97 protein-coding genes, 5 tRNA genes and 1 other RNA gene are annotated in these 97,428 nt (G+C 55.4%); 37 read left to right on the top strand and 66 right to left on the bottom strand.

Going from position 1 to position 97,428, the window contains the following annotated elements:
- Positions 1-734: 734 nt before the first annotated feature.
- Genes FAP39_RS10380 through FAP39_RS10425 form a run of 10 tightly spaced genes read right to left on the bottom strand, consistent with a single transcriptional unit; the run spans position 735 to position 8,957 of the window.
- Positions 735-1,802, bottom strand: a complete 1,068-nt coding sequence (locus tag FAP39_RS10380; protein WP_138016337.1) for an ornithine cyclodeaminase — start codon at positions 1,800-1,802, stop codon at positions 735-737.
- 8 nt (positions 1,803-1,810) lie between these two features.
- Positions 1,811-2,737 (bottom strand): arginase, encoded by a 927-nt coding sequence (gene rocF / locus FAP39_RS10385; protein ID WP_138016338.1) that lies wholly within the window; start codon positions 2,735-2,737, stop codon positions 1,811-1,813.
- Positions 2,734-3,090 (bottom strand): RidA family protein, encoded by a 357-nt coding sequence (locus FAP39_RS10390; protein WP_138016339.1) that lies wholly within the window; start codon positions 3,088-3,090, stop codon positions 2,734-2,736. Before FAP39_RS10390 ends, rocF begins: the two co-directional genes overlap by 4 nt.
- A gap of 14 nt (positions 3,091-3,104) precedes the next feature.
- Entirely contained in the window at positions 3,105-3,863 is a 759-nt protein-coding gene (locus FAP39_RS10395; protein WP_138016340.1) for an ABC transporter permease, read from the bottom strand.
- Positions 3,863-4,555, bottom strand: a complete 693-nt coding sequence (locus FAP39_RS10400) for an ABC transporter permease (protein WP_138016341.1) — start codon at positions 4,553-4,555, stop codon at positions 3,863-3,865. Before FAP39_RS10400 ends, FAP39_RS10395 begins: the two co-directional genes overlap by 1 nt.
- Positions 4,556-4,614: 59 nt before the next feature.
- Positions 4,615-5,391 (bottom strand): transporter substrate-binding domain-containing protein, encoded by a 777-nt coding sequence (locus FAP39_RS10405; protein WP_138016342.1) that lies wholly within the window; start codon positions 5,389-5,391, stop codon positions 4,615-4,617.
- Between the two features lie 22 nt (positions 5,392-5,413).
- Positions 5,414-6,184 carry an ABC transporter ATP-binding protein gene (locus FAP39_RS10410; protein WP_138016343.1) on the bottom strand — a complete coding sequence of 257 codons (771 nt, stop codon included), beginning with the start codon at positions 6,182-6,184 and terminating at the stop codon, positions 5,414-5,416.
- 2 nt (positions 6,185-6,186) lie between these two features.
- On the bottom strand, positions 6,187-7,560 hold the full coding sequence (locus FAP39_RS10415; protein WP_138016344.1) for an FAD/NAD(P)-dependent oxidoreductase: 1,374 nt from the start codon (positions 7,558-7,560) through the stop codon (positions 6,187-6,189).
- Positions 7,553-7,816, bottom strand: a complete 264-nt coding sequence (locus FAP39_RS10420) for a (2Fe-2S)-binding protein (protein WP_246059074.1) — start codon at positions 7,814-7,816, stop codon at positions 7,553-7,555. Before FAP39_RS10420 ends, FAP39_RS10415 begins: the two co-directional genes overlap by 8 nt.
- A 19-nt stretch (positions 7,817-7,835) precedes the next feature.
- Positions 7,836-8,957 carry an NAD(P)/FAD-dependent oxidoreductase gene (locus FAP39_RS10425; RefSeq protein WP_138016346.1) on the bottom strand — a complete coding sequence of 374 codons (1,122 nt, stop codon included), beginning with the start codon at positions 8,955-8,957 and terminating at the stop codon, positions 7,836-7,838.
- A gap of 93 nt (positions 8,958-9,050) precedes the next feature.
- Here FAP39_RS10425 and FAP39_RS10430 point away from each other — a divergent pair, with 93 nt between their 5' ends.
- Entirely contained in the window at positions 9,051-9,959 is a 909-nt protein-coding gene (locus FAP39_RS10430; protein WP_138016347.1) for a LysR substrate-binding domain-containing protein, read from the top strand.
- Between the two features lie 247 nt (positions 9,960-10,206).
- Here FAP39_RS10430 and FAP39_RS10435 read toward each other — a convergent pair whose 3' ends face one another.
- Complete coding sequence (locus FAP39_RS10435) at positions 10,207-10,407, bottom strand: hypothetical protein (protein ID WP_138016348.1); 201 nt, start codon at positions 10,405-10,407, stop codon at positions 10,207-10,209.
- A gap of 2 nt (positions 10,408-10,409) precedes the next feature.
- On the bottom strand, positions 10,410-10,622 hold the full coding sequence (locus FAP39_RS10440) for a helix-turn-helix domain-containing protein (RefSeq protein ID WP_091429058.1): 213 nt from the start codon (positions 10,620-10,622) through the stop codon (positions 10,410-10,412).
- A 383-nt stretch (positions 10,623-11,005) separates the two neighbouring features.
- Between FAP39_RS10440 and FAP39_RS17975 the strand changes: the two genes are divergently transcribed.
- Positions 11,006-11,422 carry a hypothetical protein gene (locus tag FAP39_RS17975; RefSeq protein WP_342777184.1) on the top strand — a complete coding sequence of 139 codons (417 nt, stop codon included), beginning with the start codon at positions 11,006-11,008 and terminating at the stop codon, positions 11,420-11,422.
- 2 nt (positions 11,423-11,424) lie between these two features.
- Here FAP39_RS17975 and FAP39_RS10450 read toward each other — a convergent pair whose 3' ends face one another.
- Positions 11,425-11,739: an Arc family DNA-binding protein gene (locus FAP39_RS10450; protein ID WP_138016350.1), complete on the bottom strand. Its 315-nt coding sequence runs from the start codon at positions 11,737-11,739 to the stop codon at positions 11,425-11,427.
- A gap of 84 nt (positions 11,740-11,823) precedes the next feature.
- Here FAP39_RS10450 and FAP39_RS10455 point away from each other — a divergent pair, with 84 nt between their 5' ends.
- The 3 genes from FAP39_RS10455 to FAP39_RS10465 are packed head-to-tail and all read left to right on the top strand — an operon-like array spanning position 11,824 to position 13,262.
- Entirely contained in the window at positions 11,824-12,018 is a 195-nt protein-coding gene (locus FAP39_RS10455; protein ID WP_138016351.1) for an Arc family DNA-binding protein, read from the top strand.
- Positions 12,019-12,042: 24 nt separating this feature from the next.
- Positions 12,043-12,234, top strand: coding sequence for a hypothetical protein (locus tag FAP39_RS10460; RefSeq protein WP_025060031.1), 192 nt, complete (start codon positions 12,043-12,045; stop codon positions 12,232-12,234).
- Complete coding sequence (locus FAP39_RS10465) at positions 12,231-13,262, top strand: site-specific integrase (protein ID WP_138016352.1); 1,032 nt, start codon at positions 12,231-12,233, stop codon at positions 13,260-13,262. Before FAP39_RS10460 ends, FAP39_RS10465 begins: the two co-directional genes overlap by 4 nt.
- Before the next feature lie 68 nt (positions 13,263-13,330).
- On the opposite strand, the gene FAP39_RS10470 is transcribed toward FAP39_RS10465, so the two are convergent.
- Positions 13,331-13,404 (bottom strand) — tRNA-Cys (locus tag FAP39_RS10470).
- A gap of 139 nt (positions 13,405-13,543) precedes the next feature.
- On the opposite strand from FAP39_RS10470, the gene FAP39_RS10475 reads away from it, so the two are divergent.
- From FAP39_RS10475 to FAP39_RS10485, 3 genes are all read left to right on the top strand, one after another.
- A complete protein-coding gene (locus FAP39_RS10475; RefSeq protein WP_138016353.1) occupies positions 13,544-14,197 on the top strand; it encodes a protein-L-isoaspartate O-methyltransferase family protein in 654 nt (217 codons plus the stop codon).
- 44 nt (positions 14,198-14,241) lie between these two features.
- A complete protein-coding gene (locus FAP39_RS10480) occupies positions 14,242-15,660 on the top strand; it encodes a TolC family outer membrane protein (RefSeq protein WP_138016354.1) in 1,419 nt (472 codons plus the stop codon).
- 73 nt (positions 15,661-15,733) lie between these two features.
- Positions 15,734-16,699 (top strand): hypothetical protein, encoded by a 966-nt coding sequence (locus tag FAP39_RS10485; protein ID WP_138016355.1) that lies wholly within the window; start codon positions 15,734-15,736, stop codon positions 16,697-16,699.
- Here the strand turns inward: FAP39_RS10485 and FAP39_RS10490 are convergent, their stop codons facing one another.
- The gene (locus tag FAP39_RS10490; RefSeq protein WP_212743419.1) at positions 16,700-17,563 is read right to left on the bottom strand and encodes a DMT family transporter; all 864 of its coding nucleotides are present in this window, start codon (positions 17,561-17,563) and stop codon (positions 16,700-16,702) included. It lies immediately after the preceding gene.
- A gap of 79 nt (positions 17,564-17,642) precedes the next feature.
- Positions 17,643-17,963 (bottom strand): DUF6280 family protein, encoded by a 321-nt coding sequence (locus FAP39_RS10495; protein WP_138016356.1) that lies wholly within the window; start codon positions 17,961-17,963, stop codon positions 17,643-17,645.
- Positions 17,964-18,179: 216 nt separating this feature from the next.
- Between FAP39_RS10495 and efp the strand changes: the two genes are divergently transcribed.
- Positions 18,180-18,743 carry an elongation factor P gene (efp, locus tag FAP39_RS10500; protein WP_138016357.1) on the top strand — a complete coding sequence of 188 codons (564 nt, stop codon included), beginning with the start codon at positions 18,180-18,182 and terminating at the stop codon, positions 18,741-18,743.
- Between the two features lie 176 nt (positions 18,744-18,919).
- Here the strand turns inward: efp and ygfZ are convergent, their stop codons facing one another.
- Positions 18,920-19,660 carry a CAF17-like 4Fe-4S cluster assembly/insertion protein YgfZ gene (ygfZ, locus tag FAP39_RS10505; RefSeq protein ID WP_138016358.1) on the bottom strand — a complete coding sequence of 247 codons (741 nt, stop codon included), beginning with the start codon at positions 19,658-19,660 and terminating at the stop codon, positions 18,920-18,922.
- 69 nt (positions 19,661-19,729) lie between these two features.
- Here ygfZ and FAP39_RS10510 point away from each other — a divergent pair, with 69 nt between their 5' ends.
- Positions 19,730-20,407 carry a TIGR04283 family arsenosugar biosynthesis glycosyltransferase gene (locus tag FAP39_RS10510; protein WP_138016359.1) on the top strand — a complete coding sequence of 226 codons (678 nt, stop codon included), beginning with the start codon at positions 19,730-19,732 and terminating at the stop codon, positions 20,405-20,407.
- A gap of 9 nt (positions 20,408-20,416) precedes the next feature.
- On the opposite strand, the gene FAP39_RS10515 is transcribed toward FAP39_RS10510, so the two are convergent.
- The 3 genes from FAP39_RS10515 to FAP39_RS10520 form a co-directional block, all read right to left on the bottom strand.
- Positions 20,417-22,291 carry an ABC transporter ATP-binding protein gene (locus tag FAP39_RS10515; protein ID WP_246059076.1) on the bottom strand — a complete coding sequence of 625 codons (1,875 nt, stop codon included), beginning with the start codon at positions 22,289-22,291 and terminating at the stop codon, positions 20,417-20,419.
- 208 nt (positions 22,292-22,499) lie between these two features.
- On the bottom strand, positions 22,500-22,673 hold the full coding sequence (locus FAP39_RS17535; RefSeq protein WP_171006831.1) for a hypothetical protein: 174 nt from the start codon (positions 22,671-22,673) through the stop codon (positions 22,500-22,502).
- Between the two features lie 75 nt (positions 22,674-22,748).
- On the bottom strand, positions 22,749-23,852 hold the full coding sequence (locus FAP39_RS10520; RefSeq protein ID WP_138016424.1) for a pyridoxal phosphate-dependent aminotransferase: 1,104 nt from the start codon (positions 23,850-23,852) through the stop codon (positions 22,749-22,751).
- Between the two features lie 123 nt (positions 23,853-23,975).
- On the opposite strand from FAP39_RS10520, the gene FAP39_RS10525 reads away from it, so the two are divergent.
- The gene (locus tag FAP39_RS10525) at positions 23,976-24,776 is read left to right on the top strand and encodes a crotonase/enoyl-CoA hydratase family protein (protein WP_138016360.1); all 801 of its coding nucleotides are present in this window, start codon (positions 23,976-23,978) and stop codon (positions 24,774-24,776) included.
- Between the two features lie 73 nt (positions 24,777-24,849).
- Here the strand turns inward: FAP39_RS10525 and FAP39_RS10530 are convergent, their stop codons facing one another.
- The gene (locus FAP39_RS10530) at positions 24,850-28,029 is read right to left on the bottom strand and encodes a valine--tRNA ligase (RefSeq protein WP_138016361.1); all 3,180 of its coding nucleotides are present in this window, start codon (positions 28,027-28,029) and stop codon (positions 24,850-24,852) included.
- 164 nt (positions 28,030-28,193) lie between these two features.
- Positions 28,194-28,631, bottom strand: a complete 438-nt coding sequence (locus FAP39_RS10535) for an Lrp/AsnC family transcriptional regulator (RefSeq protein ID WP_138016362.1) — start codon at positions 28,629-28,631, stop codon at positions 28,194-28,196.
- Between the two features lie 109 nt (positions 28,632-28,740).
- On the opposite strand from FAP39_RS10535, the gene FAP39_RS10540 reads away from it, so the two are divergent.
- On the top strand, positions 28,741-29,895 hold the full coding sequence (locus FAP39_RS10540; protein ID WP_138016363.1) for a type III PLP-dependent enzyme: 1,155 nt from the start codon (positions 28,741-28,743) through the stop codon (positions 29,893-29,895).
- Positions 29,896-30,170: 275 nt separating this feature from the next.
- Positions 30,171-31,232 carry a DUF2235 domain-containing protein gene (locus tag FAP39_RS10545; protein WP_138016364.1) on the top strand — a complete coding sequence of 354 codons (1,062 nt, stop codon included), beginning with the start codon at positions 30,171-30,173 and terminating at the stop codon, positions 31,230-31,232.
- Here the strand turns inward: FAP39_RS10545 and FAP39_RS10550 are convergent.
- From FAP39_RS10550 to FAP39_RS10565, 4 genes are read right to left on the bottom strand one after another with little or no spacing between them, the layout of a single operon-like run.
- Entirely contained in the window at positions 31,229-33,208 is a 1,980-nt protein-coding gene (locus tag FAP39_RS10550) for an oxidoreductase (RefSeq protein WP_138016365.1), read from the bottom strand. The genes FAP39_RS10545 and FAP39_RS10550 overlap by 4 nt on opposite strands.
- Positions 33,205-33,981, bottom strand: a complete 777-nt coding sequence (locus FAP39_RS10555) for an NAD(P)-binding domain-containing protein (RefSeq protein ID WP_138016366.1) — start codon at positions 33,979-33,981, stop codon at positions 33,205-33,207. Before FAP39_RS10555 ends, FAP39_RS10550 begins: the two co-directional genes overlap by 4 nt.
- A complete protein-coding gene (locus tag FAP39_RS10560; RefSeq protein ID WP_138016367.1) occupies positions 33,981-36,026 on the bottom strand; it encodes an NADH:flavin oxidoreductase in 2,046 nt (681 codons plus the stop codon). The genes FAP39_RS10555 and FAP39_RS10560 overlap by 1 nt, the downstream gene beginning before the upstream one ends.
- A gap of 11 nt (positions 36,027-36,037) precedes the next feature.
- Positions 36,038-37,615 (bottom strand): trimethylamine methyltransferase family protein, encoded by a 1,578-nt coding sequence (locus tag FAP39_RS10565; RefSeq protein ID WP_138016368.1) that lies wholly within the window; start codon positions 37,613-37,615, stop codon positions 36,038-36,040.
- 108 nt (positions 37,616-37,723) lie between these two features.
- Between FAP39_RS10565 and FAP39_RS10570 the strand changes: the two genes are divergently transcribed.
- Entirely contained in the window at positions 37,724-38,395 is a 672-nt protein-coding gene (locus FAP39_RS10570) for a TetR/AcrR family transcriptional regulator (RefSeq protein ID WP_138016369.1), read from the top strand.
- Positions 38,396-38,424: 29 nt separating this feature from the next.
- Here FAP39_RS10570 and FAP39_RS10575 read toward each other — a convergent pair whose 3' ends face one another.
- From FAP39_RS10575 to FAP39_RS10605, 7 genes are all read right to left on the bottom strand, one after another.
- The gene (locus FAP39_RS10575; RefSeq protein WP_138016370.1) at positions 38,425-39,099 is read right to left on the bottom strand and encodes a nitroreductase; all 675 of its coding nucleotides are present in this window, start codon (positions 39,097-39,099) and stop codon (positions 38,425-38,427) included.
- 9 nt (positions 39,100-39,108) lie between these two features.
- Positions 39,109-40,218, bottom strand: a complete 1,110-nt coding sequence (locus FAP39_RS10580; RefSeq protein WP_138016371.1) for a TFIIB-type zinc ribbon-containing protein — start codon at positions 40,216-40,218, stop codon at positions 39,109-39,111.
- 94 nt (positions 40,219-40,312) lie between these two features.
- The gene (locus FAP39_RS10585; protein ID WP_138016372.1) at positions 40,313-41,443 is read right to left on the bottom strand and encodes an SPFH domain-containing protein; all 1,131 of its coding nucleotides are present in this window, start codon (positions 41,441-41,443) and stop codon (positions 40,313-40,315) included.
- 21 nt (positions 41,444-41,464) lie between these two features.
- The gene (locus FAP39_RS10590) at positions 41,465-42,388 is read right to left on the bottom strand and encodes a DUF2927 domain-containing protein (protein WP_138016373.1); all 924 of its coding nucleotides are present in this window, start codon (positions 42,386-42,388) and stop codon (positions 41,465-41,467) included.
- A gap of 9 nt (positions 42,389-42,397) precedes the next feature.
- Entirely contained in the window at positions 42,398-43,597 is a 1,200-nt protein-coding gene (locus tag FAP39_RS10595) for a toxic anion resistance protein (RefSeq protein WP_138016374.1), read from the bottom strand.
- A 17-nt stretch (positions 43,598-43,614) separates the two neighbouring features.
- On the bottom strand, positions 43,615-44,508 hold the full coding sequence (locus FAP39_RS10600) for a 5-bromo-4-chloroindolyl phosphate hydrolysis family protein (RefSeq protein ID WP_138016375.1): 894 nt from the start codon (positions 44,506-44,508) through the stop codon (positions 43,615-43,617).
- Between the two features lie 245 nt (positions 44,509-44,753).
- The gene (locus tag FAP39_RS10605; RefSeq protein WP_138016376.1) at positions 44,754-45,536 is read right to left on the bottom strand and encodes a pseudouridine synthase; all 783 of its coding nucleotides are present in this window, start codon (positions 45,534-45,536) and stop codon (positions 44,754-44,756) included.
- Positions 45,537-45,598: 62 nt separating this feature from the next.
- Between FAP39_RS10605 and FAP39_RS10610 the strand changes: the two genes are divergently transcribed.
- Positions 45,599-46,051 (top strand): nucleoside deaminase, encoded by a 453-nt coding sequence (locus FAP39_RS10610; RefSeq protein WP_138016425.1) that lies wholly within the window; start codon positions 45,599-45,601, stop codon positions 46,049-46,051.
- An 80-nt stretch (positions 46,052-46,131) separates the two neighbouring features.
- Here FAP39_RS10610 and FAP39_RS10615 read toward each other — a convergent pair whose 3' ends face one another.
- Positions 46,132-46,824 (bottom strand): metal-dependent hydrolase, encoded by a 693-nt coding sequence (locus FAP39_RS10615; protein ID WP_138016377.1) that lies wholly within the window; start codon positions 46,822-46,824, stop codon positions 46,132-46,134.
- 237 nt (positions 46,825-47,061) lie between these two features.
- Between FAP39_RS10615 and gatC the strand changes: the two genes are divergently transcribed.
- The 7 genes from gatC (at position 47,062) to FAP39_RS10650 (ending at position 51,769) form a co-directional block, all read left to right on the top strand.
- Positions 47,062-47,349 (top strand): Asp-tRNA(Asn)/Glu-tRNA(Gln) amidotransferase subunit GatC, encoded by a 288-nt coding sequence (gene gatC, locus FAP39_RS10620; RefSeq protein WP_138016378.1) that lies wholly within the window; start codon positions 47,062-47,064, stop codon positions 47,347-47,349.
- Positions 47,349-48,836 carry an Asp-tRNA(Asn)/Glu-tRNA(Gln) amidotransferase subunit GatA gene (gene gatA, locus FAP39_RS10625; RefSeq protein ID WP_138016379.1) on the top strand — a complete coding sequence of 496 codons (1,488 nt, stop codon included), beginning with the start codon at positions 47,349-47,351 and terminating at the stop codon, positions 48,834-48,836. Before gatC ends, gatA begins: the two co-directional genes overlap by 1 nt.
- A 34-nt stretch (positions 48,837-48,870) precedes the next feature.
- The gene (locus tag FAP39_RS10630; protein ID WP_138016380.1) at positions 48,871-49,683 is read left to right on the top strand and encodes a hypothetical protein; all 813 of its coding nucleotides are present in this window, start codon (positions 48,871-48,873) and stop codon (positions 49,681-49,683) included.
- Between the two features lie 14 nt (positions 49,684-49,697).
- Positions 49,698-50,351, top strand: coding sequence for an N-acetylmuramoyl-L-alanine amidase (locus FAP39_RS10635; protein WP_138016426.1), 654 nt, complete (start codon positions 49,698-49,700; stop codon positions 50,349-50,351).
- A 62-nt stretch (positions 50,352-50,413) separates the two neighbouring features.
- An RNA gene (rnpB, locus tag FAP39_RS10640) (RNase P RNA component class A) lies at positions 50,414-50,822 on the top strand.
- A gap of 151 nt (positions 50,823-50,973) precedes the next feature.
- Positions 50,974-51,141, top strand: coding sequence for a 50S ribosomal protein L33 (rpmG, locus tag FAP39_RS10645; protein ID WP_007814563.1), 168 nt, complete (start codon positions 50,974-50,976; stop codon positions 51,139-51,141).
- Between the two features lie 112 nt (positions 51,142-51,253).
- On the top strand, positions 51,254-51,769 hold the full coding sequence (locus FAP39_RS10650; RefSeq protein ID WP_138016381.1) for a GNAT family N-acetyltransferase: 516 nt from the start codon (positions 51,254-51,256) through the stop codon (positions 51,767-51,769).
- An 85-nt stretch (positions 51,770-51,854) separates the two neighbouring features.
- Here the strand turns inward: FAP39_RS10650 and FAP39_RS10655 are convergent, their stop codons facing one another.
- Positions 51,855-52,592: a Bax inhibitor-1/YccA family protein gene (locus FAP39_RS10655; RefSeq protein ID WP_138016382.1), complete on the bottom strand. Its 738-nt coding sequence runs from the start codon at positions 52,590-52,592 to the stop codon at positions 51,855-51,857.
- Positions 52,593-52,703: 111 nt separating this feature from the next.
- The gene (locus FAP39_RS10660; protein WP_138016383.1) at positions 52,704-52,913 is read right to left on the bottom strand and encodes a DUF1127 domain-containing protein; all 210 of its coding nucleotides are present in this window, start codon (positions 52,911-52,913) and stop codon (positions 52,704-52,706) included.
- A gap of 127 nt (positions 52,914-53,040) precedes the next feature.
- Between FAP39_RS10660 and FAP39_RS10665 the strand changes: the two genes are divergently transcribed.
- Positions 53,041-53,946 (top strand): LysR family transcriptional regulator, encoded by a 906-nt coding sequence (locus tag FAP39_RS10665; protein ID WP_138016384.1) that lies wholly within the window; start codon positions 53,041-53,043, stop codon positions 53,944-53,946.
- Between the two features lie 66 nt (positions 53,947-54,012).
- Here the strand turns inward: FAP39_RS10665 and FAP39_RS10670 are convergent, their stop codons facing one another.
- Positions 54,013-54,975 (bottom strand): NADPH:quinone oxidoreductase family protein, encoded by a 963-nt coding sequence (locus FAP39_RS10670; protein WP_138016385.1) that lies wholly within the window; start codon positions 54,973-54,975, stop codon positions 54,013-54,015.
- 293 nt (positions 54,976-55,268) lie between these two features.
- On the opposite strand from FAP39_RS10670, the gene FAP39_RS10675 reads away from it, so the two are divergent.
- The 3 genes from FAP39_RS10675 (at position 55,269) to FAP39_RS10685 (ending at position 57,951) form a co-directional block, all read left to right on the top strand.
- Positions 55,269-55,649 carry a helix-turn-helix domain-containing protein gene (locus FAP39_RS10675; RefSeq protein WP_138016386.1) on the top strand — a complete coding sequence of 127 codons (381 nt, stop codon included), beginning with the start codon at positions 55,269-55,271 and terminating at the stop codon, positions 55,647-55,649.
- A gap of 55 nt (positions 55,650-55,704) precedes the next feature.
- The gene (gene hisN / locus FAP39_RS10680) at positions 55,705-56,499 is read left to right on the top strand and encodes a histidinol-phosphatase (RefSeq protein ID WP_138016387.1); all 795 of its coding nucleotides are present in this window, start codon (positions 55,705-55,707) and stop codon (positions 56,497-56,499) included.
- A gap of 117 nt (positions 56,500-56,616) precedes the next feature.
- Positions 56,617-57,951: an 8-oxoguanine deaminase gene (locus tag FAP39_RS10685; protein WP_138016388.1), complete on the top strand. Its 1,335-nt coding sequence runs from the start codon at positions 56,617-56,619 to the stop codon at positions 57,949-57,951.
- Positions 57,952-58,026: 75 nt separating this feature from the next.
- On the opposite strand, the gene FAP39_RS10690 is transcribed toward FAP39_RS10685, so the two are convergent.
- A tRNA-Gly gene (locus tag FAP39_RS10690) sits at positions 58,027-58,101 on the bottom strand.
- A 152-nt stretch (positions 58,102-58,253) separates the two neighbouring features.
- Positions 58,254-58,328: transfer RNA gene (locus FAP39_RS10695), tRNA-Gly, on the bottom strand.
- A gap of 125 nt (positions 58,329-58,453) precedes the next feature.
- On the opposite strand from FAP39_RS10695, the gene FAP39_RS10700 reads away from it, so the two are divergent.
- From FAP39_RS10700 to FAP39_RS10710, 4 genes are all read left to right on the top strand, one after another.
- Positions 58,454-58,825 carry a hypothetical protein gene (locus FAP39_RS10700; RefSeq protein ID WP_138016389.1) on the top strand — a complete coding sequence of 124 codons (372 nt, stop codon included), beginning with the start codon at positions 58,454-58,456 and terminating at the stop codon, positions 58,823-58,825.
- Between the two features lie 23 nt (positions 58,826-58,848).
- The gene (locus tag FAP39_RS17540) at positions 58,849-59,025 is read left to right on the top strand and encodes a hypothetical protein (protein WP_171006832.1); all 177 of its coding nucleotides are present in this window, start codon (positions 58,849-58,851) and stop codon (positions 59,023-59,025) included.
- 170 nt (positions 59,026-59,195) lie between these two features.
- On the top strand, positions 59,196-60,050 hold the full coding sequence (locus tag FAP39_RS10705) for a glycosyltransferase family A protein (protein ID WP_138016390.1): 855 nt from the start codon (positions 59,196-59,198) through the stop codon (positions 60,048-60,050).
- A gap of 4 nt (positions 60,051-60,054) precedes the next feature.
- Entirely contained in the window at positions 60,055-60,891 is an 837-nt protein-coding gene (locus FAP39_RS10710; protein ID WP_138016391.1) for a glycosyltransferase family 2 protein, read from the top strand.
- A 38-nt stretch (positions 60,892-60,929) separates the two neighbouring features.
- On the opposite strand, the gene FAP39_RS10715 is transcribed toward FAP39_RS10710, so the two are convergent.
- Positions 60,930-64,373, bottom strand: coding sequence for a pyruvate carboxylase (locus FAP39_RS10715; protein ID WP_138016392.1), 3,444 nt, complete (start codon positions 64,371-64,373; stop codon positions 60,930-60,932).
- 175 nt (positions 64,374-64,548) lie between these two features.
- A complete protein-coding gene (locus FAP39_RS10720; protein ID WP_138016427.1) occupies positions 64,549-65,679 on the bottom strand; it encodes an alpha-hydroxy acid oxidase in 1,131 nt (376 codons plus the stop codon).
- A gap of 103 nt (positions 65,680-65,782) precedes the next feature.
- On the opposite strand from FAP39_RS10720, the gene FAP39_RS10725 reads away from it, so the two are divergent.
- Entirely contained in the window at positions 65,783-68,329 is a 2,547-nt protein-coding gene (locus tag FAP39_RS10725; protein ID WP_138016393.1) for an ATP-dependent helicase, read from the top strand.
- Positions 68,330-68,335: 6 nt separating this feature from the next.
- Here the strand turns inward: FAP39_RS10725 and FAP39_RS10730 are convergent, their stop codons facing one another.
- Together FAP39_RS10730 and FAP39_RS10735 are read right to left on the bottom strand one after the other, a co-directional pair.
- A complete protein-coding gene (locus FAP39_RS10730) occupies positions 68,336-69,805 on the bottom strand; it encodes an SH3 domain-containing protein (RefSeq protein ID WP_138016394.1) in 1,470 nt (489 codons plus the stop codon).
- 613 nt (positions 69,806-70,418) lie between these two features.
- On the bottom strand, positions 70,419-70,631 hold the full coding sequence (locus FAP39_RS10735) for a DUF1127 domain-containing protein (protein WP_246059078.1): 213 nt from the start codon (positions 70,629-70,631) through the stop codon (positions 70,419-70,421).
- A 248-nt stretch (positions 70,632-70,879) separates the two neighbouring features.
- Between FAP39_RS10735 and FAP39_RS10740 the strand changes: the two genes are divergently transcribed.
- On the top strand, positions 70,880-71,953 hold the full coding sequence (locus FAP39_RS10740; RefSeq protein WP_138016395.1) for an Mrp/NBP35 family ATP-binding protein: 1,074 nt from the start codon (positions 70,880-70,882) through the stop codon (positions 71,951-71,953).
- 56 nt (positions 71,954-72,009) lie between these two features.
- Here FAP39_RS10740 and FAP39_RS10745 read toward each other — a convergent pair whose 3' ends face one another.
- A complete protein-coding gene (locus FAP39_RS10745; protein WP_138016396.1) occupies positions 72,010-72,318 on the bottom strand; it encodes an EthD family reductase in 309 nt (102 codons plus the stop codon).
- A 66-nt stretch (positions 72,319-72,384) separates the two neighbouring features.
- Here FAP39_RS10745 and FAP39_RS10750 point away from each other — a divergent pair, with 66 nt between their 5' ends.
- A complete protein-coding gene (locus FAP39_RS10750; RefSeq protein ID WP_138016397.1) occupies positions 72,385-73,053 on the top strand; it encodes a Clp protease N-terminal domain-containing protein in 669 nt (222 codons plus the stop codon).
- On the opposite strand, the gene FAP39_RS10755 is transcribed toward FAP39_RS10750, so the two are convergent.
- The 4 genes from FAP39_RS10755 to lipB all read right to left on the bottom strand — a co-directional run bounded on the left by FAP39_RS10755 (position 73,050) and on the right by lipB (position 76,976).
- Positions 73,050-73,538, bottom strand: coding sequence for a DUF2244 domain-containing protein (locus FAP39_RS10755; RefSeq protein ID WP_138016398.1), 489 nt, complete (start codon positions 73,536-73,538; stop codon positions 73,050-73,052). The genes FAP39_RS10750 and FAP39_RS10755 overlap by 4 nt on opposite strands.
- Before the next feature lie 163 nt (positions 73,539-73,701).
- Positions 73,702-75,372, bottom strand: a complete 1,671-nt coding sequence (gene ctaD / locus FAP39_RS10760) for a cytochrome c oxidase subunit I (RefSeq protein ID WP_138016399.1) — start codon at positions 75,370-75,372, stop codon at positions 73,702-73,704.
- Between the two features lie 324 nt (positions 75,373-75,696).
- Entirely contained in the window at positions 75,697-76,149 is a 453-nt protein-coding gene (locus FAP39_RS10765) for a c-type cytochrome (RefSeq protein WP_138016400.1), read from the bottom strand.
- A gap of 173 nt (positions 76,150-76,322) precedes the next feature.
- Positions 76,323-76,976 carry a lipoyl(octanoyl) transferase LipB gene (gene lipB / locus FAP39_RS10770; RefSeq protein ID WP_138016401.1) on the bottom strand — a complete coding sequence of 218 codons (654 nt, stop codon included), beginning with the start codon at positions 76,974-76,976 and terminating at the stop codon, positions 76,323-76,325.
- 154 nt (positions 76,977-77,130) lie between these two features.
- Here lipB and FAP39_RS10775 point away from each other — a divergent pair.
- Positions 77,131-77,217, top strand: a tRNA-Leu gene (locus FAP39_RS10775).
- A 115-nt stretch (positions 77,218-77,332) separates the two neighbouring features.
- Here FAP39_RS10775 and FAP39_RS10780 read toward each other — a convergent pair.
- The 5 genes from FAP39_RS10780 to FAP39_RS10800 are packed head-to-tail and all read right to left on the bottom strand — an operon-like array spanning position 77,333 to position 82,156.
- On the bottom strand, positions 77,333-78,796 hold the full coding sequence (locus tag FAP39_RS10780) for an aldehyde dehydrogenase (RefSeq protein ID WP_138016402.1): 1,464 nt from the start codon (positions 78,794-78,796) through the stop codon (positions 77,333-77,335).
- A 21-nt stretch (positions 78,797-78,817) separates the two neighbouring features.
- Entirely contained in the window at positions 78,818-79,855 is a 1,038-nt protein-coding gene (locus tag FAP39_RS10785; RefSeq protein WP_138016403.1) for an LLM class flavin-dependent oxidoreductase, read from the bottom strand.
- Positions 79,856-79,858: 3 nt separating this feature from the next.
- Positions 79,859-80,776, bottom strand: coding sequence for a flavin reductase family protein (locus tag FAP39_RS10790; protein ID WP_138016404.1), 918 nt, complete (start codon positions 80,774-80,776; stop codon positions 79,859-79,861).
- Entirely contained in the window at positions 80,773-81,582 is an 810-nt protein-coding gene (locus tag FAP39_RS10795; RefSeq protein ID WP_138016405.1) for an alpha/beta fold hydrolase, read from the bottom strand. The genes FAP39_RS10790 and FAP39_RS10795 overlap by 4 nt, the downstream gene beginning before the upstream one ends.
- Positions 81,554-82,156 carry an amino acid synthesis family protein gene (locus FAP39_RS10800; protein WP_138016406.1) on the bottom strand — a complete coding sequence of 201 codons (603 nt, stop codon included), beginning with the start codon at positions 82,154-82,156 and terminating at the stop codon, positions 81,554-81,556. Before FAP39_RS10800 ends, FAP39_RS10795 begins: the two co-directional genes overlap by 29 nt.
- Positions 82,157-82,259: 103 nt before the next feature.
- Here FAP39_RS10800 and FAP39_RS10805 point away from each other — a divergent pair, with 103 nt between their 5' ends.
- Together FAP39_RS10805 and FAP39_RS10810 are read left to right on the top strand one after the other, a co-directional pair.
- Positions 82,260-82,952, top strand: a complete 693-nt coding sequence (locus tag FAP39_RS10805; RefSeq protein WP_138016407.1) for a GntR family transcriptional regulator — start codon at positions 82,260-82,262, stop codon at positions 82,950-82,952.
- A gap of 47 nt (positions 82,953-82,999) precedes the next feature.
- Positions 83,000-83,377, top strand: coding sequence for a carboxymuconolactone decarboxylase family protein (locus tag FAP39_RS10810; RefSeq protein ID WP_138016408.1), 378 nt, complete (start codon positions 83,000-83,002; stop codon positions 83,375-83,377).
- Between the two features lie 30 nt (positions 83,378-83,407).
- Here FAP39_RS10810 and FAP39_RS10815 read toward each other — a convergent pair whose 3' ends face one another.
- The 8 genes from FAP39_RS10815 to FAP39_RS10850 all read right to left on the bottom strand — a co-directional run bounded on the left by FAP39_RS10815 (position 83,408) and on the right by FAP39_RS10850 (position 90,478).
- Entirely contained in the window at positions 83,408-84,058 is a 651-nt protein-coding gene (locus tag FAP39_RS10815; protein ID WP_138016409.1) for a DsbA family oxidoreductase, read from the bottom strand.
- Positions 84,059-84,130: 72 nt separating this feature from the next.
- Positions 84,131-85,060 (bottom strand): AEC family transporter, encoded by a 930-nt coding sequence (locus FAP39_RS10820; RefSeq protein ID WP_138016410.1) that lies wholly within the window; start codon positions 85,058-85,060, stop codon positions 84,131-84,133.
- A 21-nt stretch (positions 85,061-85,081) separates the two neighbouring features.
- The gene (locus FAP39_RS10825; protein ID WP_138016411.1) at positions 85,082-85,882 is read right to left on the bottom strand and encodes an MBL fold metallo-hydrolase; all 801 of its coding nucleotides are present in this window, start codon (positions 85,880-85,882) and stop codon (positions 85,082-85,084) included.
- Positions 85,879-86,685, bottom strand: a complete 807-nt coding sequence (locus tag FAP39_RS10830) for a TatD family hydrolase (RefSeq protein ID WP_138016412.1) — start codon at positions 86,683-86,685, stop codon at positions 85,879-85,881. The genes FAP39_RS10825 and FAP39_RS10830 overlap by 4 nt, the downstream gene beginning before the upstream one ends.
- A gap of 4 nt (positions 86,686-86,689) precedes the next feature.
- Positions 86,690-87,811 (bottom strand): DNA polymerase III subunit delta', encoded by a 1,122-nt coding sequence (locus FAP39_RS10835; RefSeq protein ID WP_138016413.1) that lies wholly within the window; start codon positions 87,809-87,811, stop codon positions 86,690-86,692.
- Positions 87,808-88,434: a dTMP kinase gene (tmk, locus tag FAP39_RS10840; protein ID WP_138016414.1), complete on the bottom strand. Its 627-nt coding sequence runs from the start codon at positions 88,432-88,434 to the stop codon at positions 87,808-87,810. Before tmk ends, FAP39_RS10835 begins: the two co-directional genes overlap by 4 nt.
- Entirely contained in the window at positions 88,431-89,600 is a 1,170-nt protein-coding gene (locus FAP39_RS10845; RefSeq protein ID WP_425471420.1) for a D-alanyl-D-alanine carboxypeptidase family protein, read from the bottom strand. Before FAP39_RS10845 ends, tmk begins: the two co-directional genes overlap by 4 nt.
- Positions 89,601-89,620: 20 nt before the next feature.
- A complete protein-coding gene (locus FAP39_RS10850) occupies positions 89,621-90,478 on the bottom strand; it encodes an SPOR domain-containing protein (protein WP_138016416.1) in 858 nt (285 codons plus the stop codon).
- 195 nt (positions 90,479-90,673) lie between these two features.
- Here FAP39_RS10850 and FAP39_RS10855 point away from each other — a divergent pair.
- Positions 90,674-90,763 (top strand) — tRNA-Ser (locus FAP39_RS10855).
- A 35-nt stretch (positions 90,764-90,798) separates the two neighbouring features.
- On the opposite strand, the gene FAP39_RS10860 is transcribed toward FAP39_RS10855, so the two are convergent.
- The 5 genes from FAP39_RS10860 to FAP39_RS10880 all read right to left on the bottom strand — a co-directional run bounded on the left by FAP39_RS10860 (position 90,799) and on the right by FAP39_RS10880 (position 97,263).
- The gene (locus FAP39_RS10860; protein WP_138016417.1) at positions 90,799-91,743 is read right to left on the bottom strand and encodes a hypothetical protein; all 945 of its coding nucleotides are present in this window, start codon (positions 91,741-91,743) and stop codon (positions 90,799-90,801) included.
- Positions 91,743-93,572, bottom strand: a complete 1,830-nt coding sequence (locus FAP39_RS10865; protein WP_138016418.1) for a glycosyltransferase family 2 protein — start codon at positions 93,570-93,572, stop codon at positions 91,743-91,745. The genes FAP39_RS10860 and FAP39_RS10865 overlap by 1 nt, the downstream gene beginning before the upstream one ends.
- Positions 93,569-95,137 (bottom strand): cellulose biosynthesis cyclic di-GMP-binding regulatory protein BcsB, encoded by a 1,569-nt coding sequence (locus tag FAP39_RS10870; RefSeq protein WP_138016419.1) that lies wholly within the window; start codon positions 95,135-95,137, stop codon positions 93,569-93,571. Before FAP39_RS10870 ends, FAP39_RS10865 begins: the two co-directional genes overlap by 4 nt.
- 69 nt (positions 95,138-95,206) lie before the next feature.
- Complete coding sequence (locus FAP39_RS10875; RefSeq protein ID WP_138016420.1) at positions 95,207-96,427, bottom strand: NAD-dependent epimerase/dehydratase family protein; 1,221 nt, start codon at positions 96,425-96,427, stop codon at positions 95,207-95,209.
- 230 nt (positions 96,428-96,657) lie between these two features.
- The gene (locus FAP39_RS10880) at positions 96,658-97,263 is read right to left on the bottom strand and encodes a response regulator transcription factor (RefSeq protein WP_138016421.1); all 606 of its coding nucleotides are present in this window, start codon (positions 97,261-97,263) and stop codon (positions 96,658-96,660) included.
- Positions 97,264-97,428 lie beyond the last annotated feature (165 nt).

Genomic DNA, 97,428 nt, shown 5'->3' on the forward strand with positions numbered 1-97,428 from the left:
TACACATGGGTCATTTCTCAGTGACAATTCTGACCTCTACCGGGTCAGTTCTCAGTGACATTCAACACTGACAACATTGGGGGCGTCTTGCATCAAGTTCATAGGATCGAGCCTTGCAGAATTGTGCATTAGCCCGGCAGTCCCTCATGGACTACCGAACCGATACAATATTATAACTTTGCAATCAATAGGTGCAATTTGAGTTGTTGCGCCTTTCATGCGTTGAAACAAATTTACTGCAACGGAGTGGTTGAGCCAAGATAATATGGCGCTTTTGAAACAAACATGGGCAGCACTGGCTATTTTGAGTTGGGGTTCTGCCGCGATCGCGGGCAGTTGCCTGCCGCCTGTGCCGCCATGGATGCCCACCGATCCCGATGATGTCAGGGCATATGCTGACCTGTTGAGGCGTGACGCAGAGGCATACTTTGACGATGCCGAACAGTACTTCCGGTGCCAGGACCAAGAGCGACGTGAGGTTTTTGAGCAAGTGCGGGCAGTCAGCGAAGACTATGCGCGCGTTTTGGAAGTTTTGAGGAGTGGTAGTTAGGAGTGGCTGCGTCGTCGCGAAAGCAGCCACTCACAATCATGGTGGCGAAGGTCGCCAATGGGGGATTTTTGCCGTTCGTTTCTTGGGTTTTGAGGTCTGCTTTGCGCACTTTGCGGCCGATGCCAACGGCACTAAGGACACTCAGACTGTTAATTTGTGCTCCAGATCACAAAGCGTCAACATTCTATTTTGCGCGCTGAAGCATGCCAAAGAGATCCCGCGGGTCGTCGGGGTCAGCGATGATGTCGAGCTTTTCAAAATAGGGAATGTCGCGGAGCTGGTCGCGGACGTAGCGCAGTGCACTGAAGTCCTCGATGGCAAAGCCTACACCGTCAAAGAGCGTGATCTGGCGGTCATTTGTCCGTCCGGGCGTGGTGCCTGTAATGACCTGCCACATCTCGGTGACAGGAAAGTCATCAGGCATTTGCTGAATTTCGCCTTCGATCCGGGTCTGGGGCGGATACTCCACAAAGACGTCAGAACGGGCCAAGATGTCCTTGTGCAACTCCGTTTTGCCGGGGCAATCACCGCCAATGGCGTTAATGTGGACACCGGCCCCGACCATGTTGTCCGACAGAATTGTGGCATACTGTTTATCGGCTGTGCATGTAGTAATGATCTGAGCACCTTCGATGGCTTCTTCCGGTGTCGCGCAAGCGACCAGCTTGAACCCTTGGCTTGACAGGTTGCGAACGGCTTTGTCGGTCGCTGCGCTGTCAATATCGTAAAGCCGAAGCGTGCTCACACCATTGACCGCCCACATCGCCATGGCCTGAAACTCGGATTGCGCGCCATTGCCGATCATCGCCATTGTCGTGGCTCCCTTTGGTGCCAGATGGCTTGCCACCATCGCGCTTGTCGCAGCCGTCCGCAGAGCTGTAAGCAAGGTCATCTCAGTCAGAAGTTCGGGATAGCCCGTATCAACACGCGCAAGCAGGCCGAAGGCCGTTACAGTTTGCAGGCCCTCCCTCATGTTCTTGGGGTGGCCATTCACGTATTTGAAGCCGTAATCCTCACCGTCGGATGTCGGCATCAGTTCGATGACGCCCTCCTCGGAATGGCTGGCGACGCGCGGGGTCTTGTCGAATTGCTCCCATCGTTTGAAGTCATCTTCAATATAGCGCGACAGGTCTTTCAGCATGGTCTCTACGCCAATGCTGTGGACCAGTTTCATCATGTTCTCCACGCTGACAAAGCGAATGAAGGCGAGATCGGATGGGGCGGGAGCCGTTGTTGTGGAAGGTGCGGACATTCAGGGCCTCAAGTATAGCTATGGGTGGGGCGGTCGAATACGCGCCTGCCAAACAGGGATGCGGTTAGATCGACCATCAGGCTTGCGGTCTTGCCGCGATCATCGAGAAAAGGATTAAGCTCGACGAGATCGAGTGATGTCACCAGATCACTGTCGTGGAGGATTTCCATCACAAGATGAGCCTCGCGGAAGGTCGCGCCGCCGGGAACAGTCGTGCCAACGGCTGGTGCTATAGACGGTTCCAAGAAATCTACGTCGAGCGAAACATGCAGTAGTCCGTTCGCGGCAGCGACCTTTTCGAGAAATTCGCGCAAGGGTGCTGCGATTCCCCGCTCATCGATGTAGCGCATGTCGATGGCTGTCATGCCAGATTGCTGAATGAACTCACGTTCTGGCTTGTCGACCGAACGTAGACCGATAAAACAGACGTTTTCGGTCGGAACAGGTGCGGGAACAGGCGGAAAGCCTTCAAAACCATCCTGCCCGGTTAGATAGGCAATCGGTGTGCCATGCAGGTTGCCAGACGTCGTAGTCTGGGGCGTGTTGATGTCGGGATGAGCATCAAGCCACAGCACAAAAAGAGGTCTGCCTCGTTCAGCCGCATGCGCCGCAACACCTGCGACAGTCCCGAGTGACAACGCGTGATCGCCCCCCATGAACACGGGAAACCCTTGTTTCATGGCCGTCTTTGACGCCTTAGCCAGTTTTTCTGTCCATGAGATGCATTCGGTCAAAGCGTGAACCTCACCTTTCGGTGCGTCTTCAACCCAAACCGGTCCATCAACATTGCCCCGATCTTCGACCTGCCACCCAAGCGAAGACAATTCCTCAGCAATCCCAGCGGTGCGATAGGCATCGGGTCCCATGACGCAGCCCCGACGGCGTTTTCCGCAATCCATGCCAGCACCAATCAGGATGCACTTTCCTACACTCATCGCGATGCTCCTTCATCTACGGCTGCGGTCACGATCACCTCGACCAATAGATCTGATCCTGCCAAACGCGCTTCACCGCAGGCGCGCGCGGGTGCGTAGTTTTCTGGCACCCAAGCGTCCCAGACCTCGTTCATCGCATCGAAGTCATTCATATGCGCAAGCCAGACGATGGCTTGCAAGATGTGTTTCTTGGAAGACCCCGCCTCTTTCAACAAGGCGTCGACACGTGACAGGCAATCGCGGGTTTGTTCGGCAACATCCGCCCCGCTGCCCACCTGACCACACAAATAGACGGTGCCGTTGTGGGTGACGATCTTGCTCATGCGAGCGTTCGTGTGCTTTCGTTCGATCATTGCGTTCTCATCTTTCAGCGTGTCGGTTCGAGTGTGGCATCTGCAGGGGCATCTGTGCGCCGGTCAGCAAGGTGGCGCAGATAGCGGCGTTCCAGCCAACGGAAGACCCATGTGATCACTAGGACGATCAGGAAATACAGCAGAGCCGCCGTGATGAAGCCTTCATAGGCAAGGTAGTAGCGTCCATTCAGCCAACGACCGACACCGAGGATGTCTTGCAACGTGATGGTGCTGGCCACAACCGAGCCGTGCAGCATGAAGATCACCTCGTTCGAATAGGCTGGGATCGCCCGGCGGAATGCGGACGGCAGGATGATCCGCCGCATGCGAGACCCATAAGAATGCCCGGTTGCGATGGCCGCCTCGACTTCGCCCTTGGGCGTGTCGATGATCGCACCGCGCAGCAGTTCTGTCGTGTAGGCGGCCGTGTTAAGGGTGAAGGCGATAAAGGCACACCACCAGGCAGACGACAGGATTGGATCCCAGAGCCAGCTTTCGCGTACGGCCTCAAACTGACCCAGCCCGTAGTAAATCAGGAAGGTCTGCACCAAAAGTGGCGTGCCGCGGAACACATAGGTGTATGTCCAGACCATCGGGTTGAATATCGGATGCCGTGATGCCCGGGCAATCGCCATCGGGATCGCGAGCACGCCGCCGCAAAGGAGCGCAAGAAATGTCAGGTTCAGAGTGACCCAAACGCCCCACAGAAAGCGGTCAAAGTTCTGAGCGACCAAACTGATGTCGAGTGGGATGAAGTCGAGAATGGCTTCCATCACATCGCCCTCACGACACCGCGGCTGTATCTACGCTCCAGCGCGCGCAGCGCGAGGTCAGATACCGCTGTTAGAACCAGATAAATCACAAAGGCGGCGGCCATGAAGGTAAACAATTTTCCCGTGGATCGTCCCGCGGTGAAAGCATTGTAGACAAGGTCTTGCAGACCGATGACAGAGACCAGCGCAGTGGTCTTCAGTTGTACCAGCCAGTTGTTCGTGAAGCCCGGCAGCGCGTAGCGCACCATTTGTGGCCAAATGACATGGCGAAAAATTAGCGATTTTGGCATGCCGCAGCTGATCCCGGCCTCGATCTGCCCACGCGGGATTGCCATGATGGCTCCGCGGAATGTTTCGGTAAAATAGGCGCCGAAAATAACGCCGATGGTCATAAAGCCGGAAACGAATTGGTTGACGTCCACATAGCCCCAAAGACCCGTGGAATATCCGATCGCATTTACCGTTACTTGCCCGCCAAAGAAGACCAAAAGGATCAAGACGAGGTCCGGCACTCCCCGCACTACAGAGGTGTAGACGCCTGCCAATCGTTGCGCCAAGCGCGACGATGACAGTTTGGCCCAAGCCCCGAGAAGACCAAGAGCCAGAGAGACAACCAAGGACGCCAATGCCAGTTGGATCGTCACAATGGTGCCGTCAACCAGCTGAGATCGATATTCGAAAATGAGGTCCATGGTGATCTCCGTTTGAATTCGCGGGGCCAAGCCGATTGGCCCCGCGAGTGATCGCAGCCTTACTCAGGACGACCGCCGTAAATGTCGAAAGGGAAATACTTATCGTTGATCTGCGCGTAGGTACCGTTCTCGCGCAGTGCAAGGATCGCTGCGCTGATCGCATCGCGCAACTCTTCTTCGCCCTGACGAACCGCAACCCCAACACCTTCGCCATAGCACTCCAGATCGGTTTGATCGCCACCAGCAAAGCCGAATTTCGCACCCTCATCAGTGGACAGGAAGCTCTTTTCCGCCAGCAGGCTGTCTGCCAGCTGTGCGTCGATACGGCCAATGGCCAGATCGCGGAAGACTTCTTCCTGAGTTGCATACAGAACGATTTCCGCATCCGGGAAGAATTTCTCGGCGTAGCACTGGTGGGTTGTACCACGCTGAAGCCCCAAGCGCTTACCCGCGAGACTCTCGGCAGTCCCTTCGATGGCGGAATCATTGCCAGCAACAACGCGCGCGGGCGTCTGGTAGTACTTCTGGGAGAAGTCGATCTGGGTCTTGCGCTCTTCGGTGATCGACATCGATGCGACAATAGCGTCGAATTTGCGTGCTTTAAGCGCAGGGATCATGCCGTCCCAGTCCTGCTCGACCAGAACACATTCACGCTGAAGCTCTGCACAAAGCGCGTTGGCCATTTCGATGTCAAAGCCGACAAGCGTGCCGTCCGCTTCCTTTGACGAAAACGGAGGGTATGCCCCCTCAACGCCTACACGCAGCGGGTCTGCTGCCAATGCGGGTCCGGCGACTGCAAATGCCGCAACTGCGGCGAGGATAGTATTTCTGATCATGATGGTTCCTCCTTGGATTGGATCAGTTCATTCGGGACAAAAAGGCCCGGAATTGCTCGGTTTCTGGATTGGTAAAGAGTTCAGACGGCGCGCCTTCTTCGCAGACCTCGCCCTGGTGCAGGAACACGGTCTTGGATGAAACATCGCGCGCAAAACCCATTTCGTGGGTAACGACAAGCATTGTGCGGCCCTCGTCTGCCAGATCCCGCATGACGCTGAGAACTTCGCCCACAAGCTCAGGATCAAGCGCCGAAGTTGGCTCATCAAACAGCATCACATCCGGGTCCATCGCCAAAGCGCGGGCAATGGCGACGCGCTGCTGTTGGCCGCCGGACAAATGCGCAGGGTAATAGTCGGCGCGGTCCGAAAGCCCGACCTTGGCAAGCAATGCTTGCGCCTTTTCGCGCGCCTCTGCTTTTGGGGTTTTCTGAACGAAAACCGGGCCCTCCAACACGTTCTCCAGCACCGTCATGTGGGACCACAAATTAAACCCTTGGAACACCATCGCGAGGCGGGATCGCATGCGCTCAACCTGTCTGATGTCCTCGGGAACCGTTTCGCCATGCCGGTTCTGTTTCATGCGCATCTTCTCACCGGCGAGGTAAACATCGCCGGAATTGGGTGTCTCAAGCAGGTTGATGCAACGCAAAAACGTGCTTTTGCCGGAGCCAGAAGCCCCGAGGATTGCAATCACATCGCCCTTTTGCGCTTCCATCGAGACGCCCTTGATGACGTGATGTGCGCCAAAACTCTTGTGCAAGTCATCAACTTTGAGTGCTGGGTGATCAGCCATGATCATGCCTCCTGAGACGGTGCGAGCGCGGCCAATTCGCCGAGCTTCACAGGTTTGATGGGTGTGCGTGCGCGTGGTACTGTTGCCTCTGCGCCGCAGGATATGAGGATGCCGCGAACGGTCAGGTCGCACATGCGCCCTTGGCAGGGTCCCATGCCGGCGCGTGTCGCGGTCTTGACTTGTCGTGGACCCTGGGCGCCGCTGCGGTGGGCAGTGCGGATGGCCTCGGCGGAAATTTCCTCGCAACGGCAGACAATCGTGTCACCCACTGGGTCGGAAAGTTCTGGGATCGGTGCGTATGCAGCATCGAGAAAAGGGCGGATCGCCATAGCCTGCCGCAAGTCAGCAAGCGGTCCCGCCGCGCGTTGGTTGCGCTTGTCTTCGCTTAGCCGATCAAGCCGGTGCAGAATGTTTAAAGCCGCAAGCTCACCCGCAGCTTTCGCTGCATCTGCACCGCCGATCCCAGCACCGTCACCCGCGATGTGCAACCCAGGAACGTCGGTGCCGCCCCATTGATCAGTGACCGGCTGATACGCCTTTTGCACATCGTTCCACACATGTTTAACACCGCTTGCGCGGCTCATGTGGGTGGAAGGAACTACGCCTTGATGCATGAGTACTAGCGGCGTGACCAGAGTACGTGTTCGGGCAGCGGAATTGAATGAGAGGGATAAATCGCCTGTCGCAGTTTGCGTCGCGACAAATCCCGACGCGCCTGTAAATCGCGGTACGCCAGCGCGTTTGATCTTGCGGATCATTCCGAGGCCTTTGATCAGCGTGGGTGCTGCCAACAGCGCACGCGGCAAATGGCGGGAAGCGCCTATCAAGCTGCGCATGGATTGTGTTTCAACCAGCGCTTTCGGCGGCGCACCCGCGTCAATCATTTGCGCGGCGATCAGATATAGCAGTGGCCCCGACCCTGCCAAAACAGCGTCGCGCGGGAGCAGGCCTGCGTTTTTCATCAGCACCTGAGCGGCACCCGCTGACATGACACCAGGCAATGTCCATCCGGGGAATGGGGTCGGGCGCTCCTGCGCGCCGCCCGCCAGAAGAACATGCGGGGCCGTTGAGACCCGACTGACCCCGTCTTGAGACCAGACAACGCGCGATCCCGGCTCCAGCCGCCAGACCGAGGCGCCAAATTCCTGCCGGACATTTGCCACGTCGAGCCCATCAACAAGGGCGCGTCCTGCCAAGTATTCTTTGCCCAAGTAGGCTTTGCGACCCGCGTTCAATGCAAAATCGCGATAGATTTGCCCGCCTGCGCGCGGCTGTTCATCCAGAAGCAACACGCGCAAACCACCGCGCGCTGCGGACGACGCTGCAGCCATGCCCGCCGGTCCTGCGCCGATTATGATGAGATCCGCGTCACTCATCTGTATCACCGTTCAGCCTGCGCAATCCGTTTTGGCGGCGGACCACCATACCATCCTCTGCAACTGTCATGCAGCCCTGCACGTTCGCTTTGCCATCGATCTCCAACAGGCATTCGAAACACACACCCATCATGCAATAGGCCGCACGTGGCGTTTCATGGGCCGTGGTCCGAAACGCTTTGCCCGAATGGGCAAGCACCGCAGCGGCAACAGTATCTCCGGGCAGCGCCTCGATGGGCGCGCCATCCAGCGTCATGGTGATGCACTCCTCTGCCTCAGGCCGCGGGAGAAAGCGTGAATCGATCTTCATCGAAAGCCCCCAGATTTGGTGCATCAGTGGTGTCGTCGATCCATTGGGCCAGGGCGCCGCCGTGGAACGGGGCGAGCGTCACGCCGCTGTGGCAGGTCACTAGATACGCGCCGGGAAGCGTGGACGAGCGGGCATAGACCGGATGGCCGTCTGGCGACATCACACGCAGCGCGCCCCAGGCCCTGACAACACGCAGGTCGTGTAGCGTAGGCAGGACGGTCACCGCGTGTTGCGCAAGGCCCGCCATGACATCCAGAGTTTCGCTATCATCATAGCCCGCATCGGCTTTGGTTCCGCCGATTTGAAGGCCGCCTTCATCCGTTTGGCGGATCGTGCTCGACAGGAATGGCAAACGCTCGGACAGTTTTTCTGTGATCAGCAATTCGCCCCGCTGGGGCCTGACCCGTGTCTGAAACCCAAGTCTCTCTGCGAGGGTCGCCGCCCCCAGCCCTGCTGCCAGCACCACGCGATCGGCTCCGTGATGTGCGCCTGAACGCAGCGAGAAGTCGAAACCCGAACTCCCACCGGAAACATCCGTCACGTGCGCATCGTTCACGATCTCGCCGCCCAAAGCGGCAACTGCTTGTTTCAACGCTTTCAGCAGCCTCAGGGGATTCACATGGCCATCGAGCGCAGAGAATGTAGCACCCACCACACCGGCCCCAATCTGAGGGTGCGACCGACGCAGATCATCGCCCTGAATGGTTTCAAAACTGAAGTGATTGCCAAGAAACTGCTGCTGCTGTTTCAGGTCGGCGGCAAAGTCTCGGAACTCTGCCTCTTCGGTAAAGAACTCATACCCACCAGATTGATCCAATGAGAGATTAACGCCGGAGAGGTCTTCGATGAGGGATGCAAACTCAGGCCAGCCAGAAACGGCTTCGCTGGTCAGATGTGCATAGGGTGCGTAGCTCGCGCCTTTGCCTTGCAGCCAAACGAGGCCGAAATTGCCTTGTGACGCGCGAGGATCACCGTCCGCCCCGTCAAGGACAGTAACGCGATTCCCCGCCCGCAATAGCCCGATAGCCACAGACAGACCGACAACGCCGCCACCGATAACTGTGATGTCAGATGTCTTCGTTGACATGCGAATCCCCCTTGATGAGTTGATCGCATTTCTATTTTCATACGAAAAATTCTCATTTTTGCATTAATCATACATTTATGATATGTATCCACCATGTTGACCAACCTCACACATCGCCAGCTAGAAGCGTTCCGCGCCGTCATTGAAACGGGCAAGGTGACCGCAGCAGCGACCGTCATGAACACCACACAGCCGTCTGTCAGCAGAATGATTTCAGATCTGGAACACGTTGTGGGGTTTGCGCTGTTCGAACGACGCGGCCGCCAGTTGGTACCGACATCCGAGGCCTTGGCTCTTTACGAAGAGGTGGAGAGATCATTCGTCGGTCTGGCCGAGATTGCGCGCGTTGCGGAAGATATCCGGGACTTCCGAACCGGCAGCTTGTTGATCGCGGGTATGCCTGCTTTGGCATTGAAATTCCTACCCGACGTCATTGCTTCCTTTATCAGAGACGAGCCTGGCGTCTCAGTGTCGCTTCGAACAAGAAGTTCTCAAGCGGTTCTCCGACACGTCAGTTCTCAACAATTCGACCTTGGGTTCGCAGCAATTGAAGCGGAACATCCGGCAGTGACACGCAGGCCCATATTCACTGCGTCGATGAGAGCTGTTTTGCCAATTGGGCACCCTCTTGCTGAGAAGGCCTATTTGGAGCCGAGCGACTTTCATGAACAGCCATTTGTCGCTCTGGGATCTGAGATTTCGACAAGATCCGAAACTGACGTGTTTATGGCGGCTGGCAATGCGAGACCTCGTGTCGTCGCAGAGGCTCAGCTATCTGCATCCATCTGTGAGCTTGTGGCGGGTGGTGCAGGACTTTCAATCGTCGAGCCCGTCACAGCCGCTAATTTCGCCGTTGCGAAAAAAGTTGTCGCAAAGCCGCTTCATCCCGAACAGCCTTTTCAATACGATCTGTTGCTGCCAGCGCTTCGAGAACCCACACGCCTCGCAACACGATTTCTGGAACTGGTCGATGCACAATTCGCGCGACTGCTAGATGGTTAACCTTTTGCTGCATAGGCTCAATCCGATCGCTTCGAGATCAAGAAAGCACGCTTATCTGCAGTATGTGTCAAGATTCGCAGGCTTGCACACTCAAAAAATGGCCGCAACGTAAGGTGGCGCTGCAATGTTTGTGCGTCGCGTGAACGTCTCGTTTCGATCAATTCGGTTGCTGTTAAAGTCAGCTTGTCGCGCTTCGCTGTTGTTCGGGCACGATGCAGCATTTGTCAATATGGGCTCATTCCGGCCCTTAGCCGCGATTTGCACCAAGGTCCGGTTCTGCATTTTGCTCTGGGCAGATTGTCGATCGAAGCAGGCCGTCTTCGTGCAGCGCTGCCTGCGTGTCGCCGTTATCCCACAGATAAAGTAGGCCGATTTCGTCGCCTGTTTTGATGCACGTTATACGGCCGATGGCTTCGGCGGTTGTGCGACCACTCTCAAATTCGGGCAAAACTAGCCCCTCTCGTTAAACAATTCCTTGGGAGTGACCTCGAGAGCATACGCGATCCGCTCTAGAACATCGATCGATGCTGAGAATTTCGCGAGCTCGATCTCGCTGATATAGCTGCGATCCAGGTCAGCAGCTAAAGCTAATTGTTCTTGGCTCAATCCTCTGGAATTTCTTAGATTCCGGATATTTAACCCTACTTGTTCCCTCAATTTCATGACCTGTATTCGGCCAGATCACAAGAATTGCTCTACGGAATATATTCCACAAAGCGCGCGCGAGTGGATCTATTCGCTTGCTCGCATATGGTGTGCGGGGCGAAGTTGGGCAACAACCATCAATATTATAGTAGTGAAATCGAAAGGCGCTTATTGATATGTGGCTCAAATCCATCCGATATTTGCTTGGCGGGGTCGCCATAAGTGTCGTTTCCAGTTTGGCTCCGCAGGCAGCAAAAGCCTACCAAGTTGATTGCGCCATTCTGCTTTGCCTGGCTGGCGGGTGGCCAGCTTCAGCAGAATGTGCCCATGCTCGTGCGGTTTTCATTAGGCGGATTACGCCTTGGCCGATCGAGCCGCCGTTGCAGATCTGGCGGTGTCCGATGGGGGTTGCAGAGCGAGGTCCGTTGCAAAGCACGGCACCACGAGTTTGGGACGCAAGCACTCTAACGGGAGAGAACCTTGGTCAATTCATTTTAGCGCAGGTGGTCGAAGGCGGTGCCGATATCGACATCAGTGGCTTGGAATTCGACTTCGTACGCTCGATCCGCGTTTGGGATGTGCGGCACTACAGCCATCGAGAACGCGGTCGCGACGACGATTGCTCTGAGAGTTACAACATGCGCCTCGGGACCTACGGCACGCAGGGCGAATTCGGCTGGCAACGCACCACGCCAGCGGCTGCCCCGCAATGGGTTCTGCCGTCGCGGCGCTGTTCGTCATCAAATTGGCGGCGCGGGGTCGGCGTTGAATGGGAGGACCACGAAGGCAATCACGGGTATGAGTGGGTGGCCTACTAATGCTATGCCCCGATATCCTTCATGCGTTCTGAAATATCGCCCGCAATACGCTCGTATAGGGCGGCTTGCTTATCTCTGGGTGAGCCCGGTTTCGGGCTTCTCCGTCGGATTCGTTTGGCGAGCCAGAATAGCATTCGGGCTGCGGGGTCGCTGATGTTTTCCGGGACTGGTGTGGGGTAGTTTTCTTCAAGGAGGGCAACGACCTCAGCGTTCATGCTACGGTGGTTGTTCTCGGCTGCCAGCCGTATCCGGTCACGAAGGCCATCCGGCAATCGCACGATGAACTTGTCCTGATTTTGAGCACTTTGTTCTGACATAGTGGCACTGTGCCATAAAATTCGATTGACGCAATAGTGGCTAAGTGCCACTAATGGGGTGTGTTTTCAACCTGGAGGCGTTTCATGAATAGTCGTAAACCAATGCAGCTTCGACTTCCGCAAGAGCTCAAGGAGTGGATCAAGGCGGAGTCCGATCGCAATGGAAACTCCCAAAACTCAGAAGTGATCCGCGCCATTCGCGCAGCGAAGGACAGACGTTCTGCACCTAGTGCATTTGGGAAAATCATTATGGATCAGGGTGATAATGCGCGTTGTTAACAAGGTGAGAGAGGTGCCAATACGATGACCAAAGCAAGTGTACAGACAAAGGCGAAACAGGCAGCCTCGGCCTTCATCCGCGAGGCGCGGGAGGCAGGTTGGCAACGCGCGAAATTCGAGATCAAGCCCGATGGCAGCGTCATCGTCGATGCCAACATGGTCGCGCCAGAGGCAGCCGACGACTTTCTCAATAGTGACTTGAGAATGGGCGAATGACCCGAAAGAGCCTGCCAAAATACGTCTATAATGACAGGGGTTACCTCCGATTCATCCGGCGTTCACGCGGTATCTCGGTCATGATGCACGAGGAAGCGGGCACGCCGGAATTTTGGGATCACTACAATCGCCTGCTGAAGGGAAAACCAGCGCCTGCGCCGGTGAAGCGCAATTTTGAGGCGTTGATTCTTAGCTACTACGAGAGCGACGCCTACAAGAAGCTGAAGCCCCGGACGAGATCCGATTATCGGCGGTACATCAGCCACATTCGCGAGATCTGGGCCGAGAAGGACCCGGCCAGGATCGAAACCCATCACATATATGAGCTTCACCGCGCCAATGCGGATCATTGGCGGCAAGCCAACTATCTCGTGCAAGTCATGGTCGTCTTGATGAATCACGCGCGATTGATTGGCTTTATCAAGAAAGAGCACGGCAATCCGGCAAAGGGCATCCCGCTCTTCAAGCAGCAGAGCGACGGTTGGGAACCTTGGCCAGATGATGTTCGTGACGAGTTCGAAGCACTGGCTTCAAATCGAGCGCGGCTGGTCTACGAGCTTTGCGTTGGAACAGGCCAGCGCATCGGCGATGTCGTGAAGATGAAGTGGGGGCACTTTTCCGATGAAGGTTTCGATTTCACGCAGGGCAAAACCGACAAGCCGTTGTGGATCCCGCTTACCGACCGCCTGAAAGCCCACCTCGACGGGCTCGCACGAATGGACGGCACCGTTGTGACCGACGCCAAGGGTCGGCCAGTGAGCTACCGGATTGTTGCGGAGGAAATGCGCACCATCAAAAAGAAGATGAAGCACGAGAAGGCGAGCTACTACAAAACGCATGGGCTCAGGAAAAATGCGACGATCGAGCTTTATTTGGCCGGATGTGATGACGAGATGGTCAAAGCCGTCACCGGTCACTCAGGCGTTGAAATGCTGAAAAAGTACGGCGGCCCAATCCGGCAAAGAGAGCTCGCGAAGCGCGCGCAAGAGGCAAGAAATCAAATGGAACGAAGCAAGACCGAAACGTGAAAGTTTCAACGGTTGTTTCAAAAATGGCAGTGAAGGAGAGGAAGAATGACGCAAGTCATTGATTTTATTGGAGGCGAGTACCGGAATCGAACCGGTGTACACGGATTTGCAATCCGCTGCATAACCACTCTACCAACTCGCCGCCGTGTGGTCCGGGGGAGATAGCTGATCTGTTGCGGGGCTGCAAGGGCTCTGTGACATGAAATTATGTGTATCACATTGCCGACGCTTGGTATCTGTGGCAATAGAAGCTAACCCGAGTCTGAACGAACGAGTTTAGTATGACCGATTACACTGCCCTGCGCACTACGATGGTTGACACACAGGTCCGCCCTTCTGATGTCACCAAATACCCTGTTATTGATGCGATGCTGTCTGTGCCGCGCGAAGCCTTTGTACCACGTGATAAACGTGAAGCTGCATATATTGGCGAAAACGTGGATCTGGGGGGGCAGCGTGTTATCCTCGAGCCGCGCACCTTGGCCAAGATGCTAGATGCAGTTGATATTCAGCAAGATGAGCTGGTTTTGGATATCGGGTCTGGCCTTGGATATTCTTCTGCAGTCATTGCGCGTATGGCAGAGGCAGTGGTTGCGCTGGAAGATGACGAAGAGCGCGTGGCTGAGGCGCAGACCATTCTGGCGGAGCAGGGTGCAGACAATGTGATTTTGCATCAGGGCCTCCTAAGCGAAGGGGCAGCAGATCATGGTCCTTACGATGTTATGACGCTTCAAGGCGCGGTCGAGCGCGTCCCAGAAACGCTCTTGGCGCAACTCAAGGATGGCGGACGTATCGTTGGGGTCTTCATGGAGGGCGCTCTCGGGGTTGTTCGGGTTGGCTATATGATTGATGGGACCGTGAATTGGCGGTTTTCGTTCAATGCCAGCGCACCTGTATTGCCTGGCTTTGAAAAGCACCACGCATTTACATTGTAAACGTGTAGGGCCTGCCCAACAAAATACTGATTTGAGAGACATACATGGCCAAGCGCATATTTCGAACTCTAAGAGCAGGATTTTTCGCGGCGGCCTGCGCTGCGCTGATGCCTGTGTCGGCTTCGGCTGAAACACTTGCGGACGCGATGGCCTCTGCGTACGAGCACAACGGTTTGCTTGACCAAAACCAAGCATTGCTGCGTGCCGCCGACGAAGATGCGGCTGCAACATATGCCTTGCTGCGTCCGATTATCAATTGGTACGGCAATGTCACGTATACTAACTCGAGCGCGATCACAGCGTCGTCGGCAGGTCTTCGTGCACATAGCGCAACCAATGTGGCCGAAATGGGCCTGTCTTTAGAGCTACTGCTGTATGATAATGGTGCGACAAAGCTTGCGGTTGAAGCCTCGCGCGAAACTGTTCTGGCAACACGTCAGGCATTGATCTCTGTTGAGCAACAAGTCCTGTTTGATGCCGTGCAGTCGTTTTTGCATGTGGTGCGCGATGCACGCATCGTAGAATTACGTCAAAATAACCTGCGTTTGGTGGCGCGCGAACTGCAAGCGGCTCAAGATCGGTTTGAAGTTGGCGAAGTAACCCGCACGGATGTTGCCCTCGCCGAGGCAAGTTTGGCCGGCGGACGTGCCGACTTGGCAGTGTCTCAGGGCCAGTTGATGCAATCGCAAGAGTATTTTGCATCGGTGACAGGACATCAGCCTGGGGCGTTGGTCGCCCCGACATCTGCACCTAAAATGCCAAAGTCAGGTGACGAGGTGAAAGCCGTCGCCGTACGTGCGCATCCCGATATGATTCGTGCAAAGCATGAAATCACAGTGGCTGAATTGAATGTTGCGCGTACACGGGCCTCTCTTGGCCCCACGGTAAAGCTCAAGGGGGCTTACGGGGTTCAGGAAACCTTTAGTGAAACCTATGAGAGCCAAGTTGGGTCACTAGGATTTAACGTGACCGCCCCGATTTACCAAGGTGGGCGCTTGTCGGCCTTGCTCCGTAAATCTATGGCGCAGCGCGATGCCACCCGTGCCGCATTGCATGTAACGCGCCATAACGTTCGCCGTTCCGCAGGGAACGCTTGGGCACAACTGTCCGCTGCCGGTGCTCAATTGGCTGCCAGTGGTCGTCAGGTCGAAGCATCTCGCGTGGCCTTTGAAGGTGTGCGCGAAGAGGCAAAGCTTGGGTCGCGGACAACTTTGGACGTGTTGACTGCCGAGCAAGATCTGCTGGATGCCGAATCAAACCGCATTACGGCCCGTGCCGCACAGTACATTGCCGCGTATGGCGTGCTGGCATCCATGGGGCAGCTGACAGCCGAGCAACTCAATCTGCGTGTCGAACTTTACGATCCAGAAGCCTATTATAATATGGTGAAAGATGCGCCGACACTCACGTCCAAGCGCGGTAAGAAGCTGGATCAAGTTCTTCGAGCTATCGGTAAAGAGTAACAATTCTCTCTATCTGTTGTGATAATTTTTGGCAGGGGGTACACTTCTGCTGAGGCAAGAGTGGTGCATAGAGATGACTGACGCTGTGACAAATGTGGAAATAGAGGACGTTCTGTCCTCGATTCGTCGATTGGTTTCGGAGAATGGTCGTCATCCCGCAGCAAGCTCAAAGCCAGTGTTGTCCGAGGTTGAAACCGCTCAGGTTCCCTCTGACCCAACGCCTGAGATAGAGTGCGAGGATCGTCTGGTTTTGACACCTGCGCTGCGTGTCGAAGGCGAAGAATCCCCTGATGTGTCTGCCGATCCCGAGAGTGCATCTCAGGCAGATTCGATTATGCAACATTGGGCTTCTGACACAGATACACCGGAGCATGCGCCTGTTTCGCTTGGCGATGAGGATCTGGGGCTCGAGACTGTTGCTCAGTTGGGTGATTCTGATTTGGCGCGGGATAATTTGGACGAGATCGCAGCACAGGCTGCTTGGAGCGATGACGCAGAGGAAACGGCTGCTGAGGCCCCACGGCCCTCATTGTCAGAAGTGTCGAGCGAGAGTGGCGCACCCCTAGCCGCCGATCTTGAGGACGTACCTCACGAGATCGATTCGCGTATTCTGCGCTGGAGCGCCGTGGCACATGACGAGGACACTGTCCTTGAACCGGATTCTCCTGGTGACAGCGATTACGCAGGTACGGATGTTGAGCCTCTGGCATGGCAAGATACATCCGGGGCGACATCCTTTGGTGGCAGATCATCTGACGAGACCGCACCCGAGGCGGATTTGGCGTCGCTCGCAGGTCGAATTGAAGTTGAAGCACAAGAATTTGTTGCCGAAACGATTGAGTCGTCAATTGTCCCGGACACAGAGACGATTGCGGATGACGATGAGACCTATATTGACGAGGCTATGCTGCGTGAGTTGGTGAGTGACATCGTGCGTCAAGAACTTCAGGGCGCTTTGGGCGAACGGATCACACGGAACGTGCGCAAACTGGTACGTCGCGAAATTCACCGCGCCTTGGCCGCGCACGAATTGGATTGATCACGCTGCCTTAGGTCTGGCTGTCATTAGGGTATACAGCCCACTGGCGACGACTATCAAAGCTCCTGCAAGCGTTAGTATATCTGGGGTCTCACCAAAGATCAGCGTTGCCAACACCAGCGCAAATACAAGGCGGGTGTATCGGAAGGGTGTCACGACAGACACGTCCCCGAGACGCATGGCAGAGGTCAGCGCATAATAGGCGCCTATACCAAAAAAAATTGCTCCGCCAAGCCATCCCCATTGATCCAGAGAAGGCCAGCGCGCGTGCCCTTCCCATAGCAGCAGCATCAAGCCAGTAGGGATCATTACAAAGAACCCGTAGATCCCGAGCTGCATATGCGACAGCGTCGCAGGCGCGCCGCGTGTCGCCAAGTCGCGCCCAGCAAAGCCCAACATTCCGATCACGGCCAAAAGGCTGGCGGGTTCAAACAGACTTGGGGCAGGGCGCAGGATGAGCAATACCCCAAGCAGACCGATGAAAATCGCCACCCACCGGCGCGCACCGACGCGTTCGCGAAAAAAGAGTGCCGCACCTAGGGTCACAACGAGGGGTGTGGCCTGAAGGATTGCCGAGGTGCTTGAGAGCGCTGTGAAGGCAAGGGACAGTGTAAAGAACAGTCGACCAATGACCTCGGAGAGAGCGCGCAAACCTACGACTGGAGTGATGATCTCGGGGACGATGGCCCGTTCGCCCCGTTGCCAGGTTAAGCACAGAAAACCCAGCATCCCGCCAGCACCGAAAATCATCAGGATTTCGCCCACAGGCAGGTCTCGTGCGGCGAGTTTGATCATGGTGTCTTCGATGGCGAAACCAGCCATCGCGGCCATCATCCAAAGGCTGCCGCGCAGATTTTCCTGCATGATGAAACCCGATTGTCTTACGCCCAAAAGAAAAGGCGCGCCTCAGAGGGCGCGCCGTATTTCCTGAAGTCGACCCTGATCAGGCCGCTTCGGCCTGTTGCGCTGCGTTGCGACGTTCGCTTTCTTCACGGGACAGGGCCACGGATGTTCGGACACCCTTGCCCACAAAGTCCATAAGACCGGCAACAACACGTTCGTTTGGGTCAATGCCCGCACAGCTTAGTACTTCGCGGCCGTCGCGCGAGCGCGCCCAGCGTGCGATTTGTTCAGGGCCATTACCATACTTTTTGTCATCAGCAATGGCATCGTCCAGAGCAGCCAACACAACAGCAGCAAAAAGCTTGCGTGCGCGGTTTCCCTGTTCGTTATTGAAGGCCGTACCATCAACGAAATCTCTCATCTCGTCGTCCTTGTATTATTGCTCTTGTGTTTTCGGCGTGCCGCTTCTTATGACCGAGTTCTATCGATTCGGGTAGCCTGTATTCGCATGCCTTGTATGCAAATTGCGCATACCTCCGCTGATGCCTGTACGAGATGGGCTACCTTGCCACCTGTCAACGGGCCAGATATAGGTACGGTGAACACGTTATCAACCTTTACGTCACGGTTTTGTCATATGTCTAAGATCAATGGAAACGAAATTCGCCCCGGCAATGTGCTGGAGCATAACGGTGGTCTTTGGGCCGCTGTTAAAGTGGATCACGTCAAACCCGGTAAGGGCGGTGCCTTTGCTCAGGTCGAGATGCGCAACCTGCGCAACGGGTCCAAATTGAATGAACGCTTTCGCAGCGCCGACAAGGTCGAACGCGTGCGCCTTGAGCAAAAAGATCAACAGTTTCTCTATGAAGATGACGGCATGCTGGTCTTTATGGATACCGAAACTTATGAGCAAATTCAGTTGCCTGCGGAACTTTTGGGCGATCGCCGCCCGTTCTTGCAGGATGGCATGACAATCGTGGTCGAGTTCCACGAGAGTGAGGCCCTGAACGCCACTGTGCCGCAAAAGGTGACCTGCCAGATCGTAGAGACCGAGCCGGTCGTCAAAGGTCAAACAGCCGCAAATTCGTTCAAACCAGCGGTTCTTGATAATGGCGTCAAGATCATGGTGCCCCCTTTTGTGGGTGTTGATGAAATGATCGTCGTGAACACAGATGCGATGGAATACTCAGAACGGGCATAAGCGTTTTATTGAGATGCTATTTGGGGCTGCCTGTCGGGCGGCCCCTTTTTTGTGAGGAATGTAACCTCACGTCAATTTATCAAATTGGACGTTGGGGACATCATTTTTATGCGATTTTTACGACCAAAAACGCGGTGAATCTGAAATTGTGCACCCGTCCGCTTTGATTTCTGGTGCTAGGCTTCCCAAGAAACTGCCGCATCGCCTGCCACCATACCGGTTCCGGCACGATCAAACCGCAGATAGGCGATCGCTTGGCCATTGGCTTGGGTAAACAAAACGCCACAGTCTTTGCCATCACGGGATATTTTGGTTCCTATGGGGGCTTGCCCGTCAAGCGTGACTTTTGCCAAGCCTTTGCGCAATTCTGTTTTGTGTTTCATGCGCGCGGTGACCTCTTGGCCCACATAACAGCCCTTGCGGAAATCTACACCGTTCAGGCGCTCAAATCCGGCCTCGAGAATATAGGTATCAGGCCCCAGTTCAATTCCGGTTTCCGGGATGCAATGCGCGACCCGAATGGCGTCCCAATCTGTCATGTCGGAGGCCTGCGGTGTCTCGAGGTAGGCGCGCCAGCCCAACTGTGAGTGACGCGGGTCGTCAAAGGCACCTTCCGGTGCTGCCCCAATCCCGCGATGCACATGAAGATCGGTGCGATCAATGGTGACGTCTGCCCGCAACTTGTACATCGACAGCCGCGTCAACAGTCCATCAGCCAGCTCTGAGGCGACATCAAGAAAAATCGTCCCATTGCGTTGCATCAAAAAGAAATCAACAAGGTATTTACCCTGTGGGGTCAAGATGGCCGCATAGACAAGCCCCTTGGACAGGCCCGCAAGATCATTGGTCACCAACCCTTGAAGGAAATGTTCGGTGTCCGGTCCGGTTAAGGCAAATACATCGCGCGCGTAGGTCATGGGGTGTCCTGTTCTATGTCCTTTCGTTCATATAGACAGAAATTGCCTATGCAACAGGGGGGGGCAGATATGCGCGCACCAGTTTCGGTTATAATACCAACCTTGAACGCAGAAAAACACCTGCCGGGTTGCTTGCTGTCCTTGTTCGAAGGGATGGAGGCTGGCGTCATTCGTGATGTCATCGTTGTTGATGGCGGGTCGGTGGATCAAACATGTCGTATCGCCCAAGAGGCTGGCGCGACTGTCGTTGACACCGCGCCCTCTCGGGGGGGACAGATCGCAACAGGGCAGGCACATGCACACGGAGATTGGGTGATGGTTTTGCATGCCGATACGCAGCTTTCGGAGGGTTGGAGCGCGGTTGCGGCAGAGCATCTATCAACGCCCAAGGCCGGGTATTTTCGTCTATCTTTTGAGCAGGGCGGCATGATGGGGCGATGGGTCGCCGGATGGGCCAACTGGCGCGCACGCGCATTTGATCTGCCCTATGGGGATCAAGGAATGCTGCTGCCACGATCGCTTCTGGAGAATGTGGGGGGCTATCCAGACATGCCCTTGATGGAAGATGTCGCCTTGGCACAATTGCTAAAAGGGAAACTCATCGCGCTTGATGCGGTTGCCGTAACAAGCCCTGAAAAATACCAAAGCCAAGGCTGGCTCCGGCGTAGTGGAAAAAACCTTTGGACGCTTGCCAGATATTTTTTTGGCGTATCGCCGCAATCTCTGGCGCAATCATACCGCCGTTAGGCGCCGGCCTTAAATCTGTGGCAAGCGCGCAATCAGGCGACCCCAAAATGACTTTTTTGGTTTTTGAATGCCGGTGTCGGTGTTTACCACCGCTTGTTGCAACGCCTTTTCTTCTGCGGTCAGACCGTCAGTGTTGAACTGAAGGCGATACAGATCGGCATACAGCCCGCCACGATCCAAGAGTTCTTGATGGCGCCCGTGATCCACAACCTGTCCTTTGTCCATCACAACAATTTTGTCTGCTTCACGGACCGTGGACAGGCGATGCGCAATCACAAGCGTTGTGCGCCCCTTAGAGAGCTGGTCGAGCGCTTTCTGGACCACCGTCTCGGACTGAGCATCTAGGGCGCTGGTGGCTTCATCCAGCAGCAGAATGGGTGTGTTCCGTAACAGAGCGCGCGCAATCACGACGCGCTGACGTTGACCGCCTGACAAATTTGATCCGCGTGGCCCCACGGGCGTGTCTAACCCTTCGGGTAGTTTCTTGAGGAAATCCGTTACATGTGCCGCATCCAGCGCTTTTTGAAGGTCTTTTTCGGATACGTTTTCTTTGCCGAGTGTGATGTTTTCGCGCAGGGTTTCATCAAAGAGCAACGCATCCTGCGACACGACAGAAAACATGTCGCGGAGCGCTTCCAAGGACATGTCTGAGTTTTTGACGCCCCCGATTTCGATTTTCCCTGACTGAGGATCAACCAAACGGGTGAGCACATTAAAGATTGTAGATTTCCCAGCACCGGATGCGCCGACAATGGCGGTGGTTTTGCCGGATTCGGCCAGCATATTGGTTTTTTGTAGAACTTTGGCGTCGCCATACGACAGGGTTACATCCGTCAAGCGAACGTCGGGCACGCCTTTGGGCGCAGGCTTGGGCGATGCCGGAGATTTAAGTGTAGGTTCTGTTTCGATGATTTCTTTGATGCGCTCGATTCCAGAGGCCGCAACCTGCCAAAGGCCGCTCATGTTGCCCAAGCGGCGCAGAGGCTCGAATGAAATGGCAATTGCCGAAAAGAAGCTCATGAATTGGCCAACGGATTTTTCGCCATCAATGATTTCCCCACCGCCGTAAATCATGACTGCCAGAAATCCAAGGCCAGCCATCACATCAACCATGGCGGTGATGGCTGCCGAGCCAAGCACAACACGCGTTTCAGTGCCCACCAACTTGTTGGTGATATTGCGAAAACGCGAGGACTGATAGTCTTCCAACCGGTTCAGTTTCACAGGGATGATGCCATGGAACACTTCGTCAAGACGCGTGGACAGAGATGCACCATAATCGCGGGCTTCGCGCGCGCGCCGGCGTACAAAGCGCTGGGCGACCAAGGACGGTAAGATCAGAACAGGTGTGCCGATCAATGCAACAAGCGTCCAGCGCCAGTCGACGTTGATTGCAACGGCTAGCAACGCGACAAGTGAAACAGCGTCGCGTCCTGCGCCGGTGATAATGGCCGACCAGACGGCGTTGATGGACTGTACGTCGGTTTGCACGCGCTGGATCAGATATCCGGGGGGATGTGTCTGGTGAAAGGCGTTATCCTGGACCATCAGCCGGTCCAGCATCGTTGTGCGCACGTCAGCCGCTGTGTTCTGGGCGATGTGGGTCATGGTGACCTTTTGAACCAAACCGGATATCCCGCGCAGCGTAAAAATGCCCAACATCGTAAATCCAACGGTCCAAAGCGCTGCTTGCGAGCCAGCGGAAAAGACATCATCAAACATGGGCTGCATCATATAGCTGACAGCCCCAAGCATTGATCCTTCGATGGTCATGAAAAACATCGCGATGATCAATAGGCCCGAATACTTCTTAAGAAAGTTGGACCAAAGCCATTTGAGAAGGCCGCGTTGCTGATCTTTGCTGAGGTTGTTGCTCTCGCTCACGTCAAAGGCACCTTGTTTTCAAACCTGTTTTCAGGCTGTTGAGGTATTTGTGTGCGGGATGCAATAGGCTGCGCCGCGTTAGGTTCCCAGTCTGTGACACTATGCGGGTAGGCGCAAGTGTGTCCAGCGGGCGACATAACTTTGTCTGAGAACAGAAAAATACGACCAAAAGAGATGACGGCATATCAATAGATGCATTCAGACTACGCTAATTGTGGCGAGCCAAACGCGTGATCAGCGCGTTGAGCCCAACGGCACAGACCAACACCGCAAACCAGCCCCAGACGGCCCAGAGCACGCCAAAGATCCAAATTAAGTTTACCAATGCCATCACAAGGCAGGTGTTGGTGTAATTTTCTACGCTTTGCATCGGGCGGGCCATCACGGCTCCTTTCATGCCTCACATTAATGCGAAACATGTCGTGCGTCATCTTACAGTGTCGTGAGCCGACAGTCCCTAGTCGAGCGCCGCCAACACTTGTGGCAATGCATCAGCGAATTTGGTCATCTCTTCTGCGGGACCACAGCTTACCCGGATGCACCTGTTTTGCGGGGCTACAAATGGCATCCTGACAAAAATGCCGCGCGCCACAAGGCCGTCGAGAATGCTCTTGGCATAGGGCCCGTCACGGCCGCGATCAATGGCGACAAAATTGGTGGCGCTGGGCAACGCGGTCAGGCCATTGTCTTGGGCTATTTTTGCAATAGCGTCGCGTGACAGGGCGACCTTGTGACAGGTGTCAGCGAGCCAGGCCTGATCGCTCAAAGCAGCCAATGCCGCGCCTTGGGCGCTTCGGTTCATGCCAAAGTGGTTGCGAATTTTGTCAAAGCTGGTGATCAAATCGCGTGCGCCCATCGCGTATCCAACCCGTGCACCGGCCATGCCATACGCCTTGGAAAATGTACGCATCCGGATCACACGCGGATCTTCGATGTCATATTCCGCCTGCGTGCCTTCGGGGGCCAGTTCAACGTATGCTTCGTCCAGCACCAAAAGGCACCCGTCGGGAATCGCATCCAACGCGGCAACAATGTCCGCGCCGCGATGGTGACTGCCCATCGGATTGTCAGGGTTGGCAAGATACACCAATTTTGCATCCACCTCGGCCGCTTTGGCGAGCAGGGCGCCGATGTCTTCATGGTCTTGAGCATAGGGAACCTTGTGAAGCACACCACCAAAACCCGCGACGTGATAATTGAACGTCGGATACGCCCCGTCAGAGGTCACAACGGCATCGCCGTCTTCGACGATCAAGCGCGCCAGATACCCCAGTAATCCATCGATACCTTCGCCGACGACAATGTTCGCAGGGTCTACGTCGTGAAACGCGGCAAGCGCGTGCCGCAAGTCATGGCTTTCGGGGTCGCCGTACATCCATATATCGGGATCAGCCGAGGTTAAGGCCGCAATCGCCTTGGGCGAGGGGCCAAAGATGTTTTCATTTGCGCCAAGGCGGGCCTTGAACGGATGCCCCATGGCACGTTCCTGCGTTTCCGGACCAACAAATGGTACAGTCGAGGGCAAACTCTGGGCGAGGCGGGTATAGCGAGGACCTGTCATACGCGCGAAATTGGCCCAACCGCGCGGCAACGGCAAGGGGATTGTGCCCTAACGTTATGCTGGTGTTTGAAACACCTTCGGGTGAAAGTATCGGCAACAGAACAAATTGACAGGATGAATGAGATGGCACGTGTCTCCGTAAAAATAGAAAATCACATTGCGCAAGTGACCTTAACGCGTGCTGACAAAATGAATGCGCTCGATAGCGACATGATCGACGCTATCATCGAGGCTGGCGAATCTCTGATCGACAATGCGGATGTACGTGCAGTGGTGCTGTCGGGGGAGGGTGGCGCATTCTGTGCAGGCTTGGATGTGATGTCGTTCGCGGCGATGGCTGCACAGGACCCAGAAGAGATTGCGATGCCGCGCACGCATGGTAACGCTAATCGGTTTCAGCAGGTTGCCATGGTATGGCGCAAAATTCCTGTGCCAGTGATTGCGGCGTTGCACGGGGTGGTGTTTGGCGGCGGCTTCCAGATTTCGCTGGGTGCAGATATTCGTATTGCCGCGCCGGGCACAAAGATGTCGATTATGGAAATGAAGTGGGGATTGATCCCCGACATGGGCGGCATGGTTCTGTTACCCCATTTGACCAGAAGCGATGTCATCCGAAAATTGACATATACCGCAACCCCGATTTTGGCAGAGCAGGCCGAGACATGGGGTCTGGTCACCGAATTGGCCGACGATCCTCTGGCGGCTGCGATGGATTTGGCAGAACAGATTTCACACAAAAGCCCCTCGGCCATAAGAACAGCCAAACAGCTTATTTCTTATGCCGAAGAGAATATTGCCGATCCTGATGCCGTTCTGCTTGAAGAAAGCCGCGTGCAAGTGGCGTTGATCGGTAAGCCGCACCAAATGGAAGTGATTGCCGCCAATCTTCAAAAACGTCTGCCCGTGTTCAAGACAGCGACCTGATATTCGGGGCTTGCACTGAGATCAAAAAAGGGCGCTGCGAGGCGCCCTTTTTCGTGGTTTTGTTTTGATCGGATCAATCAATTTCCTCAAGGCGCGCCAGCGCAGTCTTAAGCTTGGCCTCTTCTTCTTCGCGTTGGGCAAGGTTTTCGCGGGTTTCTTCCACAACCTCGTCAGGGGCCGAAGCCACAAATTTGGGGTTGTTCAAGCGACCACGCAAACCACCAAGTTCTTTGGCAAGCTTTCCAAGAGATTTCTCAAGGCGGGCTTTTTCTTCATCAATGTCAATGATTTCTGCCAGTGGCAGACCAAAGCTGCCGCCTTCGACGGCGACGGTGATTGACCCTTTGGGGAAGGCATCAACCTTGGTCAGGCTATCGATACGCGCCATGCGCATGATCAATGCCTGATTTCTGTCCCACGCGGCGGTGCCTGCAGCGTCAATTTCACTGACCAACATCGGGATTTTCAAGCCCGCAGGAACGTGCATTTGCGCACGCGCGGACCGGACGTTGTCGATCACCGAAATCACCCAGTTCATTTCGCGATCAGCCTCGGGGTCGACAAAGTCAGACGCCTGATAGGTTGGCCAATCTGCATGCACGAGCATCTTTTGACGTTCGCCCAAAGTGCCCCAGAGCTCTTCGGTGATGAATGGCATGATCGGATGCAGCAAGATCAGGCATTGGTCGATCACCCAGTTCATGGTCGCCTTGGTTTCTGCGATCACGGCGTCGTCTTGCGAGTTGAACAGAGGCTTGGAAAACTCGACGTACCAGTCACAGACCTTGCCCCAAACAAACGCATAAAGCGCCTGTGCGGCGTCATTAAAGCGATACGCATCCAGCGCGGCGTCAACGTCTTCGCGCACTTTTGCGGTTTCACCGATGATCCATTGGTTGGCTGTCTGCGTGGCCTTGGATGTGTTTGAGGGCTGAATGGCGGTAACGTCGGCCTCGAAAACGCCGTTCATTTCGGCAAATCGGCAGGCATTCCAGAGCTTTGTGCCAAAGTTGCGATATCCGGCAATACGCTGCATGTCGAGTTTCAGAACACCGCCCAAAGACGCCATAGAGGCATTGGTAAAGCGCAACGCGTCCGCGCCGTATTCATCAATGATGTCCAGCGGATCAACGACGTTGCCTGTCGATTTGGACATCTTCTTGCCCTTGGCGTCGCGCACAAGACCATGCAGATACACCGTGTCGAACGGAATTTGATCCACGACAGCCAGCTGCATCATCATCATGCGGGCCACCCAGAAGAACAGAATGTCCTGGCCAGTCACCAATGTAGAGGTCGGGAAGTATTTCCCCAAGGCTTCGGTGTCTTCGGGCCAACCCAATGTCCCAATTGGCCAAAGACCGGATGAGAACCATGTGTCCAGCACGTCAGGGTCGCGCCACACAGGATAGACCAAGACGGTTGGGTCTTGGGTGACCTCATACTGGGCAAGCCCTGCGGCAAAGGTCTGGATGGCTTCTGCGCGGTTTTCGACTTCGACCACGGTGGCGTGGTTCAAAGGTGTCGGCAATCCGGCCTCGACGTCTGCAAATTGTGCTTTCACATCGTCAAAGGTGGCTGCGCAATGATGGGTTTCTTCGCCCAGCAACAACTGTTGATCGGCCAACAAACGGCCCATTTCCACAAGATCAAGCGCGCCATCACCTTCGTCGTCGTACACGCCGTCTGCCTTTAGGTTCAGGCCATACCAAACCGGAATTTGATGCCCCCACCAGAGCTGACGAGAAATGCACCAAGGTTCGATGTTTTCCAGCCAGTGGTAATAGGTCTTTTCACCGGACTCAGGCAGGATCTTTACGTCGCCATCGCGGACAGCATCCAGTGCTGGGCCAACAATGCGATCCGCGTCGACAAACCACTGGTCGGTCAGCAGCGGTTCAATGACCACTTTGGAGCGATCGCCAAAGGGCTGCATGATAGGTTTGTTTTCGACGTATGGGATGGTTTGGGCAATAGAACGTTCATCTTTGATGTTGCCGTCTTCGTCGCGCTCTGGATCCGCAGAGAAATGCGGGTTTGCAACCATGACCGCAAGGCCCTCGGCCGAAATGTCGGCGACCACACGTTTGCGCGCCTCAAAGCGGTCAAGGCCGCGGTACTCTTCGGGGACAAGGTTCATCGCGGCAATGGACGCCTCGGTGAACGTGGCCTCGCCATTGGCAATGCGCTGGGCTTCGGCGGCTTCTTCGGCATATGGTTTGCCGTCGGCGCGCATATTGGCCTTGGTGTCCATCAGATTGTACATCGGAATGCCGCCACGCTTGGCGACCTGATAGTCGTTGAAATCATGCGCACCGGTGATTTTCACCGCGCCAGAGCCAAAGTCTTTGTCGGGGTATTCATCTGTGATGATCGGGATCAGGCGGCGATGTTCTTTGGGACCAACCGGAATTTCACAGAGCTTGCCCACAATCGGGGCATAGCGTTCGTCCGACGGGTGAACGGCCACGGCGCCATCGCCCAACATGGTTTCAGGGCGTGTGGTTGCGATCGAGATGTAATCGCGGGTTTCACGCAGGGTTTCATTGCCGTCTTCGTCCTTCTCGACGTATTCATAGGTGGCACCGCCCGCGAGAGGGTATTTGAAGTGCCACATGTGGCCCGCAACCTCGATGTTCTCGACCTCGAGATCGGAAATCGCGGTTTCAAAATGAGGGTCCCAGTTCACAAGGCGCTTGCCGCGATAGATCATGCCTTTGTCGTACATTTCGACAAATACCTTGATCACGGCATCATGAAAGTTGGCCGAGTTTTCGTGGCCTACGCGCGTGTCACCATGGGCGCCCGCCATCGTAAAGGCGGTGCGATCCCAATCGCAGGACGCGCCGAGACGCTTGAGCTGGTTGACGATGGTGCCGCCGGAGTGTTCTTTCCAGTCCCACACTTTTTCCAGAAACTTTTCACGACCAAGTTCGGCGCGTGACGGTTGTTGGGTTTCGGCCAATTGACGCTCTACAACCATCTGTGTGGCGATTCCGGCATGGTCTGTGCCCGGCTGCCACAGGGTGTCGAACCCTTGCATACGTTTCCACCGGATCAAGATGTCCTGAAGCGTATTGTTGAACGCGTGCCCCATATGCAAAACGCCCGTGACATTGGGGGGCGGGATCATGATGCAATAGGTTTCGCTGCGTGACGCGTTCGCGCCGGCTGTGAAGCAACCTGCTTTTTCCCATGCCTCGTAGAGGCGGCTTTCGGCTTGGGTCGCGTCGAATGTTTTTTCCATCGCCATCGGTGTTGGTCCTGCATGCATTGGGGTTTCAGGATCAATTACCGAAAGCAGGGGCAAAGGGAAAGGGGCGTGACCAAATAGAGCGCCTGTGGCGCGCTGTTTTCATATGACCCCAAGGGCCTTATGCCCATTGCGCCGCAGCCGTCATGATGTTTTGGGGCCTGTCAGGTGCGCATGCGATCGAGCTTTGTGCTGAGGTGTATCAAGCTTTCAGAGCTTCTCACGCCTTTTGTTTCGCCAATCCGATCCAATGTTTCATCCAACTCGGTGGTGCTGTTGGCTGCGATTTGTACAATCAAATCGACACGCCCTGATGACGTGTGAACCGTTTCAACGGCCGGCAGCGTCTTGAGGCGCTGCAACACCGAAGGTCCCGTGCGTAATTCAATGGATACCAATGCGGTGGCGCGAATTCGAGGGCGGGCCACATCGCCAAGGCGCAAGGTATATCCGGAAATGGCCCCGCTGGTTTCCAGCCGGTCGATGCGGGCCTGAACCGTTGTCCGCGCAAGGCCGAGCTTGCGCGCTAGCAATGCCACGGGTGCGCGGGCGTTTTCGGCCAAAAGACCCAAGAGGGCGTGATCTGTTTCGTCTAATTGCACCAGGTGTCCGTCATATCGCCGAAAATTTGCATCAATATATCCGATATGACGCATGAAATCGACAGAAAAGTGGCACATCCTAAAGGGGAACAGGATTTGAGGTTTCCATATGCAGTATCAACCAGCTCTTTGGCCGTCCCCCCAATGGTATCTGAAAAAGTTTCAGCCAGATGCGCCCGTTTTGTATTTCGCACCCGATGTGTTGCAGGCGACCGCCAAGCGATTTCTCAAGGGATTTGACGGGTTTGTCACCTATGCGGTGAAAGCCAATGATGATGCGGCTGTTCTGGACAATCTGATTTCTGCGGGCATCCAAGGGTTCGATGTGGCGTCGCCTGCCGAAATTCTTAAGGTACGTGCGGCAAAGCAAGATGCGGTTTTGCATTATCATAACCCCGTGCGTTCGGTGGATGAAATTGCCATGGCCGTAGGGCATGGTATTTCGAGCTGGTCGGTGGATTGCAGTAGAGAATTGGAGAAATTGGCAGATGTCCCGCGTCGGGACACGGAAATTTCGGTCAGGTTGCGGTTGCCGGTATCCGGCGCAGCCTATGATTTTGGGGCCAAATTTGGCGCGGACCCAGATCAGGCTGTGTTGCTGTTGCGTCAAGCGCGTGACATGGGCTTTGCAACGTCGATGACCTTTCATCCAGGCACCCAATGTGCAGATCCGCAGGCATGGGCTGTGTATATTGTCGAAGCCGCGGATGTGGCGCGGCGGGCTGGCGTCACATTGGAGCGGTTGAATGTCGGTGGCGGGTTCGCTGCGCATCGTTCTGGGCAAGCGCCTGACCTAGAAGCGATTTTTGATCGAATTTCCGCCGAAACCGCGCGTGCATTCGGGGATGCGGCACCAAAACTGGTATGTGAGCCAGGGCGCGCGATGGTGGCCGAGGCGTTTACTTTGGGCCTTAGGGTCAAGGCAGTGCGTGGTGATGGATCAATCTTTCTGAACGATGGGGCCTATGGTGCGCTGACTGAATTGCGCGATATTGGTTTGCCCGATCGTGTGAGCGTGGTGCGCGTCGATGGCAGAGCCGCATCAGGTGCCATGACATCGCGTGTGGTGTTTGGGCCAACCTGTGACAGCCTTGATCGGTTGCCAGACCCGATGCCCTTGCCGACCGATATCGCCGAAGGTGACTATTTGTTGATCCGCGCGATGGGGGCGTACACGGCGTCGATTTCCACGCAATTCAATGGCTATGGCGCGCAAGACGTCGTCACAGTTGCCGCCCCATGGGAGCAGGTCACAGGCATATGATGCTCATGACCTAGTGAGCATACGCAGCTTGATCTGCCCCTGATATATCGGCCGCCAAGCGGCGCCCAAGTGATGAAAGCCCCCATGCCCGCTTGCGCATGGGGGCTTTACCAACCGTTCACGGCAAAGTTTGTAGACTTGGGGGTGATTGAGGCGAAGTGTCATCCTATGTGATCATCATGTCGCCTTTCGGCTCATAATAGATATCTGTCATGGTGTATCGTGTGCGGGTGGAACGGGCCATTTATGGAATGACATCAAGTTCGGGATTGTGAATGGGACTCTCAAAGGTTGGCAAAACGATTTGGGGCTGGCTTGGCAAGCCTTTCCAATCCAGTCACACACAGACGCGTGGCCGCGGCCCCCAAACACATGTGATCATTCTTGATGGAACATTATCGACGCTAGAGCCGGGGTATGAAACCAACGCGGGGCGCACGTATCGGCTGTTGCAGGAAATGAACGGGCAATTGACGTTGTATTACGAGGCAGGTGTCCAATGGCCTGATTGGCGTTCAACGATTGATGTGCTGATGGGGCGAGGGCTGAACCAGCAAATTCGGCGGGCATACGGGTTTTTGGCGTCACGGTATCGGCCGGGGGATAAAATTTTCCTCATGGGATACTCGCGGGGGGCATTTGCTGTGCGGTCACTTGCGGGAATAATCGACCAAGTTGGGCTGTTAGAGGCGGCTCATGCTACGGAACGTAACGTGCGCCAAGCATATCGTCTGTATGAATGCAGCCCGAACGGGGATGCCGCGGATGCCTTTTCCGAGGCGTATTGCCACCGCCGCGTCGAAATTGAAATGGTGGGGGTTTGGGACACGGTTAAGGCGCTGGGCTTGCGGTTGCCCTTTTTCTGGCGGCTTACCGAAGATCGGCATGCGTTTCACAATCACCACCTTGGTGAAACGATCAAACACGGTTTTCATGCGTTGGCCCTTGATGAGACACGTGAAGTGTTTGAACCCGTGCTCTGGACATGCCCAAACGGCTGGGATGGAAAGGCCGAGCAGGTTTGGTTTCGTGGATCTCATGGGGACATAGGTGGTCAGCTTGGCACCTTTGAAGACGCACGCCCGTTGGCCAACATTCCTTTGGTCTGGATGCTGGAAAACGCCGAAGATTGCGGCGTCCCGCTTCCGGATGGCTGGCGCGCCCGCTTTCCCACGAATCCCGATGCGCCATCCGTTGGCACATGGCAAAGCTGGGGCAAGATGTTCTGGTTTCGCAAGCCAAGACATGTTGGCGCCGATCGGTCTGAAAGCATCCACCACAGCGCGCAGCCCTACGTTCAGAATGGACAAATCAAAGCAATGCGTATCGCCGACTAAAGACTAAGACCCGTTTTACGCCCTTCATAGATCGCCGCAGCGGCATTGCGTGGGGCCAATGCGTCTCCGATGATCTGCACGCTAAAGCGCTCTTGGTGCAGGTCATTCGCCATCGCGTCAACAGACCTGCGGCCTGTCGCCAGCACCAGAGACTCTGCATCAAGAAAGGTGGTTTCGGCAGTGAGCAACGATTGAATGCTGGCGGTCGACCCCGACCAGTTTGTAATGGCCGTCTCGGTGATAAATCTGACGCCTAGCTGCGCCAGACGGGTCCGCACCGGAACATCCGACGCTGACCTGTGTAACCCCTGCGCCACAAAAGGGGCAGGGGTTACAAGTGTCACCTGATGCCCGTCTTCGGCCAGTTTCCACGCCGTTCCGATGCCCCGCCAATGTCCAGCTTCGTCCAGCACGATGACGTTTGACCCCAATCGCGCGGCACGGCCCATTACGTCCTCGACCGACCATACATGTCCGGCGTTTATGCCGGGTAAATGCGAAATATGCGGCAAAGCTTTTTGGAATCCGGTTTCATCGGGCAAAGCGCCTGTGGCTAGGATCACCTGATCCACGGTGATATCTGCGAGGTCCTGCGCATCAAGATACGTGTTGCGCTTGACCTTCACCCCCAGTTTCTCAAGCTGATTCTCATACCACCCAATCAAATCCAAAATCTGGGCGCGCCTTGGTTGCGCACCTGCCAGCCTGAATTGCCCGCCCAAGTCCGGCCCGGCTTCTGCCAGTGTGACGCGATGACCGCGCTCTGCCGCAACGCGCGCGGCTTCGAGGCCTGCCGGGCCACCTCCGATCACCAAAACAGATTGCGGGTTCGATGCCTGTGAAAAACGGTCACCGCCCCAAATATCTTCGTGCCCCACCGATGGGTTGATCAGGCATGAAATCCAGTAATCACGCCCGCGCCGTCCCCAACATTGTTCGTTACACGAGAGGCATCCGCGAATGTCGTCGACGCGATTTTGCTGCGCCTTGGCCACAAGGTGGGGATCGGCGATTTGCCCGCGTACGATCGACACGAGATCAGCATCGGCCGCCCCCAAAACGGTATTAGCGTTCTCGGGGGTGCGGATGTGGCTTTCTGCGGTGACCACAGCATGGGTGACCACAGATTTCAGACGGGACGCCAGATCGACCCCCAACTTTTCGGGGTATTGAAACGACGGCATGAGTTTGTGAAAATCAAAGTAACTGCCAGTTCCGCAGGTCACATAGTCCATCAATTTCTGGGCGTCGTGATATGCCACAATTTCCGTTGTGGCTTCGCGGGACAATGCGGCTTGGACGTCGGGCTCGTCGTTCACCGACAACCCGATGATAAAATCATCTCCGCAAGCCAAGCGAATGCGCCCCAAAATTTCGCGTGACAAACGAGTTCTGTTTTCAAGGCTGCCGCCCCAGTCATCGGTGCGTTGATTTGAAAACGGGGTCCAGAATTGGTCAAGTAGACAGTGATAGGCCGCCCATATTTCCACACCGTCGAACCCGGCTTGCTGGCACCGTTTGGCGGCTTGCACAAAGCTGTCGATGGTGGTCTCTATTTCTTCGGGTGTCATGGCGTGGCTGCCATCACAATCATGATAGCTCGGGCCGCCAGAGGGTGACCAGTTGGCGTGCCAGCTATTGTCCCAATCGCCGTGTGCTCCCACGTGATACAGTTGTTGGATCATAACGGCGCCTTCGTCCTGACAGGCACGCACGACAGGTCGAAAGTGCTCGATCACCGCATCGGAAGAATGGCGAAAGTTGCCACGTGTCAGCACCGCAGAGGGATGCACGGGCATCGGTTCGACGACAATCATCGCCGCCCCGCCAAGTGCCCGTTCGCGGTAGTACGCCAAGTGCTTTTCGGTGGGGAAACCGTCCTTGGCCATATTCGTGGTATGCGCACCAAACACAATACGGTTGCGTAGGGTTTTATGCCTGAGCGTCAGAGGTTGAAAAATGTGGCGATAGCTCATTCTGGTGTCTCCTGGGATCGGGAGGAAAGTAGATCAAGCCCTTGAGCGAGGGCATCATATGTTCCGTGTTGTGCCATGTGGTCTCGCAACCGGGCATTAAATCCGCCTGGTGTATCCAGATCAGCAATCAAAGATGCCACAACATCCGGCGTGTCCAAAGGGTCGGCAAGCAAACTGCCCCCGATCAATAGCCGCAGGAATTTTTCTGCTTTCTGGTGATCGTTGGTCTGGTCTCCGGTTTGGGTGCCAAGCCACGCGGCGCCTTGCGCCAGCATCTTAAGGACGGGCGACAACAGGGCTTGGGCGGACAGATAGCTGTTCATCTCTGCCATCGTAGACATTGCCAAAACGCTGTTGGTGGCCCCAAAGAGCTGCTGCACCACATCCGAGGCGGGATAGCACAAAATCGGTGACTGTCCCTGTGCAATGAATGGAAAGGGGATCATCAACGCCTCGGCGGTTGCAGGCGCGACCAAAGCGGCAATTTCTGGCAATGTGGGGCCAGCCATAAGAGAGATCACAACGTGATCCTGCCGAAATTCCAGATCCGGCAGGACCCGCCGGGCAACCACATCCGTTGTGCCCAAGAACACCACGTCGACCGCATCAAGCACGTCTTGATTTGCGGCGACCGTGACCGAGGCATAGGCCGCGGCAAGTGCCTGTGCATTCTCGGCATTCCTGTCAGACACAACGATCTGGTGGTCATCGTTTGCGATGCCGCGGATCACTGCCGATGCAATGGTGCCTGTGCCGATCACACCGATCCGCATCAGATATCCTTGACCAATCTAAGCGCGTCATAAATGGCGGCATGCGTATTGCGTGCGCTGACCGCATCCCCGATCCGAAAGAGTTGGAACGTGCCATCTGGATTGCGCGACAGGGTTTGTGGGCGGCCCTCTATCAAGGCATCATGATCCACCGCGCCGCCATTTGTGCTTTGATCCTTAAGATCAAAATACACGTCGTCCAGCGGCAGCGTCCCATAGTTCACAACCACTTGGTCATATGTTTTTTCGGATGTGAAATCGCTATAGTCCGTGCCAATCGTCGCACAGAGTTGGTTGCCATCTTTGGCGACGCCCAGCAAGCGGCGCGTCACGGTAAACGTCACATCTTTTTCCTGTAGTGATCGCATATACGGCACAAGGTTCATGGCCATAATGTCGGGCGCAAACATCCTGTCGGGAGTCATAATCTCGACTTTGGCGCCCGCATTTGCGGCGACTTCTGCAGCCTGTAATCCGGGGTGGTCGCCGCTTTCGTCATAGATCAACACATTGCTGCCCGGCTTGACGTCGCCAGAAATAAGATCCCAGCTGGTGACGACAAGGTCTTGCTCGACGCCGCTTTCGAACAACTCTGTATTGGGGAGACCGCCGGTCGCGATGATGACGACATCCGGTTTCAAGGCCGTGATGTCTTGTGCTTCTGCCCATGTGTTAAATCGAAACTCGACGTCTCTGGCGGCGCATTGCGACATCCGCCAGTCGATAATGCTGATCATTTCGCGGCGTCGGTCTGATTGTGCGGTAAGCCGGACTTGGCCACCGGGGTCTGCCGCCGCTTCAAAGACGATGACATCGTGGCCACGTTCCGCAGCGACACGCGCAGCCTCAAGCCCTGCTGGGCCTGCTCCGACAATGACGACCTTTTTCTTGGCGCCAGCCACAGGAATGGTGTGTGGCATCGTCAATTCACGCCCGGTTGCGGCGTTGTGCATACACAGGGCATCGCCGGCTTGATAAATCCGGTCCAGACAATAGGTGGCGCCAACACATGGGCGGATATCGTCCTCGCGACCTTCGATAATCTTTTGGACAATATGCGGGTCGGCCATGTGCGCGCGTGTCATGCCGACCATATCCAGCAACCCCGAGGCCACTGCATGGCGTGCTGTCGCGACATCCGGGATTTTCGCGGCGTGGAACGTTGGCAAACCGGTGGCCTTTTTCACCTCGCCGGCGAAATCCAGATGCGGTGCATTTTTCATACCCTGAACAGGGATCACATCGGTCATGGCGGGGTCTGTGTGGATACGCCCACGGATCACGTTTAGGAAATCCACCTGTCCAGTGTCGGCAAGCCGTCTGGATATCTCAAGGCCCTCTTGGGCGGAAATGCCGCCCGATTGTGCCTCGTCTGCGGTGTACCGCAGTCCGACAATAAAGTCCTGACCGACCCGATTGCGGACCGCGTCCAGCACGTCCATCGGGAATTTCATCCGGCTTTCCAACGTTTGACCGCCATACGGCCCGTCAAGGTCATTGGTCAGAGGGGACCAGAACTGATCCAGCAAGTGCCCATAGACCTGAAGCTCGATGCCGTCCATGCCGCCAGCTTTCATACGTTCAGCCGCATCCGCAAAATCGGTGATGATGCGCTCGATGTCCCAGTCCTCCGCCAGCTTGGGAAATGCGCGGTGGGCGGGTTCGCGATGCTTGGACGATGACACCGACGGCAGCCAGTTTCCTTTGTTCCACGTGGTGCGCCGCCCCAAATGGGTCAATTGGATCATCACCGCAGACCCATGTTCGTGACAGGCGTCGGTCAGCGTCTTGATCCACGGAACCACCTCGTCCTTATAGGCCAGCACATTGTTGAACACCGGAGGGGAATCTTTACTGACCGCGGCAGATCCTGCTGTCATCGTCAGCGCGACGCCCGCTTTGGCACGTTCTGCATGATAGGCGACATAGCGTTCTTTTGGCATGCCGTCTTCGGGATAGGCCGGTTCGTGGCTGGTGGTCATGATCCGGTTGCGCAGGGTCAGATGCTTGAGGTGATACGGCTGTAATAGGGGGTCTGTGCTCATGTTCTGTTCTCTCAATACCATGCGTCTTGCATTGATGCTTTTTTGCGGTCGATAAAGTCGCGCAGAGCGTCATCTGTGCCTGCGTCCATGGCGGGGGCCTCGTATTGCGCCAGTGTATCTTTCCAGCGTGTGTTGGCACGGGTTGCCATGTCAACGCCGCCTTGCTCGTCCCATGTTTCAAACGGCTGATCGTCGTTCAACGCGCTATCGTAATATGCAGTTTTGTAATGGCGCAAGGTATGCGCCGTGCCGAACAGATGTTCGCCTGGTCCTTTTTCGGCAAGGGCATCGATGCCCAGCGTTTCATCAGACACCTCTAGCCCTTTCAAATAGGCATGCAGCGCCCCACATAAATCACTGTCGAGCATGAATTTTTCATATGACATCGACAGGAGACCGTCCAAAAATCCGGCGGAGTGGAGAACAAAGTTGGCGCCGCATTGCACAGCCGACATCATCGACATCATGGCCTGCTGCATGGCCTGCGCATCCGGCAATTTGGATGTGCTAAAGTTTCCCGCACACCGCAAAGGAAGCTGCAATCGGCGCGCAAGCTGCCCCATCACCAGAGACCCAAGCGCTGGTTCTGACGTGCCAAATGTGGGCGAGCCAGAGCGCAGCGACATGGAGCTTAGGAAACTGCCCAATACGGTGGGCGCACCGGGGCGTACCAGTTGTGTCAGGGCACAAGATACCATGGATTCGGCCAGACATTGGGCGACAGCCCCCGCCATGGTAAGCGGCGCGACGGCACCTCCCAACAGAAATGGCAAGTGAATAGAGGCCTGACCTGCCGCCGCATAGGCACGAATGCCCTGCGTGGTGACGCCGTCCATGACCAACGGGGATGTGGTGTTAAAGTTCCCCATGATGACACAGTTGTCATTCACGAAATCCGAACCGAAAAGAATGCGGCACATCTCAATGGAATCTTCGGCGCGTTCTGGGGCAGTGATGGATCCCAAAAACGCACGATCTGAATACCGCATGTGGGCATACACCATATCAAGATGGCGCTTGTTCACGGCAATGTCGGTGGGCTCGCAGATTGTGCCACCCGAGTGGTGCAGCCAGGGCGAGCTTTGCCCGAGTTTCACAAAGTTTTCAAAGTCTTGGATCGTGCCATATCGGCGGCCTTTGTCCAGATCCATGACAAACGGCGATCCATACGCAGGCGCAAACACCATCGCATCGCCGCCAATATCCACGCTGTTGGCGGGGTTGCGGGCGTGCTGGGTAAATCGGGCCGGTGCAGTTTGAAGCAAGCTGCGGATAAGTCCGGGTTCGAACTTGAGGTTCCACGCCTCTGCCGAAATCTCTGTCACGGTAGCTCCCGCGGCCTTGAACAGCCGCACGGCCTCGGGGTCTTCGCGAAACTCGATCCCGATCTCGGCAAGAATGCGGTCCGCAGCGTCTTCGATTTTTTGCAGGCTCTCATCACTGAGCAGGTCATACGTCGGAACCCCGCGTGTGATGAACGGGACTTCCAAATGCGGGTTTTGACCGGGAGCACCGCTTCGCGGTTCAGCGCCTTTTGCGCGACGGGACCGGCGGGATGTGCGGGCTGGGGCTGTAATTTGGTCTGTCATATCAGGCTCCGAGCAGAAGATTTGCCAAGTTTGACACTCATGTTGTATTAATCGACATATGTGTCAAGATACTTGTGATACCCACCCCGGTGCAGTAAAGACCCCATCATGGATGTAGAGAATTCTCCCAAACACACCGTTGCAGAAGCCGCGTGGCTGGATGCGGCATATAAGTTGTTGACGACACAGGGTGTTGAGGCCGTCAAAGTGATGCCTTTGGCGCGGATGTTGGGGGTTTCACGCACCAGCTTTTACTGGCATTTCAAAAGCCGAGAAGCACTGCTTGAGGAAATGATCCGCCGCTGGGAAGAGCAGAATACCGGAAATCTGGTGGCTCGGACCGAGGCTTATGCCGAATCAATTTGCGAAGCGATGTTCAACCTTTTTGACTGTTGGTTGGACAGTGGCCTGTTTGATGCGCGCCTTGATCTCGCCGTGCGCAATTGGGCACGCAATGACGACGCGTTGCAGCTTCGGCTTGACGAGGCAGACAAATGTCGCAGTGGTGCCATCGCTGACATGTTCAAACGGTTTGGCTACTCGGATGTCCAGGCTGAGGTGCGCAGCATGAGCATCATCTATACGCAAATCGGTTATATTTCGATGCAAGTCACAGAAGATTGGCACGAGCGCATTGGACGTATGCCCGACTATATCAAAGTCTTTACCGGGAAATATCCGTCAGACTCTGAAATCCGACGGTTTTGGGCACGCCACGATGCGGATGCGCCCAATGTGGGTCCAGCCGAGACCGCTGAATCTGCTGGTCCAATCGCCTAGTCACACCGCACCATCGTCGTGAAAATCAATCAGGCGTCGTGCCAATCGACAATTTCGGAAAGTGGGGCGCGTTCCGTGCGGAACTGATTGGCCGGATGTACGTCGTCGCGATACCCGAATGAAATTGCGGCCAAGACCAGCCGATCCTCGGGAATCTGAAAATGCGCTTTGACGGTATCGGCATAGAACGCGATGGCGGCCTGTGGGATGGTTGCCACACCTTGCGCCTGCGCACTTAGGCAAAAGGCGGTGATATAACCGCCACAATCCAAGGCACCATATGGCCCGAGCTCGGCTGCGGTGGTGATGAGTGCGACGTGCGGCGCACCGAAAAATGCATAATTTTCACGCATTTGCGTCACGCGACCCTGTTTGTCGCCACGTCCGATACCGACGGCTTGGTACAGTTGTAATCCACAGGTTTGACGCCGCTGTTTGCGCGGCCCCGAATACCCATCAGGAAAGGCAAAGTCCGGATTTGGAGCGCTGGTATCAAACGCATTCAGCATCGCGCTGCGGAACGCATCAGTGCCTGCGCCGGATGTAACCGTGACCTGCCAAGGTTGGGCGTTGCACCACGACGGCACGCGTCCTGCATCCGTTAAAATGGTTTCGATGGTGGTGCGGTCCACTGCGTCGGGCAGGAACCCGCGGCAAGAATGACGATCGGTCAGCAAATCTTGAAGAGCACTATGGGGGGTCATGAATTATTCTTATTGTGATTGGGAAATGAAGTATCCGATGATGCCAGCGGCCACCGCGCCGAACAAGACCGCAAAGGTGATTTTCCAGATAGACCAAGGTCTTTCGCCTTGTACGCGCCCGGTTTGGCCGTTCACTACAAAACGATAGGTCTTGCCGCGATATTTGTACGCCGCAAGCCAGACAGGCAGCAGGATGTGCTTGAATGTGATCTCGTTAACTTGAGTGGCTATTTTGTGAATTTGCTGGCGATCCCCGCCAATATCAAACCGGACGTCACGCTCGATAATGCGGTCCATATGGGCGCGGGCCTCGTCATAGCCATCTTCCAACGGAATGGTATAGGCTTCGGCGCGAAATCCGGCCAGATACTCGGGGCTATAGGGTTGGAGGTCGCCAAGATTCCATGGCTGAAGCGCATCGGTATATGATTTTGGCAGCGCCCGAGAGGCCAGAATCAACACGTCATCGAAAAATCGTGCGACCCGTCCAGCGGCCGGTGACCAGCGAATTTTTTGAACTTGGCGCTGTTGCGGTTTCCCATCCACCATCACCGTTTGGCTGACGTAATACACGGTGCCGCGTTGACCACTGTATTGGGATTTGGTTTGGGCATCATACGTCCAAAACGGTACGTAAATCCCATGCATCTTGCGCCCCTTGCGCGCATAATCCCGAAGGCCATTCGGCGCGAACCAAAGCCGCCCAAGCCAGTCGTTCATTGCATCGTGTGCTTGGCGTTCAACAAGGGCAAACGGCAAAACCGCCCGTGGTTTGATGTGGCGGTGTGTGCCAGTGTCAGCCACTACAGGTGTCGCGCAAAACGGGCATTCAGCGGCATGTGTTGCAGGGTCAAATTCGACTTGTGCCGCACAGTTTGGGCAGGTTGAGACGCGTGTTTCTTCGATCTCGCCTGAGGGAAGTTGATTTTCAAGCGCGCTTTGAAAATCAAGCTCTTTGATCACGGGTTGGTGGGTTTCTTGCATTGCGGATGTGTGGCCACAATGATCACACACCAAAGTTCCTGCCGTGGGATCAAATCGATAGTCTGCACCACACTGGGCGCACGGAAACCGATGAAGCTCCTTTGGGGCAGGTGGCGGCGTGGGGCTCTGTGACATCGACATGGGCCTTGCGATAGAGGGTCTTGTAAAAGCCTCCGGAGGTCGGCCTATCCTGATCGCAGATAAACCGGAAACCCCAAAGGCTTAAGAGTTAGGCTCCGGGTGGCGGTGGAGGAAGAATGGTGAACAGTTGTGCAAGTTCTTGCACGTCTTCGGCTCGTTTCCATCCGTCCTGACCTGCGGTCCAAACATACGTGTCGCGCGTGATCTCGCCGCCTGTCGCCATGCGGCCAAGCGCAGCTTTGGAAAACGGGCCGCTGGTGACCCCATCTTGGGCGGTATGCCACACATGTTCCACGGGCGGGGGAGGTGGCGGGGCAGGGTGCGTGGCCGCAGGTGCCACAGATTGAGCAGGGCGCGCGCCCCACGGACCTTGGGCCATCTGCTGGGCCATGGCCATCCCCATTCCCATGCCAAGCCCTGCGCCCATACCCCCGCCACCATTTGGGTTTTGGGCTGCGGCAGTCATGGCCTCGGCGGCTGAATATTGGGTGAAACGCCCCAAATCGCCTGCGATGCCCATGGACGTGCGCTTGTCCATGGCCTCTTCGACGGCGGGTGGCAGCGAGATGTTTTCGATATATAGCTCTGGCATCGTCAGGCCGTATTCGGCCAAAGTCCCTGAGATTTCTGCCGCAACCAACTTGCCCAAGTCGCCAGTGTTGGCGGCCATATCAAGCACCGGGATGCCCGAAGACGCCACAACGCGCGAAAATTCTTGCACAATGATGTTGCGGATCTGGAACGAAATTTCGTCCATGGTGAACTCACCATCTGTGCCGACGATTTCGGTGAGGAACCGCGCAGGGTCTGTGACACGGATCGAATAGGTGCCAAACGCCCGCAGTCGCACGGGACCAAATTCCGGATCACGACAGATGATTGGGTTTTTCGTACCCCATTTAAGATCGTTAAACCGCGTCGTGTTGACGAAGTATATTTCGGATTTGAAGGGGGATTTGAACCCGTGATCCCAATGGTTCAGCGTTGTCAGAACCGGCATGTTGTTGGTCTCGAGCATATAAAGCCCGGGGGTAAACACATCTGCCAATTGACCTTCGTGGATAAAGACCGCGGATTGACCTTCGCGTACCGTCAGTTTGGCGCCGTATTTGATTTCGTGGCCTTCACGCTCGAAACGCCAGACCATAGTGTCCCTTGTGTCATCAACCCAATGGATAACATCAATGAATTCACCAGTCAGAAAATCGAAGATACCCATGAAACAGGTCTCCTTTCGGGGTCAGTATAAACGTCCAGCCTTTTCACGGGCCATTATTTGAAAAATTGGCCGCGCCTGTTCCAGCGGCATACCAATCGACAGGCGAGGATCATACAGCATCGCCAACAGCGCCTCGTCGTGTGTGGTCAAAAGCGCAAATTCGTCGTCATCGTTAAATATGGATGGGCGCGCATCGGGGCTATCGTTGGCAAGGCCTAACCCCTGCGCAATTTCTTCGTGATAGCAGGATTTACGCAGTAAATCAGGATGTTCGGCACGTATCAGGGCGATGGCGCTTGTGACTTTGTTTTCGTTTTTATCATCCGAGAAGGCCACAACAAGGCAATGAATGCTGCGTGGCACATTGCGGAAAAGATTGAGCGTTGATGTGCTGGCACCTGGAATGATCTGTTTGACCTGTGCAGACAGCGCCGCCTGATCATCCAACCCCATGACCAATACATGGAAATTGGCACGCGATTGGCTGGCTGTGATTGGATGGCCGGTGACAGACGCCAAGCGCCCGAGATATCCGTTGACCAAAGCACGGTCTGCAGTTTGCACCGTGTCGGGGACCGAGGGGCCAAAACGCATGCTCACACGAATAGGCGCCGTCCAGCGGCGTAACTGGCCCGCGCGCCCACTTGAGCGCCGCAAGCCGCCACCGCGCGCATATTCGTCGTAAAAGGCAATACGTTCAAAGTTTTTGGCAAGCATGTCCGCCGTATACGGCGTGTCAGGCCCGCCACCATCCGTGCGCAGCAACCCGCGCGCCAACAAATCGGCTTGGACGTGCGCATAATGGCGTCTCAGGTTTTCACTATCTTGTGACGGTGCGGTTGGCGCCGGACGCACGGTCGCCTGCGGAGTCTTGCCCGGAGACAAGCCATCGCAGGCAGCCAAAGCCGCCAGCGCGCAAGTCAGGGCAAGAGTTCTGAACGGCATCAAGAAAGATCAGGCTCCGGGTACAGAGGTCGAGGTTGTGTCCCCAAGACCTGTTGTCTTGGCTTTGGCAGACGCCAGCGTGTCGCGCAACTCGTTTTCCATCACTTTGAGGTCTTCTTCGGCGGCTGCGCGCTTGGCCTTGCCTTCGTCTGCGATCTGAAGGCTTTCCTGAATTGTGCCTATCAAATCTGCATTGGCTTGTTTCACGGCTTCGATGTCGAAGACACCGCGCTCCATTTCTTCGCGGATCAGCTTGTTGGACTGACGCAGGTTGCTTGCATTGGACGTCAGAAGTTCATTGGTCAAATCATTGGCTTCGCGCACTGCGGCGGCGGCTTCTGCGGACCGTTGAATGGTGACGGCTTGGGCCAGTTGTGTTTCCCAAAGCGGCACTGTGTTGACCAGTGTCGAGTTGATTTTGGTCACCAGAGATTTGTCATTTTCCTGTACCAAACGAATGGACGGCAACGATTGCATCGTGACCTGTCGTGTCAGCTTAAGATCATGTACGCGGCGCTCAAGGTCATCGCGGGCAGCGCGTAGATCGCGCAGTTCTTGTGCCACCATGACTTGATCGGTCTCGTTGGCAGCTTGAACGGCGGCTTCTTTTTCGGGGATATCCGTGCTGTCCAGCTCGGCAATTTTGGCTTCACCCGCCGCAATATAAAGAGCCAGCTCGTCGTAAAAGTTGAGCGTGCGATCATACAGCATATCCAGCGACTTGATATCTTTGAGCAGCGTATGTTCGTGCGTCAACAGATTGTCTGTAATCTTGTCAATCTGTCCTTGAACCTCTTCAAAGCGGGCGGTGAATTTAGCAAATGGGGCCGCCCGTCCGATCAGTTTTTCCCAGAACGAACGTTCGCGTCGCACATCGAGTTCGTTCACAGAAAAACCGCGGATCGTGGTCACAATGCTGCGCAAGCTATCTCCTGCAGGGCCCACGTCTTTGTTCCGGACATCGGCCAGCATCGCCTGACTGATTTCCTGAAGCTCGGCTTGGGCGCCTGATCCAAAGGCCACGATTGACGTGGTGTTGGTCATGTCCAGTTCAGCCATGCGTTTTGTGATTTCTTCACTTAACGGCGCATCGGCGTCTTGCAATGACACAACGGCCCCTGCGTCGGTTGGCTCGGGCAGCACAACCGCCGTGATCTCATCGACCTGAGCAAGGGTGGCTTGGGCTTTTTGACGTACAGTGTCAGACATTGAATTTACCTCTTGGGCTAGTGTGCGTCACTGCGGACGCCCTCGCGCTGCAGTCGTTCACGCAGCACTTCGATTTCGATTGTCAGGTCGCTCTTGTCATCCAGCAACAGTTTTTGCGTTCGCGCGGCAAAGTTCTGTTCCAGATCATTGAGCAGCGCTTCATAGTCTGTTCTGGCTTGGGCGTCGCGATTACGTGCATAAATGTCCGAAAACTTGATCGTCGCATCACGTGCGCCCATCAAATAGACACTCAAATACTTTCTAGCGGCGGTCAAATCTCTGGGATCGTCTTCAATGGTTCGAAACAGCTGGCGTACGGTGGTTTGAAAATGCGCCACCCGCGTTTCGAGCGCGCGATCACCTGACCGCATGATGGCATCGCTCATGGCGGCCAAATGGGTTTCGGCCTCGTCGACGGCGCGTGCAACGCGATCATTCTGGAACTGGTCGACGCCTTCGAGGCCCTTGTCCGAAAGCGGATCAAGCCCAAACGCGAAGCCGTGCAGAGCCGACCCGATCACACCGTAAATTGCTGCCTCTGGAACTCCCGCACCAGACGCCCATCCCGCAAGCGCCAAGCCGATGCCCGTTAAGAACGATCCGGCAATTTTGCGCGGAAAAACAGGGCGACGTGCCACTTTGCGTGCGTCATAGGCTTCTTGTGCCAAAAGGCCTTCTCTGGTGAGCCATGCGGCACATATCAGTATCGCCAGAGCGCCAAGATTTAGGCCAAGCGCCACTGGACCGTTGCCAAATGCCTGCCAAATAAGGGGCAGAGGCGCGATAAACAGCATATTGATGCGCCCGCCCACGCGGCTGCGCTTGGCGTTTTGAAACGTGCCTGATGGTTGAAGCGGCTCCGAACTTGCGTGGCTGTCGGGGCTGAATTTTCCGCCAAATTTCTGCGCCATTACACGCCCCCTGCAATGGAGACATAAAAGATCAATATCACAAGCAATACAAATGCCAGTTTTTGTAACCCAGTGCCGGACATCGTGTCCAATTCCCCCGCTAAGCCTGCCCAAAACTTAGGTAGTTTCGCGCGCGGATACTAGGGGGAACATATTGTGCGATAACTCATGCCTGAGGGCGCGATATTTTGCGCATCGCAAGTTAGGCCCACCTTGCGGGTCACGTCATGGTGGGCCGCATGGTTTTAGCGTGTGCGGGTACGCTTTGGTTTTGGGCGGGCTTCTGGTGCTTTGCCGCCATCAAGACCAAGCTGGTCGCGCATGACGCGTCGGCGAATTTCTTCGACTTCGCCAGATTTGAGTTGACCAAGTTGAAAAGGTCCGTAAGAGACGCGGATCAAGCGGTTCACAGCCAAACCGACGGTTTCCATAGCCCGGCGAATTTCACGATTTTTACCTTCGCGAAGTCCAATAGTGATCCACGCGTTGGCGCCTTGCTGACGGTCAAGAGAGACCTCCATGGGCTGAAAGCGCTCGCCTTCAATTGTGATCCCCTTGCGCAAGGGGGCCAATGTATCCTCGGTCGGGCGACCGTTCACGCGCACGCGGTATTTGCGCAGCCATCCCGTTGAGGGCAGTTCGAGCTTGCGTTTGATGTCTCCGTCGTTGGTAAGCAACAACAGGCCTTCGGAATTCAGGTCAAGGCGTCCGACAGACATGACTCGCGGCATGTCCTCGGGCAGAGCGTCAAAAATCGTCTCGCGGCCTTTTTCGTCTTTGTGGGACGTCACAAGACCTGTTGGCTTGTTGTACAGCCACAAGCGTTCCGGCTCGGCTTCCTTGATGGGCTTGCCATCGACGGTGATCCGATCTTTGTCCGTCACATTCAGTGCAGGGCTGGCAAGTGTCTTGCCATTGACGCTGACGCGCCCTGCTTGGATCATGCGTTCGGCTTCGCGACGGCTGGCAACGCCGGCTCGTGCAAGAACTTTGGCGATGCGGTCGCCTTCTGGTGTTTGCTGAGTCATGCAGGGTTCCTAGCGCTTAATCAGGGATTGCGAAAGGGGCTTTGACGGTGCATCCCTTAGGGATGGTATTTACGAGCTATATGGATTTGGCGCTGCAAGAAGCCCGCGCAGCACAGGCGCGGGGCGAAGTGCCTGTTGGCGCTGTGCTCGTGTCCCCAGACGGACAGGTGGTGGCGCAGGCCGGAAACCGGACGCGAGAGCTTTGTGATCCGACGGCGCACGCAGAGATACTGGCGCTGCGTGCAGGGGGATTGATCCTTGGGTCCGAGCGATTGACCGGATTTGACCTGTACGTGACGCTGGAACCATGCCCGATGTGCGCCAGCGCCATATCACAGGCGCGGATCGCGCGGGTGTATTATGGTGCCGATGACCCAAAGTCCGGCGGCGTGGCGCATGGGCCGCGGGTTTTTGACCACCCTCAAAGCCATCACACTCCCGAAGTTTATGACGGGATCGGGGCTTTGGAAGCCGAAAACCTGTTACGTGCCTTTTTTGCAGGCAAGCGGCGTTAGGGCGACGTACCTTGCCCGCCACCCACCTGCGCCCTAGCGCCGGCAAAAAGGGGGCTTGGGCGAGGGGGGCGGGCTTTGACTTACAATTCGATTGGTTGCAGGATTTCCGGCTCGATTACGTCCACATCCGGTAGCCCCTCGGCAAGATCTTTGGCCGATTGTTCGAGGATCGGGAAGCTGCGGTAGTGATAGGGGATCACGGTTTTGAAATTGAAATAACGCTTGGCGGCATATGCGGCGGCTTTCATGTCCATGGTGAAATGGCCACCAGCGCTCAGAATACCGACGTCCGGACGATAGTAATCACCGATCCAGTCCATGTCCGCCATTATGTCCGTATCCCCGGAAATATAGATCGTGCGGCCCTCGGCGCGCAGAATATATCCGCATTCGCTGCCAGCCGCTAACGGGCCTGTTTCACTGGCCATCGTCGAGGAATGGACCGCGTTGACCATGGTCAACTGCACGCCGCCCAAATCGACGGTGCCGCCCTTGTTGAAACCGACGGTGTCAACGTGTTCATGCGCGCCCCAATGGGACATTAGATCATACTGACCCACGATCGGGATCGACAGCTTGCGCGCCAGCGGCAGCATATCGGCGACGTGGTCGATATGGGCATGCGTCAGGATCAGGTGTGTCGCGCCGCGCACAGCTTCGTCCTGTTTGTCCAGCGGCAAAACAGGACTGTCCGTCAGCCATGGGTCAACCAGCAGAACCTGCCCTGACGTTTCAATGCGCAATGATCCGTGCCCAAGCCAGATGATTTTCATGTCATTCTCCCTGTTGGTTTTGCGGCACGTTAACACGGCTTCGTCATTTGGAAAGGCCCGTCTTGCGATCGTGCCTGCTGGGGCAAAGCCCGGGACTGGCCAACGCCGTGGGGCTGATTTGCGATCCTCAAAATGGGGCAGGGGGGTCCAGTTTGGGGCCTTCGGTCGGGCTGAGTGCTTGCACCGCCCTTTGCGGGGCGCTAAAGGCTTGGGCCAAGTTGCAACCGGAGTATTGGCATGTCGATTGACAAGGACACCGCCGCGCGCGTGGCAAAGCTCGCGCGGATCAAGGTCGAAGAGGACGCGCTGCCCGCGCTGGCGCAGGAATTCAACACCATCCTCGGCTTTATCGAACAGTTGAACGAAGTCGATGTCGAAGGGATTGAACCGATGACGTCGGTCACACCGCAGCGCCTGAAGCGGCGCGTCGATGAAGTGACGGACGGCAATCAGCAAGACAAGGTGCTCAAGAACGCGCCTGATGCGCGCGAAGGCTTTTTTGCGGTTCCGAAGGTAGTAGAATAATGACTGATCTCAATACACTAGGTCTTGCTGAGGCCCGTGATAAACTACGCGCAAAAGAAATCACCTCTGTGGATTTGACACAGGCTTGTCTGGACGCCGCAGAGGCATCCGGGGCCTTGAATGCGTTTGTCCACCACACACCAGACATTGCTTTGGCGCAAGCGAAAGCAGCGGATGCGCGTTTGGCGACAGGCGACGCGCATGACATGTGCGGGTTGCCATTGGGCATCAAAGATCTTTTCTGTACAAAAGGTGTTGCGAGCCAAGCAGGCTCAGCGATCCTTGAAGGGTTTAAGCCCGAATACGAATCTACCATTACGCAAAACTTGTTCGACGCTGGCGCAGTGATGCTCGGCAAGTTGAACATGGATGAATTTGCGATGGGGTCTTCGAACGAAACCTCAGTTTACGGAAATGCGGTCAGCCCGTGGCGCCGTGGCAACGACGATACTGCTTTGACACCCGGCGGGTCGTCTGGCGGGTCTGCGGCAGCCGTGGCAGCCGATCTATGTCTGGCGGCGACCGGAACGGATACCGGGGGTTCGATCCGACAGCCCGCAGCCTTTACCGGAACTGTGGGAATTAAGCCGACGTATGGTCGGTGCTCGCGTTGGGGCGTCGTTGCGTTTGCGTCTTCTTTGGACCAAGCGGGTCCGATGACAAAGTCCGTGCGGGACGCGGCGATCATGCTCGAGGCGATGGCAGGTCATGATGCCAAAGACAGCACAAGTGCCGAATTGGCTGTGCCAAATTTCGAAGCTATGCTCACCGGAGACATTCGCGGGAAAAAGATCGGTATTCCAAAAGAATATCACATGGACGGCATGCCCGAAGACATCGAAGCCCTGTGGGCGCAAGGCCGCGAGATGCTCAAGGCTGCAGGTGCTGAGATCGTCGATATCAGCTTGCCACATACAAAATACGCGTTGCCCGCGTATTATGTGATTGCGCCGGCCGAAGCGTCTTCGAACCTCGCGCGTTATGACGGTGTGCGCTATGGTCATCGCGCCAATCTGGCGGCAGGGGACGGCATCACCGAGATGTACGAAAAGACCCGCGCCGAAGGCTTTGGTCACGAGGTCCAGCGCCGCGTGATGGTGGGCACATATGTATTGTCTGCTGGTTTCTATGACGCGTATTATAACCGCGCTCGGCGTGTGCGCGCGCTGATCAAGCGTGACTTTGAACAGGTTTTTGCCGCGGGCATTGATGCCATCCTGACACCGGCGACGCCATCGGCGGCCTTTGGTCTGGGCGAGATGGACAACGAAGATCCGGTGAAAATGTATCTGAACGACGTATTCACCGTCACCGTAAACCTTGCTGGATTGCCTGGTATTTCGGTTCCAACAGGTGTGGACCACCAAGGTTTGCCGTTGGGGCTTCAGTTGATTGGCCGTCCATGGGAAGAGGGCGATTTGCTCAATACTGCCTATGCGCTTGAGACAGCTGCCGGTTTTGTAGCCAAGCCCGGAAAATGGTGGTAAACCTGTTCAAAACAACATTGAGCAGGCACACGACATGCGAGCTATATTGACAGGCTGCGCCATTTTGGCGCTGGCCGCATGCCAACCCAAAATTCCCGATAGCGCCGCAGGCGTTGGGTTTGACAATGCGGTGTTGTCACCGCCCCCCCCCGCACCGGTGCAGACCGTTGCGGCGGTTCCACCGCCGACGGCTGTGTCTGAAGAGGCGATGCTTAAACCGGTTCCAACCATTGCGGCGTCAAAACCCAAACCACAAAGCGTGCGAGTCACCTCGGCACCCGTGCAGACACCTCAAGCCAAACCACCCGCGACAGCCAGCGCTGTTACGGCTGCGCGTGCGAGCGCGGCTGAACCAGCGTCACCGAGCCGCGCAACACCAAGTAGCCCGCAAAAGACACCTGACGGCGTTGTGCATGCAAGCCCGTCCAATCCTGCACCAGGAACAAGCAGCAATGCGGGCATTTCGGATGAAAATGATTTTGCCGCTGTCGGGTCTCGGCGCTCGATAGAAGACGATGCTGCGCGCAAGGCACAGAATTCGGCCAACTATCAACTTATTCAACCGACAGCCGTGCCTGCCAGAACGAACTCTGGTCCGAATATCGTTGCGTTTGCACTGTCGACAACGCATGCGGTGGGCACGCAAGCGTATGGTCGCATTGGCCTCACCAGTAAATCCCGCCATGCCAAGGCATGTGCGAAATATCCATCAAGCAACGAAGCCCAAAGCGCATTCTTGGCCAAAGGTGGCCCAAAGAATGATCGGTTGGGCTTGGACCCTGACGGCGATGGCTATGCGTGTGGTTGGAATCCTGCCCCATTTCGCAAGGCTGCGCGGGGCGGTTGAGCGCTGTGAGCGAGATGCTGTATGCCCCGTGCCAGAGTTATGGGCCCAGACGTGCAGTGGGAGCGCCAGAAATCATCGTGCTGCACTATACGGCGATGCACAGCGCCCAAGCCGCGCTGGATCGGTTGTGTGACCCTGACATCGAGGTGTCCGCGCATTACCTGATCGCAGAAGACGGATGCGTCTGGAGCATGGTGCCCGAAGACATGCGGGCGTGGCATGCGGGTGCTGGCCAGTGGCGCAACATTCAGGATGTGAATTCACATTCCATCGGCATCGAGCTGGCCAACTGTGGAGATCACCCGTTCAGCGAACCACAGATGTATGCGCTGGAAACGTTGATGCAGGATGTCATGGCGCGATGGGGAATCGCCCCCATAGATGTCATTGGACATTCAGATATGGCACCGGATCGAAAGATTGATCCGGGCCCGCGTTTCGACTGGCGCAGATTGGCCCGCCAAGGGCTGTCCATTTGGCCAGATGGGGTGCTGGGTCCAGAGATCGATGTCGCGCAATTTTGTGCCGCCTTACATCGCTTTGGATACCCCGAGTGCCCTTTTGAGACCCTGCTTAACGCGATGCGCCTCAGGTTTCGGCCTTGGGGGCGCGGCCCGCTAGCATCGGAAGATATGGCGATCGCCACGGCATTGGCGCGGCTGAGGTAAGATGCCGGGCACTGTATCTCACGAGTTGACCATTCCTGTGTGACCTCCTATTTGGTCAGGGCGCAGAGGGCTGGATGGCCGCGGGGCCTTAGGGTCGCGAGGAAAGTCCGGACTCCACAAGGCAATGGTGCCGGGTAACGCCCGGCTGGGGCAACCCAAGGGAAAGCGCCACAGAGAACAGACCGCTTTGGTGTGTCGCTTGCGGCAGACCAGAGTAAGGGTGAAACGGTGGAGTAAGAGACCACCGCGGGACTGGTAACAGGACCGGCAAGGCAAGCCCCACCAGGAGCAATGCCGAATAGGAACCTCGCGCGGGATTGATCGGTTCGCCGATATCGCCGCAGGGACGCTTTGGCCCAGAGGTTCGGGTTGGCAGCTAGAGAGAATCTGGTAACAGATTCTCAAGATGAATGGTCATCCAGAGGAGGGTTCCTCCTTGGACAAAATCCGGCTTATAGGCCCTCTGCGCAAAAAATCAGGGTCGAAAATGCACGGATCGACATAAACCTGTGATGAATGCTGGGTTTCTTGCCAACAAGCTGTTGACTCGGGCGCAGGCATCCGTAAAAGGCACCTTCATGAGATTTTCACGAGGCGTTGTGCCTCGCGCAGGAGAAGAAAAATGGCGAAGCCTACCACAATCAAGATCCGCCTGAACTCGACCGCGGGCACGGGCCATTTCTATGTGACCAAAAAGAACGCGCGAACCATGACCGAAAAGATGGTCGTACGTAAGTACGATCCGGTGGTGCGCAAGCATGTCGAGTACAAAGAAGGCAAGATCAAGTAAGATCACTTTCTTAGACACATGCAAAAGCCGTACCAACTCTGGTGCGGCTTTTTGCTTTTGACGCTTTCGGCTGCACCTGAATTTCCAAATTCGAAATTCCAGGAAGCCGATTATGCCCCCCCTATCTTTCTCTATTCGCGCCGCTGGTGCGTCCGACAGAGTGCCCGTAACGCGGTTACTGCGCCGCTCTTACCCTCAGCTCTTGTGTCACGATTATGCACCTACAACGCTGCGCGCTGCCTTGCCGCTTATTACGTCGGCGCAGCCATCGTTGTTGGGGTGTGGGACATATTTTCTGGCCGAGGATGACGAGACAGGCGTGGTGATCGGCGCAGGGGGCTGGACAGACTTTAGCCCCGCAAGAGGCATCTCAGCCGTCGGAGATGGCCATATGCGCCATTTGGCGACGGATCCTGACCATTTGCGCCGCGGTGTGGCACGCGCCCTGACACAGCATGCCTTGGCTTCGGCCTACAGGTTTGGAATGCAGCGCATGCATTGCATGAGTACCCTGAGCGCGCAGGCATTTTATGCTTCGATGGGATTTGAAGCCTATGGAGAGATAGAGCTGACGCTGGCGCCGGGAGTGTATTTCCCGGCGGTGCAGATGATCCGGGATGTCTGTTGAAGGCGCTTTTGACTGTGCTAAAACAAAACGGGCCGGTCACATATGACCGGCCCGATGTTCGTATCTGATTATCCGAACTGGTTGCTTATTCGCGGTTGCCCAGCAGTTGAAGCAAGAACATGAACATGTTGATAAAGTCCAAGTACAGGTTCAGCGCGCCCATGATGGCGGCCTTGCCCAGCCACTCTTGATCGCCGGAATGCGCCATTTGCAGATAAGTTGTTTTGATTTTCTGCGTGTCATAGGCGGTCAGGCCAGCAAAGATCAAAACGCCGAGCACAGAGATTGCGAAGTGGATTGCAGGCGAGCCAAGGAAAATGTTGATGATCGAGGCCACCAAAATGCCGATCACGCCCATGATCAGGAATGATCCCCAACCCGATATGTCTTTCTTGGTGGTGTAACCATAGAGGGACAGACCAGCAAACGCGATCGAGGTGACGAGGAAGACTTGAGCGATCGAAAATCCGGTGAAGGCCACGAAAATCCAAGAAAGTGACAGGCCCATGACGGCGGCGAACACATAGAAGAACAATTGTGCGCCCGCAGCGGACAGTTTGTTAATCGCGGCCCCAAAGGCAAAAACCATGCCCAAAGGCGCAAACATGATGATCCAGCCCAAGATATTCGGCTTGAGCGTCATAGGATCACGGAACATACCAAGAAGTTCGGGTGTAGAGCCAACGGCCCATGCCACCGCAAAGGTCAGCAACATGCCAACGGACATGGTGCTGTACACTTTGTTCATGTGGGCGCGAAGTCCCGCGTCAATCTGGGCAGCGCGCGAACCTGCGGTACCCTGGATTGTGTCAAATTCAGCCATCAAAGCCTCCGATATTGAACGATTGAGCGGTCAAGCCGCCTTTGTGTCTAATATCGGTGAGCCTGCGCGTCATTTCAAGGAATTACAGCCAAATTTGACAGATTTTCCGACTCAGCAGCGCCAAGTGGAAGGAACATCCCATGCAGGGCGCTTGGCTTCGAGAGCAGCATCTTGGCGGCTGAGGCCCATATCACGTAATGCAGCGTCATCCAGACGGGCCAGCGCTTTGCGTTGGCGGCGCAGGGCGATCAGGTCACCAATGCGGAATGACTTGGCGGAAAAGAGACCGGCGCGGCGACCGAGGGCAGTTACAGAAGTCATAGTCTTGTCCTTTCTCGATTTGAGATGGTTTTGTGTGTTTGTATCAATTTGTTTGATGTATATGGCACTGTGTGATAAATTTTAAAAACGAATGTTTATGAAGTGATGTATCAGGATATGTGATGATATGCGAAATCTTGACGTAACAACCCTGCGAAGCTTTGTGGCCGTGGCCGACCTTGGAGGGGTGACCAAGGCTGCTGGGTTCCTGCATTTGACACAGTCAGCGGTGTCGATGCAGTTGAAGCGACTTGAGGAACTGATCGGTGTCGACCTTTTGGACCGATCTGGGCGTGGCATTGCTTTGTCGCCAGCTGGGGAACAGTTGCTTGGCTATGCGCGCCGGATGGTGTCCCTGAATGACGAGGTGATTCGTCGTTTGACGCATGACGAGTTTGAAGGCGAGATCACTCTGGGTGTGCCGCACGACATTGTGTACCCCGTAATTCCACGTGCGATGCAGCAGTTTGCGGCGGCTTACCCGCGGATTAAGGTGCATTTGATCGCGTCCTATACCCGAGGGCTGAAGCCGCAGTTTGAAAAGGGCGAGGCGGACCTTATTCTGACCACCGAACCTGAAACTGGGGCCGGAGCCGAAGAATTGTGCACTTTGCCATTGGCATGGATCGGTGCGCCCGGCGGGGCGACATGGCGCAGGCGGCCTTTTCGCATGGCTTCGGGCAAGAATTGTTTGTTTAGGGTCGGGGCCATTCGGGCGTTGGATCAGGCGGGCATCGAATGGGAAATGGCCGTCGAGACAGAATCTGAACGCACTGTTGAAGCCACCGTCAGCGCAGATTTAGGGGTGATGGCCATGATCGAAGGCACAGAGCCACCGCATCTGGAGGTGATCGACCATGGTGGGGCCTTGCCAGACCTTGGTGTGCAGCACATCAACATGTACGGCGCCCAAGAAGCCAAGGGTGAGGTGATCACGTATTTGGCTGATTTGTTGAGAAAAGGGTTCCAACCCCTCCATGGGCGCCAAGAGACAACTTCGGCAACGCGTCGGTTGGTTGCCGTCGGTAAATAGAAAGCGGTCAGATTGAGAATTCAACGAGGCACGTGATCTTGCCTCGTTGATGTTTCGCAGAGCGGCCTAGGGCATGGTGACAACGACTTTGCCAGTCGACTTGCGACTGCGCAGCAATTCCATCGCATCTGTGGTGTCTTCCAAGGGCACCACGTGGCTAATATGCGGAGTAATGCGCCCCGCAGCGTGCCATTCAAAGAGTGTGGTCAGGCTGTCTTTGATCACTTGTGGCTTGAAACCAAGATACCCCCCCCAATAGAGGCCCATCACGGTCAGGTTCTTAACCAGCAAATGGTTGGCGGGAACTTGGGGGATATCTCCGCTGGCAAAGCCGATCGGCAAGAGACGCGCTTCGGGATTACAGGCGCGAAAAGCGGCTTTGAATTGGTCTCCGCCAACAGGATCATACACCACATCAGCCCCACCAAGCGCTTTGACTTCGGCGCGAATGTCTTGGTGTGTGGCGTCAATCAGGTGGTCAGCGCCAGCCTTTTTGGCCACGGCAAGTTTGTCAGCGCCGCGCGCACACGCGATCACGGTTGCACCCATCAGCTTGCCGATTTCAACGGCGGTCAGTCCGACGCCGCCTGCTGCGCCAAGTACAAGCAAAGTTTCGCCCGGTTGTAGGCGCGCACGATAATCCAAGGCGACATGGCTGGTGCCATAGGCGATCAAGAAGGCAGCGGCGTCTTCAAACGACATTGACTCTGGGATGGGGACGGTACGTACAGCATCAAAACAGCCGAACTCGGCCAAACCGCCTTTGCCGCCAAACACGGCCACGCGTGTCCCAACTTCTGGGCCTGTCACGCCTTCTCCAAGCGCATCGACCACGCCTGCTACCTCCATGCCGCACACAAACGGAAGGGCAGGGGTGTCTTGATAGGTGCCCTTTTGCATAAGGAGGTCCGCAAAATTCAATCCGCAGGCATGAATGCGCAGGCGAATCTCGCCGGGGCCGGGGGTGGGAACGGGAATGTCTGTAACTTTCCCGGGTGTTTCGTGTGATGTGATTTCAAATGCGCGCATAGGACCTCCAGAGTTCAGTGTCGGATACATACTGTGTTCTTTGATGTCAAAAACAACGCCAATGACCCATCCAGTCGAGTTCCGCAACGTCACTAGGACAAGCTGAGATTGAGCGCGCTAAGGGGAGGTAGCGGTAGGCTTGTGTCAAAAACCTTGATCACGTGTCCAAAACTGCTAGTGTAAGGCTGTCGCTGTAGGGATGCGCGGCGACTTGGGAAAACTCTATGAGCTGTTTTGTGGATGGCTCATGGGATATTGTTCGAACCAAAGTTAAATTTTTGAGGAGTCGTGTGATGACGCACCCTGTCGATGTCCATGTGGGAAAACGTATCCGCCAGCGCCGCTGGTTGACGGGTATGACCCAACAACAGTTGGCACAGCAAGTTGGCATCAAATTTCAACAGATTCAGAAATATGAAACCGGTGCAAACCGCGTGAGCGCGTCTCGTCTTTGGGATATCGCTGATGCGCTTGAAGTACCGGTCAGCTTTTTCTTCGAAGGAATCGAAGTTGACGAGGCCGAGGGTCAGTCTGCGGATACACCAAGTAAAGTGCCTGCAGATTTGATGGGCGATAAAGAGGCGCTGGATCTTGTGCGCTCTTATTACTCTATCCCAGAAAATCAGCGTCGCCGTTTGTTCGAGCTTGCTCGGGTTTTAAGTGACGTAGCTTGAGTTTTTCTTCCCCCTAGGCTAGCGCAATGATTGTAAAGGCAAAGGGATCGGGTGGATGGACGCAAGTGAAAGAAACGCGCTGATCGAAGCGGCATTTGCGATGGCGGATGCCGCTCGTTTTGTGATCACTCCATATTTTCGCAAACCTGGACTGTCTGCAGACAACAAGCTGCAAGACGGCTTTGATCCTGTGACCGAAGCGGATCGAGCTGCAGAACTTGCGATGCGCGATGTGCTTGCGAAAATGCGACCTGACGACGGCATTTGGGGCGAAGAGTTCGGACAAAGCGCAGGTAAAAACGGGTTGACCTGGGTGCTTGATCCAATCGATGGCACAAGAGGATTTATCAGCGGCACACCGACGTGGGGGGTTCTGATTGCTGTCTCTGATGACACAGGCCCCATCTTTGGCATTGTCGATCAGCCCTATATTCAAGAGCGGTTTGTGGGGGGATTTGGGCATGCATATGTTCAAGGCCCATTTGGCCGCCAAGAGCTTGCCACACGTCAGACGACATCATTGTCCGATGCCATCTTGTTTACGACATTTCCTGAAGTGGGAAGCCCGGAAGAAGGCGCCGGATTTCGGGCGGTGTCTGACAAGGTCAAGCTGACCCGCTATGGGATGGATTGTTATGCCTATGCTTTGATCGCTGCGGGGCAGGTTGATCTCGTGATCGAAGCGGGGTTGAATGCCTATGACATTCAAGGACCCATTGCAGTGATCGAGGCCGCAGGCGGTGTTGTCACCAACTGGCAGGGCGGTCCAGCCCATCAGGGCGGGCGGGTTCTTGCCGCCGCAAACGCACAAATTCATGCGATGGCGCTTGAGATTCTAAAAACTTATTGAGTGGCCCGACGTGTCGCTGTAGCCTTTCCGCGCGTCGAGTCCTTTGCCCGTCTTCTGTCGGCGTCGTCACACTTCAGTTTCCGAAGCGGGCCATATGAAGTGTGAAAGGACTCCGATATGTCTGAAATTCTGATTCGAAATGCATCCACTGTTTTGACAATGGATGACACGCGGCGCGAACTCTCCCAAGTTGATATCCGTCTTCGAGACGGCGTGATTGCCGAAATCGGCAGTGATTTGGTCAGCGACGCAGAGGTCATCCAAGCCGCAGGGTGTGTGGTGACACCCGGTTTGGTGAATACGCACCATCATCTGTATCAAAGCATGACACGCGCGGTTCCTGGCGGGCAGGATGCGTTGTTGTTTGGCTGGTTGCAGACGCTCTATCCGATCTGGAGCCGATTTGGCCCTGAAGAAATGTTTGTATCAGCACAGGTTGGTTTGGCCGAGCTTGCGCTTTCGGGATGCACTTTGACCTCTGATCATTTGTATCTGTATCCCAATGGGGCACGATTGGATGATACGATCCACGCAGCAGCAGAGGTCGGGATGCGGTTTCATCCGACGCATGGCTCGATGAGTATTGGTGAGAGCGATGGGGGCTTGCCCCCAGATAGCCTTGTCGAAAATGAAGCTGATATCCTGAACGAGTCGATCCGCCTCATTGATCGGTTTCATGATGCGTCAGAGGGATCGATGGTCCGTGTCGGTGTTGCGCCATGTTCACCGTTTTCCGTCAGCCGCGACCTGATGCGCGATGCTGCGATTCTGGCGCGGGACAAAGGCGTGATGATGCATACTCATCTGGCTGAAAACGAAGAGGATATCTCTTATTCCCTTGAGAAATTCGGCTGTCGGCCCGGTCAGTATGCCCAAGATCTCGGGTGGGTTGGTGACGATGTCTGGCATGCGCATTGCGTCAAGCTGGATGGTCGGGAAATTGATCTTTTTGCCAAAAGCCGAACGGGTGTCGCGCATTGTCCTTGTTCAAACTGCCGATTGGGCAGCGGAATCGCACCTGTGCGCGCCATGCGTGATGCAGGCGTCAAGGTTGGGCTTGGTGTTGACGGGTCTGCCAGCAATGATACAGGCAACTTGGTACTTGAGGCACGCCAATCCATGCTGCTGCAACGGGTTTCTCAGGGTGCGGACGCCATGAGTGCCCGCGAGGCACTGGAAATTGCGACTCGGGGTGGCGCAGAGGTTCTGGGGCGTGATGATTGCGGTCAAATCGCGGTTGGAAAACGGGCTGATATTGCGATCTGGGATGTGACGGGCATTGAAAGCGCCGGAAGCTGGGACCCTGCGGCGCTGTTGCTGGCTGGGCCAACAAAGGTGCGTGATCTTTTCGTTGAAGGAAAACAGATTGTGCGCGATGGCCACGTGACGACGCTAGACGTGCCGAAAGTGATCGAGCGCCAAAACGCTCTGGCCCTCACACTGGCTGGGTAATCAAGTGCCGCAAAATGCGAAAAGGCGCAGCCTAAGCTGCGCCTTGTTCACCGTTCTCTCATTTCAGAGAGAAATTGGAGCGGGCGAGGCGATTCGAACGCCCGACCCTAACCTTGGCAAGGTTATGCTCTACCCCTGAGCTACGCCCGCTTCCTTGGGTGAGCCGTGGAATACTCAAGGTCTTGGGTCACCGCAAGAGAAAAATTGCAATTTCTTTCAATGTCATCCGAAAGGCCTGAAAATGCGAAAAGGCGCAGCCTAAGCTGCGCCTTGTTCACTGTTCTCTCATTTCAGAGATAAATTGGAGCGGGCGAGGCGATTCGAACGCCCGACCCTAACCTTGGCAAGGTTATGCTCTACCCCTGAGCTACGCCCGCTTCCTTGGGTGAGCCGTGATCTAATTAGACTCGGGCGAAGCCGCAAGAGGAAAATGGACCAACAGCGAAAAAAATGTCATTTGAGCGACGGAACCCCTGATCTGCGGCGTATAGGATATATGAACATGAATTTTTCTCCCAAGTTGACGCGTCGCACCCTGATTATGGGGCTCTCGGCATTCCCCGTTGTAGCCTTTGCGCATGCTGGCCATGGCGCGGCGCGTGTATCCGCCGATGCCAAAGTTCTGTCGGCAAAACAGAGTTGGATGCGGCTTAAGATTACAATCTTGAACCTTGGGAGTACCCCAATTGTGTTGCACGGCCTGTCCGCGAGTGGCGCTTCGGCGACGCCGTTGCCCGCCCCTTTTGAGATCGGGGGGTTTGACGGGGCGGATGTGGTGTTCGAGCTGACGTTCCAATCTCTGGTGCCGTCTGCATTTACCGCGCAACTTGATTTTGCAGAGCACGGCAGCGCACCGGTGCTGGTGGCGCATTAGGATATAGAAAGACTGAGGATTAAATGATCACATTAGAGAATATGCGTTTGGGGGCGCTGGCCGCCGTAATATTGATTGGTTTTGCTGTCGAGGGGCGCTCGGATTCGGATCGTACGTCTACTGTTGATTACGGTGACGTGGTCGCGTCGAGCCTGCAAACTCCCTGTAGTCGGGCAGAACACCGCACGGGTGGCGCATAAAACAGTTAGGCATTGAATGCGTGCAACGCGGTGATGTGCCTCGTCGCATCTGCATGAACGGGCGGAATTCGCCCGTATTGTTATGAACCCTATTCCAAAAGACATTTTGCATCTGTGGATCAGGTGGTTAGAAAGACCTAATTCAATTTACAAGCATCGAGGGCCATCGCGTGTCACAGTGCATCGTGTCGCTTTCTTCTATTCCGCCGCGCTTCGACAGGATCGGCCCAACTCTGGACAGTTTACTGGCCCAAACCGTCACGCCGGATCGGATCATTCTGTATATCGCGCGCACATATCGCCGGTTTCCCGAATATGACGGTCAGCTTCCCAAGGTTCCTGATGGCGTTGAAATTCGAGTGCTGGATCAAGACTATGGTCCCGCGACCAAAGTGTTGCCGGCGGCCAAGGAGTTCGCCGGGACGGACACCGAGATATTCTTTGGGGATGATGATCAGATTTACCCGCCACATTTGATCGAACGGTTGCTGGCCAGTCGGGCCAAACACCCTCAGGCGTGCCTTGCGGTGTGTGGGGCGCAATTTCCGCCCGTGCCCGGAACCGTGCGCACATACGAGGAACATCCAAGATGGTTGCGCAAATGGCGTGTGCTGGATGTGCCGTTTCAACTCCGGATGTTCGGAGTTTGGCTTGGGGCGCGTCTTACGGGGCGGCATTTCATTGAACCGCCACGGCGCTCGACATTGCGCCCGGGGTACGCCGACGGGTTTCAGGGGTATCTGGGCGTGCTTGTGCGCCCCGAGTTTTTCCCTCAGGAAAGCTATGATATCCCGGAGTTTGCATTTCCAGTCGATGATGTCTGGCTTTCGGGGCAACTCACACGTGCAGGACATCCGACGTGGGTCGTTGGTGGGTGGGGCGAGCCAAATCTTGAATCACGGGTGACCGACTATGGATTTGACCAAAACGCCTTGTTCCTGAACCAGTTTGACGGCAAGGGGCGTGGTGAACTGGATGCGGCCGTGGTGCGGTATTTCCGCGAGACTTATGGCATTTGGGGCTGACACAATGCGCTACGTGATTACACTTTCGACCATTCCTTCGCGGTTTTCTTCGCTTGGTCCGACTTTGCGGCGATTGCTGCGCCAATCGGTGAAGCCGGAAAAGGTTATTCTGTATATCCCGTACGCGTATCGGCGGTTTCCTGACTGGGACGGAGTTTTGCCGGATGTGCCCGAAGGCGTCGAGATTCACCGGACGGATGAAGACTATGGTCCGGCGACCAAAATTTTGCCCGCGATCAAAGAGTTTCGCGGACAGGATATAGACATTTTGTTTTGTGATGATGACATGGTGTATCGGCGCACATGGGCGGCCGGTTTCCTGCGCGAACGTCGCCACAAGCCGCATGCGTGTCTTGCGGTGTGCGGACACGATGTACTGGGGTCGCCATGGGACGACCGCGTGGACAAATCTTTGCGTCGACCAGTGCGGACGTGGCGCGTGACCGACCTTGAGAACTATGCGCGCATGGGGGTGTATTGGGTCAAAACGCGGGTCCTGAAACAGCCGACGACCCATATCGGTCGGCGTGTGCATATTTTTGGTGGATACCGGGACATCTTTGAGGGCCACGCAGGTGTCATGGTACGCGCGTCGTTCTTTTCAGAGGATGCGTTCGAAATCCCCGACATTATGTGGAGTGTTGATGATTGCTGGTTGTCAGGGCAAGCCATGAAAAACGGACACCCTGTTTGGGTGGTTCCGCGTCAAATAGAACCTTCGTCCTTCGCGCTGTATAAAACGGATGCGCTGCACGAGGCGGTTTTGGATGGTGCCGACAGGGATCAGGCCGACCGCCATACCGAGGCCTATTTTCAGGAAACCTACGGTCTCTGGAAGTAAGCAGCGGCGCAGATTTGTTGTCTGCGCCGCCGTATGTCTTATTCGAACTCGATCAACAGATCTTTTGCATCAATTTGACCGCCAGCCTGCGCATGCACTGCCTTGATCGTGGCGTCGCGTTCTGCGTGGATGCCTGTCTCCATTTTCATGGCTTCAATTGTCAGCAACATATCGCCTTCTTTGACCTGCTGGCCCTGTGTGACGGCGACCGTTGCGACAACACCAGGCATCGGGGCCCCGATATGATCAGAGTTGCCCGCTTCTGCTTTGGGCCGCTGGATGGTCGTGGACTTTACCAACCGGTTTGGAACGCGGATGACACGGGGTTGACCATTGAGTTCAAAGAACACTTTGACTTCGCCGTTTTCGTCGGTCTCGCCAAGTGCCTGAAGACGGATTTCCAAAGTTTTTCCGGGGTCGATTTCTGCCGTGATTTCTTCGCCAGGTTCCATCCCATAGAAAAATGTGCGCGTTGGAAGCGCCCGCACTGGCCCGTAAAGGCGATGCCGACCCATGTAATCCAAAAAGACCTTGGGATACATCAGGTAACCGTTCAGGTCCTCGTCATCGACCTCATACCCCTCGAGCTCTTTGGAAAGCTCGGCGCGCGTGGCGTCAAGATCAACAGGGGCCAAGTGCTTGCCGGGGCGTTCTGTGTTGGGCGCTTCGCCCTTAAGAACCTTGTGGGTGATCCCCTCTGGAAAACCACCATGAGGTTGCCCAAGGTTGCCGCGCATCATGTCGACCACCGAGTCCGGGAAAGACACATCGGTGTCGGGGTCTTCAACTTGGTCGCGGGTCAAACCTTGGCTGACCATCATCAAGGCCATGTCTCCAACGACCTTGGAGGACGGTGTGACTTTGACGATATCCCCAAACATTTGGTTCACATCGGCGTACGTTTGGGCCACCTCTGACCATTTCTCCTCGAGCCCAAGACTACGGGCTTGGGCCTTGAGATTGGTAAACTGGCCACCGGGCATTTCATGCAGGTAGACTTCGGAAGCCGGAGACGCGAGGCCGGATTCGAACGCAGCGTATTGGGCGCGAACGCCTTCCCAATACTCGCTGATTTCACGGATTGCACCCACATCCAAACCAGTGTCGCGATCTGTATGGCGCAGGGCTTCTACGATTGACCCCAAACATGGCTGGGACGTCCCCCCCGAGAACGCATCCATGGCGGCGTCGACGGCATCTACACCTGCCTCGGCGGCGGCAAGGATTGTCGCCCCTGCGATACCGGATGTATCATGCGTGTGGAAGTGGATCGGCAGCCCAACCTCTTCTTTAAGAGCCTTGATCAACACCCGCGCAGACGCAGGCTTGAGCAGACCCGCCATATCCTTGAGACCAAGCACATGTGCTCCTGCGGCCTCTAGGTTCTTGGCCATATCGACATAATACTGCAGATCGTATTTCGTGCGGCTGCTATCAAGCAAATCTGCTGTATAGCAAATCGTGCCTTCGCAGATTTTGCCAGAGTCCACGACGGCGTCCATCGCAACGCGCATGTTTTCAACCCAGTTCAGGCTGTCAAACACCCGAAAGACGTCAACGCCTGTATCCGCAGCCTGACGCACGAATTCCTGAACGACATTGTCCGGATAGTTGGTGTAACCCACCCCGTTCGACGCCCGAAGCAACATCTGTGTGAGCAGGTTTGGCATGGCGGCGCGCAAATCGCGCAAGCGTTTCCATGGGCATTCCTGCAAGAAACGATATGCCACGTCAAAGGTGGCACCGCCCCAGCATTCTACGCTGAACAGCTGTGGCAGGTTCGCAGCGTAGGCTGGCGCTGCCTGAATCATATCAATCGACCGCATGCGCGTTGCCAATAGGCTTTGATGTCCGTCGCGCATTGTTGTGTCGGTCAACAACAGCTGGGGTTGCGCCTTCATCCAGTCGGCAACAGCCTGCGCACCTTTTTCCTCCAGCAAGTTGCGCGTGCCGTAAGCCGGTTGATCGCTCTTTGGTTTGGGCGCGCGCGGCGCTTTGAGATCCTGCGCTGGCTCTGGACGGTCTGTGGTTTCCGGATGTCCGTTTACGCTGATGTCGGCAATATAGGTCAACACTTTGGTGCCGCGGTCACGACGTTTTGCAAACTGGAACAGCGCAGGCGTTTCGTCGATGAATTTGGTGGTATATTGGTTCGTGAGAAACGTGGGATGTTTCAGCAGGTTTTCGACAAAGGCAATGTTGGTGCTGACGCCACGAATACGGAATTCGCGCAGGGCGCGGTCCATCCGTGCGATGGCTTTTTCAGGTGTTTGTGCGTGCGCCGTGATTTTGGTCAACAAGCTGTCGTAATACCGGGTAATCACCCCACCTGCATAGGCCGTGCCGCCATCCAGACGGATACCCATACCCGTTGCCGACCGATAGGCGGTGATACGGCCATAGTCGGGGATAAAGTTGTTTTGCGGGTCTTCGGTGGTGATGCGGGTTTGCAGGGCATGCCCATTCAGGCGGATGTCATATTGGCTGGCTTTGCCGGTGGCTTCGGCAATGGATTTGCCCTCGGCGATCAAAATTTGGGCCTGCACGATGTCGATCCCCGTGACTTCTTCGGTGACCGTGTGCTCGACTTGAACGCGTGGATTGACCTCGATGAAATAGAACTTGCCAGTCTCCATATCCATCAAGAATTCGACAGTTCCGGCGCACTCATAGTTGACGTGTGCGCAGATTTTGCGCCCCAGCTCGCAAATTTCTTCGCGCTGGGCTTCTGACAAATATGGCGCAGGGGCGCGCTCGACGACTTTTTGGTTCCGGCGTTGGACCGAACAGTCGCGTTCGTAGAGGTGATAGATATTACCGTGGCTGTCGCCAAGAATTTGAACTTCGACGTGGCGCGCACGGGTGATCATCTTTTCCAGATACCCTTCGCCGTTGCCAAAAGCGGCTTCGGCCTCGCGGCGACCTTCCAGTACCTTTTCCTCGACCTCGGCTTCAGAAAAGATCGGGCGCATGCCGCGTCCGCCACCGCCCCAACTGGCCTTGAGCATAAGCGGATACCCAACTTCGGCTGCTTCCGCTTTGATGGCGTCCATATCGGTGCCCAGAACCTCGGTTGCGGGGATGACGGGAACACCCGCTTGGACCGCGACCTTGCGGGCGCTGGCCTTATCGCCCAGAGCGCGCATCGTGGCCGCTTTGGGACCGATGAAGGTGATGCCGTTTGCGGCGCAGGCGTCCACAAAATCCGGATTTTCCGACAGGAGACCGTAGCCGGGATGGATGGCATCGGCCCCGCATTCCTTTGCGACTCTGATGATCTCGTCGATCGACAGATATGCCGCAACCGGCCCCATGTTTTCGCCAATACGATACGCTTCGTCTGCTTTGAAACGGTGCAAAGACAGTTTGTCTTCTTCGGCGAATACAGCAACCGTGCGCTTGCCCATTTCATTGGCGGCGCGCATCACACGGATGGCAATTTCGCCACGGTTTGCGATCAGGATCTTGTTAAAGGTGGTCATCGGCAGGCTCCCCTTCATTGGTGTCTGTCGTTAAAGTTGCCAAGGCGTAAGATACGCGAGCAGGCTCGCGCAATACCAAGGACTGCGTAATTTTGGACAAGTTGTGCAGGGAATCGCACCAATCCTTGTCTGTTAGAACGGCACCTGTGTTTTCTCTTGCGACATGTTTGCGCAATCAGATTCGTTTCTGACTTACTTCGTCTAGATGGGTTGCCCCAAGTTGGCCCATGTTGGCGCGCAAATCTTTGTCAAGAATGTCGACCAAATGCGCAGGGCCTTTGGCGCCCAATGCGGCCAGCGCATAATGAAACCCCCGCCCGAGCATGACGAAATTTGCGCCCAGTGCCAGCGCCCTCAAGATATCAAGTCCGGTTTCGATGCCGCTGTCCAAAATAATGGGCAGGTCTGTGGCCGCGCGAATCGCAGGAAGCGCATCAATCGTCGCTTGAGCCCCATCAAATTGCCGACCCGCATGATTAGAGACCCAGATCGCATCGACGCCTGCTGCCTGAAGGTGCGGCACATCCTGTGCGCGCATCACCCCTTTGACAATCAACGGACCTTTCCAATGCTCGCGCAGCCACGCCAAATACGTCCAATCTGGCGATGTCCTAAGCAAATACCCCGCATGGTTGGTCGAGCTTAGTCCGGTGAGGTTTTCGGCATATTCATCTATCAGACGCATGCGGGGCATGCCCATGCGTGCGGTTCCCATGGCCCACGCTGGACGGGTTGCGACTTGGGCCAATAGCCGAGGTGTCAAACGTGGCGGGGTGGTCAAACCGGATCTGACCTGACGCTCGCGGCGGCTGGCGACGGGCACATCCACAGTTAGGATCAAGGTGCTGAACCCTGACGCGCGTGCCCGTTCAAGCATATCTTTGCGAATGGTCTCGTCGCGCGGAGGATACATCTGAAACCAGCCATGATCGCCCAAACACGGGGATATGGTTTCGGGCGTTTGGCTGGCCACGGTCGACAGGGAATAGGGGATATTGGCAGCCTTGGCGGCCTTGGCCAGCAACCGTTCTGCATCGGGCCAAATCAACCCGGACATACCAACGGGCGCGATCCCGATTGGCAGTGGGTAGGTCTGGCCTAACAAGTTTGTGCTGAGATCGGGTGTGATTTCACCATGAAGAATCGATGGCTCGAACAACACGCGGTCCAATGCGGCCCTGTTGCGGGCTTTGGTGTGCTCATTACCGGTGGCGCTGTCCAGAAATTCCCAGACAAATTTCGGTACCCTGCGGCGGGCGCGGGCGCGTAGATCGGAGAGAGCGGGGTATTGGCTGTGCAAATCCATGCCATAGCTTTGGGGGTTGGGCGCCGATTGTCCACAGAAAACGGCGGGAACATAAGTGGAACGTGCCTTTCCCTTGGGTGCAAGAACGGCTAGATTGGCGCGCATGAGCAGTTTTGATGAACATGATGCCTTCGAAGGCGCCTCGTTGTCCGCGCGTGCAATGGCCGCGCGGCCCATGCCGTATCTGGATGAATTGAATCCGGCACAGCGCGAGGCCGTTGAAACGCTGGATGGCCCGGTCCTGATGCTGGCCGGTGCGGGCACTGGGAAAACCAAAGCGCTGATGGCGCGGGTGGCGCACCTGATCATGACTCGCAGAGCGCAGCCCAATGAAATTCTGGCCGTGACATTTACAAACAAGGCCGCGCGCGAGATGAAAGAACGGTTGGGAAAAACACCCTTTAATCTACCCGCACCAATAAAATGGATGGGCACTTTTCACTCGTTATCTGTCAAAATTTTGCGGCGACACGCGGAGCTTGTGGGAAGTTCTTCTGTTGGAAACGCTGTCACTGTTCGTGAAGTGGGGGCATTTGACCAAGGCCCTGTTCCCAACCCAAATATTGGGAATGAATTTGCGGACCGCCCTGAACTACACCTCAAGTCAAACTTCAGCATCCTTGACTCGGATGATCAACAGCGCGTTCTAAAGCAGCTAATTAGAGCCAATCACATTGATGACAAACGATGGACTGCACGTCATTTGGCTGGCCTGATTGACGGATGGAAAAATCGTGCGTTGACGCCAGACAAGCTATCTTTGGATGACGCAGAACAATTTAACAATATGGCGGGAACATTATACGCCCAATACCAAACGCGTCTGCTTGAATTGAATGCCTGTGATTTCGGGGATCTCATTCTGCATGTCGTGACGATCTTTCAAAAGCACACCGATCTGCTTGAACAGTATCGTCGCTGGTTCCGCTATGTTCTGGTGGATGAATACCAAGACACCAATGTCGCCCAATACCTGTGGCTGCGCCTGCTGGCGGGGGGCCACAAGAACATCTGTTGTGTGGGCGATGATGATCAATCCATTTACGGATGGCGTGGGGCCGAGGTGGGCAATATCCTGCGGTTTGAAAAGGATTTTCCGGGCGCGCATGTGGTCAGGTTGGAACAGAATTACCGCTCGACCGAGCACATTCTGGCTGCCGCTTCCAATATCATCCAAGGCAACGAGGACCGGCTGGGCAAGACCCTTTGGACCGACCGGAAAGATGGCGAAAAAGTCCGCCTGATCGGCCATTGGGATGGTGAAGAAGAAGCCCGCTGGATTGGCGAAGAAATCGAATCGATGCAGCGCGGCACGCGCGGAATGGGGGCGCGATCTTTGGATGATATGGCGATTTTGGTACGTGCGTCTCACCAGATGCGCGCGTTCGAAGACCGCTTTCTGACCATTGGTTTGCCCTATCGCGTGATTGGCGGCCCAAGGTTCTATGAACGTTTGGAAATTCGCGATGCGATGGCCTACTTCCGGCTGGTGGTCTCGCCTGATGACGATTTAGCGTTCGAGCGTATCGTGAACACACCCAAACGTGGTCTGGGCAATGTCGCCCAGCAGAAAATACAAGCCTGCGCACGGGCCAACGGTGTGTCGTTGATTGAGGGCGCGCGTATTCTGCTTGAGGAAAAGGGGCTTGGTGGAAAGGGCGGCAAAGAGCTGCAGCTCTTGGTGGATAATCTGGCGCGGTGGCGCGGCGACATGTTGGGGCCGCGAATTCAAGTTCAACTGGATGATGACGCGGTCTTGGATGATGGGCCGATACAGGGTGCCCCAACACCGGAATATGGCACGCCGGATGTGACCCACATCGAGTTGGCCGAGGTTATCCTGGACGAATCCGGTTATACGACGATGTGGCAGAACGACAAAACGCCAGAGGCCCCCGGTCGGTTGGAAAACCTTAAGGAATTGGTCAAAGCGCTTGAAAATTTTGAGAACCTGCAAGGGTTTTTGGAGCACGTCAGCCTGATCATGGACAATGAAAGCGACGAAGCTGAACCCAAAGTGACCATCATGACGTTGCACGGTGCCAAGGGGTTGGAATTTCCGGCGGTGTTCCTTCCTGGTTGGGAGGACGGGTTATTCCCGTCGCAACGCAGCATGGATGAAAGTGGCCTTAAAGGCCTCGAAGAGGAACGTCGTCTGGCCTATGTGGGCATCACGCGGGCCGAAGAATTGTGCACCATTTCTTTTACAGGAAACCGATTGGTGTATGGGCAGTGGCAATCCCAAATGCCATCGCGATTCATTGATGAGCTACCCGAAGCTCACGTTGAAGTCCTAACTCCGCCGGGCCTTTATGGTGGCGGATTTGGCGCGGCGTCCCGCTCGGGGGCGGCATCTGGTATCGAAGCGCGGGCCGAGTCAGCGAATGTGTACAACTCTCCGGGGTGGAAGCGCATGCAAACGCGGGCCGGGCAATCGGGTGGCGCGAAACCCAAGACCAAGGGCAATCCCATCATCGATCTTGAAGCTGTGGCCAGCTTTTCTGTCGGGGATCGCGTGTTCCACCAAAAGTTTGGCTATGGGTTCATTATGGAAATCGAAGCCGACAAACTGGGTGTGGATTTCGAAAAAGCAGGTCTCAAGAAGGTTGTGGCGCGGTTTGTGACCGCGCCAGATGATATTCCGTTTTAGATCTGCCTAATGCGTGACCGGGTACATTAATCCGCTGTCTTCAAGAATAAAGCGCGCACTAACCCAACCTGATTGACTGCCGCTACGAATGCGAAAGAACACGCCTTGGCGGTCGTTGGTGATGGCGCAGTCTTCTATTTTGGCAGTCGCTCCTGCCGCAAGCGTGCCGGTCGGGGTGTCGCCTAGGCCGGGCGTTGGGCGAATATTAACCTCGCGCTTTGCAACGCCGGTGCGGGTCGACGGCATCTCGGCCCAATCGGGTGTCCAGTTCTGGAGGTCCGTTGGCGTTTTCTTGAGAAAAACCCCGCCACTGCATCCAAGAGAATCAGCCAACAGCGGCACATTCAGAGGATAGGTCGGGGTCGGGGAACTGGCGCACCAGCCTTGCATACGTCGAGACCCTTTACACGTGGGGGGCGGGACCTCGACGCCCAACAGGTTGGGATCAAATATTGCGACAGACACCAGCCCGTTTTTGTTGCGAGAAACCGAGCAGGTAATCACGTCAAACTGAGCGTCCGGCAGCTTACGTGTAATCAGATCGGTGCCTAGGGTATCAAAGATGTCTTTCATCCGCGTCGCGGCCTGTGGCAAACGAGGTTCATAGTCGCCAAAGTGTTCGATGCCGCGTTGGGTTGATGCAGACAATTTGTCATATGAGGCGTAGGACCATGCGCTACAAATCCGAAAAATCGCCCCTTGGTCCAACCCCACAAGATTGATTGTCGGAGCATTCTTTGGTTTCGCGACAGGTTGAAAGCCCATTTGCCAACTGCGCATACCTGCGTGCAGAAAATAAAAGCTTTTGGCCGTGCGGTGCTTGAGCGACTCGCGCAGCAACAGCGGAGAAAGAAGACCGTCTTCGATCAGTTGGGTGTATTCGTACACAATATCATAGGTCAAATTCATGATGTCGCGTACATTTGCAGTGCTCTGGGCCTGCCTTTCTGGAAGTATTCCCATGTGAAACCCGACCTCGGCTCCGCTTTCGATGCGCGGGCCTTCAATGCTACCGCCCATCGCAAGAATCAGCGCACAGGCGGACAAACACCGATCGCCGTCTAGAACGGCGAACTCCCACGCGTAGGGATCTCCTGCCATGGGGTCCTGTTGTTCCTTGAGGTAAGCGCCGATTTTCAGCGCCTCAAGAAAGTTCCCGCCGGGGCTGTTTAGGACGATTTTCTGGCTGTAGTATCGTCGGTCGGTATGGAATTTGATGAATCTTTCCGCGTCTCCCTTTTCAATCAGGCCAGACAAATAAAAGACCGCGTCATATCCGTTGTCGCCGGCAAAATTTGATCCAGAAAATGCAGGCGGCCGTACGTCAGAGTAGTCGCGTGGCGACGTAGGGGGATAGATATATTCTAGCTGGTTGAGACGCGGAACAAGGTCATCTCGAACTTGAAACTCCATCGATGACGCAAAAGACGGTGCCACAAGGCACGCCAACCAAATCCATACCTTTAATATCCGCATGTGTGCCTCTTCAGAATGTTCATTCCGGAAGGGTAACTGCGAATCGATACTTAGAAAAGAAAAACGGCGGCGCCAGGGAGGAGGAGGGCGCCGCCGTTCTTTTTCTCAAGACACCTCAGGGAGGAGGAGGAGGTGCCTTGATCTCTGTTGGGCGCTTGGCCCGAATTTCNGGTGCCTTGATCTCTGTTGGGCGCTTGGCCCGAATTTCTTGCGGCGACACCAGGGAGGAGGAGAGGTGCCGCCGCTGAGTTACAAGACACCTCAGGGAGGAGGAGGAAGTGTCTTGATCTCTGTTGGGCACTTGGCCCGAATTTCTTGGGGCGACACCAGGGAGGAGGAGAGGTGCCGCCGCTGAGTTACAAGACACCTCAGGGAGGAGGAGGAAGTGTCTTGATCTCTGTTGGGCACTTGGCCCGAATTTCTTGGGGCGACACCAGGGAGGAGGAGAGGTGCCGCCGCTGAGTTACAAGACACCTCAGGGAGGAGGAGGAAGTGCCTTGATCTCTGTTGGGCGCTTGGCCCGAATTTTCGCGGCGATAACAGGGAGGAGAGCGTTATCGCCGCCATGAACAGAAAACCGAGGGAGGAGATTGGTTTTCTGAATAGTTGATCTCTATTTGTACACCGCCTGATATGCGACGCGGTTCAGGCTCGAGCGGTTCAAGCCAAGATCGGCGAGCTCGCGGTTTCCCAAAGCGTCAAGTTCACGAAGTGTGCGGCGCACGGCGCGGTTCTTTTTGTAACGGTCCACCATAGTGGTCAAAGCCGCTGCCAGGCGGTCAATTTCACTTTTTGCTGTGGCAGTATTCACACTGGTCATAGCCATCGGGGTTACCTCATTTACTCAGAAACGCTGTTCGCTGCGTCGTTATGAATATGGATATAGGAGCATGCTGCAGGTGCACAATGCACAGCTATGCAATGCTGCTATGCAGCATGCGAATACTACCCTTACGTCAACGTCATCTGGTGAATTGATAGGCAAGCGCTTGAAAAATATGGCATTGAGAAAATTGTGACTTGCTTGCCGCGCCGATTAAGGCTCTGTCTTTCGCAACATAACAGGAGTGGAACATGGCGGTTTCTCAAACCCAGATACAAAACGTTCTTCAAAAACTAGAGTTGCCAGATGGCGGAAATCTGGTGTCGCGCGATATGGTGCGTGCTTTGATGATCGACGACGGAGCGGTGCGATTTGTGATCGAGGCACCGTCGCCTGACATGGCGCGCCAAATGGAGCCCTTACGCCAAGCTGCTGAACGCGCAGTCCAGTCTCTGGACGGGGTGACATCTGCTTCGGTGGCTCTCACTGCTCACGGGCCCGCGGCGGCCCCCAAGGCACCGCCAAGCCTTAAGATTGGAGGGCACCCCAAACCGCAACAGGGGCCAATGAAAGTCGCTGGTGTGGATCGCATTCTAGCAGTGGGGTCCGGAAAAGGCGGCGTTGGCAAGTCAACGGTATCAAGCAATCTGGCGGTCGCATTGGCCAAGCAGGGACGCAAGGTCGGCTTGCTGGACGCGGATATTTATGGCCCTAGCCAACCGCGAATGATGGGTGTCAACAAGCGGCCTGCCTCGCCGGATGGCAAAACGATCATACCGCTTCAGGCGCATGGGGTGACGATCATGTCGATCGGGTTCATGCTTGAAGAAGACAAGGCGGTGGTCTGGCGGGGGCCAATGTTAATGGGGGCCCTGCAACAGATGCTTGGTCAGGTTCAGTGGGGGGATCTTGATGTGTTGATCGTCGATTTGCCACCGGGAACCGGTGATGTGCAGCTGACTCTCTGTCAAAAAACGGAAATCGCTGGCGCTATTGTCGTCTCGACTCCGCAGGATGTGGCGTTGCTGGACGCGCGAAAAGCGCTTGATATGTTTAACTCGCTGAACACGCCAGTCTTGGGGTTGATTGAAAATATGTCGACCTATGTGTGCCCCAACTGTGGTCACGAGGCGCATCTGTTTGGGCATGGTGGTGTCGCCGCCGAGGCCGAAAAGTTGGGCGTGCCTTTGCTGGGAACGCTGCCAATCGATTTGGATACTCGATTGGCCGGGGATGGCGGCACGCCGATCGCCACGGGCGACAGCGCTATGGCGCAGGCCTATGCAAAAATTGCACAAGATCTGGTCGAACGCGATTTGGCGTAAGCGCCCCCACCCCCAGTCACAAATCGATAGGTCACCGCAATTGTGCGGTGGCCGACCTAGGCGATAACGTCGCCAACCAAGGTGTGCGGGCGAGAATTTGTGAAATTTGGAATGTCGGCCATGACAGGGCCTGCTTTGCCCATGGCTTCTCCCATTGCGGCCTGATCGGCAAAGACCATAGTGGCGACAACATAAAATGCAGGTGGGGTATCTGGTCCCCCCGCAAGGCCTTTGGTCACAAGGGTGCTTTGGATGTGATCCCCCATGTGTTGCCCAACAAGAGCCATATGCGTTGTCGTGTAATAGTCATAGTCAAAGTGCGTGTCGTCAGAAATTGGGTAAATCACTTGTAGAGATACGGCCATTCGATCGATCCTCGTGTATGATGTGAACCATCGACCTTAACGCAAATTGAAGAAAAAGGAATACGCTTGGAAATTGCACCCTTTACCAAGGCGCGTTGCCCCGATCTGGCGCGGTTCCTAGATGACTGTTGCGAAACGCCACTGTCCTTTGAGAGCGAATTTCCGATCATGCAGTCGGCTGCGAACCATATTCACTTATGGGCGCTTGAATATTGGGCCGATCATCATGACTGGATTGATCAGGCGTATCGTACCAAATTTGCAGAGAGCATTTTGGCGCGATGGAGATCAAGACTAAAGGGGTATCAGCCCTATCAAACGCATGGGTTCCGATTGTATTTGTACGAAGACATGGCTCCGACCGTGTCGGTGGTGGCTGAAACGGAACGCGGGTGCCCATACGGTGGGGCGCTGACATTTGTTCCACGGGTTGCGGATGTGATGGCGCGCTACGATCATCAGAGTTGGGCACAGAATTTTTCACAAACCGGTTCGATCAATCCTGAACATGTGTTGGCCGCCATCCGCCGTCACAACGGGTCAATCGGCAAGCCGACCGCGCAAACGTTGGGCCTGCAAGTCGGAGCCTTGCGCAAGGTTATCGAGTGGTATGACCTTACCGAAGAGGTCAACAGGCTGCGCAAACATTTTGGTCGGCGTCCGGCACAGTTTCGGTCAGAGGAAATGCCACCTGCGTTTCATATCTGGGAAGAGAAACTGCCCGCTGGGTACTAGGCACGGTAATTTTTTAGGAAGCTTTGGAGTTCGGTGAAGAGAGCTTTACGTTCATCCTCGGAGAGAAAACTGCCGATCTCGACGGTTCGACCGTTTCCCGACAAAGTGACATAATGCGGAACCGGGCCACCTTTGATGTGCAGTTCGGCACGTGCCCAATAGATATTACAGCTCCAGACTTTGTCAGGTCCACGTACAGGAGTGTGGGTCAAGACAAGGTCGTCATCGACCAATGTGAGCGACTCGTAAACGTTGGCGTCTCGATAGGACCGTTCAAGCCCCCACCACAGGGCGCCCACCACCAGCAAGATAAATGGCAAAATACCCCAAAGAACCACGGTGCCAAGCAAGCCATAAAGTGGCACCGTGCCGAGCGTAAATGCCATCATGACGATTACGGCAAACCCTTTGCGGGGCAAAGACCGGTGCGGCCAGAGTTCAAGGATTAGGGGGGATTGAGTGGGGGTGGGCCATCTGTATGGCATGGTCCGATACTCGTCGTTGGTGTCAATTTGTTAGCAGTGTGCGGTGATTTAACTGAACTAAGGTCGGGTCAGAGGGTGTTGATACGTCACCGTGATCCGCTCAAATGAACAGGGCCGCAGATTTTGTCTGCGGCCCTGCATGATTGGTTCGTATGCCAGCACCTTAGTGTGCGTGGCCTTTGTCCCAGTCTTCCTGCTTAGGCAGGATTTCAAATGTATGCTCTGGGGGTGGGCACGGAAGTGTCCATTCCAGCGTATCCGCATATTCGTTCCAATAGTTGTTCTCTGTGATGCGTGCACCGCGCAAAAGCGCATAGATGACGATGCCAAAGAACAGGATAAAGGATGCAAATGATAGGAACGCGCCGTAAGAGCTGATTTTGTTCCAGTATGCAAAGGCTTCTGGGTAGTCGATATAGCGACGTGGCATACCCTGACGGCCCAAGAAGTGCTGTGGGAAGAACGTCAGGTTTGCACCGATGAAGAACGCCCAGAAGTGGATCTTGCCCCAGAACTCTGAGTAATGGCGTCCGGTCATTTTACCGAAGTAAAAATAGACACCGGCAAAGATCGCAAACACAGCACCCAGCGACATCACATAGTGGAAGTGTGCCACAACATAATAGCTGTCGTGATATGCGCGGTCGACGCTGGCCTGAGACAGAACCACACCTGTTACGCCACCGATGGTGAACAGAAACAGGAAGCCAAAGGCGAACAGCATTGGCGTTTTGAATTCAATCGAGCCGCCCCACATGGTGGCGATCCAAGAGAAGATTTTGACCCCAGTCGGGACCGCGATCACCATTGTCGCCATCATAAAGTAGGACTGTTGGGTCAGTGACATACCGACTGTGTACATGTGGTGCGCCCACACAACAAAGCCCAAACCACCGATCGCGATGATCGCCCAAACCATTGGCAGGTAGCCAAATACGGGTTTGCGCGAGAACGTTGCGATCACGTGGCTGATGATGCCGAAACCGGGAAGAATAACGATGTAAACTTCTGGGTGACCAAAGAACCAAAGAATGTGCTGGTACAGGATTGGGTCGCCGCCGCCAGCAGGATCAAAGAAGGTCGTGCCAAAGTTGCGGTCTGTCAGCAACATCGTGATGGCGCCTGCCAGAACTGGCAAGGACAGCAAGATCAACCATGCGGTGACGAAGATCGACCAAGAAAACAACGGAACCTTGAACAACGTCATGCCTGGGGCACGCATGTTTAGGAAGGTTGTGATCATGTTGATCGCACCAAGGATCGACGACGCGCCTGATACGTGAACCGCGAAGATCGCCAAGTCCATCGAGTAGCCGCCTTCATTGGTCGACAGTGGCGGGTACAGAACCCAACCAACACCCGAGCCAAGCTGGTCATTGCCACCAGGCGATAGCATCGACGCCACACCCAGAGCCACACCTGCCACATACATCCAGAAGGACAGGTTGTTCATGCGTGGGAATGCCATATCCGGTGCACCGATTTGCAGCGGCATGAAATAGTTGCCAAAGCCGCCGAACAACGCCGGGATCACCACAAAGAACATCATCAGAACACCGTGATAGGTGATCATAACGTTCCAAAGGTGGCCGTTTGGCGTACATTCCGCACCGGTCGCGATAAAGCGCGCACCTTCGAGGCACATGTATTGAACACCGGGTTCCATGAGCTCGAGGCGCATGTACACGGTGAGTAGAACCGCAATCAAACCGACGAGGGCTGATACGATCAGGTATAGAATACCGATGTCTTTATGGTTGGTCGACATGAACCAGCGGGTAAAGAATCCGCGCTCGTCTTCATGGTCGTGGCCGTGAATGGCTGCGTCCGCCATGTCTTGCCTCCTGTTGATGTATTAAAAGGCGCACGAGTCCCCCCTTGCGCCATGGTTCATCCTTCTTTTTAGATATGTCGGCCTTGGGCGGCAATGTTAGTCTTTGACGCAGATCAAAAAAAAGTGTCGCACCCTGTTTGATTTGGATCAAAATCGGGCCCAGATACGCCCATTTCCCGAATTTCTTTCCTGAACGGGCCATTTACTGCGACACGATTTCGTCAAATAGAGAAAATTCAGAATCAGCAAATCACCCTGACGGGCATGAAAAAGCCCGCGCAACTGATGTTGCGCGGGCTCAATAGTCGATCGTCGCGTGCAGAATTACTCTGCTGCGGGCGTTTCTGCTTCTTCGGTTGCAGCAGGTGCCGGTGCGACAGATGCAAGATACGCGGCAACGTCTTCGCCGCCCTTCTTAAGCTTGAATGTCATTTTGCTTTTGGCTTTGCTGTTGCCTGTGACTTCTTTCAGGTACCCCTTTGGGTCCTTGGCATAGCTTGTCAGGCTTTCAGCATCCCAAACCAGACCACCTTCACCAGCAGCGACCAAGTCTTTGCCGTATTTGAAGTCTGTGGAGCCAGCAACGCGGCCGATCACACCATAAAGGTTCGGGCCTGTCTTGCCGCCTTTGACAATTGTTTCGCCTTCTGGCGATACAATCATGTGGCAGGATTTACATTTTTTGAATGTCTTCTCGCCTTTGGCTGCGTCGCCTTCGGCCAATACGGGGCCAGTCAAAGCGAGTGTAGCTGCGGCTACTGCAAAAAGAGTTTTCATGAGTGTGCCTCTTGAGGTTTAGGTACGCGTCCGAACCGCACATTCGTTCATGACGTAGCGATGTGCAACAGGCAAATTGGCGCGCCAGTCTGAACAGCCAATTGCTGCTGATGTGCACGCTGAGCCATGAATTGACATCTGGATGCGCGTGCCCTTTGCCGACTTGTCCTTGGTCAACTCTCGGAAAACACTGACTGGAAAGTCCTTTTTAGAGCAACGTCCACATCGTCGAGCGTGACTGGAAGCCCCAAGTCTACAAGGGATGTGACCCCGTGTTCGGTAATGCCACAGGGGACAATGCCATCAAAGTGATCAAGTTCAGGCTCCACGTTGATAGATATGCCGTGAAAACTCACCCATTTGCGAATCCGAATACCGATCGCTGCGATCTTGTCCTCTGGTTTCTCGCCGGTCGCGGTGAACGGTTTGTCGTCTCTGACAATCCAGACGCCGACGCGCCCGTCGCGAATTTCGCCACGCAAATTGAATTCGGCCAATGTCGCGATGACCCACTCTTCGAGTTGATGCACAAATTTTCGGACGTCATGCCCGCGTTTGCCGACATCCAGCATCACATAGGCCACGCGTTGACCTGGACCGTGATAGGTATACTGGCCGCCACGTTTGGACGTGTACACAGGGAACCGGTCGGGGTCTGTCAGGTCTTCGCGCTTTGCGGATGTGCCTGCCGTATACAGCGGGGGATGCTCCACCAGCCAGATGCACTCGTCGGCATCACCTTTGTGGATCGCATTGGCGCGGGCTTCCATAAACGTGACCGCGTCGTCGTAATCCAGCAGGCCGTCTTGAACGATCCATTCGACCATCAGAAACACTCCAATTCAGGTTCCCTGTACATAATGCGTGAATGTCAAAATGGGAACCGGGTGCAGCAAGTTGGAATTACCTTGGTAGGGGTGCGTTTTCCTGCTTCACATCCGTGTGGCGACTCGCTATAGACCCGTCACCAAGTCAAGGCGTGCGGCCGTGGCGGAATTGGTAGACGCGCAGCGTTGAGGTCGCTGTGGGGTAACACCCGTGGAAGTTCGAGTCTTCTCGGCCGCACCATTTACTCCCCTTCATATTTTACGATTCGCAGGTTTATTTCAGACATGCGTCGGTTGGCGACAGCTCTGTCGCCGCGAGCATACCGTCCTGACATGGTGGTTTGTTTGACAGTTCTTTAGCGCATCACAAAGGGATCTGGGATGGGGTCGTCGCTGGTGCGCAGCCAAACGGATTTGATTTTTGTATAGTCCAGGGCCGCCTCAATGCCACCCTCGCGTCCGTGACCAGACAGGCCATGCCCGCCAAACGGTGCAATCGGGCTGACGACGCGGTATGTATTAACCCACACGATACCTGCACGGATGGCGCGGATCATGCGATGGGCGCGGGTCAGGTTTTGCGTGAACAGACCCGAAGCCAACCCAAATTGTGTGGTGTTTGCAATCGCAATGGCCTCGGCTTCGGTTTTGAAGCTGACCACGGACAGGACCGGGCCGAAGAACTCATTGCTTAGGCTATCGGCGTCTGGCGCACCGTCGCAATCCAAAATGGTGGGTGGAAAGTAATATCCGTCGCCATCAATTGCGTGGCCGCCTGTAAGCAGTATTGCCCCTTGTTCGACAGAGCGGTTGATCAGCCGTACCGCCGTGTCGCGCTGACGTTTTGTACACAGCGGGCCAACCTCGGTTTTCATGTCGTTTGGCGCGCCGATCACGATAGCCTCGGCCTTTTCCTTGAGGCGGGCGATGAACTCGTCTTTGATGCTCGCCTGCACAACAAGACGTGATCCCGACACACAGCTTTGACCCGTGGCAGCAAATACGCCCGAGACCTGCGCGTTCACGGCGCTTTCCAGATCGGCGTCGTCAAACACGATAAACGGCGATTTCCCCCCCAACTCGAGCGAGGTTGACGCCAGATTTTCCGCAGAATTGCGCACGATATGGCGCGCAGTTTCTGGCCCGCCAGTAAAGGCGACATGCGCCACGGACGGATGACTGGTCAGGGTCGCGCCCACATCAGGCCCGCCTGTGATGATATTCAACACGCCTTTGGGGAACCCCGCCTGATCAAAGATCCGCGCGAATTCCAGCATCGGCGCGGGACCTTCTTCAGAGGCTTTCAAAACCACGGTGCACCCTGCTGCCAACGCAGGGCCGATTTTGACGGCAGACAGAAACAGTTGCGAATTCCACGGGACAATCGCGGCGACCACACCGATGGGTTCGCGGCGCAGCCACACCTCCATATCCGGCTTGTCGATGGGCAGATGTGCGCCTTCGATTTTGTCAGCCAGCCCTGCGTAATACCGAAAGTATTCTGCGACATAGGCAATCTGCGCACTGGTTTCGCGAATGATCTTGCCTGTGTCACGAGTTTCCAATTCGGCCAGACGCGGCGCGGCCTCGGCAATAAATTCGGCCAGACGCATCAGCAGTTTTCCGCGTGCCGTGGCTGTCATGGATGCCCATTCAGAAGAGAAAAATGCAGACTCAGCAGCCTCTACGGCACGGTTCACATCTTTGACCGAGGCGTCAGGCATTTTTGCCCAAACGGCACCAGTGGCGGGATCAATGCTGTCGAAGTGGTCTGTGGCGTCTTCGAAGGACCCGTTGATGTACTGCTGAAAGCTATGCATTTTCTTTTCCTGATCTGGATCTTAGGCGAAGGCTGGCATCACGTCGTTGATGAACCGTTCGAGCGAGGCCTTTTTGCGTTCAAACGGCATCGAACTGTCGATCCAGAACGAATATTCATCATAACCCAATGCCTCGTAAGCCTTAAGGCGTTTGATCACTGTTTCAGGCGTGCCAATCACCAGATCGCGTTCCATGGCCTCGGGGGAATAGAACGGATGCGCCGCGATTTCGTCATCTGTCAGCGGGTCAATCAAACCCTGTGAAACATCGCGTTTGTTCATGAACCATGCACCAAAATAACAATAGAAACGGTTCAACTCGACTGCGCCCTGTTTGACGTCTTCTTCGCTGTCTCCCACATAAGTGTGCAGCAACAGCATGATCTTGGGGCGCGGTTTGTCCGGGAATTTTTTGCAAGCATCGTTGAACTTGCCCATCAGGTCATTGATTTCCTTGTCACCATTCCACAGTGGCGTGACCTGTACGTTACAGCCCTGCTGCACCGCAAATTCGTGGCTGTTTGGATCGCGTGCCGCAATCCAGACGGGGGGACCATCTTGTTGCATTGGCTGAGGTGATGATGTGGTTTTTGGGAATTTGTGGAATTCCCCGTCATGCTCATAATCGCCTTTCCACAAGGCTTTGACGGCTGGCACCAGTTCGCGCATGCGCTGGCCTGCTTCCCATGCATCCATGCCGGGCATCAAGCGTTCGTATTCGAATGAATAGGCCCCGCGCGCGATACCCAGTTCCAGGCGACCATCGGTGATGATGTCTGTCATCGCGGCCTCACCCGCCAGACGGATCGGGTGCCAGAATGGTGCAATGACGGTGCCTGTGCCAAGACGTACGTTTTTGGTGTGACGCGCCAGATCGACAAGGTTCAGCATGGGGTTGGGCGCGATGGTGAAATTCATCCCATGATGTTCACCCGTCCAGACCGCATGCATGCCACCGCGATCGGCGATTTTGCACAGTTCAACGAATTCGTCATACAGTTTTTTTTGATCCTCATCCGAGGAAATGCGCTCCATGTGCGCAAAAAGCGAGAACTTCATGCCTCAACTCCCTGATGTCATCGGGCGAACTTTGCCGCTGACCTGGTTGCCATAATATACCCCGAAATTCCCCATCCGGTTTTCGCCTGCAAACCGTTCGAGCATCGTGCAGACCACAGGGTCTGCGATGTCCATCAAGGTCGAGGGCGACAGGTCAGTGAAAGCGCCTTGCGTTGCGGTGTCTCCGCTGGCTTGGCACAGGAACGAGATATGTTGCGTTTCGCGCGCTTCGTCTTCGTACACAGAATAGATAAATCCGGGCTCGGCGTCGGTGCCACTGGCGTCGATCAACCGTCTAAGAGCGGCCGTCGCCCCATCTTTGCCCACTTTGATCTCGGGCAAGATCAGGCGACCATTGCCATCATCGGCAAGCAATACTTTGCCCTGATGTTCGATCAGTGCGGATACCTTGAGGTTCGCACTATTGCTCAGTGCTTCGGCTTCGGCGGCGGGGGTGACATAGGCTCCGCGTGCATACCCCAAACCAGGGTAGGGGCTGTTTTCAAAGGCTTCGACTTTGCCGATCAGAATCAAGTGGTCGCCCGCATCAACTGTTTTAAACATAGAGCAGTCGAACCATGCCGACACGCCGTCAAACACGGGGGATCCATGCGGTCCTCGTTGCCAGTCAACTGAGGCAAACCGATCCTCGACTGGGCGGGCAAAGGTGTTGGATACGTCTTTTTGTGTTTCCGCCAGAATGTTGACCGCAAAGCCATCGGCATTGGACAGCGAGTCATAGTTGCGAGAGCTGTTGGCGAGGCAAACCAAAACCAAAGGCGGATCAAGCGACACCGAACTGAATGAATTGGCGGTAAAGCCCAGCGGGGCACCGTCTACGTCGTGGGACGTCACGACGGTCACGCCCGTCATGAAGGCGCCAAAGGCATCGCGCAATTCGCGTGGATCAATCTCGGTCATGTTGTTCCTCCTTCAGATGGTGTGGCCAGCCAGCGTATTAGGGCGTTATTCACGGCATCAGGAGCCGTCAGGTTAACCATATGCCGATGTCCCGCGATGACCAAAGCCTGTCCTTGAGGCGCGGCATCTGCCATGGCCTGTGACATGCTGGGTGTAGAGTTTTGATCGCCATCGCCGGTGATCGCCAGGAGCGGGCATTTTATGTCACCAAGACGATCTGCATAGGTAGTGTCACCGCGCGCGAAGGCGCCATACGCGGTGGCATATCCGTCCAGATCAACATCGCTCAGCCATTTGGCGACCTCTGCGCGGGCGGCCTGCTGAATGGTGCTATCGCCGAACCATCGGGTCAGGGGCGTTTCCAGATCAAAGCCAGCGGTGCGAATCTGATCGGCTCGGGTCACAACCGCGGTGCGGGCGTCATCGGTCCGTCGATAGACACAGTTTAACAGGGCGACACGTTGAGGGTTGGCGGGATACGTGGTGGCATAGCCAGCGGCGATCAACGCGCCCATCGAATGTCCAGCGATGCTGGCGTGTTTAACATCTAATGCGGATAACGCAGCATGAAGCCAGTCGACAAAGGCGGGTAGTTGCGCGTCTTGGGGGAGGGGGGAGGACCCCCCGTGGCCCGGCATATCAAGCGCAATCACGCGGTGTGTTTTGGACAGGGCCGCGATTTGCGGAGCCCATGCGGCCGACTGCATGCCGACCCCATGAATCAACACAACCGGCGCACCGGACCCGGCCTCGCGATAGGTCAGGGTGTCAAACGGATCAGACAGCTGCAGGGTTGTCAACGTCATGGCCCAGTTCCTTAAGGTCTTGATAGCGATCCCCAATTCGGTGATGTGGACGGCCGCCGATAGATGCGCCCAACGCAATGACGATTTCATCCGGACCGGGGGCGTCTGCGACTTGCAACTGGATGGTCAGATAATGGCTGCGCTTGCCACCGTCGTTTTTGTCCATCAACGGAATTTGCAACGGGGCATTGGCCGGACCACGCGTGTTGGTGAACGCCAGATAAGACTTGGCGCCCACCGCTTCGCGGTAATGGTTGCCAAAGCGCAGTGTGTGGATCAGCGCCGAGCCGTGCTCGACCTCGCCGTTCACACCGACAATTGCCGACTTGCCGTATCCTTCGACTTTGTCGCCGCCACCTGCGGCCTCAAGCACCATTTCGGTGAGCAGCTTACCCAAGCCGGGCGCACAATCGTGGATTTCCGGGCGCAAGTCGTCGACAAAACCCCGCCCCGCCCAAGGGTTCTGAATAACCGCGACAGCTGCGATCATTTTGAGAGGGGTGGCAGCGGATTTCCCGCCTTCGATGAAGGTGTCTTCGACGTGGAGGAGCGTCTTGCGGATGGCTGCGGGCATTTGTGAGGACCTACTGTGATTCGATGTCGCTATAGTATGGTATACCATAATCTAGTATGTCAAATATCTTGCGCCCAACGGGGCCAATTGATACGATGTGCGGATGACGACAGCATCACTTTTGAAAATCGAACATCCTCCTGCAACGCTTCGTGACATGGTTCAGGAGCGGATGCGTGACGCCATTATCGAAGGGCATTTCAAACCCGGAGAGCGTCTGGTCGAGCGCCCGTTATGTGATCAGCTGGGGGTCAGCCGGACCGTCGTACGTGAAACAATTCGCTATCTCGAAGCCGAAGGTCTGGTGCAAATCTTGCCCGGGCGCGGCCCCATTGTGGCTCTGATGAATTGGGATGACGCCCGACAAATTTACGATATTCGCAAGATGCTTGAGACAGCTGCCGCACGGGCGTGTGCTCAGAACATGACCAAACAGCGTGCGCAAAGCCTTCAGGCGGCCTTGCGAAGCCTAAAAAATGCGTTTGGCAGCGCGGAAACCGGATCTCTGTTTCGCGCAACATCCCAGTTTTATGCAGAAATCTTTGAAGGCGCAGGGCACCATGTGGCGTGGGAAGTTGTGCAACGCCTGAATGGTCGGATCAGCCGCTTGCGCCGAATGACGTTGTCATGCGTAGAGCGAGAGCGCAGCGGACAAGATCACATGCAGGCAATTTGCGATGCGGTGATCTCGGGAGATGCAGACGCTGCCGCCCAAGCTGTGACATGTCACCTGAAAGATACCAGCAGGATTGCAGAGCATCTTTTGGCAGCAGAAACCGACGGCAAAGCGCTTTGACGCCGCCCAAACCACAATATTTGAGACCCAGTTTAGGAATAACCACCATGGATGATCTGTTCGACGCAGGCCTGAAGAAACGCAAAGATACACTCGGTGCCGCGTATGTGGAAAACAATTTGGCGGCCGCTGATGATTTTACCCGCCCGTTTCAAGAGGCGATGACAGCCTGGTGTTGGGGATTTGGTTGGGGAGACGAGGCGCTTGACGTTAAAACCCGATCCCTGATGAACTTGTCGATGATTGGTGCGCTGGGCAAGATGCACGAATGGGAACTGCACCTGAAAGGGGCAATCAATAACGGTGTGACCAAAGAAGAAATTCGCGCGGCGATCCACGTGATTTCGATTTATTGTGGTGTTCCGCAAGGCGTCGAATGTTTCCGCATCGCAAGGCCCGTCCTTGAAGAGCACGGCATGCTATAAGCGATTGAACAGGCCAGCCCGAAACGTCGGTTAAGCGGCACCATTCGCGTTCACCATATGTCGCAGGACACGCGCGAAGGTTTCGACGCCTTGGGCGCCAGATGTTGCCTGCTGACCTTCAAACACCATCGTCGGCACGCCAGATACACCGCGGGAGGTCCAAAAAGATTGCTTCTCGCGGACGACATCGGCAAATCGTCCGTCGTCGACCACAGTCATGGCCTCGACCGGATCAAGCCCGATAGAGCCCGCAGTACTGGCCAATACACTATGCTGCGAAACGTCTTGGCCGTCGGTAAAGTATGCGTGAAACAGCGCTTGTTTTAATTCATGTGCTTTGCCAAAGGTTTGGGCCCAATGCAAAAGTTGATGCGCGGCAAACGTATTGTAGATGCGCCCATCATCTTTGAATTGAAAATCGATATCCAGCGAGCGCCCGATGTCCTGTAGGTTTTGGCGGGCTTGCTGGGACTGTTCGGCGGTGCTGCCATATTTGCGCATGATATGATCGCGCAGGTTTTCGCCCTCGGGCACCATATCCGGGTTCAGTTCAAATGGGTGCCAATATGGCTCGATCGTGATGCCAGTCTCTTGGGCGGCTTGCTCTAATTGGCGGTACCCCACAATGCACCATGGGCACATTACGTCAGAGACAATATCAACTCGAATTGGCGCGGTCATTTCAGGCACTCCGTTTGTGTCATGATCACATGGTGTCGGCATGACGCCAGATCAAGGCACTGTTTTACGAGGTCAGGGCAAGACGCCAAGCCACAGCCAGACAGTGAATATCGAGGCCGCCGTGCCAATCAAGACGGTCGACGCGGCCACGCGCTGAGCGCGGCCATACAGATTTGCAAACAAATAGGCGTTGATACCCGGTGCCATGGATGACGTGAGCACGGCGGATCTAAAGGCGTCCCGATCAAGCCCGTTCCAGCTTCCAAAGGTCCAGACAAGAGCGGGATGCAAAATCAAAGAGACCGCACAGCAATACAGAATTGTGCGCAGATCGCCTTCGGGGCGATACCGATACAACACGCCCCCCATGCCAAACAACGCAGCAGGCAAAGCCGCGCGTGCCATGAGGTCGACAGAGACGTTCACGGTTTCCGGCAAGGGCACATGGCCCAAATTGACGATGAAACCCAGCGAAATGCCCACAATCAGAGCGTTTGAAAACATGGCCTTTAGAACCGTGGGTACAACGCGGATCAAGGATTGTCCGCGCGCACGGACGATTTCCATGACGGTGATGCCCAGACCATAGCAAAATGGCGAGTGGATCGCGATGATGGCATAGTTGCTGGTTAAGGCATCCGGGCCAAAGGCGCGTTCCGTGATTGCGAGGCCCAACAACAGGGAATTGGAAAACAGGCATACAAAGCCAATGGCGACGCTGTCTTCCCAATCACGTTTGAACAAAAATCGGCCACCCAGCATACCGGCGCAGAACGACAAAAATGCGCCCGCATAAAAGCTCCCAAGCAGGGCACCATCAAAATCAGCCGACAGATCAAGGCGGGAAATGGCGCGAAACAATAGAACAGGCACGGCAAAGTTGGTCGCAAACCGCATCAACCCGTCAATATGTGCATGTGTCAGCAGCTTGCGCCACGCCGCAGCATAGCCAAACCCGATCACAAGAAAGACCGGAAGGATAACGTCGATCAGCGCCTGCATGTGCGCAATATGGCGTAAGGGTCAGAGGTCATAGGAAATCTGCATACCATCAAACGCGGCGGTAATATGGTCTGCGGTTTCAGCGCAAACCTCGGCATAGTCCAGATCAATGTGCATGTTGGTCAGGACCGCGCGTTTTGGGGCGACGCGCTCAATCCATTCCAGAGATTTCTCAAAGTGGGCATGTGTCGGATGAGGAGTGCGGCGCAACGTATCCAGGATCCAGCAATCAAGTCCCTGCAGCTGCAGCCATGCATCGTCATAAATTTCCGCAACATCCGGCATATACACAAGGTCGCCAATGCGAAACCCGAGGGCGTCGATGCTTCCGTGGTTGACCTTGATGGGGGTAAGCGTGATCTGCCCACCGTCGCCGTCAATCACGACATCGCCATCAATCGTGTGCATGTCCAAAATTGGTGGGTACGGCGAATCTGCGGGTTGTACAAAAGCATACCCGAACCGTGAAAACAGGGCGTCCTGTGTTGGCCCGTCGGCCCAAACAGGCAGCCGCTTGCGCATGTTAAAGACAATCATCCGTAGATCATCAATACCATGAACGTGATCCGCATGGTTGTGGGTATAAACCACCGCATTCAGTTCCCCGACATTGGCATCCAAGAGTTGGTTGCGCATATCCGGTGACGTATCAATCAGAACCGTCGTCGAGCCATTTTCGGTGGTGCGTTCAATCAACATCGAACAGCGGCGTCGAAGGTTTTTTGGGTTCGTCGGATCACAATCACCCCAATGCCCGCCAAGACGGGGCACGCCGCCCGAACTGCCACAACCAAGTATTGTGAATGTCAGGCGCGCGCTCATGACGTCACAACCAGTTGTGATGCTTTGGTGAAGAGCCGATCAAAGTTGACTTGGGTCTGCGCCGCAAAATCTGGGTATGACATCCCAAAGACATCGGCACCAATCTGCGCAGTCAGGGCTGTATAAGCAGGTTCGTTGCGACGGCCTCGGTGGGGCGGTGGCGCAAGATAGGGCGCGTCGGTTTCCACCAAAATGCGCTCGACGGGGGCTGCGGCAAAGATATCGCGGACATCTTGGCTGCGCGGGAATGTCGCGATGCCTGACATCGACAGATAGAACCCAAGATCAACTGCCGTCTTGGCCAATTCAGCGCCCGAACTGTAACAATGCATGACACAGGAATAGGCACCGTTGGCGTATTCGTCAGACAAAATTCGGGCCATGTCGTCATCAGCATCGCGCGAATGAATAATCAGAGGCAATCCGGTTTCACGTGCGGCGGCAATATGGACACGCAACGATGTCTGCTGAATGTCTTTGCTGTCTGCGGTGTAGTGATAATCGAGACCTGTTTCCCCGATGCCCACAAATTTGGGATGGCGGGCAAGCAAGACCAGTTCATCAAAGGTGGCCATGGGTTCATCGGCCACGCTCATTGGGTGGGTGCCGGCTGCATAATACACAGGGGCGTGTGCTTCGGCGATTGCCCGTACGGCAGGTTCATTTTTCAGGCGCGTGCAAATGGTGACCATGCGGGTGACGCCAGCTTGTTGCGCGCGCGCGATGATGTCGTCAAGTTGACCTTCAAAATCCGGGAAATCAAGATGGCAATGGCTGTCGGTAATTTCAGATATCTGGGTCATCGGGTCACCGGCCTGCAGTTTGGGAAATCTTGAAAACCGTATCTAGAACAAGCGCGGCAGGGTCAAGGTTGACCGCCTTGCCGTGGCGCGTGCGCGCTGAAATTTCTTGGGCAATTTGGGCCCATGCGCGCGCGGCGTGCGGTGATGGCGAAAGGCGCAGCAATACTTGTGCTTCGTCTCGCGCGGCTTCTGGTGTGGGGGCTGCTCCGGTGGCACCAGTGCGTGCCAAGCGCGCCAAGAATGTCTCGAACAAGGTGAGCAACAGCTCGAACCGATCTGACCCATCTCGCGCGGCGGCTTTTTCGGCCAGCTTCATGGCGCGGGGGCGATCTGGCAATGGGGTATGCGCAAAGATGCCGACAATCTCTTGGTACATTTCAAGACCGTTCAAGCGCGTCAGGCGCAAGGCTTCTCCAACGGAACCGGCTGACAAGGCCGACAGGGCAGGGCCTTCATCAGCTCCGGCCCCGGCTTGCACCAGCGCGGCATGCATATCTTGCGGGGACAGTGGGGCCAGTCGCAATTCGCGGCATCGTGAGCGAATTGTGGGCAGCAAGCGTGAGGGTTGGTGTGAAATCAAAAGTATTGTGGTCAGGGCGGGCGGTTCTTCCAGCATTTTCAGCAGGGCGTTGGCCGCGTTGACATTCATTTCGTCGGCAGCGTCGACAATGACGACCCGACGGCCGCCATCGGTTGCCGACATTGTTAAGAAATGGGTGAGCTTGCGAATATCGTCAACGACGATTTGATCCCGCAATTTTTTGGTTTTTTCGTTCTCCGAGCGCGTGATGGAAAACATACCCGGTTCGGACCCTGCCAACATGCGATGTGCAACGGGGTGTTCGGGCGAGATATCCAATGTGTCATGCAGCGGAGGGGCATCTCCAAACAGGCCGCCATCTTGTTCCGGAGGCGTGGCCAGCAAAAACCGCGCAATCCGCCAAGCCAGCGTGGCTTTACCCACCCCAAGTGGGCCTGTCAAAAGCCACGCATGATGCAAGCGATGTGTATTAAAGGCCTCGAGAAAGTCACGCTCGGCGCCCCCTTGACCAATCAGGGTCTGGGTTTCTTTCGGATGTGGGGCACCTTCGACGCGATCGGCCTGCAGGGGCGTATCTGAACTCATGCGAGATGGGCCTGCGCGGTTTGGGCGACGTCATGCGCCACATCTTGAAGAGGTTGATCGCCGTTGATCACCCTAAATCTGGGTGCATATTCTTTGGCCAAGGCCAAGAAACCCTGACGCATCTGTTCCTGAAGTGTTTGCCCGAAATCCTCGAAGCGCTCTTCGCTGGTCTGTCGGGATTTTGCGCGGGCCAATCCTGTCGCAGGATCCATATCAAGCAGGATCGTCAAATCAGGCTCGCGACCAATCATCAAGCGGTGCAACTGATCCACAATACCGCGCAGATCGCCCCTCGACAAACCTTGGTACATGCGGGTGCTATCGGCGAACCGATCACATAACACGACTTTGCCTGCGGCCAGTGCTGGCAATATGGTGCGCTCTAAGTGATCGCGCCTTGCGGCCGTAAATAACAGTATTTCCGTTTCTGCTGACCAGCGGTCAGGATCACCTTCCAAGACCAAAGACCGAATTTCCTCGGCACCCTCCGAACCTCCGGGTTCGCGGGTTAGCACGACATCATATCCGTCACCGCGCAAGGTGTCGGCAAGCATACGGATCTGGGTGGATTTCCCAGATCCGTCGATGCCCTCAAACGTGATGAACCGCCCGCCTGCGCTCATGAAGTTTCACCAGATGGCATACCGGATGATTGCATCAAGACCGAGATTGCCGTGCGCATGCGCACCATAAAGCCGCCCTCGGGAACGTCTTGTTCTGCGACCAGTGGAATGCGGATTTCCGGAAGGCCCTCGGGGACCATCACCAGTTCAGCAAGGACTTGGTCTTTGGTGATCGGGGCTTGGATGGGTCCGTTATAGACCACTTCTGCTTTGAGGTCGGCGTCTGTCAATAATGGCAAAAGCACAGTGACGTCATCAGCAGGAACCAATCCAACGCGTGGGGCGCTGCCCATCCAGACATCGGCTGTGGCGACGCGCTCGCCCTTGCGCGCAAGCGTGCTCTCACCAAATTGGCGGAAGGCCCAATTGACGATTTGTTCGGACACTTCGGCCCGTGCTTGGGTGCTGTTCAGGCCTGAAATTACAAATATGACGCGGCGGTTGCCCTGACGCGCCGATCCCACAAGGCCATAGCCAGCCTCGGTGGTGTGTCCGGTTTTTAGGCCATCTGCGCCGATGTTCAGCTTTAGCAACGGATTCCGGTTCTTGGTGTTTCCCGGCGCGCGTCCATCAAAAGCAAATTCTTTCTCCGAAAACATCGGGTAGAACTCGGGGAAATCCGCGATCAAATGGTTGGCCAAAAGAGCAAGATCGCGCATCGACATGCGATGCCCAGGGGCGGGCCAGCCGTTAGAATTGGCAAAGGTTGAATTTGTCATCCCAAGCTTGCGCGCGCGGCGGGTCATCAGCCGTGCAAACCCGGCCTCGGTGCCGTCAGGTGACAGAGCCTCGGCAATCACGGCGCAGGCGTCATTGCCCGACAATACAATAATGCCGCGGATCAGGTCGGATACTTTCACCTTGTCGGTGGTATCCAAAAACATCGTAGAGCCTTTGTAATTCATGGCGTGCTGAGACACAGGCAGCCGTTCTTCCATCGACAGGCGACCTTCGCGGACTGCTTCGAAGGCCATATATAGGGTCATCAGCTTGGACATAGATGCGGGGGGCAGCGGCTCGTCCGCATTTTTCGCCAACAAAATGGTGCCGGTCCCCTGATCCATCACAAAGGCGGCTTTGGCACGGGTTTCAAACGCGCTTGCTTGGCTCACAAGCAGCAACATTACAAAGGTGGCTGACAAGAAGCGTTGAAGTATCCGGATCATAGAGATCTCCGTCATAGGTCTTAGTTTGAAACGGCGTATGCGTCCGTAAAGCCGGCACCGTGAATCTGTTTCAACAGGGCGCTGCGCTCGGATTTGTTGCTGGCGGGGCCGACCAGAACGCGCCAGAAGGTTTTGTTCTTGGATGACATTTTTTTGTTCAAAGGCACCATGCCATTTGAACGCATTTGTGCGGCGGCGTTTTTGGCGTTTGCCTCGACGCTGAAAATCCCGATTTGAAGATACGGCTTGTCCAGAGATGAGGATTGCGGGGCAGGCGCTGTTTCAGACGTCACAGCCTGAGTTGGTGGCTTGGTTTCTGCTTCTGCGGCGGCAATCGCCGCCGTTGCCGCCGCAAGCGGTTCGAGCGCTTCTGAGTCGACCTCGGGAGCTTCGGCAAGTTCTGCCTCGCCTTCCGGGGCAACTTCTTCGCGGCGCAAGGCCGTCACGTTAAGTTCCACGGGTTGTCCGGCCAACATGCCTAGTGCCTCTGCTGCATCAGCCGAGATTTGGATGCGCGGGCCGGGAATTTCACGCTCTCTGCGGAAAAGGGCGCCGATCACAAATTTTCCGTTGCTTTCGTTGCGGATAATGACGCGCTCTGGATCTGCAACATCAGGGTGCGCTGCCCACACTCCGCCAAGAGAGGGCCGTCCATCCCAAAGGCCAGCTTCTGAGACCGAGAACACATCAGGTGCTTCAACGTCGCGCTCAACCAGTTTGGTTGTCTGAGAGGCTGCTTCGGGGGATTGATCAGCAGGCTTGAAGAGAGAAAAACCTTCCATGTCTTCGCACCCCATCAGCGCCGTTGAGGCGACCAGCGCCAAAAGCAAACTGCGTTTGCGCGCAAACCCCGCGTATCGGGTGTTGGTGATTGTCATGCTTTGCCCTTTGCCTGTCTGCGGTCGTTGCCGCTTGGCCAGTGTTTGGCCGCCCGTAACAGCCCCCTGAGAGGCTGCGTTTGGACGCAGTGTAGCGATATGCACCCAGCAATAAAAGTCTGTGTTCCAAGATCGGCAAAAAATCCCCTGTTAAGGGTTTTAGAATCAATTCTGTCATATTAGGGAGGGGACGTCGGAGGAGTGGCAGAGTGGTCGAATGCACCGGTCTTGAAAACCGACGAGGGTTAACGCCCTCCCAGGGTTCGAATCCCTGTTCCTCCGCCACAGACCCCCGGTCTTTGGTTCATTTACAAGCAAACCTATTTCAACCGAATGGTTAACCCAATCCCGAAGGTCAGGCCCTGATAGTCGCGTAAAGAGATGCTCGATTGATTGGCATCCCATCCGATACGCGCAAAGCCCGTGATGCGGTCCGAGTAAACCTTGGCCACCTCGACGGCAGCTTTGATACGCGTTTCCTTCCGAAAAATCGGGATCGCAGTTGAAAATGGTCCATGATAGTTGCGCCGATAGAGGCTCACGCCGCCGTGCACGGCAAGGTCGCGATGTATCGGATATTTTGCTCGGAACCGAAGGCCGTATTCATCATAACTAAATTTTCTGGCATCTGCGCGGCGATTTTCGGCATAGATTGTCGTCGATATGCGCGCACCGGGCTTGGCCAACCGTCTGTCGTGGCCAATTTCGATAAGGGCTTCGCGTTGATCAAAGCCGCGAAAGCGGAGGTCGTTCTGATCCCGATATCCCAATCGCGCGCGAAAGCGCAGCGTATTTACCTTATTTGCACGAAAGCGAAAGGTCGCTCCTGCGCGCAGACGCTGATAGATGGTCTGCTCGAGTGCCTTTGCCATGCTGTACTTTGTTTTCAATTGGACAGACCAACGGCTCCGAGCCCCAAGTTTGAACCGGTAGGCGGCTTGCGTGTGTGATGTCAGGCGATTTAGGTTATCGTATTTCGGATATGCGAGCGCTTCAAAGGTTTGAGAAAAGGCCAATGTGTTGCCGTTATCAAGTCGTTTTCGCCATGATAGCGTGGTCGTCGCGTTCATGCGGTTTTCAAGGGACGTGGCCGCAAAGGCCAATGCGTCCTCGTTGGCGACATCCGCCCCCCGTTCAAATGCAAAAGACTGGGTTGCTCGAAACTTGAAAACCTCTGCACGCAGCGCGCTGGACAGCAAGAGCATGCCGATGATGAGCGCCATACGGCAGAAAATGTTGATAGAACGCGTGTAGGGGCTGAACATTACGCGATCTTTCTTGGTTTATTGGACACGATATCTCGCTTTACGGCGACCTCTATGTTCTCCCCATCATTCTTGATCAAAATCGAAAGCATCGATTCAAGTGTGAAATACGCCCGTAGCACTCTGAAAATTAGATATTCCGGTAACGCAAGAATACCGCGCGGAAGGCCATTTAGCAGAGCAGAGACCACGGCGACGATGGCGGGGGCACCAACCATCACGGCGACAATTGATTGCCAAATAATCGGTGACCCCACGTTAAAGCCCGAAAAATACTCCATGCATCCAAACAGGATAAGAGGCACAAGCATTGCGCGTCGACCGGAGTTCACCAGCATATAGGGCAAGATGATTTTACCACGCAAAGAGAGACGGTCTGCGTAGATGAGGTCGCGACAACGCGAGCTGATGTGATAAATTGATCGAAACCAGCGCATGCGCTGTTCGCGCATATGGGTGTAAGACGCAGGTACTTCGGAAATATATCTGATCTTGGGATCGACAACCGAGTGGAACCCCAGTTCGCCGACACGCAGCGAGATGTCGGTATCTTCACCGTTCATACCTTCGACAAACCCGCCAAGATAGCGGGGGTGCTCGGTGCGATAGACAACAAACATCCCGGGGATGCCTACCACGCCCTGAACGGCGCCCATGGCAACCGAATAGAACCCGTGTTTCACAAGAACTTCTAGCAATCTGGCACGGTCGAACAAGGCCCCGCCGGGGGGGATCGGCACCCCGCCGACAACCCCAACCGTTGGATCCGTGAAATACGGCATTGCTCGGGACAGATTGTCTTGGCCCAATAGGGTGTCGGCATCTACTCGCACGAAGTATTCTGTTTGAACCGCATCCAGTCCTGCGTTGAGCGCATGCGATTTACCAGGTGTGGGCACATTTAGAACTTCGCCGGTGGCCTTGGTGCAGTTTGCAAGCGCCATGCTTGCGAGATGTTCGGTGTCATCTGTGGAGTTGTTGTTGAGAATAAGGATGTGCACCTTGCCCCCATAATGCGCAGCCGCTTGATCCATCGCCTCGATGGTGTTGACGATGATATAGCTTTCGTTATGGGCTGGCACGATGATCGAAACTGCGGGGGTGAACCTCTGGGCTTTGGCGCGCCAAACATCGATGATGGCCAATACATAGAGTTGTCCGAACAACACCGGTAGAAACAGAAAAACACCGGGACCGATCCCGCCAAGTAGCGTGTGGCGGCGCATCCAGTCCACAACCGTCAACTCAAGCCCACTCGCATAGGCTGATACAAGGGCCGCGAGTGTTAAGCAGATTGCAAGTCGCAGAATCGCGCGGGACTGTTTGATTGGACGCCGTTCGATACGAATGCGTGCAGGCATCCGTCCACGTTCCAACAGTTTGAACGAATACACTGCAAACCCCAGCAGGCCGCTTATGATCGCGCTGAAATGTAACGAATAGCTGTATCCAAGGTAGAAATTTAGTAACGAGTTCGCCAAATCCAAAGCGGCTGCGAGGGCCGCGTATGTGAGCACAAGGTCAAGTCCAAACAGGAGACGGCCCATCGGTGCACCAGAGCACCCCACCGCAAAAGCGATATAAAACGACAGCATAAAGATGCGGACGGAGACGGCATGCCGTCCATCGTAGGGCGACAATACAAAGTCGCGATTTGGAAACATGGTGCTAAACGGTTCGATGTTGATGAGCCACAAAAGTGTCAACGCGATGCCGCAAAAGACCAATATTGTGAGGGGGGCACGCCAAGGAGATACAAATCCGGCAAACCTCTTGGGGGCACTGTCTGTAGAGACAAAGTTGATTTTTTCGCGATCGTCGATACTCATTGGTGCGCGCCCGCAATAGCGATCAAAAGAGCAACGGGTGCGTGGATGTTCGGGGCCGCATGGGGTGTGACCGGGTGAGATTTGGGAACCTGTGTGACCTCATCAAGGTATACCAGCCATGTTCGATCCGGGTTCGGTGGCAATGCAGTCAGGATGTCCAGTGATTTTTTGCGGCTCAAAACAGTGACGAATACGTCAGGGTCTTTTTGGGCGTGTTGCAACTGTGCCGGAAGGCTATTTGCCAGCAATCGTGCGACCGCCTGTGCGTCAGATGCAGAGATATCTTGCCGTGTCTTAAGCGAAAAACTGACGTGATTTGCCAGCCGTGAGCGTAGCTTTTGAAGCTCGTTTCCGAATTGAGCCCCGCCAGCCCATAGATGGCTTTCTGCGCGGATTTCTGCGATCAACTCGGGTCCGTGATTGCATAGGCCATCCGGATCATAAGACGACGTTACAGTGATCTCTATCACGTTCAACCTGTCTTGATAGGCTGCGGGCAGACCCAAGTCTAAAGCATGGTCCTGAACAGCCTCATCAATAATTTGAATGTCGATTAGTCGCGCATTGAATGTGGTGGTCAATGTCCAGTGTGCCCCTGCAGGCGGTGGCCCAAGAGATAACCTGAGACTTAGGCCGTCGGGCATGCTGTAATCTTGATATCGATCCAGATCATACCGGACGCGCCAACTTGTGCTGCGCTGAAAACGCCGGACGCCCGCGTTTGGCCCCTTCTTGGCGAAATATGTCGGCCAAACGAGACGCTTTGCACGTGTTGTGAAGGCAAAGTCTTGAGCATCGATCAGTTCGGAAGGAGCCAGCGCCGCCCCTTGGGGCACCCCAGTATCACCTTGATCAACAAAGCGCGTGGAATATCCGTGTCTCTGAATGTGTGCAGCTTGCGCCAAAATATTTGAGCGTTGCGCATTTGATTGCGAGGGGGGCCATGCAATGTGAACTTGGTGGCCCCAGGTGATCACCCGATCACGCACTGACCTAAGAGGAGTCGCAAGCGTCAGAAATACTCCGCTGGTCGTCTCGATCTCGACGATGGCATTAATCGCACCATCGGGACCACAGGCAAGCTTTGCGCCGTGGCCAAGTAACGAAAACGAGACAACCAGCCGCTCTCCCGCCAGTTCTTGTTGTGTCAAAACAATCTGGAGGGATCGTGCTGCCTCACCTGGACGCAGCAACACTTCTGCTCTTCGGGTGTTGTTGATCGAGACGCGTAATGCCCCTTCAACACCCTCTAGAACTTGAAACGTCGCATCGATTTGGAGGTGTCCAGATGTCGGGCGCGTATCAATTGGCATTGAAAATGACGCGCTCTGGTAGGCAGGGAATCCGGAAAGAATGAGACCGTTTGGGGAATGCGCTCGGATGATGGCGCGCGCTGCCTTTCTTGTCGATGGCACGGTGTCTTGCTCTCGACCGAACACCAGTTGTGGTTCTTCGAGGATGTCATGGGCGGCTTGTAAGCCCCGTGCCCAGATATCGAAATATGTCACCGCTGATGCGGCTCCCGCGATCAGGAACGCGAGCAACCCAATGCCAATCATTCGCATAATATGTCCTTTTGAAAAATACGTGTCGTATCAACCCACCTCCACGCGGTGTTGATACGACACTGTTTTTCAGGCCGCTTTGGCGCCAGTGTTCTTGCGGTCCAGCACGCCCGGAAGCTCGTTCTCGGTCCATACCGACACACACGGGATCATCTCGCGGATACAGCGATCCGAGTATCTGGCGGCGATCTCACGCGTTTCCTCCATTAGACCTTCTTGCAAGGTGACGGGTTTTAGGCCCAAAGAAATGAACGTGCGGTTGGACACCCGAAGACCGTTTTCGGCGGCTTCTTTGCGCGGATTATCGACAAAAGCGATCTTTGCTCCGGTGATTTCCGAGACAATGTTGGCAACTTCGCGAACTGATCGCGTTTCTGTCATCTGGTTCAGAATTTTCACTTTGCCATCGCGGCGCGGCGGGTTTTCGACGGCAAGTGCGATACACTGCACCGTATCCTGAATATGGATGAAGGCACGGGTTTGCCCGCCAACGCCATGAACGGTAAGGGGATGATCGATCGCTGCTTGCATTAGAAAACGGTTCAGGACGGTTCCGTAATCCCCATCATAATCAAACCTGTTGATCAGGCGCTCATCCAGCTTGGTTTCGGCAGTTTGCGTTCCCCAGACGATCCCTTGATGCAAGTCGGTAATCCGCAGATGATCGTTTTTGGCGTAGAACTGGAACAACAATTGATCCATGGATTTGGTCATATGATACACGCTGCCCGGGTTCGTGGGGTAGAGGATGTGTCGCGTGAACAGGTTTTGTTTGTCGTCTGGCACAAAAACCTTGAGATAGCCTTCTGGGATTTCGATCCCGTCGTCATCGTATCCATACACACCCATCGTGCCCAAGTGGATCAGATGGGTATCAAGGCCAAGCTTGGTCAGTGCGACCAGCACGTTGTGGGTGGCACTGATGTTGTTGTCGACAGTATACCGTTTTTCTTCGACACCCTTCATTGAATAGGGGGCGGCGCGCTGTTCGCCAAAGTGAATGATCGAATCCGGCTGATGGATTTTTATCAGTGTCTCGAGGCGATCATATTCGACAGCAACGTCAATGTTTTCGAATGCAATTGTTTTCCCGCTCACCTCGGTCCATGCCTCAAGGCGTGTTTCAATCGGTGCGATGGGCGTGAGGCTGTTTGCGCCAAGTTCAGAGTCAATTGTGCGACGCGTGAGGTTGTCGAGCACAACGACGTCATGGCCCAACTTTGAAAGATGTAATGCTGTCGGCCATCCACAAAATCCGTCGCCGCCGATTACGAAAATACACTTGTTCATGTCACGTCCCTTTTGGTTTGGTACGGCGGTTCCCCAACGTGGGAGGTGCCGTGATATGTTCCAAAATTGCGTGAATGTTTCAGATAGGTGCTCTGCCCAAGGAGTAGAAATCGCATGCGAAAGGCCATCTGGCTATCCACTTGGATAGCCCAAAACCTCAATAGGGTGGGGAGGCAAGTTGCGCGTCAGAAAGTGTGAAATATATTATGGACGGCCGAGATTTCGTTGCCTCAAAGCAGCTTTTGATCGCGAGCAATCATTGCGGCATGGGTCCGGTTCTTGGCTCCCAGTTTCCGACTTAGGGTCTTGATGTGCAGCTTGACTGTGACCTCACGCAAATCGATATCACGCGCGATCTCTTTGTTGGATTTACCTTCAGAAATGCCTTTGAGCACTTGCGACTCGCGGGGGGTCAATAGTCCGGGCTGTGTGTCTTCCGGTGCGGCGGTCATAAAGTCGATTGGGGCAAATGTTTCCCCCATCGCCATAAATTTGACCGCGTTCGTGAGCGTTTTGGCGGCAAGTGTCTTGGGCAAAAAACCGGACGCACCCATTCTAAGGGCTTCTTCGGCGATTGATTTGCTGGCGGTTCCTGAAATCAAAGCGACAGGATTTCCCCCATTTTCGTTGAGCATGGTTTGCAACCCGGCAAGCCCATCCATTCCAGGCATTGAGTAGTCCAGCAGAACAAGATCAAACGCGGGGGCTTTGCGCACTGTAGACATGGCCTCTGAGAGGCTTGAGGCGTGGGTCACTTGTACCCCTTTCTCCTGCTCTAAGAACGCGCCAATCGTTTCGCGTACTAGATCATGATCATCCGCTATCAATAACCTCATTAAACCACCTCATTCTATTACTACTCAATGTTCGGCGTTGTCGGTATTCTTGCCAGTTTAGGTTGCAATGGCAAGAATGCGGCGCTGAACATCGCGTCAAACTGAAGTGGTCCGGCAAATTCGGACAGCGTGCTAAGATGTATCCAACCCGATTGAATGGATACA

This window comes from Shimia litoralis, assembly GCF_005518135.1.
GTDB lineage: Bacteria > Pseudomonadota > Alphaproteobacteria > Rhodobacterales > Rhodobacteraceae > Shimia_E > Shimia_E litoralis.

Coding starts and splice junctions, on each gene's coding strand:
- FAP39_RS10380 (WP_138016337.1), bottom strand. CDS start 1,802: ATGTCCGCACCTTCCACAACAACGGCTCCCGCCCCATCCGATCTCGCC.
- rocF (WP_138016338.1), bottom strand. CDS start 2,737: ATGAGTGTAGGAAAGTGCATCCTGATTGGTGCTGGCATGGATTGCGGA.
- FAP39_RS10390 (WP_138016339.1), bottom strand. CDS start 3,090: ATGATCGAACGAAAGCACACGAACGCTCGCATGAGCAAGATCGTCACC.
- FAP39_RS10395 (WP_138016340.1), bottom strand. CDS start 3,863: ATGGAAGCCATTCTCGACTTCATCCCACTCGACATCAGTTTGGTCGCT.
- FAP39_RS10400 (WP_138016341.1), bottom strand. CDS start 4,555: ATGGACCTCATTTTCGAATATCGATCTCAGCTGGTTGACGGCACCATT.
- FAP39_RS10405 (WP_138016342.1), bottom strand. CDS start 5,391: ATGATCAGAAATACTATCCTCGCCGCAGTTGCGGCATTTGCAGTCGCC.
- FAP39_RS10410 (WP_138016343.1), bottom strand. CDS start 6,184: ATGGCTGATCACCCAGCACTCAAAGTTGATGACTTGCACAAGAGTTTT.
- FAP39_RS10415 (WP_138016344.1), bottom strand. CDS start 7,560: ATGAGTGACGCGGATCTCATCATAATCGGCGCAGGACCGGCGGGCATG.
- FAP39_RS10420 (WP_246059074.1), bottom strand. CDS start 7,816: ATGACGCTGGATGGCGCGCCCATCGAGGCGCTGCCCGGAGATACTGTT.
- FAP39_RS10425 (WP_138016346.1), bottom strand. CDS start 8,957: ATGTCAACGAAGACATCTGACATCACAGTTATCGGTGGCGGCGTTGTC.
- FAP39_RS10430 (WP_138016347.1), top strand. CDS start 9,051: ATGTTGACCAACCTCACACATCGCCAGCTAGAAGCGTTCCGCGCCGTC.
- FAP39_RS10440 (WP_091429058.1), bottom strand. CDS start 10,622: ATGAAATTGAGGGAACAAGTAGGGTTAAATATCCGGAATCTAAGAAAT.
- FAP39_RS17975 (WP_342777184.1), top strand. CDS start 11,006: ATGGGGGTTGCAGAGCGAGGTCCGTTGCAAAGCACGGCACCACGAGTT.
- FAP39_RS10450 (WP_138016350.1), bottom strand. CDS start 11,739: ATGTCAGAACAAAGTGCTCAAAATCAGGACAAGTTCATCGTGCGATTG.
- FAP39_RS10455 (WP_138016351.1), top strand. CDS start 11,824: ATGAATAGTCGTAAACCAATGCAGCTTCGACTTCCGCAAGAGCTCAAG.
- FAP39_RS10460 (WP_025060031.1), top strand. CDS start 12,043: ATGACCAAAGCAAGTGTACAGACAAAGGCGAAACAGGCAGCCTCGGCC.
- FAP39_RS10465 (WP_138016352.1), top strand. CDS start 12,231: ATGACCCGAAAGAGCCTGCCAAAATACGTCTATAATGACAGGGGTTAC.
- FAP39_RS10475 (WP_138016353.1), top strand. CDS start 13,544: ATGACCGATTACACTGCCCTGCGCACTACGATGGTTGACACACAGGTC.
- FAP39_RS10480 (WP_138016354.1), top strand. CDS start 14,242: ATGGCCAAGCGCATATTTCGAACTCTAAGAGCAGGATTTTTCGCGGCG.
- FAP39_RS10485 (WP_138016355.1), top strand. CDS start 15,734: ATGACTGACGCTGTGACAAATGTGGAAATAGAGGACGTTCTGTCCTCG.
- FAP39_RS10490 (WP_212743419.1), bottom strand. CDS start 17,563: ATGCAGGAAAATCTGCGCGGCAGCCTTTGGATGATGGCCGCGATGGCT.
- FAP39_RS10495 (WP_138016356.1), bottom strand. CDS start 17,963: ATGAGAGATTTCGTTGATGGTACGGCCTTCAATAACGAACAGGGAAAC.
- efp (WP_138016357.1), top strand. CDS start 18,180: ATGTCTAAGATCAATGGAAACGAAATTCGCCCCGGCAATGTGCTGGAG.
- ygfZ (WP_138016358.1), bottom strand. CDS start 19,660: ATGACCTACGCGCGCGATGTATTTGCCTTAACCGGACCGGACACCGAA.
- FAP39_RS10510 (WP_138016359.1), top strand. CDS start 19,730: ATGCGCGCACCAGTTTCGGTTATAATACCAACCTTGAACGCAGAAAAA.
- FAP39_RS17535 (WP_171006831.1), bottom strand. CDS start 22,673: ATGGCCCGCCCGATGCAAAGCGTAGAAAATTACACCAACACCTGCCTT.
- FAP39_RS10520 (WP_138016424.1), bottom strand. CDS start 23,852: ATGACAGGTCCTCGCTATACCCGCCTCGCCCAGAGTTTGCCCTCGACT.
- FAP39_RS10525 (WP_138016360.1), top strand. CDS start 23,976: ATGGCACGTGTCTCCGTAAAAATAGAAAATCACATTGCGCAAGTGACC.
- FAP39_RS10530 (WP_138016361.1), bottom strand. CDS start 28,029: ATGGCGATGGAAAAAACATTCGACGCGACCCAAGCCGAAAGCCGCCTC.
- FAP39_RS10540 (WP_138016363.1), top strand. CDS start 28,741: ATGCAGTATCAACCAGCTCTTTGGCCGTCCCCCCAATGGTATCTGAAA.
- FAP39_RS10545 (WP_138016364.1), top strand. CDS start 30,171: ATGGGACTCTCAAAGGTTGGCAAAACGATTTGGGGCTGGCTTGGCAAG.
- FAP39_RS10550 (WP_138016365.1), bottom strand. CDS start 33,208: ATGAGCTATCGCCACATTTTTCAACCTCTGACGCTCAGGCATAAAACC.
- FAP39_RS10555 (WP_138016366.1), bottom strand. CDS start 33,981: ATGCGGATCGGTGTGATCGGCACAGGCACCATTGCATCGGCAGTGATC.
- FAP39_RS10560 (WP_138016367.1), bottom strand. CDS start 36,026: ATGAGCACAGACCCCCTATTACAGCCGTATCACCTCAAGCATCTGACC.
- FAP39_RS10565 (WP_138016368.1), bottom strand. CDS start 37,615: ATGACAGACCAAATTACAGCCCCAGCCCGCACATCCCGCCGGTCCCGT.
- FAP39_RS10570 (WP_138016369.1), top strand. CDS start 37,724: ATGGATGTAGAGAATTCTCCCAAACACACCGTTGCAGAAGCCGCGTGG.
- FAP39_RS10575 (WP_138016370.1), bottom strand. CDS start 39,099: ATGACCCCCCATAGTGCTCTTCAAGATTTGCTGACCGATCGTCATTCT.
- FAP39_RS10580 (WP_138016371.1), bottom strand. CDS start 40,218: ATGTCACAGAGCCCCACGCCGCCACCTGCCCCAAAGGAGCTTCATCGG.
- FAP39_RS10585 (WP_138016372.1), bottom strand. CDS start 41,443: ATGGGTATCTTCGATTTTCTGACTGGTGAATTCATTGATGTTATCCAT.
- FAP39_RS10590 (WP_138016373.1), bottom strand. CDS start 42,388: ATGCCGTTCAGAACTCTTGCCCTGACTTGCGCGCTGGCGGCTTTGGCT.
- FAP39_RS10595 (WP_138016374.1), bottom strand. CDS start 43,597: ATGTCTGACACTGTACGTCAAAAAGCCCAAGCCACCCTTGCTCAGGTC.
- FAP39_RS10600 (WP_138016375.1), bottom strand. CDS start 44,508: ATGGCGCAGAAATTTGGCGGAAAATTCAGCCCCGACAGCCACGCAAGT.
- FAP39_RS10605 (WP_138016376.1), bottom strand. CDS start 45,536: ATGACTCAGCAAACACCAGAAGGCGACCGCATCGCCAAAGTTCTTGCA.
- FAP39_RS10610 (WP_138016425.1), top strand. CDS start 45,599: ATGGTATTTACGAGCTATATGGATTTGGCGCTGCAAGAAGCCCGCGCA.
- FAP39_RS10615 (WP_138016377.1), bottom strand. CDS start 46,824: ATGAAAATCATCTGGCTTGGGCACGGATCATTGCGCATTGAAACGTCA.
- gatC (WP_138016378.1), top strand. CDS start 47,062: ATGTCGATTGACAAGGACACCGCCGCGCGCGTGGCAAAGCTCGCGCGG.
- gatA (WP_138016379.1), top strand. CDS start 47,349: ATGACTGATCTCAATACACTAGGTCTTGCTGAGGCCCGTGATAAACTA.
- FAP39_RS10630 (WP_138016380.1), top strand. CDS start 48,871: ATGCGAGCTATATTGACAGGCTGCGCCATTTTGGCGCTGGCCGCATGC.
- FAP39_RS10635 (WP_138016426.1), top strand. CDS start 49,698: ATGCTGTATGCCCCGTGCCAGAGTTATGGGCCCAGACGTGCAGTGGGA.
- rpmG (WP_007814563.1), top strand. CDS start 50,974: ATGGCGAAGCCTACCACAATCAAGATCCGCCTGAACTCGACCGCGGGC.
- FAP39_RS10650 (WP_138016381.1), top strand. CDS start 51,254: ATGCCCCCCCTATCTTTCTCTATTCGCGCCGCTGGTGCGTCCGACAGA.
- FAP39_RS10655 (WP_138016382.1), bottom strand. CDS start 52,592: ATGGCTGAATTTGACACAATCCAGGGTACCGCAGGTTCGCGCGCTGCC.
- FAP39_RS10660 (WP_138016383.1), bottom strand. CDS start 52,913: ATGACTTCTGTAACTGCCCTCGGTCGCCGCGCCGGTCTCTTTTCCGCC.
- FAP39_RS10665 (WP_138016384.1), top strand. CDS start 53,041: ATGCGAAATCTTGACGTAACAACCCTGCGAAGCTTTGTGGCCGTGGCC.
- FAP39_RS10670 (WP_138016385.1), bottom strand. CDS start 54,975: ATGCGCGCATTTGAAATCACATCACACGAAACACCCGGGAAAGTTACA.
- FAP39_RS10675 (WP_138016386.1), top strand. CDS start 55,269: ATGACGCACCCTGTCGATGTCCATGTGGGAAAACGTATCCGCCAGCGC.
- hisN (WP_138016387.1), top strand. CDS start 55,705: ATGGACGCAAGTGAAAGAAACGCGCTGATCGAAGCGGCATTTGCGATG.
- FAP39_RS10685 (WP_138016388.1), top strand. CDS start 56,617: ATGTCTGAAATTCTGATTCGAAATGCATCCACTGTTTTGACAATGGAT.
- FAP39_RS10700 (WP_138016389.1), top strand. CDS start 58,454: ATGAATTTTTCTCCCAAGTTGACGCGTCGCACCCTGATTATGGGGCTC.
- FAP39_RS17540 (WP_171006832.1), top strand. CDS start 58,849: ATGATCACATTAGAGAATATGCGTTTGGGGGCGCTGGCCGCCGTAATA.
- FAP39_RS10710 (WP_138016391.1), top strand. CDS start 60,055: ATGCGCTACGTGATTACACTTTCGACCATTCCTTCGCGGTTTTCTTCG.
- FAP39_RS10715 (WP_138016392.1), bottom strand. CDS start 64,373: ATGACCACCTTTAACAAGATCCTGATCGCAAACCGTGGCGAAATTGCC.
- FAP39_RS10720 (WP_138016427.1), bottom strand. CDS start 65,679: ATGGATTTGCACAGCCAATACCCCGCTCTCTCCGATCTACGCGCCCGC.
- FAP39_RS10725 (WP_138016393.1), top strand. CDS start 65,783: ATGAGCAGTTTTGATGAACATGATGCCTTCGAAGGCGCCTCGTTGTCC.
- FAP39_RS10730 (WP_138016394.1), bottom strand. CDS start 69,805: ATGCGGATATTAAAGGTATGGATTTGGTTGGCGTGCCTTGTGGCACCG.
- FAP39_RS10735 (WP_246059078.1), bottom strand. CDS start 70,631: ATGGCTATGACCAGTGTGAATACTGCCACAGCAAAAAGTGAAATTGAC.
- FAP39_RS10740 (WP_138016395.1), top strand. CDS start 70,880: ATGGCGGTTTCTCAAACCCAGATACAAAACGTTCTTCAAAAACTAGAG.
- FAP39_RS10745 (WP_138016396.1), bottom strand. CDS start 72,318: ATGGCCGTATCTCTACAAGTGATTTACCCAATTTCTGACGACACGCAC.
- FAP39_RS10755 (WP_138016398.1), bottom strand. CDS start 73,538: ATGCCATACAGATGGCCCACCCCCACTCAATCCCCCCTAATCCTTGAA.
- ctaD (WP_138016399.1), bottom strand. CDS start 75,372: ATGGCGGACGCAGCCATTCACGGCCACGACCATGAAGACGAGCGCGGA.
- FAP39_RS10765 (WP_138016400.1), bottom strand. CDS start 76,149: ATGAAAACTCTTTTTGCAGTAGCCGCAGCTACACTCGCTTTGACTGGC.
- lipB (WP_138016401.1), bottom strand. CDS start 76,976: ATGGTCGAATGGATCGTTCAAGACGGCCTGCTGGATTACGACGACGCG.
- FAP39_RS10780 (WP_138016402.1), bottom strand. CDS start 78,796: ATGCATAGCTTTCAGCAGTACATCAACGGGTCCTTCGAAGACGCCACA.
- FAP39_RS10785 (WP_138016403.1), bottom strand. CDS start 79,855: ATGAAGTTCTCGCTTTTTGCGCACATGGAGCGCATTTCCTCGGATGAG.
- FAP39_RS10790 (WP_138016404.1), bottom strand. CDS start 80,776: ATGACCGAGATTGATCCACGCGAATTGCGCGATGCCTTTGGCGCCTTC.
- FAP39_RS10795 (WP_138016405.1), bottom strand. CDS start 81,582: ATGACGTTGACAACCCTGCAGCTGTCTGATCCGTTTGACACCCTGACC.
- FAP39_RS10800 (WP_138016406.1), bottom strand. CDS start 82,156: ATGCCCGCAGCCATCCGCAAGACGCTCCTCCACGTCGAAGACACCTTC.
- FAP39_RS10805 (WP_138016407.1), top strand. CDS start 82,260: ATGACGACAGCATCACTTTTGAAAATCGAACATCCTCCTGCAACGCTT.
- FAP39_RS10810 (WP_138016408.1), top strand. CDS start 83,000: ATGGATGATCTGTTCGACGCAGGCCTGAAGAAACGCAAAGATACACTC.
- FAP39_RS10815 (WP_138016409.1), bottom strand. CDS start 84,058: ATGACCGCGCCAATTCGAGTTGATATTGTCTCTGACGTAATGTGCCCA.
- FAP39_RS10820 (WP_138016410.1), bottom strand. CDS start 85,060: ATGCAGGCGCTGATCGACGTTATCCTTCCGGTCTTTCTTGTGATCGGG.
- FAP39_RS10825 (WP_138016411.1), bottom strand. CDS start 85,882: ATGAGCGCGCGCCTGACATTCACAATACTTGGTTGTGGCAGTTCGGGC.
- FAP39_RS10830 (WP_138016412.1), bottom strand. CDS start 86,685: ATGACCCAGATATCTGAAATTACCGACAGCCATTGCCATCTTGATTTC.
- FAP39_RS10835 (WP_138016413.1), bottom strand. CDS start 87,811: ATGAGTTCAGATACGCCCCTGCAGGCCGATCGCGTCGAAGGTGCCCCA.
- tmk (WP_138016414.1), bottom strand. CDS start 88,434: ATGAGCGCAGGCGGGCGGTTCATCACGTTTGAGGGCATCGACGGATCT.
- FAP39_RS10845 (WP_425471420.1), bottom strand. CDS start 89,600: ATGATCCGGATACTTCAACGCTTCTTGTCAGCCACCTTTGTAATGTTG.
- FAP39_RS10850 (WP_138016416.1), bottom strand. CDS start 90,478: ATGACAATCACCAACACCCGATACGCGGGGTTTGCGCGCAAACGCAGT.
- FAP39_RS10860 (WP_138016417.1), bottom strand. CDS start 91,743: ATGTTCAGCCCCTACACGCGTTCTATCAACATTTTCTGCCGTATGGCG.
- FAP39_RS10865 (WP_138016418.1), bottom strand. CDS start 93,572: ATGAGTATCGACGATCGCGAAAAAATCAACTTTGTCTCTACAGACAGT.
- FAP39_RS10870 (WP_138016419.1), bottom strand. CDS start 95,137: ATGCGAATGATTGGCATTGGGTTGCTCGCGTTCCTGATCGCGGGAGCC.
- FAP39_RS10875 (WP_138016420.1), bottom strand. CDS start 96,427: ATGAACAAGTGTATTTTCGTAATCGGCGGCGACGGATTTTGTGGATGG.
- FAP39_RS10880 (WP_138016421.1), bottom strand. CDS start 97,263: ATGAGGTTATTGATAGCGGATGATCATGATCTAGTACGCGAAACGATT.